Origin of the sequence: Actinoallomurus rhizosphaericola (assembly GCF_024055675.1) — a bacterium.
Taxonomy (GTDB): Bacteria; Actinomycetota; Actinomycetes; order Streptosporangiales; family Streptosporangiaceae; genus Actinoallomurus; species Actinoallomurus soli.
This window is the reverse complement of record NZ_JAMXMW010000010.1, coordinates 229,369-325,108: the sequence shown is the minus strand read 5'-3', so window position 1 is coordinate 325,108 and position 95,740 is coordinate 229,369. Positions and strand designations below refer to the sequence as shown.

Sequence of the window (95,740 nt, the reverse complement as noted above, 5' to 3'; positions counted from 1 at the left end):
CTCGATCCGCTCCCACAGGCTGTCCCGCACGATCCACGGAGGCTGCTCGCCCTTCTTCACGGAAGATGATCAAAGCTGCCCGGCAGCCACCGTGGGACCAAAGTGATCATTTTGTTAGGACCTCTAAGCCGGCGGCGGCGCGGATGGCGCGGGAGTTCGCGCGCGAATGCCTCACGGCCTGCGGCCGTACGGACCTCATCGAAGACGCCGAAGAGGTGATCTCCGAACTGGCCACCAACGCGATGCGGCACGGCACCCCGGAGGGAGGCTACTTCGCGGTGCGTTTCGAGCGTCACCGGCAGGGATGCGTCTTCGACGTGATCGACAGATGCCCCACGGTGATGCCCACGCTCCGCGACGCCGACGACCTGGACGAGGGCGGCCGGGGCCTCCTCCTGGTCGAAGCCCTCACCGCCTCATGGGGTTACTTCCGGCGCCCCCTGAAGGAACACCGCGTCTTCGTAAAGGTGGTCAGAGTCGCCTTCCTATAGGGCTGAGGTCCCGGGGCGGTGTACGTCTCCGTCCGACGCTCGGCAGGTGCTCGTACGGCACCGCCGGCCGGGCGGATCGGTTGCGGCGAGAAGATGACGCCGGGGCAGGGGCATCGTTTCCAGCGCTGTCTACTCAGGGGAGAAATTGTCTCCCCTGAGTACACGGCGCTGGAACAGCACAGGCCCCCTGGGTGTGCGATCTGGGATGGTTGTCCGGTCTATTCCTTGGGGTGTCGCGCGGGTCCGTGCAGGACGTTCGGCGAAGGACACGCCGGAGCGGCCCCCGTAGACTCGCGGGGGTGTTCGACTCGCCTGACTTCGACGTGGCGCCGTACGCCGGTTTCGACATGGCGAAGGTCGTGCGGCGTACCCATTGCAGCTGGGAGGACAGCGGCTGGCGGTCGTTGCTCGTCCAGTGCTTCACCCACGCGCCGGAGGCGGAGCACCTTCCGCTGCCCGGGGTTTCCGACCTGCACCTTGTGCTCTGTACGAGCGGGGACGCGGTGATGCGGACACGCGCCGGCGGGAGGGCGGTCCGGCGACGCTGGGTGCCTGGCCGCCTGGAACTCATGGTCCCCGGCCACTCGACCGAGCGCAGTTATCGCGCGATGTCGGCGATGCGCACCATTCAGGTGCACATCCCGCGGGCGACCGTCGACCGGGTCGCGGCCGAGCTGGGCGGCCCGGAACCGGACTTCGAGGCGCTGGCCGCCGGCCTGGGCGCGGGCGACGCGGTCGTCGAACAGGTCATCCGCGCGCTGCCCGCCGCCGGGGGCGCGAACGACCTGTACGCCGAATCGGCCGCGGCCTTCCTCGCGACCCACCTGCTGACCCAGGGGCGGGGCCATCCCACGCCGGGTCCCGAGCACACGGCCGTCCGGAAGAGCATCGCGATCATGCGAGACCGCCTGGCCGATCCGCTGACGCTCGCCGACATCGCCGCCGAAGTGCACCTGAGCGTGTACCACTTCATGCGCGTGTTCCGCGAGGCCACCGGCGAGACACCGCATCGGTTCCTCACCCGGCTGCGGATCGAGCAGGCGCGGCGGCTGCTCGACGGTACCGACCTCACCATCGGACGGATCGCCGAACGCTGCGGTTTCTCCAGCCCCGGCAGCCTGTCCTCGGCCTTCCTGGCGCACGTCGGTGTCCGGCCGTCGGCGTACCGCAAGATTCCGTCGACGGGTGGGCAATCGCGCGCATGGCCCGAGCCGACCGCGCCGTCCTAGCGTGGCGGAGTGCCGTACAGCTACTCCGTGACCTCCCATTCACCGGCGAACCCCGACATCGTCTTCGCAGCGCTCGTCCGTGCGGCCACCTGGCCGTCGTGGTCGCCGATCGACGCCGCCGAGATCGAGGGCGGCGGCGATCCCGCAGGCCGGCAGCGGGTCGGCGACACGCGGATCTTCCGCACCGGCCGGGCGGTCTCCCGGGAACGCATCGTCGAGCTGGTCGCCGACCGGCGGTTCGGCTATGAGAACGTGAGCGGCCCGTTCCGGTCCTACCGGGGCACCGTCGAACTCGCCGCAGCGCCGCAGGGCGGCACCGACATCACCTGGTCGGCGACCTTCGAGCCGAAGCTGCGTCTGTCGGGGCCGTTCTGGCGGTGGTACCTGACCCGCTTCATGCAGCGGATGGTCGATGGCCTGGCCTCGTACGCCGACGACCAATCCTGACAAAGTCGGTATCAACGGACGCGAAATTGTTGGCCAGTTATCGTCCGGCCAGAGGCATTCTGCCCTATCCGGGAACGGTAAACGGTGCGAACCTTGTCGAAGCAGACTGGATGGTGAAAAGAGGTGGTCTCATGATCCAGAAGGTCCGACAGCTGGTCGCCACGGCCGTCGCCATGGCCATGCTGGTCCTCGGAGCCGTCCTGGTGATCGGGGGTTCCGCGTCCGCGGAGAACCGTGCCGCCGTCTCGGCTTCGGTACGCGTCGACGCCAAACCCAAGCCGTGTACCCGGTGCTGTCTCAAGACAAACCCCAAGACGCACCGGTGCGCTAAATACGGTTACAAGAGGGGCAAGGGTAAGTGCTCCGCCAAGTGCAAGTAAGGGCGCGTCCGGGCACCCGGCGAAACGCTCCCTGAAATGTAACCGAAGGACCCGATCGAGGGCTTTCGGGCGCGGTGGCCGGCTGGCGTGGCGCCGAGGGCGCCCCGTTCAGCCGGTCATGGCGGTGGTGCCGGCAGCCGCCCGGACCTCTAAGCAGGGGCTTAATATAAGCCCCGAAAAAACTCCGCCGCCGAGTATTGACACCGGTCGGAATCCCGATCAGTCTCTCGGGAGAGCGCGCTCCTCAGCTCCCGGTGCACGTCAGAGCCCCCCACCCCGCCGGGAGTCCTTTTCGCCATCAGCTTCACGGCGGGCGGTCTCCTCGCCGCTCCGCCGTGCCCCGAAGAGGAGCTGCCCCCATGAAGCCCCGTGCCCGGGCGGTGGGCCATCGGCCCGCCGCGCCCGCGATCATGATCACCATCCTGACCCTCCTCCTCGCCTGCGCGGGGACCGCCCTGTCCACCTCGGCGAGCGCGGATCCCACACTGCTCTCGCAAGGAAGACCGGCCACCGCGTCGTCGGTCGAGAGCGCCGGTACGCCCGCCTCGGCCGCCGTGGACGGCGACACCGGCACCCGGTGGTCGAGCGCCTTCAGCGACCCGCAGTGGCTGCAGGTCGACCTCGGCGCCGCCGCCACCGTCAGCCAGGTCACCCTCACCTGGGAGACGGCGTACGCGACGGCCTTCCAGATCCAGGTCTCCGACGACGCCGCCACCTGGCGCACCGTCTACAGCACCACCAGCGGCACCGGCGGGAAGCAGACGCTGAACGTCTCCGGCACCGGCCGCTACGTCCGGATGTACGGGACGGCGCGGGCGACGGGCTACGGCTACTCGCTGTGGGAGTTCCAGGTGTACGGCTCGGCCGGGTCGACGACGCCGCCGAGCACCACGCCGATCTCCGCTTATCGGCCGGTCAAGGCGTCCTCGACGGAGGGCGGCAACGCCCCCGCGGCGGCGCTGGACGGCCGTACGGACACCCGCTGGTCCAGCCTGTACACCGACGACGAGTGGCTGGAGGTCGACCTCGGCGGAGCGGCCACGATCACCGGCGCCACGCTCATCTGGGAGAACGCCTACGCCACCGGCTACCGGATCGAGGTGTCGGACAACGAGACGACGTGGACGAGCATCTACAGCACCACGACCGGCAAGGGCGGCACCGAGAACCTCACCATCTCCGGCAAGGGCCGCTACGTCCGCTTCCACGGCACGGCCAGGGCCACGGGGTACGGCTACTCGCTCTGGGAGTTCCAGGTCTTCGGCACGGTCGACGCGTCGAGCGACAACCCGCCGCTGCTGTCCCCGCCGACCAAGGCCCCGGCGACCACCGGCCAGTTCGCGCTGTCGGCGCCGGCCGACCACGCGATGGTCACCGACACGCGCCGCCCGGCCCTGTCCTGGGCCGCGGTCTCCGGCACCGCGCACTACGAGGTGTGGCTCAACGTCAGCCGCACCGACTACGACTTCACCGCCTCCGGCCGCCTGCTCGACCTCTACACGAAGGTCGCCGAGCCCACCGGCGCGAGCTACACGCCGACCTGGGACATCAGCGACCGGTGGACGTACAAGTGGTTCGTCGTCGCGGTGAGCGGATCGGGGGCCAGGACCACGTCGAACATTTGGACGTTCAGCGTCTACCTGCCCACGATCAAGGCGGCGGGCGACGGCGTGAACATCGTGAACGGCGCCCGTGACCTCAACAAGGACGGCACGATCGAGCCGTACGAGGACTGGCGGCAGCCGGTCGAGACGCGAGTGGCCGACCTCCTCGGCCGGATGACGCCCGAGGAGAAGGCGTACCAGATGTTCTACAACGCCCAGACGTATCCGCAGTCGGGGTGGCACTTCGGCCCGGCGCAGCCCGCCGACCTGGACAAGGTGCTCCGCGCCGCCGCCGGTACCCGTCTCGGCATCCCGCCGGTCTCCGCGGGCGACACGATCTCCGGGTACGAGACGACGTACCCGCTGCAGAGCGCGCTCGCCGCGGGCAAGGACTGCCCCCTCGACTACAAGCTCGGCGACATGCAGCGCCGCGAGGAGCTGGAGGTCGGCACGCGCGGCGTGCTCGGGCCGCTCGCCGAGGTCGGCACCAAGGTGCTGTACCCCCGCATCCAGGAGGGCAACGGCGAGAACGCCGACGTCGCGGCCGCCCAGGTGCGCGCCCTCGTGTCCGGTCTGCAGGGCGGGCCGGAGCTGAACCCGAACTCGGTCCTCACGACGGTCAAGCACTGGCCGGGGGAGGGCGCCGGCGGTGAGGCGGGCATCGTCTACGACGCGGTGACGATCAAGTACCACATGATCCCGTGGCGGGCCGCGCTCGACGCGGGAGCGGTCAACATCATGCCCGGCTACGCCGGCAGCTCCTACCTCGACCCGGGCGGGCCGGGCGCGGGCAACAGCAAGCCCATCCTCGACTACCTGCGGAACAACCTCGGCTACACCGGCCTCATCACGACCGACTGGCTGCCCTCCGGCGCGTGGATCAGCGCGGCGAACGCCGGATCCGACGTCATGGGCGGCGCCGACCCGGGCGCGGCCGACTTCTCGATCGCGAGCTTCCTGTCCAGCGTGCCGATCGCCCGGATCAACGACGCGGTGACCCGGGTCCTCCGGCTGAAGTTCGAGCTCGGGATCTTCGATCGGCCGTACGGCGACCCGGTGAACGGCCCGTACCGCTTCCACCAGCCGTCGTACGCCGCGCTCGCCAACCAGGCCGCGCGCGAGTCCATCACGCTGCTGAAGAACGACGGCGTCCTGCCGATCAAGCTGAAGGCGGGCGACAACCTCGTGGTGGCGGGCCCGCGGGCCACCGACGGCGCCGCCTGCTGCGTGTGGACCAGCTACTTCCACCAGAACTACGGGTCGCTGGACATCCTGGACGCGATCAAGGCGCGGGCGGCGAAGGCCGGCGTGAACGTCTACCAGGACACCGGGCCGTCGCCCAAGCTCGCCGTCGTCGCGGTCGGCGAGCCCAGTTACACGCACGCCACGGCCTGGACGAAGGAGCAGCCGTACCTGCCGGCGGACCAGCTCGCCATCATCCAGAACTTCCACGACCAGGGCATCCCGGTCGTCGTGGTCATGGACCTGCCCCGGCCGACCGTGATCTCCGAGTGGAACGGCATCGCCGACGCGATCGTGATGACGTACCGCGGCGGCGAGGAGGTCGGCCCGGCGACGGCGTCCCTGCTCTTCGGCGACTACACGCCGCACGGGTCGCTGCCCTGGCAGCTCCCGCGCAGCGTCGACCAGGTCCTCAAGCCGGGCGGCACGGACACCCCCGCCGACGCCGTCGAGGACTGGAGCCTGCCGTACGACCTGGGCGCGACCGCCGCGGAACGCGCCGACATCCGCGCCAAGATCGATGCCGGTCAGTCGCCGGCCACGACCTACGGCGACCCGCTCTATCCCTACGGCGCCGGCATCCACAGCTGGTAGGAGGGGGGCACGCGGGGCCGCACGCCGCCGGTGTGCGGCCCCGCCGGGCGGGGCAGGGGTGGTACGAGGGCCACGGCGACTCTGCCGAGATCCCGGCGGGGCCGCCGCCCAGTCGGGGGGTACCGAGCGATGGCCAAGCGAACGGTCGCGGAACAGCTCGTCGACCTGCTCGTACGCGCGGGCGTCCGGCGGCTCTACGGCGTGGTCGGGGACGCGCTCAACCCCGTCACCGACGCCGTACGCCGCAACGCCGCGATCGACTGGGTCAAGGTGCGGCACGAGGAGACCGGGGCGTTCGCCGCGGGCGCGGAGGCGCAGCTGTCCGGGCACCTGGCCGCGTGCGCCGGCAGCAGCGGGCCGGGCCACGTCCACCTGATCAACGGGCTGTACGACGCGCATCGCAGCATGGCGCCGGTGGTGGCGGTGGCCGCGCACATCCCCAGCGCCGAGATCGGCACGGCGTACTTCCAGGAGACCCACCCGGACCGGCTGTTCGCCGAGTGCAGCCACTACTCCGAGCTGATCTCGACGCCGGAGCAGACGCCGCGCGTCGTCACCACCGCGATCCAGCACGCCGTCGGGCGTTCCGGCGTCGCCGTCGTGAGCGTCGCGGGCGACGTCGCCGGGCAGGACGCCCCGTCACGGGACGGCGACGTCGCCGTGGTCACCGAACGGCCCGCCGTACGGCCCGGCGACGCGGAGATCGCCGAGCTGGCCCGGCTCGTCGACGAGGCCGAGGCGATCACGCTGTTCTGCGGGCGCGGGACCGCGGGCGCCCACGACGAGGTGATGGAGTTCGCCGAGCGCGTCAAGGCGCCGGTCGGGCACGCGCTGCGCGGCAAGGACTGGATCCAGTACGACAACCCGTTCGACGTCGGCATGTCCGGGCTGCTCGGGTACGGCGCCGCGTACGAGGCGATGCACGAGGCCGACCTGCTGATCCTGCTGGGCACCGACTTCCCGTACACCGCCTTCCTCCCCGACGACGTGCGCACCGCCCAGGTCGACATCCTGGCCGAGCACCTGGGCCGCCGGTCCCGCCTCGACGTGGCGGTCTGGGGAGACGTCCGCGAGACGCTGTGCGCGCTCATCCCGCGGGTACGGGAGAAGACGGACCGCCGCTTCCTGGACCGGATGCTGAAGAAGCACGCCGACGCCCTCGAAGGGGTGGTCACCGCCTACACCCGTGACGTCGAGCACCACCGGCCGATCCACCCCGAGTACGTCGCCGCGATCCTGGACGAGGAGGCCGCCGACGACGCGGTCTTCACGGTCGACACCGGGATGTGCAACGTCTGGGCGGCCCGCTACCTGTCCCCGAACGGCCGCCGCCGCATGATCGGCAGTTTCACCCATGGCAGCATGGCGAATGCCATGCCCCAGGCCATCGGCGCGCAACTGCTCCACCCGGGCCGGCAGGTGATCAGCATGTCCGGGGACGGCGGCTTCTCGATGCTGATGGGCGACCTCCTCACGCTGGTGGAGTACGACCTGCCGGTGACGGTCGTGCTGTTCGACAACTCCAGCCTCGGCATGGTCGACCTGGAGATGATGGTCGGCGGGTTCCCGCCGTACGCGACGACCTATCCGCACACCGACTACGCCGCGATCGCGCGGGCCGCCGGAGCGCACGCCGTCCGCGTCGAGGACCCGCGCGACGTACGCGACGCGCTCCGCGAGGGGCTCGCGCACTCCGGCCCGTCGCTGGTGGACGTGGTCACCGACCCGAACGCCCTGTCCATCCCGCCGCGCATCACCGGCCGCCAGCTGGCCGGCTTCGCCACGACCACCAGCAAGCTGGTGCTGAGCGGCGGCGTCGGCCGCATGGTCCAGCTCGCCCGCTCCAACCTCCGCAACATCCCCCGCCCGTGACGCATCAGTTTGCGGTGAGGAGCGTACGGCCGAGGGCGTACGCCTCGTGCAGGTCGTCGCCGCGGTAGTCGAGGGCGGCGAGCTCGGCCAGGTGGTGGTCGGCGTTGACCGCGACGGTCCTGGTCAGCCGCCGGAACAGCGGGGCGTCGGACATCGAGTCGCCGTACGCGACGCACCGCGCGTGCGACAGGCCGTACCGCTCGCACAGCTCGTCGACGATCCGGACCTTGTCCTCCGGGGTGAGGACGTTCGCCGGATCGAGCGGTTCGCGGAGCGGCAGGGCCGGGAACCGTGAGGCGATCACCTCGTCGAAGCCCAGGTCGAGGAGGTGGCGGGCGAAGAAGTCGGGCGACATCGTGATCACCACCGACCGCTCGCCGCGCTCCCGGATGTCGGCGCAGACGTCCTCGATGCGGGCCAGCCAGGGGCTCGCGGCGAAGGCGTCCGCGACGACGGCCGGCGTCAGCTCCCGCCAGAGCCCGTGGATGGCGGTGGAGAAACCCCGGGTGTCGAGCTCCCCGGCCGCGAACCGCGCCTCCAGCTCGACCAGCTCCGCCACGGATCCGAGGCGACGGGCGATCTGCAGGCTGGCGGTCGTCCCCCCGAGGAGGGTTCCGTCCATGTCGAACACGTGAAGGAAGGACACGGAACGCGAGTCTGGCCGATGCCGTCTCCCGGCACGAGCGAATAAAACGAGCGGCGGGGGCCCGGTTACCATCGCTGCTCATGACCGTTCCGGATCTGGACGAACTGCGCGAAGGAAGCCGGCGCCGGGCCGCGGCGCGGCCCAAGGGCCCGGAACTGGCCCGGGCCGAGGACGTCCGGCTCCCGGACGGACCGGCGCTGCGGCACTACCGCCCGTCCGAGGAGGAACGGCCGCTCGTCGTCTTCGCCCACGGCGGCGCGTGGGTGATGGGCGACCTGGACACCCACGACCGGACCTGCCGGCGGATCGCGGAGGCCTGCGACGTCGAGGTCCTGGCCGTGGACTACCGGCGGGCTCCCGAGCACGCGTACCCGGCGGCCATCGACGACGTGGTCGACGTCGTACGCCGGACGAAACCGGTGGCGGTCGCGGGCGACAGCGCGGGCGGCCACCTGGTGACCATGGCCTGCCTGCGGCTGCGCGACGAGGGCGGCCCGCTGCCCGCCGTGCAGATCCTCGTCTGCCCCAACACGGACCTGACGCTGTCCCTGCCCAGCATCGAGGAGAAGAGCGCCGACCACGGTCCGGACGCCGACTTCCTCGCCTGGGCGATCGGGCAGTGGGCGCCCGACCCGGCGACGCGCACCGCGGCCAGCCCGCTCTTCGCCCCCGACCTGCGAGGGATGCCGGACACCATCCTCGTGACCGCCGAGCACGACACGCTCCGCGACGAGGGCGACGCCTACGCGGCCCGGCTGGCCGAGGCGGGGGTCCGCACCGTACACCGGCGCGAGCCCGGCCTGGAGCACGGCTTCATCCAGGGCATGGACCTGACCAGCGAGGAGGCGGCGGCCGCCGCGCAGCGGCTGTTCGCCGACATCAGGGCCCTAGTCCACTAGAGGGCCGGTGAGCGAGATCTCCGGTCGGCGGGTGCGGGACCTCGGCGCGCGGTTGCGGGCGGCCCCGGCGCGCGCCGGCCGTACCCGTGTCCTTGCGATCGACGGGCGGTCCGGGGCCGGCAAGTCGACGCTCGCCGCCCTGCTGCACCGGGAGTGGTGCGCGCCGGTGGTGAGCCTGGAGGACCTCTACGGCGGCTGGGACGGCCTCCAGCGCGGGGTCGACCTGCTGGTGTCGGAGGTCCTCGTCCCGCTGGCGGCCGGGCGCACCGCGTACGTCCCGCGCTACGACTGGACGAGCGGGCGCTGGCGGGCCCCTGCCGCGCTTCCGCCGCCCGCACTGCTCATCGTCGAAGGTGTCGGAGCGGGAGCGCGCCGCGCCGCCGGTTACGCGAGCGCGCTGGTCTGGCTGGAGGCGGACGAGCGGACCCGCCGGCGGCGGGCGCTCGACCGCGACGGCGACACCTACGCGCCGTACTGGGACCGCTGGGCGGCGCAGGAGGCCGAACTGCTCGCCCGCGAGAGGACCTGGGACCGCGCCGACGTCGTTTTTTGTGATCATTAACGGCATAACTTGTGAATTCGTGGAATATCGGAATTCCGGCGTCGCTGTCGGTGCCCTGACCAGGGAGATATTCGAGGTCGACCGTCTTTTCCCGCGGATCCGCGGGAAAGCGATGCGCGCCCGGGACGTCGCGGGTAAGGATGGGGTCATGTCCTTTCCTTTAATGCCGGGATACGACTACATCAACGTGGTCGCCGACCTCGAGCCGGTCGCCGCGATGCGGGACCGGGACCTCGGAGATCGCATCCGGACGTTCACCAAGCTCCTCCCGGCGGGAGCGCCCGACTTCGGGTACGCCGTGCAGAAGGGCACCGAGTGGCGCATCGGCTGTCTCGGCGCGTCCGACCCGGAGACCGCCCGCTACTCCCTGGCCGCGAGTCTGCGCAGGGGAGCGCGGGACGAGGAGGACGCGGAGACGGCACGCGCGATGCGCGCGGCGGCCGACCGGCTCGACCCGGAGGACGGCCGGCAGCTCCCCAAGGACGAGTGGGAGATCGGTGACCGCCGCTACCGGGTGATCAGGGTCGAGAAGTTCACGCTGATCGGACAGCGGCTGATGGAGCCGCCGCGCCCCACCGACACCGATCCTCCGGACGACGTCCGGCTGCTGGAGGACCACCTTATCGAGCCGCGGACGCCGGTGGGGCAGTGGGAGGCACAGCTGCGGTTGAACCTCGTCGGCCACCTGCCCATCCCCGGGACCGTTCCCGAGACGGTGGAGCTCGAGGCCCGGCACGCGATCCGCACCCATCCGGGCGTGGTCCTGCTCCCGCCGACCTTCACCGTGGTGGAGATCAAGGGAGACTCCTGGGACCCCCTCACCGGCGCGGACGGCCCCGACCGGGCCCGTACTCACCTGGCGAAGTACTTCAGCGAGCTGCTGCCGCGGCTGCTGGAGTTCCAGGGCGAGCCCGCCGAGCCGGAGGAGATCGCCGAGTGGAACGCGGCGGCAGAGCAGATCGAGGCGATGAGAGGGCCGGAGTTCGTGGTGCTGGGGCGTAAGTTCCGCATCGTGCGGGTCTCGCGGATGATCCGCGTCGGCCGGGACGGTCCCGAGGGGCCTCGCCCGTCGGACCAGGAGCGGTACGGCATGCAGGGCACGGAGTCGCGGTCCTGACCGCGCGGCCCCCGACCGGTCGGCCTCACGCCCGGATCGCGCCGATTTAGCGCGCCGTTTGGTGATCATTAGGATCCTCGGGTGATCATCAGACGACGGTCCGCGGCCGGCCTGCTGTGCATGCTGGCCGCTCTGGCGATGTTCGGCGCGCCCCCGGCCCGCGCCGCCAAGGCCAAAGCCACGGAGCCGCCCAAGGTCGAGCTCGTCCTGGACGTCAGCGGCTCGATGCGAGCCCGGGACATCGACGGGCGAAGCCGCATATCCGTGGCCCAGCAGTCCTTCGACGAAGTGGTCGACGCCCTGCCGGGCGAGACCCAGCTCGGCATCCGGGTCCTCGGGTCGCGCTACCGCTTCCCCGGCAGCCCCAAGACCGTCGGCTGCCGTGACACCCAGCAGATCAGCCCGGTCGCCCAGGTGAACAAGGTCGAGGCGAAGGCCGCCATCGCCACCCTGCGCCCCACCGGCTGGACCCCGATCGGCCTGGCCCTGCGCGCCGCGGCCAAGGACCTGGGCACCGGCGAGACGACCCGACGGATCGTCCTCATCACCGACGGCGAGGACACCTGCGCGCCGCCCGACCCGTGCGACGTCGCCCGCGAGCTCGCCGCGCAGGGCACCCACCTCGTCATCGACACCCTGGGCCTCACCCTGGACGACAAGGTGCGGCGGCAGCTCACCTGCATCGCCGACGCCACCGGCGGAACGTACACCGCCGTCCAGCACCAGCAGCAGCTCACCAGCCGGCTCAACCAGCTCGTGCACCGGGCCGGCAGCACGTACCAGCGGACCCCGCAGCAGGTCGCGGGCGGCGCGCAGTGCACCAACGCCCCGGTGCTGTCGCCGGGGGTGTACACCGACCGCGAGCGGTTCGGCGAGCACCGCTACTACCGCGTTCCCGTCACCTCGGGGCAGGAGCTGCGCGCCTCCGTGAGCGTCGCGCTCGACCGTACGCTGAACCCCGACTACGGGGTGCTGCTGCGGGCGACGTCCCAGGACGGCCAGGAACTCGTCCGGGGCACGGACGCGGGCAGCGGGCGCACCGACGTCCTGTCCACCGGGCTGCGCTGGTCCGCCCAGGGCCCGGACGGCTCGCCGGAGCCGAGCGCGTCCGCGTCGGCGGGCACGACCGGGTCCGCCTCGGGCACCGTCTGCCTGATCGTGAGCAACTCCTTCGCCGCGCCGCCCGGCGTACGGACCACCCCCGGCATGCCGCTGGAGCTGACCGTCGACGTCGTGCCCTCCTCACCGGCGCCGAGCGGTCCGGACCTCGGCCGCGGCTGGCTGCTGCTCGTCGTGCTCACCGTCGCCGGCCTGGTCGCCGGTCTCATCGTCGGCTGGCTCGCCCGCTGGCGGATCGCCATCTGGAAGGAGAACTGACCGTGCGCGTCACCAGGCTCCTGCCCCTCCCGATCGCGATCGCCGCCCTCGCGCTGACCACCGCCGGACCGGCCTTCGCCGTTGCGAAGTCCTCGCCCAAGCCCCGGACGACGATCGGCACCGCCGGGACGTCGTTCCTCACCGCCACGACCGTGAAGCCCGGCCAGTCCGTACGGCTGTCCGCGTCGACCGGCGACTACCTGTACTGGTCGTTCGCCGCGGCGGCGGGGCAGACCGACCGGATCGCGGTGACGGTCGCGCTGCCCACCGACTCGGCCCGACTCGGCACCGCGACCTGGAACGTCGACGTCTTCGACGGGCTGCGCCGCCGGCAGGCGTGCACAGCCGGTCCGCAGACCGTGACCGCGCAGTCCGGCGCGGCCAAGGTCGCGCTGCAGTGCACGCTGCGGCAGATCCGCTCCTGGGCCGAACCCTGGTCCAGCGATCCGCTGCCGGGCACCTACTACGTACGGCTGTCGGCGACCGACCTGCCGGAGCAGGGTCTCGGCCTGCCGATCGACGTACGGCTGCGGATCAGCGCGAAGCACGGGAACGCCGAGCCGCAGGGCGCCCACCTGAAGGCGCCGCTGTCTCCCGCGGTCAACCCGGGCGCCACGCTGGCCCCGGACGCCGCGCCCTCGGTGGAGCCCTCGGCGGTCAGCTCCGCGCCGAAGCCGCTGCAGCGCGCCAGGAGCTGGTTCTCCTGGCCGTCGACGCGCTGGTGGTGGACGATCGGCGGCGGCGTGCTGGCCGCCGTCGCGGGCGTCGCCGGCTACAGCCTGACCCGGCATCCCCACCGCTGGTTCTCCTGATCCCGGTCCCGGCGCGGTCGCAGGCCGCGCCGGGACCGCGTAACAAGATTGTCGAAATCCGCGATTCGGGCCGCGCCGAAACGATCTTGAAGCTACTTTCGTGATCATGTTGAAATCTCGGATGTGGGGGCGGAGCGTCGTGTGCCTCGCCGCCGCCGGCGCGCTGCTCGGGGCGACCTTCGCGCCGGCCCAGGCGGCGGTCAGGCACAAGGACGACTCCGTAAGCGAGATCGCGAACAAGCTTCAGCAGACGATGGACGGCCTGCGGCTCCAGGACGTCCTCGACACCGACCCGGTCACCACCGCGGCCGCGGCCCGCGCGCTGCGGGCGAACTCCGTCGACAAGGACGCGCAGACATCGCAGCAGCAGGCGCGGCTGCTCGCCGCCGCCACGGACGCGCAGCCGATCTCCCAGCAGCCGCAGTTCGACGCGACCGTCATCGAGCTGGACCGGCACAACCGGCCGGTGTCGTCGGGCACGGTGCTGATGAGCCCGCAGTACCCGCACGGCAAGGTCATCCCGGTCGACAAGAACTTCCACACCAGCGACGTGCGCTGGCGGCAGTGGGACGACTCGGGCTGGTACACCAACCACGGTCAGGGCACGATCGACGTGGTCCCGGGCCGGGAGAACGCCTCGACCGACTTCATGCTGCCCTACCCGGCGTCGGTCCTGAAGCTGATGATCAACTTCGGCGTGCTGCGGCTCGTCGACAAGGGCGTCGTCAACCTGGACGACACCTACAACTACAACCCGACCAGCATCAGCTCGCTGTGCGGCGGGGCGAGCAGCGACACGATCCGCAACTACATCGACGCGTCGATCACCTGGTCGTCGAACGCGGCCTCGTGCGCGCTGATGAAGATGCTGTGGGACCACGACGCGGTCAACGACCTGAACCAGACGTTCCAGGACCTGGGCCTGGAGACGCTCCAGGTCAAGGAGACCAACCCGGCCAACGGCGGGCACTGGAGCAACCCGGTCACGATGAGCTCCCTGGACACCGCCAAGCTGCTCGCGCTCATCAACGGCGCGCCCGGCACGGTGTGGACCGCGCCCAACGGCAAGGCCGTCACCCGGGACGTGCTGAGCAGGTCCTCGCGGGAGCTCTTCAAGAAGGAGCTCTCCGAGCAGGGCATGAACGACGTCCTGTCGACGGTGAACTGGTGCGGCGCGGACTACCCGGCGCCCGGCATCCCGCAGCTCGTCCCGTCCCGGTGGATCGCCGCGGACGGCACCGTCACGGTCGACGGCGACGCCTACCAGCACGACGTACGGCCGTGCAACGCCAAGGCCGAGGTGACGTTCGCCCACAAGACCGGCCTGGTCTCCAACTCGGGCAGCGACGCCGGCATCGTACGGTCGCTGCCGGGTAAGCGGGGTCGTAACTACATCATCGTGGTGTTCTCGAACCTGGGGAACCAGTACATCGACCCGAACCGCCCGCCGACCGCTCCGGGCGCCCACCCGGTCGCCTACAGCGAGAAGTACGCGCAGCTCGGGCTGGCCATCGACAAGTACGAGGCCGCCAAGCACGGATAGGCGGCACCACCGCCATCTCCGCCGAGGGTCTTCGTCACCGGCGCCACGGAGACCCTCGGCGGTTCCGCGAAGACTGGACCGCCCGGCGACCGGGTCTCATGACATCCGATCGCCGGGCGGAGTCGTGTCGTCAGCGGCGCTTGCGCCCCCGGCGCCACAGCCACACGCCGGCCGCCACGCACACCGCGGCCGCGGCGTAGAGGGCCTCGGGCCGCTCACCCGCGGCCCGCGTCGCCTGCCGTCCGGTGCGCGCCACCGTTCGCCGTGCGGGCTCGGGCACGGCCTGACCCACCTTGGCCACCGGTCCCGCCACCTGCTCCCGCACCTGCGGGGCCTTCTCGCGCACGGTCTGCGTGAGCGTCCCGATGGTCCCGGTCGCCTGTTCGCGCAGGTGTGGGGCCTTCTCGCGTACGGTCTGCGTCAGCGTCCCGATCGTGCCGGTCGCCTGGTCGCGCAGCTGCGGAGCCTTCTCGCGCACCGTCTGCGTCAGGGTTCCGAACGTGTCGGTGGCCTGCTCGCGCAGCTGGGTCGCCTTGCCCCGGACCCGCGCGGGCACGTTGGCCTTCTCCGCCAGCGCCTCGACCGTCTCGCCCAGCTCCTCCCGGGTCCGCTCGATGTCGGCCCTCAGCTCCTCCTGGTCACCGGCCTGTGCCTTTTTCTTCGCGTTCTCTTCGGCGCCGCCCGCCGTCGGGGAGTCACTCATCACGCGTGCCTTTCCTTGAGGTGGTCCTTGATCTCGTGCACATCGGTCTTCACGGATTCGGCGGCCTGCTCGGGTACGGGTGGCGTCGCCCGGCGCATCCGTGACCGCCCCGCGGCGGCCAGGAGCCCGGCGATCGCCAGCAGCACCGCGCCGACGATCAGGGCGGCCGCCCAGACCGGCAGCGCGACCGCGAGGGCCGCGACCGCCGCGCCGACGAGCGTGGCGCCGCCGTAGAAGGCCACGGTGCCGGCGCCGCCGAACAGCCCGGCGCCGCGTCCCGCCTCCTTGCCCTTCTCGGTCAGCTCGGCCTTCGCCAGCGCCAGCTCCTGGTGGACCAGCTCGCTGAGCTGCCGTGTCGCCTTGCCGACGAGCTCGCCGGTCGACTCGTCGTGCTCCGTAGACCTATCAGACGGGCTCTTCGTGGGAGGACGGACGCCGCTCGCCATGCCTGCACCCTTTCTTCCGCGTTGAACCGTTCTTCGTCGGGGTTGGTGCGCAGGGGTACCCGGAGAGCAGCGGACCTAACACGAAGCGGAGGTGTAATGACCGGAATCAGCGTTTGAGGTAGACCCCGAAGAGCTGGCTCAGCAGCTTTCCGACGGAGGAGTCCCCGAGCCGCTTGGTGTGCAGCTTGAACGTCCACCCTTTCTCGGGGTCGCGTTCGAGGCGGACGTCGGTCCGGAACGCCAGCAGCACGAGCGCCCCGACGCCGAGCGTGGCGGGGTCGAACCGCTCCCGCGACCCGGCCTGCACGGCGATCGCCCGCTCGACGAGCTCCCGCGTCGCCTCGTCCCCGCCGGCGAGATGCGCCAGCGCCGTACGGGCGAGCGCCCCCGGCGTGGCGTCCGGATCCGGCTCGGCCAGCCCCTCGGCGCCCGTCACGGCCTCGGCGAGGTGCTGCTCCGTCCGCCGCAGCGACGCGGAGTCCACCGGCACCCCCTGCCGCTCCAGCACCAGCCGCAACACCGTCACGGCCTCACCGTCCGCCAGCGCGGCGATCCGATCGTCGATCATGCATCCTCCGGTTCGTCGGCGTTCACATGGTGCAGCACCGTGGCGACCACGGCACGGTCGACCGGATCCGCGAGCGACGCCGCCAGCGCGGAACCACGGGCCCCGGAGAGTATCCGCTGGAGCACCTCCGCCACGGCGGCCCAACCGGGCTCCTGCGCGAGCAGGGCGAGACGGTGCCGGGTCTCCTCGGCCATCTCCCGCTGGCCCCGGCAGGCGGCGACGAGACCGCCGAGCAGACCGCCCCACCACATCACCCGCCACAGCTCGCGCGGTATCTCGACCTCGCCGTTCAGCGCGCCGATCGCGCGCCGGACGACGGCGGTCTCGACGGGGTCGAGGCCGTCCATCACCTCGGGACCACGGGCACCGGCCCGGACCCGCCACACCCGCTGGGCCAGCGGGTGCCAGTCCTCGGACCGCTCGGCCTCGGCCAGGGTGTCCCGCAGGAGCGCGTCCGCCACCGGGTCGTCATCGCGGACCGCGGCGACCAGTCCGGCGATCACCGGATCCCACGCCGCGAACGTAACGGGGAGGCACAGCGCCCAGGCTTCGGCGACCGTTCGCGCGTACAGGTCCTGGGCCGCGGCTCGGTCGGGGACCAGCTGCGTGATCAGTTCTTCGAGGTCGATACCGGGAGTCTCCGCGACGCGCTCACAGAGCTCCGCGAGGTCGGCCGGGACGGGGGCCGTCAGAACCGCAGCCGCAGCACGGAGGTACCTCCGTCTGTCGCCGCCGGTGATCGTCTGAATGAGCGCGGCGGCCAGGAGATGCGCCTGCGCGTGGTCCTGGTCTCCGTTCGACCGGAGGTACTCGCCGAGTTCGAGGTGCCGCTGCCCCGTATACCAGAGGTCCCTGCCGAGGTAGGTGTAGCGAACGGCGTCGCGTCCCAGGTGGAGGGCCACCGTCGTGCGGCCGCGGTTGTACTCGACGAAGGCGAGCATGGAAAGGACCTGGGCGAGCCCGGACAGGTCCTGAGCGTGCTCGAAGGCGAGCCGGCATTTCTGGAGGAGACGCAGAACCTCATCGACGCGGCCGAGCGGGAGCAGATAGGAACAACGATCGAGCTGTACGTCCGCGATCACGTGGTCCGGAGCGCCTCTCTGCCGCATCGACGCGATGATCTCGGCATTGAGCTCCATCCCCCGTTCCCGGTCTCCCAGCTCCTTGGCCAACCCCTCTCGGAGTCTCAGCAGCTCTTCCCGGCACACCCACACGACGACCCCCTCCGACTCGTCCCCCGTCTCCGGCAGGGTGAGCGTCGATTCCCAGAGCCTCTCGGTCTCGTCCATCACCTCCTCCGCCGTCCCGATCGCCCACTGCAACCGCAGCCGGTCGACCTGATTGGACACCTGCGTCCAGGGACCGAGACCGGCGAGCCGCCCATGCTCGACGACCTCCTCGGCATACGCCAGCGCCTCGCTCAGCCGACCGGCCCGCTGGGCGTACCGGGACAGATCCGAGATCACCGCTGCGGCCAGCCGATGCCTTCCCGCCGCGAGGGCGTCCTCACGGACTCTGAGGAGCTGCCGTTCCGCCGCCTGTGGGTCGATGTCCTCCAGCGTCGCGGCGTGCAGACGGGCGATCGCCGGCTCGTCCTCGGTGCCCTTGGTGGCGGCGAAGATCTCGCGGACGAGCGGAAGCATCGCCACCAGCGTCGTGCGTGCTCGATCCCGCATCAGGGTCTGCTCGAGTTGCCACCCGGCCACTTTCCATTCGCCGAGGCGCATGAGATACGGAACGGAGGCGATTCCGGCTCGTGCGATCGCGCCGCCGCCCGTCGCCGCGTACTCGTGTTCCTCCGCCTTGGAGGTGAAGCGGAACCACCACTCGGCCATCAGCCCGTCGACGGTTCGCCGGAACGCCTCACCCGCCGCCGGGCGTCCTGCCGCGACGATGCCCGGATGGACGGCATAGGACGGGGACGCCGAGTCGCCGGCGCGGTGCCGGGAGACCATGCCCAGCCTCACCGGCCGGGACAGCGCCTCATCGAGCGGGGGCGGCTCATCCGGACGGTTCAGGCGCGCCCACAGAGGTTTCCAGACCTCCTCGAGCACCAGGCCGATCCAATCGCTCTCCTCCACGCAGCACAGGAACAGGAAGGCGTCGCGTTCGGCCGGCGCTAACCCGCCGAGCAGGGTGCGCGTCCACGCGCCGAGGGCGTGCAGGTAGTCGTCGCCGGTGGCGTCGGCCACGCCGGTGCGAAAGAAGCTCTCAGGCGAGACGGAGGTTCGCTGCCAGGTGTCCCGTGCGATCGCCACCAGGGTGCGGAGCCGGTCCGGGTCGGACGCCTGGCCGTCGGCCAGCTCCAGGAGCTTCGGATGGCCCTGGGCGGACTCCAGCACCCGTACGGCCAGCCGCTGCGCGGCGTCGGCGTCGATCCCCTCGGCCGTCCCCTCGATCAGTCGGTTCAGCGCGGGCAGCTCCCGCGCCAGCAGCAGCGCCTCGTCCAGCGGGAGGGCGTCGATCGGCTCGACGCGGATCCGGCGGTCCAGGTCCTCGGGAAGCCTCCGGCTGGTCAGCACGAGCCGGCTCAGGCCGGAGTGGGCCGTCAGCGCCGCGACGACGGCGCGCCAGCGCGGGTCGCGCCAGCCTCCGGACTCGGTGAGCAGGGACTCGATGTTGTCGGCCACGATGAGCAGCCGCCGTCGTTCGGCGAGTTCGGTGAGCCGGGGCAGGAACGGCTTCAGCCGTTCGGCGTCGTCCACCAGATGCGCGAACGTCAGTCCCGGCAGCGCCGACTCCAGCGCGATGGCGAACCGGGTCAGCGCGTCGGTGATGTCGCGTCCCTCGTCGGGCGTCTTGAACCAGATGAGGCGCTCGAACGCGTCCTCGTGGGTGTAGGCGAGTTCGAGTGCGCACGCGGTCTTGCCCGCACCGGGCATGCCGTGCAGGAGCACGCCGGACGCACCGCTGCGCGGGGCGAGCGCGCCGCTCGATCGAGCCATGACACCGACGCGCCCGACGAAACGGTCCGGCTGATCGGGAAGACCGGCCAGTTTGAGCCCCCACGGGTCGTAGGACTCCGGTTCGGTACGAGGCGGAGCGACCAGCCGCAGATCTACGGCGTGCGCGCCGAACAGCGCCGGGGTCGCCACCGACAGCGGGGGACAGGCGGGCGTCGGGGGATCCGCGACCACCTCGCGGAGGGCCGTGCCGAGCGCGCGCGGCAGCGGCTGTCCCTTCCCGGCGAGCAGCCCGTACAGCTTCTCCGCCAGGTCGATGGCGAAGTCGTCGATGATCGGAAAGCGCATCGCGAGTACGGCGCAGCCGAGCCGGTCCACCAGTTCGGTCGCCAGCGCGGCCGCCGGGCGCTCCGGGGCCGGCGCGGCGGTGGAGCGTTCGTCGGTGAGCGCGGGAGGTGGGGTCAGCTTCAGCAGACGCAGCTGTTCGGCGGCGGTGAGCGCGCCCGACCAGCAGGAGGACAGGCTGACCAGCGACAGCCGTTCCCGCGCCAGATCCAGCAGGTCGGTCAGGTCGGCGGCGTCGATCGGGTCGGCGGATCCGTCGGCGTGCTCCAGCAGCAGCTCGCCGGGCTCACCGTGGCCGGAGATGTGGACGACGTCCCAGCCCTCGTCCTCCTCCAGGACCTCGCGCAGCCGCTCGCGCGTCGCGCCGTACTGCAGGACGCGGACGTCGACGGCCCGGCCGTGCACGGCGGCGAGCTCCTGGAACAGCCGGGACAGCGCCTGACGCTCACGGCGCAGGTTCAGCGGCCGGTGCCCGGTCGGCAGGCTGAACAGCCCCAGCACGCGCAGCCGCTCCCGTACGCCCTTCTCAGAATCCCTCGGCCCGGCGCCGACCTGCGTGACGAGCGTGACGTTCCGCAGCGCGAGCGGGCGGCGGTCGACGTGGGCGAGTTCGAACGGCCGGAACGCCAGCGTCCGGGCCTCGGCGGGCACGACGATCCGTACCGTCGCGGGCCGCTCGCGGACCATCGCCGCGCCGAGCGGGCCGAACACCTGCTCGCCCAGCCACGCCCCGACCTCGGCGACGATCCGCGTCTCCTGCTCCATCCGCCGGTCCGGCGCCGTGTGCCACAGCAGATAGGACCGCAGGTCGGTGAACGCCTCGTACCGCCAGTCCGTCTCGTCGAGCCGTACGTCGTGGTCACCGAGGAACCGGCCGCCCGGGCCGGTGAGCACCCACCGCCACCGGGCCGGACCGTCGAAGTCCGTGACCTCGCACCGGAGCTCTCCCACGACCACCTCCGCCGATCACTCGATCCGAGCGTACGTGCGGGGATGGCGGGATCACCGCTGATTTCCGGCGGTTAGGACGCGATCTGCACCGGGGTGCCGAGCGGCAGCATCTTCGCCATCTTGGTGATGACGTCGTTGCCGACCCGTACGCAGCCGTGGCTGACGGAGGTGCCGAGCGACTTGGGCTCGTTCGTGCCGTGGATGCCGATGATGGGGTCCTGGCCGTTGAACTGGGTGAGCGTCGTGGAGTAACCGTTCAGGCCGTAGGCGTACGGGCCGTACGCGCCCTTGGGGTTCGGCGCCTGGAGCAGTTCGGTGAGGTAGTAGCGGCCGCCGGGGGTCGGGGTGTCGGCCTTGCCGATCGCGGCCGGGGTGTCGATCAGCACCTTCTTGCCCTGGTACACCTTCACGCGGTGCTTGGACTGCAGCACCTGGACCCAGTAGCTGGTCTTGGCCGTGGTGACGTCCTTCGCGGCGATCCAGCCCTGGCTGCCGTTCGGCGGCGCCGGCAGCAGGACGTGCAGCCAGCCGGGCTGGGTGCCGATGACAAGGAAGACCCGTGTGACGCCGTCCGGGTTGGGGTTCTTCAACCGCATGCTCGGCTCGGCGTCCCCGGGGTTCTGGTAGATCTGCACCGTCTTCGTACGCGCGGTGGCGATCGTGCTCGGGCCGTCGCCGAAGTTCGCCGCATTCGAGGCGGCCGCCGTCGAGTTCGTTCCCGCCGCCGGCGTCTTCTTGTTCGGGTGGGCGGAGCCGCCGCCGCAGCCGGTCAGCGTGACAACGAGGGCGACGCCGATCGTCGCGGCCGCCCAGCGGGGCCGGGACACGGCCGTGCTGATGGACATCGGTCTCGCTCCTTAGCGAATCACGGGTTGGAGGACACGCGGACGGCCCGGGAACGCGCCTTCCCGGGCCGCCTGTGAGCGTTCGTTCGCCGGCCGGTCCTGGGACATGCCTTCCCGGACCGTCTGCGAGCGTCCGTCGTCCTCGGGATCGCGCCCTCCCGTGGCCGACGGTTCAGCGTTCGTACGTCAGCCGGTGAACTTCGGCTGCGCCTTGACCGGCGTCGCCGGGCGGGCCTCGCCGGTGGGCGCGGCCGGGGCCGGCGTCGCCTTCTGCGGCTTGGCGCTGGTCTTGGTCGGCTTCGGGCTGGGCTTGGGGGCGCCCGGCTTCGACGGCTTGTGGGGCTTCTTCGGCGGGGTCGGGGCCGCGGCGCAGTGCTTCACCCCGAACGCGCCGTGCCGCTGCCAGACTGCCCTGGTCTCGGGGTTATAGGCCACCACGATCACCACTGAGGGGTGACCCTTCAGCGTGACGTCGCTGCGGCCGGGTGCGAAGATCCTGGGGCTCATGGGCTCGCGCTTGCCCTCGCTCCAGGTGAACGGCACGAAGAAGGGGTTCGGGTTGCTGACCGTCCAGGTCGGCTGGCCGTTCGCGCTGCACTTGACCGAGAGCTTCAGCCCGGGATCACGGTCGTTGCAGGCCCACGCGGGGGACGCGGCCATGGTGGTGACGGCGAGAGCGGCCGTCGCGCCGGCGAAAGTGAGAGTCGCCCTTTTCAGGCGCATGCAGTACCTCCAGCGAAGGGAAGTAGGTCTGAGAGCGCCGCGAGACTGGTCATCAGCGGCGCATGCGGCACACTATCGGGCAGATAACGCTCATGTCTCACTGTTCGCCCACTTCTTTGCCGTTCGTCACATTACACGCCGCAATCGTCGCCTGTCAGTATGTGATGGATATGCCGTGCGCACGTCGTTGACCAGCTCAAATGTAGGTGGAAACGGCCATCAGATCCCTGACTACGGATTTTCTCCTGTCCGTACGCTCAGTTCTGGAAAGGCTGACCGGCTCAGGGAATGGGAGCGGGTGGGGTCGCCGTCCGAGGCGCTAGGCGATCTGGTGGCCGTCGGAAAAGTCGGTCGAGCGGGAGAGCTCCTCCCACGTGTCCAGATCCTTGTCCAGATCCGCTCGTGCGGCGCGTACGAGGCGCAACGCGTCGGAACCGAGCACCAGGTGGGCGGGCGGGTCGGGCTCGTCGAGGATGCGCAGGACGGCCGCCGCCGCCTTGTCGGGGTCGCCGAGCTGGCTGCCGCTGGCCGCCTGCCGGGCCGCGCGGATCGGCTCGAAGATCTCGTCGTAGTCGGGAACGCTGCGCGGCACGCGGACCATCGAGCGTCCGGCCCAGTCGGTGCGGAAGGACCCGGGCTCGATGGCGGTGACACGGATGCCGAACCCGCCGACCTCCTTCCGGACCGCGTCGAGGATGCCTTCGAGCGCGTACTTGCTGCCGCAGTACGCCGAGACGCCGGGGAAACCGGCCAGGCCGCCCATCGAGGTCACCGCGAGGATGTGCCCGCGTCGGCGCTCGCGCATGTACGGCAGGACGGCCCGTACGGTCGCGGCGGCGCCGAACACGTTGACGTCGAACTGGGCGCGGAGCTCGCTCAGCGGCGTCTCCTCGAAGGTCCCCTCCACGCCGTAGCCGGCGTTGGCGATCAGTACGTCGATGGCGCCGACGGAGGCCTCCACCTCCTCCACGACGGAGTGGACCGCGGCCTCGTCGGTGACGTCGAGGAGGCGTGCGTGCGCGCGTTCGGGGCTCAGGGCCGCGAACTCCTCCGCGTCGGCCTGCTTGCGCACCGTCCCGACGACGGTGTGACCGGCACGGAGGGCCCCGGAGGCGATGGCCCGGCCCAGACCGCTGCTGACCCCGGTGATCAGAAATGTCCTGTCCATGACCCCGACTCTACACGGTGCAGATTTTTATCTGCACTGCGTAGAATACGGTAGTCTCGTCGAGGGGCAGGGAGGGGACGATGGGCAGGCGAACTGGCGCTCCGAGCAAGGGGGACCGGCGGGAGCAGGCGCTCCTCGACGCGGCCGAGGTTCTCCTCGAACAGACCGGCCTGGAGCGGATGACGGTCGATGCGATCGCCCGCGGGGCCGGCATCTCCCGCGGATCGATGTACTTCTACTTCGGTTCCAAGCACGAGGTGCTCGCGGCGCTGGTCCGCCGCACGATGGCCGAGATCCGCCAAGAGGCGTCGATCACCGCCGAGGATCTGGCGTCATCACCGATCGACGCCATGGAGCGGGCGGTCGAGAGCGTCGAGAAGATGTGGCGCGACCACGGCACGGTGATGCGCGCCGCCGTCGAGTACGGCACCGCGCACGCTGACATCGGCGCCGCGTGGGACGAGACCGTGGAGTCGTTCGCCGCGACGATGCGCGGCGTGCTCGCACGTGCGGGCGTGCCCGACGGGGACGGGCCGCAGGACGCCACGGCCCTGGCCCGCGCCCTGTGCTGGATGACCGAGCGGACCTTCTACCAGGCCTCCCGAGCCCCCGACGACCAGTTGGCGCGGGCCGCCGAGACGACCATCGAGGTCTGGCGCCGCGTCATGACGACGCCCGCACCTCCAGAGGGCTGAACCGAAGGCCGTCGGCACCTGCGAAAGCACGGGGCGCTGGCAGCCCGGCGGATCGGCTACCCGACCCCCGGGAACGACTGCTCGAAGAGGTCACCGGGGGACAACGTCAGGCCCGGCATCAGCGGATGTCGCAGGCGCTGCTCTCCCCTGGTGACCTGGAGAGAGAAGGTTTCCGGCGTCGGCTCGCCCGCCCCGTCATAGGCGTCCAGGATCCTTTCGATTCGTTCCCACAGCTTGACCCGGCCGACCTCGCGCACCTGCCAGTCATCCCCGGCCGGAGTGAGGGTGGCGGCCGAACCGCTGACGACGTCGACGAGGTGCAGGACGTCTCCCACGACGGTCAGCTGGGCGTACGGCACGGCGGACTGCGCGAGAAAGCGGAGGTGGAACGCCTGCTCGGTAGGGCTGGTGATCCGGTCAGGGTGGTGCCGGGCGACTCGGGGGCGCTCAGGCAGGTCGGCGACCCAGTGGGCGGGGTTCCCGAACGCGGGAGCGGCGTGTGTGCGCGCCGCCATGAACGAGATGGTCCCGGGCAGTAGGGATCCCCGCGCGGTGTGCCGGTCGATGACGGTGAGCAGGACACGGGCGTACCCGTACAGCCAGCCGCTGAGGGTGATGAGGATCTTCCCGCCCGGCCGGGTCTGAGCTATCAGGGCGGGCGGGACGGTACGGAACGAGCAGGCCGCAACGATCCGGTCGACAGGTGCTTCAGGCCAGTACCCGTACAGCCCGTCGGCGACGGCGAGGGGCGGGTTGTAACCGCAGCCGTACAGGGCGGCGGCGGCCTGATCGAGGCGCCGGCCGTCGACGTCGATGGAGGTGACGGCCTCCGAGCCGAGCCGTTCGCAGGCGAGCGCCGTCGAGTAGCCGGTGCCGGTGCCGATCTCCAGGATCCTGTGCCCATCCCGCAGATCCGCATCGGCCCACATCCGCATGACCAGAGACGGAAGCGTGGAGGAGGAGGTCGGGCTACCGCCGTAGCGGGAGGCGGGCTCCTTCCAGTCGGCTTCGTCTCCGTCGAACTGCGTGACCAGGGTGGTGTCGGAGTAGGCGGCGTGCAGCCAGCGGTCCCGGTCGAGCTCGGCGGTGACCGGCTCCCACACCGTCAGGCCGTCGGCGTCCCGCTGCTCGGCGGGCAGGTAGAAGCCGGGCACGAACGTGTGCCGAGGAACCTTCTCCACCGCGGCTCGCCACCCCGGATCGGGGAGCACGCCTTCGCGGGCGAGTGATTCGGCAAGGGCCGCACGCAGGCGACCCGCCTCAGCCTCGTCGATCGGCATCGCCATGGAACACCGCCTCCTTCCCGCTCAGGATGAGCGCGAACGCCTCAGCGATCGATCTCCGTCCACATCGTCCCCGGTCCGTTGCGCCCGTCCGGCACTGCTGGCGCGTTCGCCATCGCTACCCTGCCGGACAGAAGTGAGTTGGGGTACATGGACACGGTGATCCGCGGACTTACCATCGACGATGTCGAGGACATTCAGGCTCTGTCCGACGCATACGAGGCGATACGGTCGAGAGCCCTGCCCGTCGACGCGTCGAGGGACTTCATCCGCAGGGTGTTGGAGGAGCGATGGTCGTGAACAGCGGCACCTGGCGCAAGAGCAGCCGCAGCGGTGGCAACGGCGGTAACTGCGTCGAGCTGGCCGTCATCGAGAAGGAAGCCGCGCAGAAGTAGCCCGGCCTCGATCGGCCGTCCCGCGGCGGTCAACCGGTGAAGACCCCCGCGACCGTCAGGGCCAGCGGGATGACCGCCGCGGTCAGCATGACCTCGGCGATGCCGACCGTTCGGGACAGCGGGAACGGTCCCGGTGGCAGGCCGACGGGCACCGGGCGCCGGCCGCGTTCGGCGCGTCGGCGGTCGCGCGACCACAGGCAGGCGGGAAGGATCGCCGCCGCGCCGGCGACGAGGACGGCGACGGAGAGGATGGCGGGCAGACTCCCATGACCATCGGAGAAGCCGACGCCGAGCCAGATCAAGCCGGACGTTCCGGCGAGGGCGAACGCGAGGCGCTGAACGTCATCGTGGGCGGAGCGCACCCGCGCGAGGGCCGTCGCCGCGACGACCGCACACGTCACCCTCGCGGGCCAGCGGGCCGTGAACGACATGACGCCGTCGCCGGCGAAGACGGCGGCGGTCACCGCGACGGCCGCTCCGGTGAGCAGTTCCTCCGTGAGCCGCTCGACGCGCGCACGGGCCGGCTCCCCCGGTGTGTCCTCCAAGCCGGCCGGGACCTGGGGCATGGGCGTGTGGATTCGCCGGATCACGGCCTGGAACAGCCGGTGGCCGGGCAGCACGACGGCGAGAGTGAGCGCCGCGACCTCCGCGGCGGAGAATCGGGGAACGGCGAGGGCGAGACCGGCCGCCGCCGCGCCCACGACCGCGGTTCCCACGACGGCGGCGAACACCGTGATGAGGCGAGCGGTCACCGCCGCGGCGAGCACCGCGATCAGGCCGGTCGCGGACAGGCCGAGCAACAGCTGCTCAGGGCCCGCCCGGACGATCGACGGAGTGTCGAGGGTGGCCAGGAAGCCGGCGAGGAACGCGGGGGGGACGGCGCCCAGCCCGCACACCGCTCCGACGCCGGCCGTCCTCTCGAAGCGGCATGCGACGGCGGCCACGGAGATCAGCACGAGAGAGAGCACGGCCGCCACGACCGCCGGCGCGCCCCACGGCGGGCCACCGAGGAGCAGCAGGATGACCGCGGCGGAGGGCACCGACGCGGCGACGGTCAGGATGTAGCCGTACGACCAGTCCGGCGAAGGCCCCTCGACGTCCTCCCCCCGCCGGCCGGTCTCATCGACGGACAGCTCGGGGAACTGCCGCATCGCCGGCCGCAGGAACAGCACCTCACCGTGAGTGAGCCCGATCTGGGCGGGTGTCATCGCCTCCTGGATCGGCGCCTCGTCCAGGCGCTGCAGCACCCAGCCGTCGTGTTCGAGGCCCGCCTCGGCGAGGTCCCGGCCCGAATAGTCGAGGATCAGGGGAAGCAGATCGGCGAACGGCACATCGACGGGAAGAGCGAGGTCCAGCCGGCGTTGCGGGCCATCGATCGTCACCCGGCAGAGGTCTTCACCCTCTGTCATGCTGGTCGGTCCTCACCACGTCGTTCCGATGGGCCCGGAAATGACGACCATGGAAGCCGGTGCGTCGCGGGTCGTCCTTTTCTAGAATGGCAGAATCCGTAGCCGTTCGTCAGTGGTTCGCGCCTATGCTCGAGCGCGTCCGGGAGTGATCGCGTGACGAGCACCATCCTCGTACGCCGCAAGGCGCGACGGCCTCGACCTGAGTGGCCGAGCGGCGAATTGTTCCTTGAAGTCCCGCCGGAGCTGCCGAAACGCAGCGGAGCCACATTCCAGAACGCACTGGTCTACGTGGCGCTGGCGGGAGGGTGCACCACCGTGACCCTGCTGCTCATCGACGCCGGCGCCGACCTGCTCCTGAGAATCGCCAACGTCAGCCTCGCCCTGGCCGTGGTGAGCATGGTGGCCTATCAGATCGGTCGCGGCGGTACCGGTGGGACCACGGCGCAGGTGCGGCCGCGGGTCGCCCGCCGCGACTACCTGCGGTATCTCCGAGCGCACCACGAACAGCTCAGCCGGGCGGCGCGCCTGCAGCGAGCGGCGGCGACGTGGCAGAGCCCCGATCCCGCCCGTCTGTGGTCGGTCGTGGCCGGCTCACGGCTGTGGGAGAGACGGCACGGCGACGCCGACTTCGGCGTGGTACGCGTGGGAACCGGACGACAGCCGCTCGCCGTGCGGCTCGTGCCGCCGGAGGTCGCCCCGCTCCAGGCACTGGACCCGGTCAGCGAGGACGCGTTGCGGCGTTTCCTCGATACCCATTCCCACCTGCCGGACCTGCCGATGAACATCTCGACGTCGATGTTCGCCCGGGTGGTCCTCACCGGCGAGCGGGACGCGATATGCGGCATGGTCCGTGCGCTGGTGATGCAGCTCGCGGCGTTCCATCCGCCGACCGATCTGCGGATCTCGGTGTGCGCGTCGAAGGACCGCGTGCCGTACTGGGAGTGGATGAAATGGCTGCCGCACGTCCTCCATCCGACCCTGCGTGACGCGATCGGACCCACGCGGCTCTTCGCGGACGGCCTGACGACGCTGGAACGCCTCCTCGGCGCCGAGCTCACGCAGCGCCCGCCGTTCTCCACGCGTCAGGACCCCACCGGGATACCCCAGCACGTCGTCATTCTGGACGGCGGCGGTGTCGAGCCGGCGGCGATCCTCGCCGCCGAAGGCGTCGCCGGGGTCTGCGTCGTCGACCTCAGCGGCGCGACGAACTGGCCGGACGACGAAACGACGCTTCGGGTGGAGGCCACGTACGAGCGGGCGCGGATCCTGGACCTGCACGGACCCGACGACGTCCAGTGGAAGCCGGATCACGTGGGATTTCCGCAGGCGGAGGCGCTCGCCCGGCAACTCGCCCCGCTTCGGCCGAGTACGACGGGCGTCCTCGGCGAGGGTCCGCTGTCGGCTGGGGGAACGACGCTGCCGGCCCTCCTCGGCATCGGCGGCGCGGAGGCCATCGACCCGGCCGTGCTCTGGCGGCCGCGATCACCCCGGCAGCGACTGCGCGTCCCGATCGGTGTGGGTGAGGACGGCAGGCCGGTCGAGCTGGACCTCAAGGATCCCGCACAGGGCGGTTTCGGCCCGCACGGCCTGTGCATCGGCACGACCGGTTCCGGAAAGTCGGAGTTGCTGCGCACGCTCGTCGTGAGCCTGGCGATGACGCACGCGCCCGAGGCGCTCAACTTCCTGCTCGTCGATTTCCGGGGTGGTGCGACGTTCCGCGGCGTGGAGGGTCTGCCGCACGTCTCGGCCGTCATCACCGGCCTCAATGACGATCTCCCGCTGGTGGACCGCACGTACGAAGCGCTGCAGGGCGAGATGGTGCGGCGCCAGGAGTCGCTGCGGGCCGCCGGGAACTACGCCTCACTGCGCGACTACGAGAACGCGCGCGAGCAGGGCGCGCTGCTCGAACCGATGCCGACCCTGGTGATCGTCTTCGATGAGTTCTCAGAGCTGCTGACCGCCAAGCCGGACTTCATCGAGCTGTTCGTGATGATCGGCCGGCTCGGCCGGTCGCTGGGGGTGCACCTGCTGCTGGCTTCCCAGCGCCTGGAGGAGGGCAAGCTGCGCGGTCTGGACACCCACCTGTCCTACCGCATCGGCCTGCGCACGTTCTCGGCGATGGAGTCGCGGGTCGTGCTCGGCGTTCCCGATGCGTACGAGCTGCCACAGGCGCCCGGTAACGGATACCTGAAGGTCGGCACCGAGGAGATGATCCGGTTCAGGGCGGCGTACGTCTCCGGGGCCTACACACGGGCCGGTGCAGGCGGCCGCGCGCCGGCCGGGCCGCGCGCGGTCGAGCAGATCATGCCGTTCGTCGCGGAAGAGGTCCGCCCGCGGGTCGTCGCGGATCCTCCGCAGGCGGAGCCGGGGGATGGCGAGGACAGCGCGGAGACCTTCCTCGACGTCGCGGTCCGCCGTCTGGCGGGCCAGGGCTCCCCGGCGCGCGCGATCTGGCTGCCCCCGCTGGTCGAATCCGTCACGCTGGACGAGCTGCTGCCCGACCTGCGGGCCACTCCCGAACACGGCTTCACCACGGTGGGATGGGAGCGTCGCGGGCGGCTGCACGCGGCGGTCGGCATCGTCGACCGCCCGTTCGAGCAGCGCCGGGACCCGTTGGTGCTGGACCTGTCCGGGGCGGAAGGCAATGTTGCCGTGGTCGGCGCGCCGCGCAGCGGCTGGGCGACCATGCTGCGCACCCTCATCGCCTCGCTCGCGCTGGAGCATACGCCGCAGGAGGTGCAGTTCTACTGCCTCGCGTTCGGCGGCGGGACACTCCGCTCGCTCGAACGCCTCCCGCACGTCGGCGGTGTCGCGGGGCGCCTCGAGCGGGAGCGCGTACACCGGACGGTGGCCGACGTCGCCAGGCTGCTGGAAGACCGCGAGCGGTACTTCGGCGAACACGGCATCGATGGGATCGCGACCTATCGGAGGATGCGTGCCTCGGGCCAGATCCCCGGTGACGGGTTCGGCGACGTGTTCCTCGTCGTCGAAGACTGGTCCACCGTCCGCAATGAGTTCGAGAACATCGAATCGGCCATCACCGGCCTGGCCGCCCGCGGGCTGGGCTACGGCATCCACGTCATCGCGGCGGCGAACAGGTGGTTGGAGTTCCGGATGAGCATCCGTGACCTGTTCGGGTCACGGCTGGAGTTCCGGCTCGGCGATCCGTACGAGTCGGAGGTCGACCGGAAACTGGCCGCGAACGTCCCCGAGGGACGGCCGGGGCGTGGCCTGACGCGCGAGGGGCTGCACTTCCTCGCCGCGCTGCCGCGCGTCGACGGCCGGTCCAGCGTCGAGGACCTGCCCGACGGGGTGCGGCATCTGGTCGAGACGGTGGCGGGAGCATGGCAGGGCCCGACCGCTCCGGAGGTCCGGATGCTGCCCGCATCGCTGCGGCCGGCGTCCCTGCCGCAGGTGTGGGAGACCGGCCACCGCGTGCCGATCGGGATCGACGAGGACGCCTTGGCGCCCGTCCTGCTCGACTTCGCGGCGGACCCGCATTTCGTGATCTTCGGGGATGCCGAGTGCGGCAAGTCGAACCTGCTGCGGCTCATCGCCGACTCGATCGTCCAGCGCTACACGCCCGAGGAGGCGCGGTTCGTCTTCATCGACTACCGCCGGTCCCTGCTGATGGACGCGGCGGACACCGAGCACCGCATCGGCTATGCGCTGTCGTCGGCGGCCACGGCACAGTTGATCGAAGATGTCCGGGCCGCGCTGACGGAGCGGCTGCCGCCGGCGGGCCTGACCCCGCAACAGCTGCGGGACCGGTCATGGTGGAACGGGCCGGACCTGTTCGTGGTCGTCGACGACTACGAGTTCGTCGCGACACTGTCCGGCAACCCGCTGCTGCCGCTCGCCGAGCTCATCCGGCAGGCCGGTGACATCGGGCTGCATCTCATCATCGCCCGGTCGATCAACGGTGCGTCTCGTGCGCTGTACGACCCCATCATCCAGGCGCTACGCGAGGTGGCCACCCCCGCACTGATCATGTCCGGCCCCCGGGACGAGGGCATGCTGTTCGGCGACGTGCGCCCGCGGGCGCTGCCGCCGGGTCGCGGCACGCTGGTCGATCGCAGGACCGGTGATCGCCTGGTCCAGACGGCCCTCGCCCCCGGAACCGATGCCGACGAGCCCGCGGTCGAGCGAACGCGGCCGTCGAACACCTGACCCACCCCCAGGAGAAAACGCGACGATGCCCCCCAAGGAAAACGGCAACCTGTGGACCGGGCTGCCGAAGGTGGCCTGGCTCGCGACGTTCTTGGTACCGCCGACGGCGGTGGCGGGGATCTGGCGGGACTTCGTCCGGCGGCACTGGGCCACCGCCGCACTCCTGCTCGTCGCCTATTGGCTCGTGCTGACCGTCGGCCGGTTCGTCGCCGGGTTCGTCCGCGATCTGGTCCAGCGCAGGCGGGCATCCTGGCTCGACGGTGCGGACCGCGCCCTGGGCATTCGATTCACCCGGTTCAAGCGCCGCTACCTCGAGCATCTGGCCGGCAGCCTCCGGAAGATCGACCAGAAGGGCCTGACGCGGGCCGGCTTCTACACGCCGGAACTCGATGAGGTCTTCGTCGACGTGAGCCTCGCGCTCCGCGCCCCGAACCGGATTCCCGAAGACCTGCTCGCGGACCCCGTTCCGGAGTCGGCGAAGCGGCGGTCCATCTCCGAGTTCATCGACGCGCCCGACCCCGTGGTCGTCGCGATCGTCGGCGCCCCCGGAAGCGGGAAGACCACCCTCCTGCGCTACACGGCGCGGCGGATCTGCCGCGAGCAGAAGGGCCGGCGCCGTACGGTGCCGATCCTGCTCTTCCTCCGTGACCACGCCGCCTCGCTCGCCGGCGAGGCACGGATCGGGCTGCCCGAGGTGCTGTCCACCACGCTCGGGCGGCTCGCCGACAGCGAGCCGCCCGGCTGGTTCGATCGGCAGCTGCGGGACGGCAACTGCGTCGTTCTCCTGGACGGGCTCGACGAGATCGCCTCTCCGGAGGGCCGGCGCGCCGTGGCCGACTGGATCGAGCGGCAGACGCGCGAGTACCCGAACAACGACTACGTCATCACGTCACGCCCGCGCGGCTATCAGGCCACGCCCGTCGACGGGGCCACGGTTCTGCAGACCCGGAGGTTCACGGACGACCAGATCTCCCGGTTCGTTCATGGCTGGTACATCGCGATCGAACGACATGCTTCCGCCGGAGGGGCCGACGATTTCGTCGCCCGTTCCCGAGAGGGCGCGGAGACGCTCCTCACCCGGCTGCGCGAGTCGCCCAGCATCTATGAGCTGACCGCCAATCCGCTGCTGCTGACGATGGTCGCCAACGTGCACCGGTTCCACGGATTGCTGCCGGGCAGCCGTTCCGACCTGTACGGAGAGATCTGCCAGGTGATGCTCTGGCGGCGGCAGGAGGCGAAGAAACTGCTGGTCGAGCCGCGTGGCCGGCAGAAGGAGATGCTGCTGCGGCTGCTGGCGTACACGATGATGCGCCGCAGGGTGCGCGACCTGACCCGGGACGACTGCCTGGTCATCCTCAGGAGCGCCGTCCGCCGGGTGTCGCGTGAACTGTCCGCGGAGTCGTTCCTGGACGACGTCAGTACGAACGGTCTGCTGATCGAGCGGGAGAACGGCGTCTTCGCGTTCACCCACTTCACGTTCCAGGAGTACCTCGCCGCGGCGCACATCGCGGAGAAGGGAATGATCTCGGTTCTCGTCGAGGCGGTGGACGACGAATGGTGGCAGGAGTGCACTCTGCTCTACGCCGCTCGGGCGGATGTCAGCCCCATCGTGCGGGCGTGCCTGCGGTCGGGCACCACCACCGCGCTGGCTCTGGCGTTCGAATGCGCCGACGAGGGGAACGAGCTGGTCCCCGAGCTGCGTGACGAGCTCAACGCCGTCCTGGACGACACGGGCAGCACTGATCCTCAGCGACGCCGGCTGATCGCGGGGGTCGCGGTGGCGCGGCACCTGCGGCGCATCGTCGTCACCTCTGGCGGTCGCCGCGTTTGCGCGCTGCCCGTCAGCAAGCACATCTACGGGCTCTTCATGCTCGACACCGAGGAGAACCGCGCCCCGGACGGCGATGGATCCGGTGACGTGGTGACCGGTGTCCGCGCGAGCGACACGGCGGCGTTCCTCAACTGGGTTAATCGTCTGTCGGGCAACGAGTCCTTCTACCGGCTGCCGACTCCGGACGAACTGGCCGACAACAAGGTTCAGCGGATCGTCCGCTCGCCGGACGACGCCCGCTGCTACTGGACGCGAACAGGAGAGGGGACGCTCGAACTCTGGGTGCCCGACGGATCGGCGCACCCGGGAACCGTGGACGGTGCGGTGCTGCACGACGACGTGACCGCTGACATATCCGGCAACATCTCCGTCCTGGTCGCGTTGGCCCTCGTACGGGCGAAGTCCACCGCCACCGCGATCCTGCTGCTCTTGGACGCCGCCGCGGACCTCGGTCTCGACAAGGCGCTCGCACGGGCGGTCGACCTCGCGGCGGCGCTGGGCGGCGCGCTGGAGACGGGGCTGATCGGCGCACTCGACATCGGCCTGAACCTTGAGGTCGGGCTGCGCCTGGAGACGCCACGGATCAAGGAGACCGTCGCACACCTGACCGCCGAACTGCCCCCGACGGAACTGCGGGACTTCACCCGCGAACTGGCCCGTGACCTCGTGACGGGCCTGTCGGCCGTCCTCGAACGTGCCGGCAAGGACATGGCGCAGCATCAGGAGGACCTCGCCCGAATCGACAGTGCCCTTCGCGCCGTCGCGTACGACCTGGGCAGGGACGGCCGCCGCTCCGCACCGGGACGGCAGCGCGGCACGCGCCGGCACGCCGGTCACGGCCCCGTCCACGAGCTGTCGGTCGGCCACGCGCTGTCCCGGAGCATCGCGGGGGTGATCGCGTCCCCGTCCGAGGACATCGCCGCCGGCTTCGCGGCCCTGTTCACGGACGTGACCGACGTGGCGGCCGCCGACCACATCGTGTCCCCGGACGAGATGCGGCCGCTCCTCACCCAGAGCGTCGCGGACGTGAAACGGCTGCTGCTGGAGCCGGTGAACCTGCTGCCGTCCACCATGTGGGCCGCCGAGACGGCGGACGCCCTGGAGACGGCAGCGGACCCCGTCTTCGCGCGCGAGCATGAGCTCACCCCGCCGACGGCCACCCGGCTGCGTCTCAGCGCGCTGTGCCTCGCCGTCGAAGCCGACATCAGGGGACAACGTGAGCTGGGCGACCGGTTCAGGTCTCTCGCGGCCGGCGTGACCTGGCTGGAGCGCCGCCGTGACGGTCGTCTGCGGGCGACCGAGGCCATGATCATGGCGAGCGACTGACCGCCTGTCCGCCTGACCGGTCAGGGACTCGTCTCGTCCGGCGGGGCGGCCAGCGGCCTGAGGGCCCGCAGCAGGGCCGCCGGGTCGGGCACCTGGCCGAAGAACTCCGCGTCGGCGGCCTCCACCGCCTCGATCGCCGCCCGCGCCATCTCCGCGCCCCGTTCGGTCACCCGCAGCCGCCGGGCGCGGGTGTCGGCGGGGTCGACCCGGCGTTCGACGAGGCCCTTCTCCTCGAGCCTGCGCACCACCTGCGAGGTCATCTTGATGTCCGTGGCGGCGCGCCGGGCCACGGTGAGCTGGTTCGGCTCCTCGCCCTGGGAGTTGAGCCACCAGGTGGTGGCGAGCAGGACGAACTGCACGTGGGTCAGGTCGAGCGGGGCGAGAGTGGCGGCCATCTCCCGCTGCCAGCGCAGCGTGACCTGCCAGAGCAGGAAGCCCGGGCTCTCGTCGGGACGCAGGCTCATCGGCCCTCGGCCAGCCGGACGAGCGCCGCGACGGTGTCGGGGAAGTCCCCGGTGATCGCCGGGCCGAGCTCCGGACCGACCTGGTCGGCGGCGGGCCCGTCGATCTCCGTGCGGTAGACGATGCGGGTCCGCCCGTTCCCGAGCGGCTCGACGCGGTGCACCGTGGTGACGGTGAAGTCGCCGGCGTCCATCTGGTCCACGAACAGCGCGTTCTCCTCCACCTCGACGATCTCCAGCACGACCGGCTCGTCGCCGGGCGGCGTCATGGTGATCCGCGACCCGACCGCGAACGGCCCGTCGATCTCGACCTTCTCGATCTCGGCGTTCCACGCGCCCCAGCCGGGCACGTCGGCCCACAGCCGCCACACCGCCTCGGGGGAGGCGACCGTCTCGGCGGTGTGCTCGTACTCCCACATGACCGTGCTCCGTTCGTCAGGGTGATGATCGGAGCTTAGTCTGCGCAGAGATGATCTGTCCACCCATCAAGTCCGCATCCAGTGGCCGTTCGCGCTCCAGCCCGTGAGGCGGCGGGCGTTCGGGGCGCTGTCGTCGTCCAGGCGGCCGCCGACCAGCACGTGCCGCAGCCCGGCGAGCACCGGCGCGAGCCGGCGTACGACGTGCTCCGGGTGGCGCCGGGCCTCCTCCTGGATTCCGGCGATGACGGTGATCTGGTCCGCCAGACCGCACAGCGACAGGAAGAAGACCACCTGCCGCCACGCGTACGCGGCGTCCTTGATCATGCCGAGCGGGCGCCGGTTCCCCTCCACCTGGGCGACGCGGCGGCACACGGTCGTGAACGCGCGGCGCGCGAGGTCCGCCCAGCCCCCGGCCGGGTCGACGCCGACCGGGTGGACGAGCGCGGCGAGGTTGTGCGTCGTCAGGATCTGCGCCTGCTCGATGACCATGCCGTTGGCCGCGACCCACGAGCCCTCCGCCGGGCTCCCGGCCCGCCCCCGGCACACCGCCGCGAACCGGTCCGGCTCGGTGAGGCCGCGGACCGCCGCGTAGTCGATCCCGTAGTACCGCTCGTACAGCGTGCCCTCCAGCACGTCCGCGGCCAGCCGGGCGGCCCGCCCGAACTTCGGGGAGAACGTCCCCATGAAGATGTCGGCGGCCAGCTCTTCGGTGAACGGCACGTCGAGACCCGCGTCCCGGGCCAGTGCGGACAGCTCCTGGATCAGGGGGTTCGGCAGGATCGTCCCCGGGAAGCCCTGCAGCGCGAGCTCCCCGAGCCGTACGAGGGCGGTCCGCGCGGGCCCGCCGCCCGTGGCCGTCGAGCGGTACCGCGCCACCGCGCGGACCCAGGGCAGCTCCTCCAGCCGTACCTGGCTCCGCAGGTTCAGCAGGAGCAGGGACCGCCGGTTGCGGAAGGCGCGGTAGACGGCCGTCATCAGCGTGCGCAGCGCGGTGTCCTCGTACGCCTCGGCGGTCGTCACCGCGACCAGCTGGGGGACGAGCTCGGCCAGTACTTCGGCGGACGGGACGAGGCCGCGCTCGACCAGGGTGGCGATCGGGGCGCTGAGCGCCCGCTCGACGATCCGCCGCAGCGCGCCCGGAACCTCGGCGCCCGCAGGCGCGCCCGTACGGGACTCCTTCTCGGTCACCGGCCGGAGCACCTCGTCGACCGAGGGCAGGCCGGTGTCCGGCGGCAGGTCCGCCAGGCGCGCGACGAGTACCTGGGCCAGGGCGTGCAGGGCGGGACGGGAGGCGTTGACGGCCTGGGCCGTACGGAGCGCGACGTGCTCCGCCGATCCGGGGACGCCGCGACGGCGGACCATCGAGTCGACCGCGTGCTGCAGCAGCCCGCGCCGCCGCGGGTCGAGGCCGCGCCCGGCGACCCTCTCCTCCAGCGCGGCGCGCAGGATCGCGAGGTTCTCCTTGGGGCGGCGGTGCTTCGTACACAGGGTGTGGACGGCCGCGAGGTCCCGGTACCGCGCGAGCAGAGCCGCCCCGCGCTCCCGCCAGCCGTCGGGCTCGGTGCTCCCGACCCGGCCGGCCTCGACCGTCTCCAGCCAGTGCGTCAAGAGCTCGTCGGCGAAGGGGTTCCAGACGGTGAGCGCCTCGTTCATCGTCGCGACGGCGTGGTTCGGGCGGCGGCCGTCGAGGGTGTCGCGGACCTCGCCGACCGTCTCGCGGTGCACGACCGCACCGCCCGGCGGCCGCGCGGCGGCCGGGCGCGGGGCGAACCGCAGCCGGTCGGCGAACGGGTGGATCGTCTCCAGCAGCGTGAGCGCGGCGAGCCGGTCGCCCGCCCGCAGCAGCCATGCCACCGTGAGCAGCGCCGCCTCCTCCGGCAGGGTGACGTCGTACGCGCCGCCGTCCAGCAGCGCGTACAGCTCGGTCAGGCCCGCGTCGGTGAGGTGGTGGCGGAACAGCGCGTACCGGTCGGCGGGCACGCCGGCCCGGCGCGCGGTCTCGACCTCGTGCGGCAGCAGCGGCCCGCCGGCGGCGGCCGCACCGGTGGCGAAGCCGCCGCGGACGACCTCTGGCGTGACCCAGGCCGGGAACCCGGCGACGGGCGTGCGCGAACCGACCGTCACGGTGCCGTCCGCCATGCCGGTCAGCACCCGCTCCCAGCGGCGCACGCGCTCCTCCGCGCGCCGCCGGGTCTCAGGGTCCTCGTGACCCGACGCGGTCGTGAACGCCTTGGCCAGCTGCCGGGAGGGATACCCGGCGCCGACGCGAACCTCGGGAGGAACCATGCCGGCGTGGCGGGTACCGCCCCCGCGCCCTCCGGGTCCCAAGCCCGGTGCTCTGCCTGACTGAGCTACACGCCGATCGCCGCCTCAGCGTAGGAGCCGCACGCGACAACGGAACACCGCCGGCGTGGCGGGTGCCGCCCCCGCGCCCTCCGGGATGAGAGCCCGGTGCTCTGGCTGCTGAGCTACACGCCGATTTCCCGGAGGGTACGGGCGGGGGATCACGTCGGCAACGGAATATCAGCGCACGGTCGGCGGGAGCAGCTCGTCCGGCAGGCCCTGGAAGCAGACCGGGACCTGGAAGCGGCGGATCGCGGCCGTGCCGACCGAGGTGTGCAGCGGCGACGTCGTCGCGGGCCAGGGGCCGCCGTGGTGCATCGCGTGGTTGACCGCGACGCCGGTGGGCCAGCCGTTGTAGACGATCCGGCCGACGTGCCGGGCCAGTTCGGCGACGAGGCCGCGCGCCAGGTCGGCGTCGGACGGCTCGGCGTGCAGGCTCGCGGTGAGCGAGCCCGGCACGGCGGCCGCGGCCGCGCGCAGCTCCTCCTCCGAGGAGTACTCGATGATGATCGAGGTCGGGCCGAAGCACTCCTCGGTCAGCTCGGGCCGCGCCGCGAACTCCTCGGCGGTCACCGCGAACAGGCGCGCGCCCGCGCTCTCCGCCACGGTCCGGGTCTCGCCCGCGATGCGCTCGACCCCGGCGCGGAACCCGTCGGTGATCTGCGGCGTCAGCAGGGACGGCGCCGCGACGGCCGCGACCGCCTCGGACAGCACCGGCTCCAGGCCGTGCCCGGCGGGCAGGAACAGCAGGCCCGGCTTCGTGCAGAACTGCCCGGACCCGAGCGTGAACGACCCGACGTAGCCGCGCGCGATCTCCTCGCCGCGGGCGGCGACGGCCGCCTCGGTGACGAAGACCGGGTTGATGCTGCCCAGCTCCCCGTAGAACGGGATCGGGTCCGGGCGGCTCGCGGCGGCGTCGAACAGCGCGCGTCCGCCGCGTACCGATCCGGTGAAGCCGGCGGCCTTGACGTTCGGGTCGTTGATCAGGGCCATGCCCGCCTCGAACCCGTGCACGAGCGCGAACATCCCCTCGGGCGCGCCCGCCTTGGCGAGGGCCTCGGTGATGATCTCGGCGGTACGGGCGGAGGTGCGCGGGTGGCCGGGGTGGGCCTTGACGATGACCGGGCAGCCGGCCGCCCAGGCCGACGCCGTGTCGCCGCCCGCGACCGAGAAGGCGAACGGGAAGTTGCTCGCGGCGTACACCGCGACCGGGCCGATCGGCAGCAGCCCCCGGACGAATCCGGGCTCGGCGGTGTCCCGCTGGAAGCCCTCCCCGCGCGCCTCGCCCGCCAGCAGGCGCAGCTGCCCGGTGGTACGTTCCACCTCGCCGCTCAGGCGGGTGGTGCCGAGCGCGGTCTCGGCGTCGGCGAGCGGCACGAGCTCGCCGGCGGCGGCCTCCAGGGCGTCGGCGACGGCCTCCAGCAGCGCGGCCCGGTCGGCCAGCGGCAGCTCCGCGAGGGGGCGCGCGGCCTTCGCGGCGGCGGCGCCCAGCTCGGCGACCGTCTCGGGGGAGGTCTCCGGCACGCCCGGCTCCAGGCGTTCTCCGGTCCGGGGATCGACTCCGTACAGCAGCGTCATCGCAGGTCTCCGTCGGTGGGGAAGCGGTTCAGGGTGCCGGGCAGGCGGGAGCCGAGCGGGGACATGCCGCCGTCGGCGCCGAGACGCTCCAGGATGTCCAGCGTCAGGCGGCCCCGGTGGACGCGCTCCCGCATGGCGTTGACGGCCAGGTCGCGCAGGTGGCGGCCGACCGGGTAGATGCCGGGCATGTTGCGCAGCCCGAACTTCAGGTAGATCGGCGCGCCGCAGCGGATCAGCTCGGCCGCGTCGTACAGCCGGACGAACCCGCCGAGGTCGTCGGGCGCCTCGACGTAGAAGTCCATCGGCGCGGCGCTCTGCGCGCGCAGCTCGGCGATCTGCCCGATGGTCAGGTCGCTGGGCACGTTGATGGAGTCGCCGCCGAGCTTCTCCCAGATCGCGTACGCGGCCGGGTTGACCGGGCCGACCAGCGCCGACACCTTGAAGGTGACGTCGGCGGGGAGCACGCCGGCCGCGCGCAGCCGGTGCAGCGTCCACAGCACGCCCTCGTCGGCGACGAGCAGGCAGCGGACGCCGAGGGCGACGGCGCGCTCGGCCTCCTCGACGCACTGGGCGAGCTGGTCGCGGCCGCGGGCGCGCGGCCCGGAGCCGCCGGAGGACGCCTTCACGCCGCCGCCGACGTCCCAGGTGCCGCGCGGGCCGACGAACAGGCACAGCTCGATGTGGCGCTCCTCGCACGCCTTGACCATCTCGGTGATCTCGGCGTCGGTGAGCATCCAGATGCCGCTGCCCTGGCTGATGCGGTGGACCGGCACCTCCAGACGTTCGCTCTCCTCCAGCGCGGCGGCCAGCACCTCCGGCCCCTCGCAGGAGGGCAGTTCGGTGCGCCAGCTCCCGCCGTCGGGGAACCGGGCCTCCGAGGCGGCGGGGGCGCCGCTGCGGGCGGGCATGCCGAGCCGGTCGAGCAGGTGCTCACCGGGATACCGGGAAACGCTCATTCTGGGGTACTCCTAGGGCTTCAGGATGATCTTGCCGACGTCGTCGCCGCCCCGGCCGAGCAGCGCCACCGCTTCGGGGTAATCCTCCAGCGGCAACTCGTGTGTGACCAGGGGGCCGAGGTCGAGCAATCCGGCGGTGAACGCCCGTACGGCGTGCGCCCAGGCCGCCGACGAGGCGCCGAACACGCTGGTGATGGTCAGCTGACGGCCGACGATCATGGATGGGGACAGCATCTCCGGTTTCACGCCGGGGATCCCGGTCAGCACCAGCCGGCCGCCCTTGCGCACCTGCCGGGCGGCGGCCGCCGCCGAGTCGCGGGCGCCCGCGGTCTCCACGACGACGTCGAGGTCGAGCTCGCCGAGCTCGTCCGGGTGGAAGTAGGCCGTCGCGCCGCCCGCCCGCGCGACCGGCTCGCGGCCGGCGCGCGGGTCGCTGACGACGAGCTCGGCGGGGGACGAGGCGGCCAGCAGCTGGATCGTGAGCAGCCCGAGGGTGCCCGCGCCGACCACGCCGACCCGCTCGCCGGGCAGCGGCGCGGCGCGGAGCACGGCGGCGGCCGCGACCGCCGCCGGTTCGAGCAGCACGGCGGCCCGCAGGTCGGTGCCCGGCGGCAGCGGGTGCAGCAGCCGCGCGGGCACGATCAGGTGGTCGGCGAACGCGCCGGGCCGGGTGAACCCGATCTCGTCGTAGCCGGCGTGGCACAGGTTCGTGTCGCCCTCGCGGCAGCGGACGCAGGTCTGGCAGCTGACGAAGCCCTCACCGACCGTCGGCAGGCCGATGAGCGCCGGGTCGACGCCGGGGCCGACGTCCGCGACCGTCCCCGACCACTCGTGGCCGGGGACGATGGGGAACGTGCGGTACGCCTCGGGACGGCCGCCCTCGTACAGCTCGCGGTCGCTGCCACAGATGCCGGCGGCGGCGACGCGGACGAGGACCTCGCCCGCGCCGGGCGTGGGCACTTCTCCCTTGACCAGCCGGTGCCGGCCCGGCTGCTCCAGGAGAACGGACCTGCTCACTTGGTCCGAGCCGGGTCGCGGAAGTGCCAGTCCTCTTTGAACAGGTTGAAGTTGGCCTGCTGGCGGGGGAACTCGGCCAGCGCGTCCAGGTCGAGCTCGACGCCGAGGCCGGGGGCCTCGGGCAGCGAGAAGTACCCGTCGACGACCTCGGGCAGGCCGGGGGCCACGCCCTTGATCGCCGAGTCGGCGAAGTCGTTGAAGTGCTCCTGGATCTTGAAGTTCGGCGTGCAGGCCGCCAGGTGCAGGTTCGCCGCGGTGAGCACCGGGCCGCCGACGTTGTGCGGGGCGATGAGGGTGTAGTGCGTCTCGGCGGTGGCCGCGAGCTTGCGGGTCTCCAGGATGCCGCCGATGTGGCCGACGTCGGGCTGGATGATGTCCACGGCCTGCGACTCGAACAGCTCGCGGAACTCGATCCGGTCGTGGATCCGCTCGCCGGTGGCGATCGGCAGGTCGGTGTGCGCGGAGACCTTGGCGAGGGCCTTGAGGTTCTCCGGCGGGCAGGGCTCCTCGAGCCAGCTCGGGTTGAACGGCGCGAGCAGGCCGGCCAGCCGGATCGCGGTCGCCGGGGAGAACCGGCCGTGCATCTCGACGAGCAGCTCGGCCTCGGGGCCGATGGCGTCGCGGACGGCCTCGACGAGGCTCACCGCGCGCATCGTGTCGGCGTAGTCGAGCTCCATCGTGCCGGTGCCGAACGGGTCGAACTTCAGCGCCTTGTAACCGCGCTCGATGACCTTCTTGGCCGCGTCGTGGAAGGCCTCGGGCGTGAGGTCGACGGTGTACCAGCCGTTGGCGTACGCCTTGATCTTGTCGCGGACCTTGCCGCCCAGCAGGCGCCAGACCGGCTGGCCGAGGGCCTTGCCGACGATGTCCCAGCAGGCCATCTCGACGCAGGCGATGCCCGACATCACGATCTCGCCGGCCCGGCCGTAGTCGCCGTACTTCATCCGGTGGACGAGGTCCTCGATGTCGAACGGGTCGGAGCCCTTGATGTGGTTGATCTCCGCCTCGGCGAGGTAGCCGATGAGCGCGTCGGTGTGGCTCAGCATCCGTGCCTCACCGACACCGGTGAGCCCCTCATCGGTATGGACCTGAACGAACGTCAGGTTGCGCCAGGGCGTGCCGGCGACGTGTGTCGAGATTCCGGTGATGCGCATGTGAAGCAACGCTCCTCGTGGTACGGGCCGGAGGCAGGGCCGCGATGACCTCCCGGGAGCCGGATGTTACCGGTCACATGGACAAAGTCAATGGGTGAGCTGCGGTCTGGGCGTTGCCGAATCGTGTCTTGACAGGGGATTTGTGACCGGTAACACTCCCGTCACAGCAGTGGGAAACCAGGCCGTAATACCGGCGTAACCGCCCAGCCCCCACCCAAGGTGAGACATGAAGATCACAAGAATGGCCACGATGGCCACGGGCCTGTTCATGGCCCTCAGCGTGACCGCGGCGTGCGGTTCCAGCACCAAGACCGTCGACAAGAAGGGCACCGACGCCGGCTCGGTCAAGGGCGCGCTGATCGGCGTGACCATGCCGACCAAGTCCTCCGAGCGGTGGATCCACGACGGGGACAACCTCAAGTCCTCGCTGGAGAAGCTGGGCTACAAGGTCGACCTGCAGTACGCCGAGAACGACATCCCCACCCAGGTCAACCAGGTCGAGAACCAGATCACCCGGGGCGCCAAGCTCCTGATCATCGCCTCGATCGACAACAAGTCCCTCAGCACGCAGCTGCAGGAGGCGGCCGACAAGCACATCCCGGTCATCGCCTACGACCGGCTGCTCCTCAAGTCGCCGAACGTCGACTACTACGCGACCTTCGACAACTACAAGGTCGGCGTCCTGCAGGCGACGGCCCTCCTCACCGGCCTCGGCCTGAAGAAGGAGGACGGCTCCGACGGCACCGCCAAGGGCCCGTTCAACATCGAGCTCTTCGCCGGCTCCCCCGACGACAACAACTCGTCGTACTTCTGGAACGGCGCGATGGACACCCTGAAGCCCTACATCCAGAAGGGCACGCTGGTCGTCAAGAGCAAGGAGACGGACTTCAAGACCGCCGCGATCCTGCGCTGGGACCCCGCCACCGCGCAGAAGCGCATGGAGGACCTGATCACCAAGGCCTACACCGGTGGCACGAAGGTCAACGGCGTGCTCTCCCCGTACGACGGCCTGTCGATCGGCATCCTGTCCGCCCTCAAGAGCGCCGGCTACGGCACCTCCGGCCAGCCGTACCCGGTCGTGACCGGCCAGGACGCCGAGCTCGCCTCGGTCAAGTCGATCCTCAAGGGTGAGCAGTACTCCACCGTCTACAAGGACACCCGCCAGCTCGCCGCGGTGACCGTCAAGATGGCCGACACCGTCCTCAAGGGCGGCAAGCCCGAGGTGAACAACACCAAGGACTACAACAACGGCGTCAAGGTCGTCCCGTCGATGCTGCTCCAGCCGGTTCTGATCTTCAAGGACAACGTCCAGAAGAACCTCGTCGACACCGGCTACTACACCCAGCAGCAGCTGCAGTAGCGGATCGAGGGCGGGCGGCACCGCGGTGCCGCCCGCCTGGCGTCACATGAAGGGCCATGCCATGACCGAGCGGAGCGAGGGAATCATCAGAAGCAGCACCTTGGTCATGGGGCCGACGAAGGAGGTTCCATGACCGACGACGCGATTCTGCGGATGAGCGGCATCACCAAGACGTTCCCCGGCGTCAAGGCGCTGCAGGACGTGAACCTGGTGGTGCGACGCGGCGAGATCCACGCGATCTGCGGTGAGAACGGCGCGGGCAAGTCCACCTTGATGAAGGTGCTGTCCGGCGTCTACCCGCACGGCTCGTACGAGGGCGAGATCCACTTCGACGGCGAGCTCTGCCGCTTCTCCGGCATCCGCGACAGCGAGAAGCACGGCATCGTCATCATCCACCAGGAGCTCGCGCTCAGCCCGTACCTGTCGATCGCCGAGAACATCTTCCTCGGCAACGAGCGGGTCCACCGGGGCCTCATCGACTGGAACAAGACGAACGCCGACGCCGCCGAGCTGCTCGCCCGCGTCGGCCTGGACGAGAACCCCGTCACGCCCTCGATGGACCTCGGCGTCGGCAAGCAGCAGCTCGTGGAGATCGCCAAGGCGCTGTCCAAGGACGTGAAGCTGCTGATCCTCGACGAGCCGACGGCCGCCCTGAACGACTCCGACTCCGAGCACCTGCTCGACCTGCTGCGCGGCCTGCGCGACCAGGGCATCACCTGCGTGATCATCAGTCACAAGCTCAACGAGATCAAGGCGATCGCGGACTCGACGACCATCCTGCGCGACGGCCGCACGATCGAGACCCTCGACATGGAGAAGGACCTCGTCACCGAGGACCGCATCATCTCCGGCATGGTGGGCCGCGACCTCGAGCACCGCTACCCCGAGCACGAGCCGAACATCGGCGAGGAGTTGCTGCGGATCGAGGACTGGACCGTGCGCAGCCCGACCCAGCACGAGCGTCTCGTCGTGTCCGGCGCGAACCTCATGGTGCGGCGCGGTGAGATCGTCGGCCTGGCCGGCCTGATGGGCGCCGGCCGTACGGAGCTGGCGATGAGCGTGTTCGGCCGCAGCTACGGCGTCGGCATCACCGGCCGCATCTACAAGGACGGCAAGGAGATCCGCGTCAAGTCGGTCCGTGACGCCATCCGGCACGGCATCGCGTACGCCACCGAGGATCGCAAGCGGTACGGCCTCAACCTCATCGAGGACATCAAGCGGAACATCTCGACGGCGGGGCTGCGCAAGCTCGCCAAGCGCGGCTGGGTCAACGAGAACGAGGAGGCCCACGTCGCCGAGCGCTACCGCAAGAACATGAACATCAAGGCGCCGACCGTCGCGGCGGTCACCGGCAAGCTGTCCGGTGGCAACCAGCAGAAGGTCGTGCTGTCCAAGTGGATGTTCACCGACCCGGACGTGCTGATCCTCGACGAGCCGACCCGCGGCATCGACGTCGGCGCGAAGTACGAGATCTACTCGATCATCAACGAGATGGCCGACCAGGGCAAGGCCGTGCTGGTCATCTCCTCGGAGCTGCCCGAGCTGCTCGGCATCTGCGACCGCATCTACGCGATGTCGGCCGGACGCATCACCGGTGAGGTCTCCCGCGCGGAGGCCACCCCCGAGCGGCTGATGCAGTACATGACCCGTTACGACGAGGAGCAGGTAGTTTCATGAGCAGCGTGGCACCGGCCCGCTCGGACAAGAGCGAGGCGTCGCCCCCGTCGCGGGGCGTCGCCGACCGGATCTTCTCCGTCAACCTGCGGCAGAACGGCATCTATGTCGCGTTCGCGCTGATCGTTGCGCTGTTCGCGATCCTCACGCACGGGGACCTGCTCTCGCCGGAGAACATGTCCAACGTCCTCGTGCAGAACTCCTACATCCTGATCCTCGCGATCGGGATGATCCTCATCATCATCGCCGGGCACATCGACCTGTCCGTCGGCTCGGTCGTCGCGGTCACCGGTGCGATCTCCGCGGTGCTGATGGTGAACCACCACATGGCCTGGCCGCTCGCCGTCGTGCTCACCCTCATCGCGGGCGCGATCATCGGCGCGTGGCAGGGCTACTGGATCGCCTACTTCGAGATCCCCGCGTTCATCGTGACGCTGGCCGGCATGCTCGTCTTCCGCGCCCTCACCCTCACCGTCCTGGGCAACCAGGGCATCGGGCCGTTCCCCGACCAGGTGCGGACGCTCGCCAACGGCTTCCTGCCCGGCTACTTCGGCAACGTCGGCCTGGGCGCGCTCGGCGGCGCCGACCTGTTCACGCTGATCCTCGGCGTGATCGCCGTGGTCGGCATCGTGGGCACCCAGTGGCGGGCCCGGCAGGGACGCGCCGGCTACGGCCAGAAGGTCGAGGCGCTGCCGCTGTTCGTCGTGAAGATGGCGCTCGCGGCGCTGGTCGTGATGTTCATCGTCGTGCAGCTCGCGCGGTTCAAGAACCTGCCGGTCGTGCTGATCATCCTGACGGTCCTCGTCCTCGGGTACACCCTCGTCACCACCCGCGCGGTGTTCGGCCGGCACGTGTACGCCATCGGCGGCAACCTCCAGGCCGCCCGGCTGTCCGGCATCAAGACCAAGTCCGTGGTGTTCTGGCTGTTCGTCAACATGGGCGTGCTGGCCGCGCTGGCCGGCGTCATCTTCGCCGGTCGCCTCAACCAGGCCGGCCCGACCGCCGGCACCAACTTCGAGCTGGACTCGATCGCGGCGGCGTTCATCGGCGGCGCGGCGGTGCAGGGCGGCGTCGGCAAGGTGGTCGGCGCGATCACCGGTGGTCTCATCATGGCCGTGATCAACAACGGCATGTCGCTGCTCGGCGCGCCGAGCGAGCGGGTCATGCTGATCAAGGGCCTGGTGCTGCTGGCCGCCGTCGCGTTCGACATCTGGACCAAGCGCCGCGCCGGCGCCTCCCGGTAAGAGCCGGGACGCCACCGAAAAATAGGATCGGTTCCATGACCGCAGACCCCGAGGAGCGGGGCGACGCGCGGGTCACCACCCGCCCCGGCCTCCGGGATGTGGCCAGGCTCGCCGGGGTGTCGCACCAGACCGTGTCCCGGGTCTTCCAAGGTCACCCACGGGTGACCGCGGAGACCCGGGCCAAGGTCCTGGCCGCCGCCGCCCAGCTGGACTTCCGGCCCAACGCCTTCGCTCGCGCGCTGGCCACCGGCCGGTCGCGCACGCTCGGCGTGGTCAGCTTCGACGCGACCCTGTTCGGGCCGGCGTCGATGATCAGCGAGATCGAGCGCTGCGCACGGGAGGCCGACTACTTCACCAGTGTCATCGCGCTGCAGTCGGCCAGCCAGCGGTCCATCTCCGCGGCGGCCGAGCGGCTGCGCGGGCAGGGTGTGGACGGGCTCATCGTGATCCCCGGGCACGTCCCGCTGACGCAGACGACGCAGCACCTGCCGGCCGACCTCCCCGTCGTCGTGATGGAGAGTGAGACGGTCGTCCCGTCGGTCGGGGTCGACCAGTACACCGGGCCGAAGGCGGCGACGCGCTACCTCCTCGACCTCGGCCACCGCACCGTGCACCACCTGCCCGGCCCGATGTCGTGGCTGGAGGCGCGCGAGCGCGCCCGTGGCTGGCGCGACGCGCTCACCGAGGCCGGCGCGCCGGTGCCGCCGACCATCCCGGGCGACTGGAGCGCCGGATCCGGGTACGACCGGGGCCTGGTGCTCGCCGCCGACCCGGACATCACGGCGATATTCGCCGCCAACGACCAGAACGCCCTCGGCGTGCTGCGCGCCCTGCACGAGGCGGGCCGCCGGGTGCCGGACGACGTCAGCGTCATCGGCTTCGACAACATCCCCGAGGCCGCGTACTTCATCCCGCCGCTCACCACGATCCGGCAGGACTTCGCCGCCGTGGGCCGGTCCAGCGTGAGCCTGCTGCTGGAGCAGATCGAGAGCGGCCGCCGCAGCGACAAGAAGATAATCATCTCGACCGAACTGGTCAGCCGCAGCAGTGCCGGGCGGCCTCCCGCCCGGTGAACCCCGTGCCCGGTATCCCTGAGAGGAAGACGATGTCCGCCCATGCCGTCACCGCGTCCGCCGCTCGCACGTCCGTGCGGCTCGCGGACGGACGAGAGATCATCTACTTCGACGACGTGCCCGGGTTGGACCGTTCCGCGCCCGATCGGCGGGACCTGCCGCCGTACGAGCCCGCCGCCGAACTCCGCTACGACGTGCTGCAGGGCGAGGAGGTCCTCGTCGCCGCGCACCGGCAGAACCGCACGTATCAGCCCGCGCCCGGCGAGTGCCCGCTCTGCCCCTCCCACGGCGACCGCCTCAGCGAGATCCCGGCCGACGACTACCACGTCGTGTCGTTCGAGAACCGCTTCCCCTCGCTCGGCGGACCGGCCGGCGGCCGCTGCGAGGTGCTCTGCTTCACCAGCGACCACGACGGGTCCTTCGCCACGCTCCCGCCCGAACGCCTCGCCACCGTCGGCCGCGCCTGGGCCGACCGCACGGCGGACCTCGGCGCCCGTGCGGACGTGGAGTACGTCTTCGTCTTCGAGAACCGCGGCGCGGCGATCGGCGCGACCCTGCCGCACCCGCACGGCCAGATCTACGCCTTCCCGTACGTCCCGCCGGTCCCGCGCCGCATGCTGGCCGCCGCCGAGCGGTTCCGCGCGGAGCAGGGCCGGTGCCTGATGTGCGACGTCGTCGCCCGCGAGGCCGCCGGGCCGCGCGTCGTCGCCGAGACCGACGGCTTCCTCGCGTACGTCCCGGAGGCCGCCCGCTGGCCGTACGAGGTGTACGTCGCCCCGCGCGCCTGCGTGCCCGACCTGCCCGCCCTGGAGGCGGCCCGGCGCGACGAGCTGATGGGGCTGTACGCCGACGTGCTGCGCCGCTTCGACGCCCTGTACGAGCACACGACGCCGTACATGGCCTGCTGGTACCAGGCGCCCGCGAGGGCCTCGCGCGACGCGGCCCACCTGTGCGCCCGGATCTACACGCCGCAGCGCACCGCCGACAAGCTCAAGTTCCTGGCGACGAGCGAGACCGGCGGCGGCGCGTACATCAACGACGTCCTCCCGGAGACCGCCGCCGCCCGCCTCCGCGAACTGTGAGCCTGCGAAGGCGATTCGTCTAGGCTGTGCCGACATGTACGGACGGGTCGCCTTACTGCCGGTCACGACGCTGCGGCTCGCCGGCCGGCACCTGGTGCCGCTGACGCTGTGGTTCAGCGTCGGCTACCTCGCGCGGTACGTCCTCACCTGGACCGGAGTGACGGTCGGCCACGGTGACCACGAGGGGCTCCGCCGCGTCGCGGCGACCCTCGTGTTCACCGCGCTGGTCACCGTCACGCTCGCCACCGTCATCGGGATGCTGAGCGTGCTCCGCCGCCCGGAGGACGAGTCCCTCATCGGCGCGATCTGCCGGGCGCTGTTCCCCTTCGTCGTCATCTACCTGGCCTGGGGGATGTACAAGGACGACGTCCGCGCGTTCCTGCGCGCCGACGTCGAGCGGAACCTCTACAGCGCCGCCCACGGCTCGGTGGCCGGCCGCGCGCTTTTCAACAACCTGTGGATGGCGCTGATCGCGGTGGCGGTCGCCTGGGTGCTCAAGCTCCTGCTCGAACCCCGCCGGGAACGCCGTCTCGTCGGCCCGGTGCTGGCCTACTGCGAGACGGCGTTCACCCTGTTCGCGGTGACCTCGGTGTTCGTGCTCGCGGGGAAGGCGACCGACTGGGTGACGACCCGGCGGATCTGGCCGGCGTCGATCGACCTGAGCGGCCCGACGCCCGACTACGGGCTCGGCGCGGTCACGCTCCCGCTCGTGTGGCTGGCGATGGCGGCGGTGGCCTGCGGCGTCGGGTTCGAGGTCGACGACCACAAGGCGGCGCTCGAAGGCACCCGTCTGCAGCGGTTCGCCGAGAAGGGGGACCGCAGCAAGGTCCTCGTCGCGGTGACGGCCGACTCGCGGGAACGCTGGGTGCCGCTCATCCAGGCGATCCGCCTCATCCTCCGGGCGGGGGCGCCCGCCCTCGGCCTGTTCTGCCTCTGCTACGTCGCTGTCGACGCCGCGGCCGCGTACGGCTTCCGCGGCGCGCTGCACCTCATCGGCCCGGACCACGACCCGGCGGCGTGGAAGCCGATCCTCGTGCCGCTGGAGTTCGCCCGCGAACTGCTGCGGACCGTGCTGCACGTCGCGTTGCTCGCGGCGGCCGTCGGGCTCGCGTCCGAGGTCAGCGACGGAACCGCAGCACCGGAACCGGACCCGGTTCCTGCTTGAGCGGGGCGTAGCGCACGACGGGGAAGACCCGGTCCGCGACGTCCGCCGGCACCGGGCCGCTCGCGGAGATCGTCACAGGATGACCGACCTGCCCGAGGTCGTTCAGCGGGTCGCTCCGAAGCTGCCAGCGCCGCCCGCGCTCGTCGCGCACCTCGAACAGGTCCTCGAGGGTGGACGTGCCGTCCTTGTCGAGCGCGGTCATCCGCAGCCGTACGCGTACGCCGGTGCCGGTACGCCGCAGGTCCAGCAGCCGCCAGGAGGCGTGGTTCAGCACCGCGCCGCCGCCGACCGGCACCGTCGTCACCGCCTCGTGGTAGCGGTGCCGATCGTAGTAGCGGAGCTGTTGCCACAGCGGCAGGCCCACCGCCACCGGCAGGACGACCGAGAGCGCGGCGGCGGCCCAGGCGTTCCGCCGCCCGCCGCCCGGCCGTCCGGCCTCGGGTTCCTCGGCGCTCGGCCGTCCGGCCCCGGGCTCCTCGGGTGCCCCGCTGCCCGGCCGTCCGGTCTCCGGGGCCTCGGATGGCTCGGTGCTCATGTGCTCGCCCCCGGGATCGTCGCGCGTTCCGACGCGTTCGCGACCAGCCGCCGCGCCCCGGCCTCCGTGAGGCCCAGCGGGACGTCGGCCTCCGCGGTCAGCTCGAACCCGAACGCGGGGAAGTCCTTCGGCGGGTCCTTCTCGTTGGCCGCGCGGTCGGAGACGACGAGCGTGGCACCGGCAAGCTTCGACGGCGGCACCTCGAAGACGAACGAGCCGTGCGTCCACACGCCCGGAACCAGGGTCGCCATCTCGACCGGGTCGCCGTCGTTCGCGATGACGTTCTTGACGGTGTCCCGGTAGACGTAGCCGTCGCGGGTGCGCAGCAGCGCGGTGGTGAGGAGCAGCGGCGCGCGCCGGCTCTGCGCGGAGACGGCGACGATGACGAAGACCCCGTCGGGCCGGACGACCTGGTCGCCGTCGGGCGTCGCGGACCGGGCCGCCGTGACCCGGTCCACGCGCACGACGAACCCGCCCGCGCGGACCGGCGCGCCGACGCGCCCCTCGGTGGCCAGCGGAGCGTACCGGTGGTCGTAGTCGTCGGGCGTCCTGCCCTTCACCCACCACGCGGCGACCAACAGCGCGAGCCCGGTCAGCGCGGCGACGACCCGTCTCACTCGTCCTCCCGGCGCAGCGTCAGCGGAACGGCGAACTCGCCCGGCTCCTTCGCGTTCGAGCCGACGGGCTTGCGCGACACCCAGACCACGTGACCGTAGAAGAAGTCCTCCCGGTGGTCGTAGCGCCACATCTCGAGGCGTGCGTGGAAACCCGGCGGTACGACGCTGCCGCGCGGCATGACGTACGTCAGCTCGACCGTGACCGGCACGTGCGGCGGGAGCATGTTCGTGTCCGCGCCCTGGCTCGACCCCTGGGCCATGGCCGCCCTGGGGGAAGGACCGCCGGCGGTCGCCAGGGAGATCGCGTTGACCGTGAAGTCGCTCAGGAGGACGGACCTGCGATCCTCGCTGGTCACCTGCAGCGTCACGGTGAGCAGGAGCACGCCGTCGCGCCGCCGGTGGATCAGCGCCGCGTCGGTCACGCGGACGGTGTACCGGCCGAGGTCGACGAGCGCGCCCGGCGGTCGCGTACGCGGCCTGGTCGCGGCCCGCAGGCCGCCGGTCACCCAGACGGCGGCGAGGAGGGCGAGGACCACCGCCACGGAGACGCCCAGCAGCAGTCGGCGCGCCATGCCCTCTCCCGGATCGATGGACCCCGGCAGGTTAGCGCACGGCGCGTCCGGACAGCAGCGCCACGGCGCGGTCGAACGCGGAGTCGCACCCCTCGGCCAGTTCCTCGTCGGTGAGGACCGGGGTGCGGATGTCCGGCGGGATCCCGGGGCCGTCGAAGGTCCGGCCGGTCCGGGTCAGGAACTCCTCGTCGGGCAGTCCGAAGGCCCAGCCGTTGGGCAGTTTCCGGTCGAGGATGTCGGAGAAGACGCCCTGGGTGTTCGCGCCGATCCGGACGGGCCGGGGCGAGCGGTCCATGAGCGCCTGGGTGAACGTCTCCCCGGCGCTGACGGTCGAGCCGCCGGTGAGCAGTGCCACGGGGCCCCGGTAGACGGGCGCGCCGGCGGGGCGCACGCGGATCGGCTGCGGGCGGGTGAACCCCGCCGGGTTCTGCGGGTCGTTGCGGACCCGCTTGGCGTACGCCGTGTAGGGGCGCCCGGTGAGGCGGGACGCGATCCGCAGGCCGAGCTCGTCGGAGCCGCCGCCGTTGACGCGCAGGTCGATGATGAGCCCGCGCAGGGCGGTGGGCCCGCTCGTCCGGGCGGGGGTGAGCACGGCGTCGAGCGTGCGGTCCAGCTCGGCCGCGTTCGCCGCGTACGTGTCCTCGTCGGTGTAGCCGCCGAAGCCGGAGATCCGCAGGTAGCCGAGGCCGCCGGGCAGGTCGGCGTAGGAGATCCGGCCCTGTGCGAAGTCCCGCAGCGGCGTGTCCCGCTGCGCGATGAACGCCTTGATGCGCGCGTCGTAGTCCGGCGTGGGCAGGGTCGTGCCGGGCCGGACGTGGAAGTAACGCCTGCCGTCGGCGATCAGCATGGTGTGCGCGTCGTGCAGCGGCGCGATCATCTCGTCCAGGATGGCGGCCAAGCGGTCGTCGGTGGTGCCCGCGGTCACCTGCGGGCGGTAGCGCCGCCGTACGGCGTCCCAGTCGACACCCTTGGCGGCGAAGAACGGGTAGTTCTCGGCGAAGGTCCGCCAGAAGACGTCGAACGTCGCCCGTGGATCCTTCGGCGTGGGCCGGGTGCAGCGGGCCGGCAGGGCGGCGGTCCGGCGCAGTCCTCGTACGCCGACCGACCCGTCGATGGTGAGATGGCCGCGTGGACCGTCGCGCCACACCCGGATCACGTCCCCGTCGTCATCGGTGAACGCGACCCTGCCCTCGGGACCCGCGGGGCCGGTCGCGCCGGCGGTGAAGAGGGGAAGGCAGCTCACCGCGGTCGTCTCGTATCCGGTCATCCGGCCGTGATCGATGGACAGCACGGTGGCGTACCCGTCGGTCGTCCACACGCCGTCGACCGGCGTCGCCGTGTCCGCGGCCCGGGCCGGTGGTCCGGCCACCGCCGCCGCGAGTGCCGCGGCGGCGGCCGTGGCCGTGGCCCGGAGGACGATTCGCTCGCGCACGATGGCGCTCCTTCGCGTCGGCGATGAGGACGCGGTCAGGCTATTGAGGCGCCTCCCGCCGCCGCGTCACCCTGCGGAACCGGTTCGGACGTCACCCTCCGGTACGACGGGGTCCGCTCAGCCGGGGATCGCGCCGCACGTGATGTTGATCGCCGAGCCCGTGATCGTACGGGCCAGGTCGGAGGCCGCGAAGGCGGCGGCGTTCCCGACGTCCTCCAGGGTGGCCGCGCGGCCGAGCACCGTGCGGCCCTCGATGGCGCCGGTGATCGCCTCGCGGCCCTCGAAACCCTCCGGCAGCGTCTCGGGGATCCCGCCGGTCTGCAGGGTGACGACGCGCACGCCGTACGGGCCGAGCTCGCAGGCCAGCGCGCCCCGCAGCGACTCCAGCGCGCCGAACGCGACCTGCAGCCCGCCGAGGCGCGGCGCCGGCGGGCCGTACCCGCCGAACAGCAGGATCACCCCCGAGCGTTGCCGCGTCATGTGCCGCGCCGCCGCCCGCGCGGTCAGGAACGTCGTGCGAACCGCGGTCACGACGGGCCGTTCGAAGTCCTCCAGGGACATCTCGGCGAGCGGAGTGCCCTGGACGTCGCCGTGCGCGATGACGTTGAACGATACGTCCAGGCTTCCGAAGGACGCGGCGACCGCGTCGGCGTGCTCGTCGACGGCCCGCGCGTCGAGCGCGTCGAACACCGCGGTCTCGGCCGCGCCGCCCGCCGCGCGGATCCGCGCGGCCGCCGCCTCCAGCGTCGCGGCGGTCCGCCCGACGAGGTGGACGCGCGCCCCTTCGCGGGCGAAGGCCCGGGCGACCGCGCCGCCGATCATCCCGCCGCCCCCGTAGACGACGGCGTTCCTCCCCGTCAACATCCCGCCGCCCGTGTGGATGACGGTGTTCGTCTCCGCCGGCATTCCGCCCCTCCTGTTCAGCGGCTCTGGAGCTCGGCGAGGAGCGCCGTGAGGCGCTCGTCGGACTCGCGGACGCCGTACTCCGCGCCGGACGCGACCATCCCGTCGCGATCCTCGACCGACTGGAAGCCGGACACCGACCGCACCAGGGTCCGGCCGCCGGTCTCCTCGAACGTCACCGTCTCCAGTGCGACGTGACCGGGCACGCCCTCGTACTCGAAGGTCTGCACGATGCCGCCGTCGACCGACGGCGTGCCGTGGAAGACGCCGCGGAAGCCATGCTCGTTCCCGGCGGGGTCGGTGCTGACGTACCGCCAGCGGCCGCCGTCGCGCGGCTCGTGGTACTCGAATCGCGTGGTCAGGTCGCGCGGGCCCAGCCAGCGCACGATCAGCTCCGGGTCGGTGTACGCGCGGAACACCAGGTCGCGGGGTGCCTCGAACTCGCGGGTGATGATGATCTGCGGGATGCCGGGCTCAGCGGTGATCTCGGTCTTGGCCATCGTCGGCTCCGTTCGTCGGGGCCGCGTCGGCGCGGCCCTCCGGGTCTCGTCCCTGCAGCGCCGCGAGCAGCTCGTCCAGCCGTTCGTGGCTCTCGTCCCAGAACCGCTGGTAGCGGGCCAGCCAGGTGGTCACCTCGCGGAGGGGCTCGGCCTCCAGGTGGCTGAGCCGGGCCGTCGCGCGGCGGGTACGGGAGATCAGTCCGGCGTTCTCCAGCACCTTCAGGTGCCGGGAGATCGCCGGCTGGGACACGTCGAACGGCGCGGCCAGCTCGGCCACGGTCGCGTCGCCCTGGGTCAGCCGCGTCAGGATCGCGCGCCGTGTCGGGTCCGCGAGCGCCGCGAAGACGAGGCTGATCCGATCGTCGGACACTTCATAACCACCTTGTTCTAAAACGAGTAGGTTAATAATGGGCGCGCAGGGAGGCCCCGTCAAGGACCTTCCGAAGGGTTCAGCGCCGGGTCAGCACGCCCGACGCCGTGACCTTGCCGTTCTTGTCGATGTAGGAGAGGTCGAGCCTGCCGTTCCTGCGCACGGCGAGGTGCATGTCGCCGACGTCGCATCCGGTCTGCGACGACCCGAACACGGTGTTCACCGTCAGCCGGTCATGGCCGAAGGCGAGCGGCACCGCGGTTCCCGAGCACTTGCCGTCGAGATAGCGGACCTTGCCGTTGTGCCGGCCGCTCTTCAGCGTGACCTCGGCTTTCCAGCGGACTGACTCGCCGTCGTCATGCCGCTTCGCCGTGTCCTGCACCGTCCCCGCCCACGTGCCCGCGAACCGGGCCGGGACGGCCACCGACGGCTGCGGGCCGTGATCGGGGAGGACGGCCGCGAGCAGGACGATCAGGATCGCGCCGAGCCACACGAGCCCCCACGTCACCGAACACCCGATCCCGATCCTCGCCGGCAGCGAGCGTCGCGTCCGTACGGGCCGGATGAACAGCGGGGGAGAAGGAGGCGGCGGGGGCGGGAAGAACGGCGGGGGAGGAGGGCGGCCGGGCTCGGTGGTCTCCCAGGGATCCGGGGGAGCCACCGGGCCGACGCCGGCGTTCGCCCAGGGGTCCGCGGGGGGCGGGGCGCCCGGCGTCGCGTCGGCCCAGGGATCCTCGACGATCTCGGTGTCCTCGAACTCGTCGTCGAGGTCGTACGGCGCGGAGCGGAAGGCGTCGTAGTCGGCCCGGCGGTGCTGCAGGACGTCGCGGGCGGCGTTCAGCAGCCGAATCCTGACCTCCGCCGCGGCCTTGGCCCGCGGCTCGGGGAACAGGTCCGGGTGGTTCTCCTTGGCCAGCGCGCGGAACGCCTGGCGGATCTCCGCCGGAGTGGCGTCCGCGTCCACACCGAGCAGGTCGTACGCGTCGTGCCCCGCGAGTTCGGCGAAGTCCGCCGACATCACTTGCCGATCCGGCGTGCCACCGAGGCCCGGTAGCACGTCAGCGACCAGTGCGCGGTCGCGTCGGAGTGTCCCGCCGGGATCACCTTGGTGCCGGACGCCACGGTGACGTCGCGCGCCCCGGCCAGGCAGACCATGAACATGTTCAGGTGGTGCTCGAACCCCTCGTACGCCCAGTGACAGCGCAGCACGCGCTGCCCGGACGTGAACGGCGTCTGCAGCAGCTCCTGGGCGCGGGGCGGAAGGTTGCCGAGCAGGCCGCGGTCGGCCGAGTCGAGGCCGGCGACGGGCGCGGTCGGCGGGCGCGGCCCGGACGCGAGAGCGGGACCGGCCATGGGCGTGTGCGGCGGCGGCCGGTGGTCCACGGGCACGTGCCGGAGCGAGCCGGGCTCGAACAGGAACGCCGAGATGGCGTAGACCGGGCGGTGCTCGGTGTTGATCCGCGGTTCGGCGATCGTCAGCCCCCGGTCGCCGAACACCACGGCGTACGGCCGCCCGTCCAGGCTGGAACGGTCACGCCGGGCGAACCAGTCGATGACGCCGCCGGCCAGTTCCATCAGCCGTTCCCGGGTGCGCCCGCCGATCATCTCCCAGCACTCCTGGCGGAGCTTCTCGCCGGAGTCCAGGCCCATGTCCGCGGCCTGGTGCAGCGGTGCGGCGCCGCCGGGCGAGGAGGGCTCCAGCCCGCCACCGCGCCGCGGTGCCGGACGTCCGGGATCAGCGGGGACGGGAAACGACGAGTTCACGCGCCGAGCCTCCTGACCACTTCCTGCCGACGGTTGACTCCATTATGTCGAGCGCCCGCCGCGCGGGGCAGCCGCTCGACCTCGGCCTCAGTGCTCGATCCTGATCGGGAAGCGGTGCTCGGCGGCGACCCAGTTCCCGGCGTTGGTCCGCAGGCCCGGCAGCCAGGTCCCCGGGGTGTCGCGGGCGGCGGTGAGCTGGTCCATCGCCTTGCCGCAGGCCGACTTGAGGACGTGGTCTACCGGGATGCCGCACACGCCGAATCCGGGCACGCCCACGTGGAGATCGGACGCCTCCTTGCAGGCCGCGTCGAGTTCGACGTCCGCGGTCGCGTCCAGCCGCTTGGCGAGCGCCACGATCGACTCGGGGCGGATCTGCTTCAGCGCGCTGCGCTGGTCGGCGGTGGGGGCCTCGTACCCCGAGGGGACGGCGGCGCCGGCCGGGAGCTCCTTCGGCCACTGCACGTCGTCGACGACGCGGTTCATCGCCCAGGGCGAGCCGGCGAAGTCGACGCCCGCCGAGCCCGCCGCGCCGAGCGCGAGGATGCCCCGCGTGCTGAGCTCCTGTCGTTGCAGGACCGTCACGATCGCCTTCGTCGCCTTGCCGTTGTACCGGGCGATCGTGCGCAGCGCGTTCAGGACGACCTTCATGATCTGCGCGATTCTGGCGTTGGTGATCAGAGCGGTGCCCGGCGCCGCCACGCCGGCGAGCGCGCCGGCGGTGACGGTGGTGAGGAGCGCCGATCCGACCGTCGCGGAGAGCAGGCCGAGACCGGTGTACCCGGCCGCGGTCACCGCGAGCGTCACACCGAGGGCGTCGAAATTGCCAGCGGCGTCATGGAGCGCCGACTGGTAGGGCGTCACGCGGGTCGCCATGAAGGCGTCCTTGCCCTTCTCGTTCCAGTGGAACTCATTTGCGCAGCTCTTCACGGCCGAGGTCATCTCCTCGGATGCCGTGCGGATGTGGCCGGCGATGTTCCAGCACCGCTCAGCGAGGTGCCAGATCTGAGCCGGATCGGAGACGGCCGCGCCGAAGACGGGGATGAGCAGGGCCGCCGGCCACCACAGGCTCGCGGCGTTCACCGCGCACAACGCGCCGTACGAACTCGGTGCCGACGTGATGACGTCCTCGGCTGTGACACCCATGCTGATCCCCCGGACGAGCGGCCGGCCACGTAACGATCATCGGCAGGCTACGCACCCCGGAGCGGCCGTGTCCACGGGAACGTGCGTACGCGCGGTCAGCGCTCAGGGCACCGACCGCCCGGCCGCGGTTCTCAGCGCTTGCGGGCGGCGGCTCCCAGCATCCAGACCGAGTCGCCGCCGCGGGCGGCCTCCGGGTCGTCGGGCCGCCACTTCGGCACGTTGACGAGACCGGGCTCGACCAGGTCGTAGCCGTCGAACAGGGCCTCGATCTCCTTGGGGGAGCGGAGGATCGCCGGCGAGGTGGCGCGTTTCTTGTACACGTCGGCGGCCGACTCCGCGCCGTCGGCGTTGCCCTCCGGCGTCGTGATGTGGGACAGCGCCAGGTAGCTGCCCGGCACGGACACGTCACGGAACGCCGCGACCAGGCCGTACGGGTCCTCCTCGTCGGTGATGAAGTGCAGCACCGACATGAACAGCACCGCCACCGGCTCGTCGAACCGGATCAGGCGTCGCGTGTGGGGATGGTCGAGGATCGGGCCCGGGTCGCGCATGTCCGCCTCGACGATGGCCGTGGTGCCGTCGGCGGGCAGCAGCGCCTTGGCGTGCGCGCGGACGATCGGGTCGTTGTCGACGTAGACGACGCGGGCGCCGGGCGCGACGGCCTGCGCGACCTCGTGGACGTTGCCCTGCGTGGGCAGGCCGGTCCCGACGTCGATGAACTGGCGGATGCCGGCCTCGGCCGCGAGGTAGCGCACGACCCGGCCGAGGAACGCGCGGTTCTCCCGGGCCAGCACGCGCACCTCCGGGGCCGCCGACAGGACCTGCTCGGCCGCGTCCCGGTCGACGGCGAAGTTGTCCTTGCCGCCGAGGTAGTAGTCGTACATCCGGGCCGGTGTGGGCCGGTCCGTACGAAGGTCGTGAACCGGGACCTCCTCGTCGGCCATTACGGTTCCCCCTCTTTCCGTACACGCGTGTGTTCCGGATTAGTTTGTCGCCTGGGGCAACGAATGTGAAGATCATTCTGTTCCCGGTTCCGCGCTGTTACACATTGATTCGCCCGGAACGCGAAAGGTGCGGCGTCTCACCGCGCGGCCTGGGAACGCCGACGGGCGCGGCGCCTCGTGGCACCGCGCCCGCAGGAGGACGTAGGAGTCCGGATCAGCCGGCCGAGCCGTTCCAGCCGGTCGTCAGCTGCACCCGCGCGGCGTACCCGGAGGTCCGGCCCGCGTAGACGTACATGGTCCCGGTGCTCGCCTCGACGCCGACGAGGTCCGAGGCACCGTCTCCGGTGATGTCACCGGTGAGCGTCAGCGAGCGGATGCCGCCCCAGCCCGAGCCGAGCTGCTTGGACTTGCCGAGGGCCTTGTTGCCGCCCGGGTAGACCCAGAGGGTGCCGTCCGACTTGCGCACCGCGATGAGGTCCGGCTTGCCGTCCCCGGTGATGTCGGTGACGCCGGCCAGCTTCTCCATGCCGTTCCAGCCGCCGGTGCCGATCTTGATCCGGCTGCCCAGCTTCTTGACGCCGCCGGGGTAGAGCCACAGGGTGCCGTCGCTCTTCTGGATCGCGATCAGGTCGGCGCGGCCGTCGCCGGTCAGGTCGCCGACGGCGGTCAGCTCGGCCATGCCGTTCCAGCCGCTGTTGCCGATCTTGATGCGGGTGCCGAGGGCGTTGGTCGCGCCGGGGTACAGCCACAGGGTGGCGTCGCTCTTCTGGACGGCGATCAGGTCGGCCTTCTTGTCGCCGGTCAGGTCGCCAATGCCGGTCAGCTCGCTCATGCCGTTCCAGCCGCCGCTGCCGAGGAGCTTCCGGCTCGTCGCGGCGAACTTCGGCCCGGGGTACAGCCACAGCTTGCCGGTGGCCCGGTCGGTCGCCACGACGTCGGCCGTGCCGTCCCCGGTCTGGTCACCGAGCGTGGTCAGCCCCACGTCGGTACGGCCGGTGACCAGGAACATCCCGGTCGGCTGCATGTCTGCGGCGAGCTTGGAGGCCGCGATGGTGTGCGTGCCGCCGGTGGCCTTCCACGGGTCGAAGACGGTGATCGTGCCCTTGCCGCGGTCGTAGCCGTACGCCACGATCGCGTGCCCGACCTTGCTGCCGGTCATCTTGGAGTTCCACGGCAGCTTCTCCATCCACACGCCGAGCACCGGCGCGCGCTTGAGCACGCCGACGTCGTAGGACACCTTCGCCATCAGGCTCGAGGAGGTCGAGGCGTCCGCGAAGCCGTACGAGTAGCCGAGCGGGTCGACGTAGGAGTTGAGCACGGGACGCGCCTGGGCGCCGGTCGTGCCCTTGGTGGCGCTGGTGCCCATCTTCTTGGCCAGCGTGTCCTGGCTCACCGAGACGCCGAACGTCGACAGGCTCATCGACGACGACGTCGGGACGCAGTTCATGTTCGTGTCCTGGTACTGCCCCTTCAGGGACAGCTTCGCCGACGACGGGGCCGCGGAGGCCGCCGCCGTGGTCACCTTCGGCGCCATGGCCGCCGCGCTGGGCCGGGCGACGAGGTTCGCGCCCGGCTTCGGTGGCGTCGGCGCGGCGTTCGCCGTGCCCGTCAGGCCTCCGCCGGCCAGCATCAGCGCCGCCGCGGAGCCCACCGGCAGCACCCGCCTGCCGAACGACCTCATCCGATCTCCTCACGTTCACGAGCCGGACCACCGTGCCGAGCGCCGGCCTCGGAGGGCGGCGGCACCGGTCGGCGGTCGGCCGGTCGGATACCGGCCAGGATCTTCGACGGCGCCAGATCGCTAACGGATCCGGAGAAAAGGGGAAAAGTGTCACGTCGAGGACAGGCCGGACGTCGATGTGCCGGTCCATGAAAGGGGGGAACTCGGATTGTTCGCCCCAAGGCCGACATCGGGATCGTAGCGGAAGATGATCTTTTATGGGGGCGGCCGCCGAAGTGTGAGGAAGATCGCCGGGGCCCTGATTGTTCATCCGTGCGACCGCGGCACGTCAAGATCGGTCATAGTGATCACCGCCACGGGGCGCTAGCCTCCTGCGGCACCCCCACGGAGGCCCCTCATGCGCGTACGATCCCTGCTGACCGCGGGCGCCCTTGCCCTCGGCGTTCTCGGCGCACCTGCCTGGAACGTTCCGGCCTGGGCGGAGCGGCCGCCGCGCGTGCAGGCCCCCGCGTACCAGACCGCCGTGCCCGGCGAGTCGGTCGAGGCCGACCGGGTCGACCAACCGGTGGCCCCGGGCATCGTCCGCACCACCTTCGACACGTTCGGCCGCACCGGCTGGACGCGCGTCCACGTCCTCAGCGCCGACCTGAGCGACCACTCCGTGAGCGTGGACCTGGTCGGCCGCAAGGTCAGCGAGGCCAGGCCCCTCGCCCAGGCCGCCGACGAGCAGCGCGCGGTCGCCGCCGTGAACGGCGACTACTTCGACATCACCGAGACCAACGCCGCCATCGGCCCCGAGATCCAGAACGGCACCCTCCGCAAGGGCACCGCCCAGCCGTCGACCGTCGCGGCCATCGGCACGGACGGGCTCGCCCGGCTCGCCGACCTCGCGATCCAGGGCACGGTCACCGTCGCCGGCGCCGGGCACCCCCTCGCCGCGCTCAACTCGGCCGGCGTGCCCGCCGACGGCATCGACGCCTTCACCCCGCAGTGGGGGCCGGGACTGCGCACCCTCATCCGCGACGCCGGCCCGTACACCGAGGTCGTCGTCGCGGGCGGCAAGGTCACCGCGGTGAACGACCACCTCACCACCACACCCGTCCCGGACGACGGCCTCATCCTCGTCGGCCGCGGCGCCGCCGCGCAGCAGCTCGCCACCGCCCGGCCCGGCGACGCCGCCGCGATCTCCTTCGCGCCGAAGACCGACGCGAAACTGACGATGGCGCTCGGCAGCGGCGCGGTGCTCGTCCACGGCGGCCAGGCGGTCGACTTCCCGCCGAGCACCGGCAACGACGCGCTCAAGCCCCGTACCGCCATCGGCTGGAGCGACGGCGGCCGCCGCCTGCTCCTCGTCGCCGTCGACGGGTCGTCGAGCTTCTCGGCGGGGCTGTCCTTCGACGACACGGCCCGGCTGATGGCCCGCCTCGGCGCCGGCGACGCGTACATGCTCGACGGCGGCGGGTCCACCGAGGCCGTCGCGCGCCGCCCCGGCGACTCCGGCGTCAGCGTCGTCAACACCCCCTCCGACGGCAACGAGCGGCCCGTGCCGAACGGCGTCGGCCTGTTCAGCCGCAAGGGCTCGGGCACGCTGCAGGGCCTGGACGTACAGCCGCGCGCCGACCGCGTCTTCCCCGGCCTCACCCGCGACGTCACGGCCGCCGGCTACGACGAGACGTACGCGGCCGTGTCCGTGAGCGGGCGGCAGGTGTCCTGGAACGCCGTCCCCGGCCGGCTCGGTCACGTCAGCGGCGGCGTCTTCCACGCCTCATCGCCGGGCACGGGCCGGCTGCGCGCCCGCGCCGGATCCGCGACCGGTGAGCACGACCTGCGCGTCCTCGGCCCGCTGCACCGGCTGGCCTTCACGAACCGCGCCGTCACCCTGCAGCCCGGCACCGCGACGAGCATCGGCCTGACGGGGTACGACGCCGACGGCTTCAGCGCGCCCGTCGCCCCGCGCGACGTCACCCTCTCCTACGACCACGCCGCCATCGACGTCGCCGCCGAACCCGACGGCGACCTGAAGGTCACCGGGAAGCCGGACGCGACCGGCACCGGCACCATCATCACCGCCACCGTGCACGGCGTGACGGCGAAACTCCCCGTGTCGGTCGGCCTCATCGACAAGTCCCTCGCCGAGTTCGAACCGGACGAGAAGTGGACCGCCTCGGCCGCGCGCGGCACCGCCACGGTCGACACGGTGGAGGCCCCGGACCGTCCCGGCGCGCCCGCCGGCAACCACGCGCTCCGCCTGAAGTACGACTTCACCGGCCAGCCCAGCACCTCCGCCGGCTACGCCGTCGTCCAGCCCAGCCCGATCACCCTGCCCGGCGGCGCGAGCGGCCTCGCCCTGTGGGTCAAGGGCGACGGCAGGGAGCACTGGCTGCGCGCGACCCTCCGCTCGCAGGGCACGACGAACGTGCCGTTCACGTTCGCGCTCAGCGTCGACTGGACCGGCTGGCGCCGCGTCACCGGCGCCCTGCCCGCCGGCTTCGCCGCCCCGATCACGCTGCTGAACGTCTACGTCGTCGAGACCGCCCAGGACAAGAAGGACGCCGGGGAGCTGGAGTTCGACGCGCTCGCCGCCCAGGTCGGCCAGCAGCCCGACACGCAGGAGGCGCCCGCCCCCGACCCGTACGTCCTGGAACAGCGCGGCGTCGGCGCCGGCCGCTGGACGTACGCCCTCATGTCGGACCTGCACGTCAGCGCCGCCGCGGGCGCCGACTCGTTCGCCGCGAAGCAGGCGGCCGCCGCCCTCGACCAGGCCGTCGCCGCCAAGCCCGACTTCATCCTCGTCAACGGGGACTTCGTCGACAGCGACAGCCCCGCCGACTTCGCGTTCGCCCAGCAGCTGCTGAAGGACCACGTCCCGGCGAGCCTGCCCGTCTACTGGGTGCCCGGCAACCACGAGGCGGGCCTGGGATCGAGCGGCGGACTCGACGACTTCGTCAGCGCCACCGGACGTAAGACCCGGCAGGTGTTCGACCACAAGGGCACGCGGTTCATCCTGCTCGACTCCCACAGCGGCAGCCTGCGCACCTCAGACTGGGACCAGATCCCCGCGCTGCAGGACGAGCTGAACAAGGCCGCCACCGACCGCTCGGTCACGGGCGTCGCCGTGGTGTTCCACCACCCGCCGCACGACCCGTCCGGCGCCGGCGACTCCCAGCTCACCGACCAACTGGAGGCGGGGCTCGTCGAGCGGTGGCTGGCGACGTTCAGGGAGGAGTCCGGCAAGCCGGTCGCACTGTTCAGCGGCCACGCCCACACCGCCGCCGTCACGCGTTCCGACGGTGTCCTGGAGGTCAACACCCCGGCGGTCGGCAAGACCCCGTACAGCTCGCCGGACCAGGGCGGCTTCTTCGGCTGGATGCGCGTCGGCGTCGACCCGCACCCCGGCAAGGTGCCCGCCGGGCGGCCCGACCCGGGAACGCGCGACTGGATGGAGGCGGAGAGCCGGCCGCTGATCGACGGCATCGACCTTCCCGCGCCCGCGCCGCTGGCCGTGGGCGGATCCGAGCAGGTCACCGCGACCGGGCTGACCAGCGGATTCGGCCTGAAGTTCCCGCTCCGCTACCCGGCCAGCGTGACGTGGAGCGGCGGCCCGGGCCTGCTGGTGACCGCCTCACCGGAGGAGGCCAAGGCCGCCCGCCACCGCCACGACGTCCTCGCCGTCCTGAACCCGGCCACCGGCACCCTCACCGCCCTCCGCCCGGGAACCGTCACGGTGACGGTCACCTCCGGCCCCCAGACCAAGTCCGTGCCCGTCACCCTCACCCCGGCCACCTGACCGGACCGAGGAGCGTCCGCGACGCGAGCGGCGGCGTCACCGCGACGTGGGGCGGAATCCGTGAGGGTTATCGGGATTCTGGACGGCCGCCCGGAAACCGGGAGCGTCGTTCGGAGAGGGGATCTCCATGCGCTCCCCGACGCTGGAGACATTGTCCGCCAGCGTGTTCGTCAGCGAGGCCAGAGCGCGTTCCTGATCGGCTATCGCCTGTTTGACCTTGCCGATCGCGGTCCGCATGTTGGCGAGAATCGCCAACGGGGTCGCGCCCGAAACCTTCGCCTTCTCCTCGCGCGACGCCGCCACCGAGAGATTGGTCACCGCATTGGCGAACGAGAAGGCGGCCATCACCGCCGCCAGCGCACCGCCGGCGGTCAGCACCGAGGCGGCGGCCGTGCCGACGGTGATGGTCGCCGTGACGGCGGACGGGGAGCAGTTGCACATCGCCAGTTCCGCGTGGAGCGCCTTGATGGTCTTCTGTCCGATCTCCCAGACGTCGGCGTTCGCGCGGGCCCGGACCTCCTGATGCGCCTGCAGGATGAGCGCGAGCGACCTGGCCAGTGCGGCCTGCAGCGGGACCGCCGTGTCGATGTGGTTCACGAAGAACGTGTCGAACTGGGTCCGCGCGTCACCGTGCCATTCCTGGAGATGGCTACCGATGTCCTTCGCGCGCACAGCGATCGGCAGCGCGTCGGTCCATCCTCCGGTGTGCTTGGGCAGCGGGCTTAGGAGCTGCTTGCCGGAGTCCCCGCCCTGCGGGTCCACTTTCACGGCGTTCGTGGGGTCGAGGTTGTCGGCGACGCTGAACAGGTCATCGACCGCCGACTGGCAGTTGGCCGGGTCGGTCATGCCGTACGAGGCGAACAGCTGAGGGACGTCCGCGTACTCGGTGTTGACCTGGTTCATCTCGGCCTGCCCCCTGTACGAGTCGAGGGTGGCGCTGTAGTTATGGTGGATCGCCTTGAGCGCGGCCGCCAGCACCTGCCGACCGCACGCACTCATCTCGTCAGCATGGTGATATGACACGCCTTACCCTTCCGTCATTTCTGGGTCATGATCACGCGGGGCGGCGGCGGGGGCAGCACCTTGTCGCCGAACCTGCTGATGACGCTCTCAGGCGCTCCACCCCGCCACGCCTCCCGGATCTGCGCCGCGGCGTCGGCTTCCGCGGCCTCGTAATGGGCGGCGACGTGGACGATGGCGGTGCCCGCCTCCTCGAAACTTTTGGCCGACCGACCGAGGACATCCTGGAGTCGGTTGCGCAGCGCAGTCCACGGCGCGCGAAGCTCGTCCTGCCCTCCTCCGGTTGTGGGGCAGGGAGTGAACGCCGTGTTGTCGAAGCCGGCGGTGTCGGCCACGCGATTGTTCAACGTGGCATACGTCCAGGCCAGGTGGGGCAGGGTGACCCTGCCCGCCGCCAGCAACTGGTTCAGCTCTACTACGAAGAAGGGATCTGTCATTGCGCCCTCGGTTCCTGTCGGTGCGCCTGGTCGGGTGATGGGATCGCCGGATGCCGCCCGTCACGAACTCGGCAGGCATGACGACGACGGGCTGTAAACCGGTAGGCCGGGCGTCACCGGTTCCGGATCCAGGAGGACTTCGGTCCGCGACGGGTCGGCGTTCTCCGGGACCCATGCCTCGAAGCGCACCCGCTGACCGGGCTTCAGGCCGGCGCCGATGCTCTGACCACCTGCGTCGAGCAGCCGCCCGGACGAGTCCCGGAAGATCACGGAGGCGCCGCGTCTCCCAGGCGAAGACCCGGCGGGACTCCACGTCACCTCGAAGGACACATCGGCCAGGCCGTTCGCCGACGTTCGGCTGGTATCGCGCTTCCCGACCGTGACGCCGGTGGCACGGGCGGCCGTCTGGTAGCCAGAGGTGGAGGGGTCGATCCAGCAGACGTCGCCCCCGAACGGCCCGGGATCCGGCTGAACCCTCAGGCTCGCGACCCCGTCGGGTGCCTCCTTGCGGTTGAAGTAGGTCCAACTGGCGGCCCGCTGACCCGGCATGATCAGCGGAACGGTGAAGTATTCCTGGACCGGTCGGCCCGCGGACATCAGCTCGTGTCCCTGGCCGTCCAACGGCGACACGACGAACCTGACATTGGTCGCGGTTCGTCGGCACGGATTCTCGAGGATCGCGCTGGCGAGGAACTGGTCGTTCAGCTGGTCCCGCTCGCCGGCCGAGTAGTGGTCCTTGCGCGTGACCGCGGATTCGGCGACCCGCACCTCGCACGATGATTTGTGCGTCGACGGCTGCGCGCGCGGCGTGCGGTGATCACCGGAATGGTGCGAGGACGTGCAGGCGGTCGCCATCGTTATCAGCGCGCCGACCGCGACGATGCGACGTGCCGACCGAGCGCTTCGGCCGCCCACCGTACGGTCGGGCACAGCGGTGCGAACCAGATCCCTGTGGTCGGCCACGATCGCCGCCTTCCCATCGTGTCTACCGTGGTGTGCGCCGTTCCGGAGAGGCGGTCCGGCGGCGTGCGGTGTCGTCGATGCCTTAGCCGTAGTGCTCGTCCTTGAGCTTCCGGACCTCGGCTTGATGACGGGTCAGAACCTCACGGAACGCGGTGAGCAGGCCGGCCGTGAATGCCTCCTCGGGCACTCCCTGAATCGTGCCGTCCGCGATGCGTACGCGCCAGCGCGCGAGCGCTTGACTGGCCACCGCGATCCGCCCGTCCGGCGATCTGGCGGCCGTCTTGATCCCGGCGAGACTCCGGCGGAACTCCCGGTCCTCGAGTCCGTATTCGATGGCGTCGTCGTGCAGGACATCCGGGATCGCCGCGTCGATGAGCCTCGTCTGCGCGCGCACATATCCGGCCGTGACGCGCATCGCCAGCCGGGAGAGCTCCTGCGCCAACGCGGTCTCGGAGTAGTGCCGGTACTCACCCGGACGGAATGCGATTTCCATTTTCTCGCCTTGATCGCCGAAAGTGGCGCTTATCCGTCCGTCGGGCGACGTGGCGGTGACGGTCAGGGAGAGGAGTCCGCTCGCAAGGTCATCATTCATTATGCGTAGCCTCCTCGGATCTGACCGCATGCCCGGACCTCGGCTCGCGCTCCCCGTCGCCGACCCAGGTAACCCCGTAGTTGACCGGCGGTAAGCCTAGGCCACCGGCAAGATGCAGATCAAGTTTTCGGGTGGGGACCGGCTGATCGCGGAGTCCGATGATTCGGACCTGCAAAAGTCAATCGAATTCCGCTCGGGGACTACCCCTCGGTGTCGGCGGCCGGGGCTCGGCCGGCCGTGTTGGCGCGGTCGATCTCCGCCATGTGCTCCTCGGCCCAGTTCCTGACCGCGGCCAGCACGGCCTCCAGTGACAGGCCCAGGTCCGTGAGCCGGTAGTGGACGCGCGGCGGCACGGTCGGCTCCACCCGGCGGACGACCAGGCCGTCGCGGGCCAGGCTCTGCAGCGTCGTGGACAGCATCTTCTGGGAGACGCCGGGCATCCGCCGCTGGAGTTCGGCGAAGCGCACCTCCTGCGGGGACGCTTCCGCCAGGACCTTGACCGCCATGGACGTCCACTTGGTGCCGATGCGGTCCAGCAGCCGACGGGTCGGACACCCGGGGTCGAAGAGGTCGCCGCGCGCTCCCTTCGGCGTACGGCCCGGAGAGTTCGGCGTACGGGCCGGGGAGGAGGTCACCCGGAGTTCACCACCTGTCGAGGAAGTGCCGTCTTGGAGGGAGATCCCAGGTTACCTAACCTCCCCTTGTAACCATTGGTGACCACATGGAGAAGAGGCCATGCCCGGCACAGCCCCCTCGCACCACTCCGCACCCGACCTCGTCCTGCGCCGGGTGCCGGTCAACGGCATCGAGGTGAACGTGGCGATCGCCGGGGATGGGCCCGCCGTCCTGCTGCTGCACGGCTTCCCGCACACCTGGCGACTGTGGACCGACGTCATCGCCGGCCTCTCCGGGCGGTACCGCGTCATCGCGCCGGACCTGCGGGGATTCGGCGCCAGCACGAGGGCGCCGGACGGCTACGACGCGGGCACCCTCGCCACCGACGCCGAACACCTCCTCGACGCCCTGGGCGAACCCACGGCGGCGGTCGTCGGCATCGACGCGGGCACCCCGCCGGCGTTCCTGCTCGGGATGCGGCGGCCCGACCTCGTACGGCGGCTCGTCCTCATGGAGTCACTGCTGGGCCGGTTGCCCGGTGCCGAGGCCTTCCTCGCCGGTGGGGCGCCGTGGTGGTTCGGCTTCCACTCGGTTCCGGGCCTCGCGGAGACGGTCCTGGCCGGGCACGAAGCCGAGTACATCGACTGGTTCCTCGGCTCCGGCACCCGCGGGCGCGGCGTGCCCAGCGCGATCCGGGACGCGTTCGTCAACGCGTACACCGGAAGCGACGCCCTGCGCTGCGCCTTCTCCTACTACCGGGCCCTGCCCACCAGCGCGCGGCAGATCCAGGACGCCGTCGACTCTCACCGGCTCACCGTGCCCACCATGGCCATCGGCGCCCATCCCGTCGGGAACGCCCTCGAACGCCAGCTGCGACCGGTCAGCGACGACCTCGTCGGCCACCTCATCGACGACTGCGGCCACATCATCCCGTTGGACCGCCCCGACGCCCTGCTCCCGCTGCTGACGTCGTTCCTCGCCGCCGACCGGCACGCGTGACGTCGTTCGCGCACGTCGGTGGCGATCCGGCCGAGGCCGTGCCGGTGGGCTCCGTCAGCGGTCGGGGATGACGCGCGGGAAGCGGGTCACCCAGCGGCGTTGCCAGGGGGTCTCCACGGCTTTGGGGTGGTGGTGTTCGCGGGTCCAGGTGACCGCGTCGGCGGGGTCCACTCCGGACAGGATGGCCAGACAGGCGATGACCGTGCCGGTACGGCCGACGCCGCCGCCGCACGCGACCTCGGCCAGCGCGCCGGCCCTCGCCTGTCCGTGCAGGTGGTGAATCCGCCGGACGGCCTCGTCAGGGTCGCGGGGCAGCAGGAAGTCGGGCCAGTCGATCCAGGTGTGGGACCAGGGCAACGCGGCCTCGTGGCGGCGGCGAAGCCGGCCGGACCCGAGGTAAAGGCCGACGTCGGGCGTAGGCCCTTCGGGTCGTGGGCGGCGCAGGCCACGGCCGCGGACGTGGACGCCGTCGGGCAGGCGGACGCTGCCGGGCAGCGGTGAGATGCTCATCGGAGCAGGGTCCCTTCGCGTTGGCGCGCGCGGTGGTTGGCGACGTTGACGCGGTTACCGCACAGGTCGGGCATGCAGTAGCGGCGGCGTCCGGCCCGGCTGACGTCGGCGAACACCCCTCGACAGCCGGGGGCCGCGCAGGGACGGAAGCGCTCGTGCCCCAGCGTTCGTACGACCCCCAGGATGCCGATGGCGACGAGCGCGGCCAGTTCGTCCGCGAGGGAGGCCTCCGGCGTGGTGGGCACCCGCCATTCCCACCGTCCCTCGTCATCCCGTTCCAGGATCGGAGGCAGCCCGGCACGCCGGATCAGCACGGTCGCCCCGGCGACGGCCTGGTCGGCGGTCTCGGTCTCGATGATCCCCCGCACCTCGCGGCGGAGGAAGTGCACCTGCCGGACGTCCTCATCGGTGGGCGGATCATCGCGTCGCAGCCGGTGCGCGGCGAGGAAATCCGCCAGCGCGCTCAGGCCGGGCAGCCCGTCTCCGTCGGCCCGCACGGTGGGCGAGGTGGCGACCAGTTCGTTCGCGACCGCCACGCCCCACGCGTAGTCGTCTAGGGGGATCTTCACGCCACCTCCTGAGTAATAGGTATAGCAGCTTTATAAGCCTTACATCTCCGTTGATGGCGCGAACGCCGCGCCCTGATCGTCGGGGCGGTCGTCGCCGTGCTGGTCGGCCGAGGTGATGACAGGAGGCATCCGGTCGCGGACCCGACCACGCCGTACGCGGGTTCCCTTCCCGCCGTCGCCTTCATACCGACACCGACACCGAGTGGTCCCTTCAAGCCCACGGTGTCGGGTTGGCAGGTGATCTCAGCCTCCGCGAAGAACGGCCTGTCCTACGACGTTCCGGCGGACTGGAAGGGCAATGGCGGGGATACCGCGATCGGCCTCGCCAGGTGAGCCCGCAGGTCTAGGAGGGCATCGCCTTGGCGTGCTCGGAGATGTCCTCGACGAACTCGCGCTCCTCGTCGTTGGAGGGCGTCACCGGCCTCCCCGCGCGCGCCAGCAGGACGAGGGACGTGAGCAGCCAGCCGTGAAGCTGGCTGCGGTACACCCGGTTCGTGGAGTTGAAGTACTCCTTGTAGGCCACCTCGACCAAGGCGCCGAACGGCTCGGGGGCGATCTCGAAGACGTCCTCGGCGATCGTCCTGACACCGGTCGCCCGGCCTCCGCCCGCCGCGAGGCACTTCGTCATCCCGACGTACAACCGGCCGGCCTCCGCGGACGGGGTCCAGACGCTCTCTTCCCCGATCCTGAACAGGCAGCTCACCGTGACCCCTCCGGAGACAGCGCGATCGAACTCTGATCGTTGACGGCCCCGTTGATGCCCGATCGAGCGCCGGACATGCGTGACGTTCAGGAGGAGTCCGCGCAGTGCCTGGAGGTGGGCTTCGAACACCAGAAGATCTCACCAGGCCCCCACATACAGGCTTTCATAGAGCAATGGCGGATGACGACGCTCGACCGCAGACCTCGACTCAGCCGGGTGAGGGAACAGAGGGCGCGGATACCGCGGTACGCCGGGCGCGGTCGAGAACGGGCATCGCCCTCACGCTGATGGCGGTCGTGCTCGTGTCGGCGGTCGCAGCCTCGATCTGGTGCTTCGGAGCAGGCGGCACGGGATCGAAACCCAGGCCGTCACCGCACGCGGTTGCGAGGGGCAGGCTGCCTCCGGACGAGGCGGTGGTCGATCGCGACGGCGTGATCCGAGAATTGCCGTATGTGTGCGGTGCTTTCCGCGCAGGTCTTCCGTCTCTGGCGCGCTCGATGAAGTTGCTCTACTCGTACGGCGAGTACAGTGCGGCTGAACTCCCCGGAACACGGGGTGGCATTTATCAGACCTGCGGGGGCGATCCTCCGCTCGACCAGGCGTACGACCGCCATCTTGACGCCAACGCCACCCGGTTCGCGACAGTCGCAGAGGCCAAGGAGATATTCGAACGCCGTCTCACCTCTGATGTCCACGGCGGTAAGGCCATCGTGAATCCCGGGGTGGCGGGAGCTCCCGAGAAGGTGTCCGACCTCGGCGACCAGGCCTATGCGATGCGCTTGAGGTCGGATGGCGTTCAAATGGACCTGCGGATAGGCAACGTCGTCATCTGGTTGGACTGGGCGGGCTCCGACGGCCCGGCTGCGGTGAGTCCGCCGCCCGCTCAAAAGGGTCTCTCGTACGGGCAGGCGCGACAGGAGGCGCTCCATCTCGCCCGAGCTCTCCTCGAACGCTTCCCCCGTCGATAAGGCGCGCCTGGTGCGCTGATGCGGCCGGGGGCAGTGGATCAACGCAGGCCTCGCGTGCTGAGAATCCTTCGCCGCACACCCTCGCCACCATGGGCGGCAGCGCTCTGGGCTCAACCGGGTCTTGATGCAACCGATCGGTTGCGACTAGTGTGGCAACCGATCGGTTGCAACTCGTCTGAGGAGGCTGTCGTGGGTTTTCCTGACCGCATCGAACGGACCGTCGAGGTCACCGCACCGCCGAGCAAGGTGTGGGCGGCGCTCACCACCGCCGAGGGGCTGGCCTCCTGGTTCGGCGACGGGGCGACCATCGACCTGCGCCCGGGCGGCGCGGCCCGGATGACGTGGACCGGCGGTCAATCCGTCGACATGCGGGTCGAACGGGTCGAGGAGCCGACGGTGTTCGGGTTCACCTGGCAGATCCAGGAACTGCCGAAGGACGATTCACGCCGCACGTACGTCGAGTTCACCCTCGAACCGCTCGGCGCGGGCACCCGGCTCACCGTGGTCGAGACCGGCTTCGCCCAGCTCCCCGAGGACGTCCACCGCAAGGAGTACGACGCCCACACCCAGGGCTGGGCGAGCGAACTGGGCGAGCTGGTCGCCCACCTCGATGCCGCCTGACATCGAAGCGGTGGCCGAGCAGGTCTTCGTCGCCCTGGCCGACCCGACCCGGCGCGCCGTCCTGGCCGAACTGGCCTCGACGGGCCCGGCCACGGCCACCGACCTGGCCGCCCGGCTGCCCATCACGCGGCAGGCGGTCGCCAAGCACCTGGCCCTGCTCACCGACGCCGGCCTGGTCACGGCCGAGCCGGGGGAGCGGCGCCGGGTGCGGTACCGGCTCCGCTCCGAGCCGATGCGGGTGGCGCAGCAGTTCCTGGCGGCCCTCGCCCGCGACTGGGACGGCCGCCTCGACGCGCTGAAGAACCACCTCGACCAGTGACCCTCGCCCGGCGACGGCGACCGGAGCGGGAGACGAACGAACGAATCGACGGAGACGCCGCCGCCCACCGCGGCGGCGTTCGGAGGCGCTCAATGAACGACGACTCGACGAACACGGGCCTGCCGGCGGTGGTCGACCGGGCCACCTGGCAGGCCGAACTGGACGCGCTGCGGGTACGGGAGAAGGCCCACACCCGTGCGGGCGACGCGATCGCGGCGGCCCGCCGCCGGCTGCCGATGGTGGAGGTGGACTCCACCATCCCGCTCATCGGCCCGCACGGACCGGTTACGCTGCTGGACGCCTTCGAGGGACGCCGGCAGCTGATCGCCTACTTCCACATGTGGCACACCGGCCACCCCGCCGCCGAGCAGTGTGAGGGCTGCACGTTCTACAACGGGCAGGTCCGCGAGCTGTCCTACCTGCACTCCCGCGACGTCACGTACGCCACGTTCTGCCAGGGCCCGTACGAGGAGAGCGTCCGCTACCGCGACTTCATGGGCTGGGACGTGCCCTGGTACTCCGTGCGGGACTCCGCCGACCGTCTGCTCCCCGGACGCCAGGTCGGCATGTTCCACCTGGTCTGCTACCTGCGGGACGGCGACCGGGTCTTCGAGACCTACTGGACCAACGGTCGCGGCGTCGAGGCGATGGACTACAGCTACGCGCTCATGGACCTGACCGCGTACGGACGGCAGGAGACCTGGGAGGACTCGCCCGCCGGCCGGCCGCAGAAGTGGGACGCCGCCACCGGTGACACGATCCGCACCGACGGACGCCCCACCGCCCAGTGGTCCCGCCTGCGGTCCGGCAGCTCCGACGACCTGAGCACCTCCGGAGACCGAGCGCACGACCGGACGGAGAGCTAGCCGAATCGAATCGAGCCGGCGATCGCGTCGGCCGTTGACCGGTACTGCTCCGGCAGAGCGACGACCGTCATCCGCTTTGACCATTGACGTGACCGTCTGTCCGGATCAATAGTCGGTCATGTCGTCCTCCCGCCCCGCTCCAGGCCGACGGAGCCCCGCCCGCCCATCGATTCGCCGGTTCATCCGCCTGCTGACGACCGCCTCCCTCCTCGCCGCCGCCGCGATCCCCGCATTCGCCGGTACGAGCGCGGCCGCCGCGTCCATCTGCGACAAGTACTGCGACGGCCGCGACCCGGCCCTGACCGCCGGCGACCGTACGCCCGTCCAGGCCACCATCTACTCGCGGCAGATCACGCTTCACTTCGACGACGCCGACGACATGGCCTGGGCGAGCACCGACAACGGCAATCCGGCCGACGAGGTGTGGCTGGACCGCTCGTTCGACGGCGGACAGAGCTGGAGCCAGGGCAGCAAGCTCGGCGACACCACCGTCCCGAGCGGCAACCGAGGCTGGCGCACCCTCATGTACAACGTCGACGACTGGAACAACCGCGGCGTCGGCGCGGTACGCGCCTGCGGCAAGGCCGGCGACCGCGCCGAGATCGCCTGCACCCCCTGGGCCCGTACGACCTGGAACGCCGGCAGCCGCTCCACCGCCGCGGCGACCGCGCTGATGATGTACTACAACAACGGCACCGGCCTGTGGAACACCACCAACTGGTGGAACTCCGCCAACGCGCTGACCGCCATCATCGACAACGTCCGGGTCAGCGGAATGGGCAGCTACAAGTACGCGGTCGCCACCACGTACGACGACAACCTCTCCGCGCAGGGCGGCCAGTTCCGCAACGACTACATGGACGACACCGGCTGGTGGGGGCTCACCTGGGTCGACGCGTACGACCTGACCGGCGACGGCCGCTACCTGAACACCGCCAAGACCGACGCCGACTGGATGACCTCCTACAGCGACGGCACCTGCGGCGGCGGCGTCTGGTGGCGCACCCAGCGCGACTACAAGAACGCCATCACCAACGAGCTGTACCTTCAGCTCACCGCCGCCCTGCACAACCGCATCCCCGGCGACACCAAGTACCTCGACCAGGCGAAGAACGAATGGTCCTGGTTCAAGGCCTCCGGGATGATCAACTCAGCCCACCTGATCAACGACGGCCTGACCACGTCGACGTGCAAGAACAACGGCCAGCCGGTCTACACCTACAACCAGGGCGTCATCCTGAACGGCCTGACCGAGCTGTACCGCGCCACCGGCGACGCCGGCGTGCTCACCGACGCCCGGACCCTCGCGGGCGCCTCCACGACCGACCCGACCCTCAACCCGAACGGCATCCTCGCCGACCCGGGCGAACCCCAGTCCAACGGCGGCGCGGACGGCCCGTCGTTCAAGGGCGTGTACGCCCGCGGCCTGGCCGCCCTGAACAAGACGCTGAGCGACCACCCCTACACCGCCTACCTGACCCGCCAGGCGAACTCGGCCTACACCCACGACCGCAACCCTCTGGACCAGTACGGCTACCACTGGGCCGGCCCGCTGGACTCCACCGACGCCGCCCGCCAGCAGAGCGCCGTCGACCTGATGAACGCCGCCGGCTGATCTCCCGCACCGGCCGAGCCGGATCCCTCGCGCCCACGGCGGAGATGACAGTGCGCCGGCCGGGCCGGCGCACCTCGTCATTCCGCGGCGGGCGTGAGGGAGGCCAGTGCGGCGGGGCGTACCGCGTCGGCGCCGACCGAGCCGAGCAGCAGTTCGGCCAGGTCGTGGGGGCGTGCCCGGTCACCGGTCGGAACGGCCGCCGTGATCCGGTCGAGTCGGAAGCCGCGGCCGGCCCGGCGGGTGCGGCACCAGGCGATGAGGTACCAGCGGCCGCCGGCGGTGAGCAGCCCGGCCGGTTCGACGACGCGGGTGCTCTCGCGGCCTGCCGCGTCGGTGTAGGACAGGCGCAGCGCTGTTTCGTCGGCGAGGGCCTGCTCCACCGCCGTACGGATCGCGGAGTCGCCGCGCGGGGGCAGGGCGACGATCCGGGCGGCGAGTCTCCGGGCGGCCACCGAGGCGGGACCCGCCATCGACGACGCGATCTTCTGAGCCGCCGTGCGGACCGCGCCGGCGTAGGGAGTGCAGGCGTCGGCGACGGCGAGCACGGCGGTCAGCGCCGAGGCCTCATCGGCGGTGAGATGGATCGGAGGCAGGGTCATCTCCGGGTCGATCGACCAGCCTCCGCCTCGTCCGGGTACGGAACGCACCGGGACACCGGCCTCCATCAGCGCCTGCAGGTCCCGCTGGACCGTGCGCGTGCTGACCTCGAACCGCGCGGCGAGCGCCGCGACCGTCAGCGGCCGCCGCCTCGCCGCGCGCAACTCCTCCACCAGCGCGTACAGCCGGGCGGTTCGGTTCATGCGCCGACGTTACCGTCACGCGGAGGCCAGGAAGTCCCGCTGTCGTCGCAGCTCGCGTTCGGTGACGGTCAGGGGGAACAGGGTGAAGCCGTGCATCGCCCCGGCGACGACCCCGAGCCGCGCGGACGCACCCGCCGCCTCCCACCGCGCGGCCAGGAACAACGAGTCGTCCAGCAGCGGATCCTCGGCGCCGACGACGATCCGGGCCGGCGGCATCCCCACCAGATCCGCGAACAGTGGCGAGACCTCGGGGTCACGGCGCTGCTCTTCCCCCATCCCCGGCGTGAACAGTTCATAGCTGCCCCGAAGGGAGTCGGTGTTGCTCAGCAACCGCCGGGCGCCGAACCTCCGCTGGCTCGGTGTCATCGACAGGTCGTACGGGCCGAACAGCAGGTGGGCCGCCCGGAACGCGCCGGTGACGCCGTACCGGTCGCGAAGGCGCAGCAGGGTCAGCACGCTGAGGTGGGCACCGGCCGATTCACCGCCGATCATCAGCCGTTCGGTACCGAACTCGCCGGCGGCGTTCTCGACCAGCCACCGGGCGGCTGCCTCGCAGTCGTCGGGCCCGGCGGGGTACGGGTGCTCCGGCGCGAGGCGGTAGTCGACGCTCACCACCGCCAGCCGTGCCTGCTCGGCGAGCCGCCAGAGCCGTTCGTCCTGCCCGTCCGCGGAACCGAACGCCCAGCCGCCTCCGTGAATGTGGAGGTACACGCCGTCGACGCGGTCCGGTGCGAAGATTCGTACCTTCACTCCGCCCTCGACGACGCGGTCCCGGCCCTGCGGCAGTCGCACCGGTGGGGTGTCGCCGCCGAGCCGGTTGCGCCGCAGGTATGCCAGCGTGGCCGCGTCCGGTGCGCGCCCGCGAGCGGGACGGCTCGCGGCGGCGGCCTCGAACTGCTCGTTGAACGCCAGGGTCTCGGGCAGGCAGTCCTCATCTGTGATCGTCATGCCGTCGAGAGTCGCAGGCGTCCGCGACAACACCCTGTCACCCTTTCTTCGTGAGCCGCGTCACGATCGGCCGGCACCGCACGCAGCCCGTGGGCCACCCGCCAGGCGCGAAGACCACTGCTCCGGTGCCACCGTTGGCAAGGCTCTCGCGGACGAGATGGGAGCCGCCGGATGGTGGAACCTTCACCACCTCGGATCTGGCGAAGGCCGCGTCCAATGGAGGAGCTTGGTTTGGGACGCAGGGCGGAGCTTGATATGACGTTCGGGGCGCCGGTCGGTGTCGATCGCACCCTGAAAGAGCTTGGCAAGGGCGGCTGGAGCGCCGTGAAAGACGACGAGTCTTCTCCATGTCACTGTTGGTCAGCGCTAGCGGCACGAGAAGAGACAAGCGATGCTCGAAGTTGTCAGGATCCATGGGCGCTCCGTCGCGGCGTCCATCCTTTTAGGCGTGACCGCGGCCCTACTCACGGCGTGCGCGCATGCGAAGGAGATCTACGCCACCACCTGCTCATCGCCGAAGGTGACCTTCGTCATCGGAATCAAGCAGATCCTGGCCGGCTCCTGCAGCGATGAGTACGTCGCTCAGCCGACGGAGACGATCCACGTCGGCCAGCGCATCCAGGTCACCGCCCGCGCCGGCGAGGCGATGCCCTTCAGCGACGACCAACGAGTACTCCGCGAGATCTCCCGCACCCGTGACCGCAGGACCGCTGAGTATCAGGCGGTTCGGCCTGGAACTGCCGGACTCGACATTCACTACGGTCCGCCATGCCCCGACGCCGAAGCAACAGGTGAGTCCACCTCACCTCGCTTCTCCGGCACGGACGTCTGTGCCCTGCTGGCGCTCCGGGTCCTCCCAGCGAAATGAAAGCGACTCAGCGCGGTCATCTCGGTCAAGCTGCGAGCGATGCTCCGGCCCGGAGCCGTCGGCGCTCCGTCATGGCGCTCCTTGCCCTCGGAATGACCGCGGCGCCGCTGGTGTCGTGCGCGCACGCCAAGAGGCCGTACGTCACGACCTGTCCGCCGCCGAGGGCGGTCTTCGTCATCGGCGACAAGCGGATCGCGGCCAGCCACTGCAGTGACGAGTACATCGCTCAGCCGACGGAGACCGTCCACGTCGGCCAGCGCATCGAGGTCGTCACCCGCGCCGGCGAGGCGATGCCCTTCAGCGATGACCAGCGAGTACTCCGCGAGGTCTCCCGCACCCGTGACCGCCGGACCGCTGCATTCCAGGCGCTCCGGCCCGGCCATGCCGGCCTCGACCTCCACTACGGTCCCCCGTGTCCCGACTCCGAAGGAACGGGCGAATCAACCGCGCCGCGCCACCCCGGCACGAACCTCTGCGTCCTGCTGCCGATCCGGGTCATCGGGTGAATCATGGACGACGCGTACGTCCGTGGCCTGGCCGCTCTGAAGAAGGCGCTGAGCAGCCACCCCCGGTACCGCCAGGCGGACTCGGCCCCGGGGACCGTCAGCTGCAGTCGAAGTCCTCATGTGGACTGGTCACGTAGTTCGACGTCGACCCGCCCCAATGGGTGACGATGGTCAGCCAGCTGTCGGTGACGAACTCATGCTTCGCCGAGTGCCAAGGGCATTTGTAGGACAACGGGTGTGCAGCGGGCGAGGCGTGTGGGCGCTGAACCAGCACCCTTCCACCGCTCGCTCGGCGGTCGCCCGCGGGCCGGCGAACGCCTGCTCGGAGTCGGGCCGCGGGGGTGGCGCGCTCGGGTCGGGGACCGGTGTGGCAGAAGCGTAGGCCGCCCCCACGAGACTGCAGGCGAAGACCATCGCGACCGGCCCCATCAACGTCCTGGCGAGCACCATTCTTCCCCTCTCGTAGGCTGTAAGGAGACTCCGCGTGGCCGAAATAAAGTTCGGACGCATTGCCGGGGGAGCCGCATCGCCGGAACAGAAGGGATTCAATCCGTGTGGCGCGACGAATGTCGCGGAAAATGAGAACGATGGCGATTCACCGAGGTAGAGCAGTGTGCGGCGAATCGGCGTCGGGTCATGGTGGTCGACCTGAAACAGTGGGTTCGCGCCGGTCTGTCGCCTAGCGAGCCTTCAGCCGGACGAATGGAATCAGGCGCTGCTTCCTGATCTCGTACCGCTCGTTGAGCGCGGCGCCCTTGAGCAGGCGGGCTACCACCTCGGTCTGGTCCGCCTCCCTGATCGGGCCGACGTGCGCGTTCAACTCTCGTGTCGTCGCACTGTCGCGGACCTGCTCGCGGAGCCGCTGGGCCTCCTCGGCGTCCGCCTCTCCTTCGCCGGCGATCGCGATGGCCGAACGCGAGGTGCCCTCCTGGATCTCCAGCGTGACGTTCGTGGCGTTGCGCATGTCGCCCAGCCATCGCGGTTCGGGTGCGCGCTCCGGTACGAGCAGGATCAAGTCGTCGCCGTCCCGCAGGTAACCGACCAATGGGGAATCGAGCTCGGGGACTTGGCCGATCTCGGTGAGCCGCGCATGGGGTATCCCCCTGAAACTGTAGGGCACCACGCGTCTCCGGGAGATCCGGAAAACGACCACATTCACGGCGCCGATGATGTGGATCAAGGCGGCATCCAAGGCGGCGTACGGCATGAGCGCTCTCCCCGTCGAAGGCTCCACGTTCCACTGAGCACCATAATCCGGCAGGCCTCCGGATGGGGGGCGCGGCATGGCGAAATCCCGGAACAGTGGCGAAGGCGTGCCCGAAGGGAGAATTCGGTACATCGATCGGCGGCTTCGCCCTGCCGGTAGCGGGTGACCCGCCCGTACGACCAATGCGGTTCATGCGCCGGGACACACCGCGGCGCGTCGGGGAGGTCAGCGCTCCGGGAGCGGCCCGATCAGCTCGATGCCGTACTCGGCCCCCAGCGCCCGGATCCGCTCCGGCGTCCCCGCGTCCGTCTCGATCGCGCGATGCATGTCGCGGAAGAAGCCCTCCGGCCCGCCGGGGATGATCGCCGTCAGCTTGCGCCCGCCCGCCGGCCCCGCACGCAGCCCGTGGACCAGCCCGCCGGGTACGAAGACCACCGCCCCGGTGCCGGCCGGCAACCACTCGCCGGCGACGTAGAAGTCGTAGTGCCCGTCGAGGATGTACCAGAGCTCGGCGACGTCGTGCCGGTGCAGGGGTGTGGCGAACCCGGGCGCGTCGACGCCCTCCAGCAGCCCGAGTCCGCCACCGGTCGACTCCGCGGACGCCTTGATCCTCATCGTCGAGCCCTCGGACGCCGCCGGCTCTCCCTCACCCGCGGCCAGAACGTACGGGCGCAGCGGCCGTCCCGACGTGTCGTTCTCAACGGCCATCGTCAGGCGCCCGGGAGTTCGACCGCGGTCATGAGCGCACGGCGCAGGGACGGAGAAGTCGGATCAGGGCATGTACGCCGATGTGTCCACACAAGACGATCTTGACACGCCCTGGTCGCTATTTGATCTTGGAAGCGAGATTCGAAATGACGGACCAGACCCAGCCGGTGCCGGGCATCGTCTCGTCTCAGACGGCGTACGCCAGCGCGTACAGCCGGGGACGCCGCGCGTACGGCACGTCCAGCTCCACTCTGGCGCAGATGCTGAGCCTCCCGGCGGCCCGGCCGCCGCGCGGCATGGTCACCACCGGGTGGATCCTCACGCTGCTCGGCGTGCCACTGGCGGCGCTGTTCGTGCTGGTCTCCCTGGAAGCCCACCACAGCTCGTCGCATCCCGCGCCGATGTGGGCGTCCATCATGGCGCCCCTGATCATGACGCTCCCGCTCTGGCTGTCGGGGCTCGTCTGCCTCGTCATCGGCTACGTGCGCATGAGCGGCTTCCGGCGCGGAGCACCGCTTCGTGAGACGGCCTGGCAGGTGTGGTCGACGGCCCGCTACTGCTTCCGCGACCACGTCGTCTTCCTGCCGCACGGCGCCCACGCCCCGGCGGAACTCGCCCGGTCCCTCATCCTCGACACCGCCCAGCGCACGCTCACCGAGCCGTACGCGCCGCCTCCGCTCAGGGCGTGATGACCGCTCCGGTGATCGGCGGGGGAGCCGGGCCGGAACGCACCGGACGCCCCGCGTGTCACCGGTCGAAGCGGACGAGGTGGTAACCGCTCGGGTCGCTGAGCGGCACCAGAACGGCACCGTCCGGCGCGACGGCCGCCAGGCCGGTGTCGATGCGGCTCCCTCGCCGCGCGAGCTCGGCGGATACGGTGCCCGCGTCGTCGTAGTGCCGCCGCCCCGTGGATTCGGCGACGACGAGCCGCCCGGTATCCCGCCGCGAGCCGCCGACCTGCAGGACGAGCCGGGGCCCGTCTTCGACGGCGACGAGAGCCACGTCCTCTCCTTCCGCGGCGACCTGGGACAGCGTCCACCTCCGGTCCGGCGTTCAGGACTGATCAGAACCCCGCTCGGCGGCGGCGATCAGGTCGAGCGAGAGCCGCCACAGCCGGGCGGCCTTGGACGGGTCCAGCGCGTGGTCCGCGACGCCGCGGCGTACGCCGGGCCGGTGGGGTTCGGCCTCCTGGCAGTCTTCGAAGTACCTTCCGGTGACGCCCTCGACCAGGGGCGAGGCGGCGAGCAGCACCGAGGTCGCGGCGCCCTGTGCGATGTTCTTCACCGACACGCCGGTGCTCTGCCCGGGTTCGAACGAGGCCGGGGCGTTCGCCGGCTCCCCGATGTGCCGGGCGAGGTTCGTAGCGGCGATACGTCCGGGGTTGAGGGCGTTCACGGCGATGCCGTCGGCGGCCCATCGGCGGGCGGCCTCGACGGCGAACAGGATGTTCGCCGTCTTCGACTGGCTGTAGGCCGCCCAGGGGTCGTACGGGCGGTGCTCGAAGTTGACGTCGTCGAACAGCACCTCGCCGTTGACGTGCCCGACCGAGCTGACGACGACGACCCGGGCGCCGCCCGCCTGCGCGAGCGCGCCGTGCAGGCCGGTGGTGAGCGCGAAGTGACCGAGATGGTTCACGGCGAACTGCAGCTCCCAGCCTTCCGGGGTCCGCGTCTCCGGCGCGGCCATGACCCCGGCGTTGTTCACGAGGATGTGCAGCGGCCCGTCCCACGCGGCCGTGAACGCCGCGATCGACGCCCGGTCGGCCAGGTCGAGCGGCGCCGCCCGTACGTCGCCGGTCGCGTCCGTGATGCCGGCGGCGACGTTCTCGCCCGCCGCGACGTCGCGTACGGCGAGGGTGACCTCGGCTCCGGCGGCGGCGAGCGCCCGCGCGGTCTCCGCGCCGATGCCCGACGAGGCCCCGGTGACGATCGCCCGCCGGCCGGTGAGGTCGACGCCCGCGACGACCTCGGCCGCGGTGGTCCGCGCGCCGAACGGAGTGGTGACACGTGCCGCCATGAGAATGCCCTCCTGCTGCCGCCGCCCGGCGACGATCGCGCGCCGGGCGGTGAATGCCGTCCTCTCCAGCGAAGCAGCCCGATCGAGGCCGCCGGGCGCTACGACGGGCCTCGCTCGACCGGAGGTCCGGCAGTACCCCTCTGGCGCCGGATCCACCGCCGCCGCGCACGTACGGTGGACGGCATGGACGTGCACCCTTCCGCGCGGCGCGACCGCTCCGAGCTGGGAGAGTTCCTGCGTACGCGCCGCGGGCGGGTCACGCCGGAGGACGCCGGCCTGACCCCCGTACCCACGGTCCGCCGCGTGCCCGGGCTGCGCCGCGAGGAGGTCGCGCAGCTCGCCGGCGTGAGCGTCGACTACTACATCCGCCTCGAACGCGGCCGCGACGTCAACGTCTCCGAGGCCGTCCTGGACGCCATCGCCCGCGCCCTGCGCCTCACCGACGACGAGCGCTCCCACCTGCACGCGCTCGCCCGGCCCGTACGGGGCCGGCACCGGCCGCAGCCGCCGCAGCGCGTACGGCCCAGCATCCACCGGATCCTGGAGACGATGGGCGACACCCCGGCACTCGTGGTCGGCCACCGCACCGACGTCCTGGCCGCCAACCGCATGGCCCGGGCGCTCCTGACCGACTTCGACGCCCTGCCGTACCGCGACCGCAACATGGCCCGCTTCATCTTCCTCGACGAGGCCGCCCGCAGCCTGTACGCCGGCTGGGAGACCGTCGCCCGCAGCAGTGTGGCGGCCCTGCACCTGTACGCCGGACGGCACCCGCACGACCCCCGGCTCGCCGAGCTCGTCGGCGAGCTGTCCGTACGCGACCAGGACTTCCGCCGCTGGTGGACCGGCCATGACGTGGCACGACGCACGCACGGGACCAAGCGCTTCCACCATCCCGTGGTGGGCGACCTGACGCTGAACTACGACGTCCTCGCGGCGACCGACGACCCCGACCAGCTCCTGGGCGTCTACACCGCCGAGCCGGGCACCCCCTCGGAGGAGTCCCTACGCCTCCTGTCCGCCTGGACCGCCGACGCCGATCCGTCCACTCCGTACGTCCGATGAACCCCGGACCGCCGGGGCGACGGACGGCATCCCGGCCCTGATCTGCTTTTCAGCTGCCTGGCTCAGGAGGCGAGGTTGGCTGCGCAGTCTTTGCAGCGGACCTTGGCGGCGCGGGAGGTGTCGCCTTCAGTGGCCTGTGCGGGATGGCTTGCGCTGATGCGGTTCCAAAGTCCAGGATCGGGATTCGGGATCCAACCCCAGCCGTTCTCGGGGTTGAGGACCTGTTCCTCGGTCATGTGCTCACAGGCACCGGGGATGTGAGCCATATTTCGGCTCGAGATCAGCAGGGTCCCAGGGCCGAACCGGGCCGAGCGGTAGGTGCTCTCGTACGGGCGGCGCGACACGGCAGGGGCGAGATTGCACGCACAGCCGAGGCCGACGATAAGCCCACATTTCTCACATTCCGTCACGCTTTCCAAGGTATCTAACCTTCCTTAATCATCGGCCGGAACGTTACGCAAGAGCCGCCTATGTCGGATCGGCCCACTGCCCCAGGGATCAATTGCCGCGATGGTGAGCGCCCGAATCAGGCGTCCTCGAACACCTCTCTTGGACTCATCCATCGTTACGTGCGTCGCGGAACAGGGCCGCCACCCGCGGCTTCATCGCGTATTGGGTAGGCTGACCATTCCGACCTGCCCACCAGGAAAAAGGCAATATGCGGTCGTGCTGCTTACACCACGCTGAATAGCCTTGCAGGGTCCCCGCGACGGCTTGTGCGTTTTTGAACCGCTTCCCCGTGAGCTCTATCAGCTCGGGCACCGACAGCATCTGCCCTGGATGGTCGACCAGCACCTTGTGAATCAAGTAAGTGCCCATCGGCAGTTGGTCTTGGGTAGCTGCCAGCTCTCGGTCATCCGGGCCCCAGTCTGGACCTTCGTGACCTCCACTCTCCCGCGACCACATCGGGTCGTCGTCTGTGAGGATCAACGCGACATCCTCTCCTCTGCGCGATCTCGGTTGGGTGAGAGTCATCGCCTTGGGCGATCAGGTCAGCTGCTTGAGGAGGCCGACGAACCGGTGCAGGCTGGTCAGCTTCTGGTCCGTCAGTGGACCCGGGTCGAAGTGCGCGATCTCGTTGCGGATCATGCGCACGCGATCGAGATCGTGCAGGAACGCCGGGCGGTCGATGCCCGTCCAGCCAAGAGCGTTCCAGTTCTCGTCCTTCTTCAGTAGTCGCTGATATCCGCTGAACATCAGGTCCGCGATGTTGCCCGTCTTCTTGTTGCTGGGCTGAACATCGCAGATGGCATCCGCCGAGAGCGCCTCCCCAAGGCACTTGCGCAGCCGCTGCTCGATCTCGCCGACGATGAAGAACGGCTTCGCCGTCACCTCGAAGCGCGCGGTGATGTCCGAGGCGGTCACGATGCCGGTGAACTTGCCGTTGTTGCCGCGGACCAGGAGATATCCGTACTCGCTGACGGCGGGAAGGTGGGCGAAGAGCTCCTGGTGGACCTCGGCGATGGGCAGCGAATCGGTGATCATCGCTTCGGTCAGGGTCGGCTGCTTCCCGGTCGCGTACCGCGTGGCGATCGAGCTCCAGGTGATGACACCGTGGAGATGGGAAAGCCCGTCGATGACGGGCAGCTGTGAGAAGTTACGGGTCAACATCATGTGGATGGCCTGTGCCAACGTGGTGTTCGGAGAGACCGAGGTCAGGCCGGCCTGAGCCGACGGCAGGTCACCGATCTTGAAGGACTGCTGAGGAACAGCGCTGGACGGTTCGTCCTGTTCCCCGTCGCCGTCCTCGACGGATGGCATGGCCTCTGCGGCGACGATGTGCACCTCGGTCGTGGCCGGGCATGTCGCGAAGGAGGGAACGGTGGACAGGCCCGCCTCGGCGAGCGCCTGCTGGATCCGGGGCACGGTGTCGAAGTTGCGGACCCGGACCCCGAACAGGTCGAGCAGGTCCCGGAGCAGAACCGTCCTGTCCTTGAGCGCGAGAAGATCCTCGGGAGCGGGATCGCGGAACACGGCCGGCCTCACCAAGCCCCGCCGCGCCGTACGACGCGCTTGCCCATGGCCTCTTCCACCAGTGCCAGTAGGCGCTCCGACCGGTCCTCGTAGAAACGGTCGAACCTCTCCTTGTGCAGAGTCACCGGGTCGATGAGGTGCGTGGCCACCACATCGTCGAACCATTCCGCGCGCATCCCGGACGATCGGGCGAGCGTCTTGAGGTAGGACGACGGGGACCCCGTCATGCTCTTGTTCGCCTGGGAGGACAAGACGGTCTTGTTCACGATCGAGTACAGACGCCCATCGTCGGGATTGTGACGGGCGAACCAGCTCTTGGGGAAGATGTACCGGACGTCGATGTTCTGCTCGGCGATCTGGGCCGCCGTCAACGGCTCCTCGGTATGGGCCCAGTCGACCGCGCCCTGCTTGATGATGAGGGCGTAGATTCCCTTGTACGCCGCGCTGGATCGTGAGGTCAGGCTGTTGAGCCGGTCGGCGATGAATGCTGCCTCAGCGATCGTGTCCGGGATCTCGTCCTCGGTCCCGTGCCAGGCGACGAGCTGTTCGACATCGCGGGGGAAACGGCTCTCCGTCGCGCTGCCGTACATCTCGCCCAGCATGCCGCACCAGTACCACTGAGTGATCCTCGCGAGCACCTCGGGCTCGTCGGTCCTTTCCCCGAGGATCGCACGGACGGCGGCCAGCGGAATCAACTGCGTACGGTAGGGCAGGTCGATGCTCCGCACGATGCACTGGCGGGTGAGGAAATCGCCCACCCAGGCGAACGCGTCCGCGACCCGTGGCTCGAGTCGGCGGAAGTCGGCCAGCGGCAGTCTCAGCAGGTCACGCCGCTTGCAGGCGACCGTCGCGGCCTGGCCGCGCTGCTTGAGCTCCCAGGAGTGCACGAGGCTGACCGCCTGGAGGAAGTCGCTGTTGCTCAGGCCGTCCTCGACACCGTTCTCGAACCGGCCGAACACCGGATACTCCGTGCACAGGCGCTTCTTGGTGTCTTCCCAGACCTTGGGGAGGCTGTAGTCGTCCCCGAACTCCTGGGCGTAGGTTCGGTCGCCCGCGTACGTCGCGGTCAGCAGCTCGAAGACGTTGAGCGGCACGCCGCCGGTGTTGACGCGCTCGAACACCGAGCACACCGCGTCCTTGGTCGTGTTGTGCGCCAGCCGGATCATCGGGATCTGGAAGGACAGGATGTTGTGGAGCACGCGGTCTCCGAACTCTGACCAGACGTCCCAGTTCCGGTCGTCGGCCTTGACGAAGCCCTTCTGCCAGTCGTTGACGCGGGTGTTGTCGAACACCAGGTGCAGCGGGAAGTAGCCTTCCGCGCACTCCAGCTCCTTGGTACTGAGGTCGAGCTTCACCTTGCGCGCGAAGTCCTCGCGTAGCACGCGGTCCTCGGGAACCGAGATGATTGCGTCGTCCCGGTCGGCGTTCGGGTCGACGGCCTTGTCGATGTCGATGTAGTACCAGCGGCGCAGCTTCTTGCCGCGGGCGTCCTCGGTCTCCACCGGCCGGCCGGATCGCAGCGCCTGGAACAGAGACGTGAGCCGCTGCTGCCCGTCCAGCAGCAGGAGGTCGGGCACCTGGTCGGCGGCGCTTTCGGCCCCGGTGAGCGTACGAGCCTTGAACTGCGGCTCGCCGCCGGTTTCGAGCGTCATCACGACCCCGAGCGGATAATCGAGGGTCACCGTGGCGATGAGCGCCTTGATCCTCTCGTCGTCCCACTTCCACTCCCGCTGGAAGTCGGGAAGCTGGATCTTCCCGGTCGCGACCTGATCGAGCACGAAGCTCAGCCTCGGACTGTCGAGCGCCACGGTGACGTCGTCCCCCTTCGGACTGAAACTGGATAACGGGCCATCACATCTCGACCGTCACCGAAGTGTCAAGAGATCTAACGTAAACGACATAACTGCCACGCCTTATCCCGAGTTTCGGCCATCACATAACTATTGAGATTCCTCCTTCCATCGGAGGCTCCACGCCTGCTTTCGGCCCCGGTGATCCGCCCGTGTGTTCATCCAGTTGATGCCCTCTGTGTCCGTGAATGCATCAATGTCCGAATTGATGTCACTGAGATCGCGTCACTATGACGGCGTTTTGCGCTACGGTCACATAGCGGGGCGAACCGTCATGTTCGGAGGGTGTGTGTGGCAATGATTAGGACACTCGTGTGTCTGGCGAATTCCCGTAAGCTGTCAGGGCGCTGTGTGGCAGGCATCGTTTACGATGGCCAGAAAAAATGGATACGCCCTGTCGGTTCTGGCCAGCACGGCGAGGTCTCCCAGGACGAACGGCAGTATGAAGACGGTTCAGAGCCGCGTGTCCTCGATGTCGTCTCCGTGCCACTTCTCCGGCCGCAGCCGCACAGCTTCCAGAGAGAAAACTGGCTCCTGGATCCTGATTCTCGTTGGGAGAAGGTCGGTCGGGTTGGATGGGGCGAGCTGCTCGAACTAGAGCAGTTCCCCCGGACGCTGTGGACCAACGGTTACGATACTTACCATGGCAGCAACGACCGCGTGCCAGTCGAGCAAGCGGACACTGCGGCGGACTCGCTCAACCTCATCCGGGTCGATCGCGTGACGCTGCTTGTCGCTGATGAAGGATATGAATATCCGAAGCGGGTTGTGCGGGCGCAGTTCAGATATGAGGGACATGATTATGCTTTGCGAGTGACTGACCCACAATACGAACAAGTATACCTGACGAGACCATTTGGCGTCTATGGATTAGGTGAATCTTTCATGACGGTGAGTCTCGGTGAAACGTATTATGATTTCGCCTATAAATTGGTGGCGGCCATCATTGAGCGAGCGAAGGTCGAAGCAGGCGACACGTCATGACATCCAGCACCATATTTACGATCGGCCACTCTACGCACAGCTTCTCGAGCTTCTTGAGCCTGCTTCGGAAGCATGAGATAACGGCCGTTGCGGATGTGCGCTCGATGCCTGCCAGCCGGTTTGCGTCCCAGTTCAACCGAGACTCGGCGAAGCGCAATTTGGGTGAATCTGGCATAGAGTACGTGTTTCTGGGGGAAGAACTCGGAGCACGCTCGAACGATGCCACTTGCTACGTTGATGGGCGTGTGGCGTACAGCCGCCTCGCCCAGACCCCCGAGTTCGCCAAAGGCATTGAACGTCTACTAAAGGGGATGCAGACCGAGCGGATCGCTATCATGTGCACCGAGCAAGAGCCGCTGGATTGTCATCGCGCGATCCTCGTCGCGCGAGTGCTCTCGATGCACGGGGTCGCTATCGATCACATCCACGGCGACGGGCATCTCGAGGGCCATGCCTCGGCGATGGAACGCCTCATGGCCAGATACGGTCTAGCCGAGGACGACCTGTTCAACACGCCAGCCGAACGTCTAGAAATGGCTCTCCGTCGGCAGGAAAAGCGCATCGCGTATTTCAACGAGGAGTTTCGCGTCGATGGAATGGCGAGAAAATGAAGATTTATACCATTGGTTTCACGAAGAAGACTGCCGAGCGGTTCTTTGGGTTGTTGCGCAAAGCGGAAGTGTCAACGCTAGTCGATGTTCGATTGAACAATGTCTCGCAATTGTCGGGCTTCGCCAAACGTGACGATCTAAGGTACTTCCTCAGCGAGATTTGCGGCATAAAATATACCCACCGGGTCGATCTGGCGCCGTTGCAAGATATGCTGGACGACTACAAGAAGCATGGCGCAAGCTGGACGGCTTACGAAGATAATTTCCTGCAACTGATGGAACAGCGTCGTATCGAGGACACCGTTCCACAGGAACTGCTTGACAACGCAGTGTTGCTCTGCAGCGAAGACGAGGCGCAGGAGTGTCACCGTCGGCTAGTCGCGGAGTACCTTGCACAGCGCTGGGATGATGTCACGATTGAGCATCTGAGCTAATCCATTCCTACCTCTGCCCCCCGTAGTAACTCTGGAGTTGATCACGGGTTCTGACGTCCTCCGAACAGCAGGACGGCGCTGGCCGGGGGCGTACAGAGCGGCGGCCGGTCCAGGACACCGATCGCCTGGCACTTCGTGTCCAGAGTGTGACGAGACCGTTGCCGGGCAAGGTCGTGGCCGTCCCACACCTCGCCGCTGCGCGAGCGGTGCGTTTCAGCTGCCGGTTGGGGCGCGTTCGGCGAGGCGACGGCGTTCGGCGGCGATGACCTGGCGGACCAGGTCGGCCTCGGACAGGTCGACGGCCTCGGGGGTGGAGTCGGCCATGGCGCTGACCCGGGCGAAGTCGTCGAACAGCCGCTGCTTCCCGGCGAGCAGCTCGACGATCCGCTGGTCGACGCTGTCCTCGGACAGCAGCCGGTGGACCTGCACGGAGTGCACCTGTCCCATGCGGTGGGCGCGGGCGATGGCCTGGGCCTCGGTGGTGGGCTTGAGCTGCGGCTCACAGATGACGACGACGGAGGCGGACTGGATGTTGAGCCCGACGCCGCCGGCCACGATCTGGGCGACCAGCACGGCTCCGCCCCCGGCCGACGCGAAGTCGTCCACCATCCGCTGCCTTCGGTGCGCCGCCACCGATCCCGTCAGGGGCCCGAACACCGGCCCTCGCAGCGACCGGGCGACCAGGTCCAGGACCTCCCGGAAGTAGGAGAACACGATGACCCGCCGGCCGTTCGCCTCCGCCTCACGCACGATCTCGGTGAGCCGCTGCACCTTCGCGGACCGGGAACCCTGGAGCATGGCCGCCTGGCGCATCTGCATGAAGTTGAACTCCTCGACGGCGGCGCGGTAGGCGACGGCGTCGGGCGTGGTCATGGGCAGCCATTCGGCGACCTCGATGAGCTCCGGGAGCTCGGTCAGCACGTCCTCCTGGTTGCGGCGCAGGTACGCGGGTGCGATCTGCCGCCGGAACCTGATCGGCGACAGGTCCGTGGCGTCGACGACGAGGTCGGGACGGATGTACGACGCCAGGTTGCGGAACTCGTCGACCCTGTTCTCCATCGGCGTGCCGGTGAGGAGGAGCACGCGGTCGCAGCGCGCGATGAACCGGTTGGTGCGGATCGTCCGCTGCGCCTCCGGGTTCTTGATGTAGTGCGCCTCGTCGACCACGACGCAGGCCAGGTCGCCGGCGTTCGGCGTGGCCGACTCCCACCATGCCAGGGTCTCGTACGTCGTGACGGCGACCCCGCCGTCGCGTACCCAGGCCCGGGCCGCGTGCTCGCGCTCCGGCCCGTGTACCCGGTGCGGCCGGAGCTTGGACTTCTCGCCGACCTCGCGGATCCAGTTGGTCACCACCGCGGCCGGACAGATGACGAGGAAGTGCGTCTCACCCCGGCTGCGCAGGTGGGCGAGGACGGCGAGGGCCTCCACGGACTTACCGAGGCCCATCTCGTCCCCGATGATCACCTTGTGCTGCACGAGGGCGAACCGGGCCGCGAAGCTCTGGTACCCGCGCAGGGACGCGGTCAGGTACTCGCCGCTGAGCGCCTGGTCGCGTACGGCCTTGACGATCTCCTCGGGGAGGTCGCCGTGCGCGGCGTCCTCATTCTCGGTGAGGAAGCCGAGCTCGGAGAGCATGGCGAAGTAGTCGGCGGGCCGGGCGAGGAAGTCCTCCCACGGGTCCGCGCCGGCGCTTCCCCGGCGGCGGGAATCGGGGGAGGCGCCGAGCAGGGCGGCGCGCCGCTTGACGATGTCGATGCTCTCGCGCAGGCCCGCGACCGGGAGCGTCCTCGTCGGGATCACCAGGAGATAGCTCGTGCCGCGGCCGATCGCCGCCCGCAACGGCGCGAGTTCGGCCGCGCGCTCGAGCTCGGCCGCCGCGCCACGGGTCTGCCGGCACGCGTCCCACTCGGCGAGGCGGCGCAGCAACTCGGTGGTCTCCGGACGGCGGTTCCCGACGTCGATCCGCACGGGCATCTCGTCGTACGCCGTCTGCCGCAGCGTCCGCGCGGCTCCAAGCATGTGCCGCGCCGAGGCCTCTCCGATGCCCGGGAGGGCGTGGAGGGGCCCGCGCCGGTCCAGCACCTCCTGCACCGTACGGATGCCCGCCTGGGTGAGGGGGCCCAGCCGGAGGCGTTCGCCGGTGGCCTCCTTCAACGCCTCGACCGGCATCTCCTGCAGGACCCGCCGTACGTCGGCGTCTCGGACCTGCTGCCCTGCGTGGTGCGCGGCCTTGCGGTACGAGGCCTCGCCCGCGACGGCGCGGTCGATGACGTCGAGGGCCTCGGCCAGGCCGTCGACGGCGGACCGGTCGAGGATCTCGGGCTCCGCGGCGTCCCGCCCCGGCAGGAGGTCGAAGGCGAGGGCCGGATCGAGCAGCGCCGCGAACCCGGCTTCCCCCCGGTCGACGGGAGCAGTGAAGGAACTCATCCGTTCCAGACGCTGCGGCCCGTCCTTCGCGGCGACCATCGCATGCCGGCTGCGCAGGTACTCGGCCGCCTCGTCGGCCTTCTGCCTCTTCGCCACACCGGTGAACAGGCGCCGTACGCCGAGCACGGGGGTCACGTCGGCGAGGGCGCGGGGAACGGAGTCGGTGAGCAGCCGCAGCAGGTCCTGGTCGGACGTCGTCGTCACCGGCAGGTACGCGCGCTCCCGGAGGCGCCGGACGACCCCGGCGTCGTCCCTGCCGAGGGGGACCACTCGCCAGGCGGACTCGCCCGCACGGCCGATGACGACGCTGCGCGCGTGGAGGACCTGTTCGACGTTGCGGGCAGCGTCGGAGACGGCCTGGCGCCAGGCCTGTACGCCCGCGGCTCGCTCACTCCATCGCCGGAAGTCCGCTACGAGGTGCCGGAGCTGTTCGCGCTCTGTTCTGTTCATGCCTCGCCACGGAGAGAGTCGACGGGTCAGCGTGAGTGATGGTAAAGGAGAAACCAGCGACGGGGAATGCGACCTTCAAGGCCACGGCCAGTGCGGACGTCGTGCTCAGCAGCGAAGTCACGTCCGCCGGTGGGGTCCTGCGGGCGGCCTGTGGATCGGGAGGTGGCGGGTGAGGCTCGAAGAGCTCACGTCCGGTGTCCGGGTGACGGGGGTCGTGCCCGGCGAGACGGTCTCGGTGATCGCGGCGCAGTGGCACGGCTCGGACGACGTGGAGCTGACCTACCAGACCCTGGGCGGGGGACTGAGCCAGCGGATGCTCTCCCGCGCCGACGAGGCTGGGCTGAGCCGCTCCGACGCGGGCAGCCGGCCGTACGACGCGGACGCAGAGGAGTTCCGGCTGGTCGCCGAGGCGCAGCGGATCTCACTGGCCGGGCTGTTCGACCCGATGCTCGCGGTGGCCACCAGCGACGTGCAGCCGCTGCCGCACCAGATCCGGGCGGTGTACGGCGAGATGCTCGACCGTACGCCGCTGCGGTTCCTGCTGGCCGACGATCCGGGAGCCGGCAAGACCATCATGGCCGGGCTGTACATCAAGGAGCTTCTGCTCCGCGACGACGTGAAGCGCTGCCTGATCGTGGCGCCCGGCGGGCTGGTCGACCAGTGGCAGGACGAGCTGTTCCTCAAGTTCGGCCTGCGCTTCGACATCCTGAACACCGCGATGGTCGACGCTGCGTTCGGCTCGACCGTGTTCGAGCAATACCCGCTGCTCATCGCCCGGATGGACCAGCTCGCCCGCAACGAGACCCTGACCGCCCAGCTCGACGACGCCGAGTTCGACCTGGTCGTCGTGGACGAGGCCCACCGGATGGGCGCCCACTGGTTCGGCGGGAGGCTGACCAAGACCCGGCGGTTCCAGCTCGGCGAGACGCTGCGCGACCGCACCCGCCACCTGCTGCTGATGACGGCCACCCCGCACGCGGGCAAAGAGGAGGACTTCCAGCTCTTCCTCACCCTGCTCGAACGCGACGGCTTCGAGGGCAGGTTCAAGGCCGGCGTCCACCGGGCGGACACGAGCGGGCTGATGCGCCGCATGATCAAGGAGGACCTGCTGACCTTCGACGGCCGGCCGCTGTTCCCCGAGCGCATCGCCCAGACCGTCCCGTACCAGCTCACCGAGGACGAGCAGGACCTGTACGAGCGCGTCACCGAGTACGTCCGCGAGGGCATGAACCGCGCCGCGCGCCTGGACGACAAGCGCCGCAACACGGTCGGCTTCGCGCTCACGGTGCTCCAGCGCCGCCTGGCCTCCAGCCCCGAGGCGATCCACCAGTCCCTCGTACGCCGCGCCGAACGCCTCACCCGCCACCGCGACGACCTCCTCCACGGCCGCCGGATCGCCGACGAACCCGCCCCCATCGACCCGGCCGACTGGGACGACGACGAGCACAGCGCCGACGAGGTCGAACGCGTCGAGGAGGAGCTGCTGGACGCGGCCACCACCGCCCGTACGATCGAGGAGCTCAACGCCGAGCTGGCCGACCTCGACCGGCTCATCCACGTCGCCCGCCGCGTCCGCGACCTCGACACCGACCGCAAGTGGGTCGAGCTGCGCCGGATCCTGCAGGACGACCTCATCAACCCGGGCGCCGACAAGCCGCGCAAGCTCATCATCTTCACCGAGCACCGCGACACCCTCGCGTATCTCGCCCGCAAGATCCGCGCGCTGTTCGGCAGGCCGGACACGGTCCAGGCCATCCACGGCGGCGTACGGCGTTCCGACCGGCGCGCCATCACCGAGGAGTTCACCAAGAACCCCGCCTGCCAGGTGCTCCTCGCCACCGACGCGGCCGGCGAGGGCCTCAACCTCCAGGCCGCCCACCTGATGGTCAACTACGACCTCCCGTGGAACCCGAACCGCATCGAGCAGCGCTTCGGCCGCATCCACCGCATCGGCCAGACCGACGTCTGCCGCCTGTGGAACCTCGTCGCGACCAACACCCGCGAAGGCGAGGTCTTCACCCGGCTGCTGCAGAAGATCGAGGAACAGCGCAAGGCGTACGGCGGCAAGGTCTTCGACGTCCTGGGATCGGCGTTCGACGAGACGCCGCTGCGCGAGCTGCTGATCGAGGCCATCCGGTACGGCGACCTGCCCGAGACCCGCGCCAAGATGCAGCAGGTCATCGACGACTCGGTTGCCCACGGCCTGCAGGAGCTGCTCGAGGACCGCGCTCTCACCCACGACGCCATCACCGGCGCCGACCTCGTACGGATGCAGCGGCGCATGGAGGAGGCCCAGGCCCGCCGGCTGCAGCCGCACTACATCGAGTGGGCGTTCCGTGCCGCGTTCCAGCGCCTCGGCGGCAAGCTCACCCGGCGAGAACGCGGCCGGTACGAGATCACCCACGTCCCCGCGGCCGTCCGCGCCGTCACCGGGCACGGCCCCGTCGCCAGCCGGTACGAGCGCGTCACGTTCGAACTGGACCGCGTCGACGCCGACGGCAGGCCCCGCGCCGACCTCCTCGCCCCCGGCCATCCGCTCCACGACGCCGTCGCCGACCTCATCATCGCCCGGCTCCGCCCCGCCCTCGAACGCGGCACCGTCCTGGTCTCACCGCAGGTCGAGGAGCCGAGCCTGCTGGTCGGCGTCGTGGAGGAGGTCGTCGACGGCACGGGGGAGTCGATCGCCCGGCGGTTCGGATACGCGTACGCCGACGCCTCCGGCCAGGTCACCCCGGCCGGCCCCGCGCCCTACCTCGACTGCGTCGCCGCCCCGCGTACGCCGGCCGTCGCTGCGGCCACGAGAGCGGCCTGGCTCGCCGAGGCGGAGTCCCGGGCCCGCACCTGGATCATCGGCCACCGGCTCAAGGACTACCTCGCCGAGGTCGCACCCCGCCGGCTCGCGGAGGTACAACGTACGCGGGAGCGGGTCGACGAGCGCCTGACCCACGAGGCGAACCGGCTCATCAGCGAGGCGATCGCAGCACAGGAGAAGGAGCAGACTGGGCACAAGCCGCAGGAGAGCTCCGACAGCCTCATGCGCAAGGCCCAGGACCTCCAGGCCCGCAGGGAGACCCGCCTGGCGCTACTGGACCAGCAGGCCCAGCCGGCCACCAAACCGCCCCGCATCATGACCGCCGCGCTCGTGCTGCCGCTGGCCGTGGTCGAGACCGAGATCGCCGCGGACGCCCCCATCCGGGCCAGGGAGACGAAGGCCGTCGAGCGGCGCGGCATCGAGCTGGTGCTCGCGGCCGAGCGTGCGCTGGGGCGGGAGCCGCAGGAGCAGGCGTTCGACAACCCCGGCTACGACATCCTGTCGGTGCCCCGCGACGGCGGCCACTCGATCTGCATCGAGGTCAAGGCGCGCATCGAGTGCGCCGAGGACTTCTACGTCACCCACAACGAGATCCTCACCGGCAAGAACGCGGCTCCGCATTACCGGCTCGCCCTGGTAACCGTCAGCCCCGCCGGCCCCGAACACGACCAGGTACGGTACGTCGCCGCCCCCTTCACCGGCGTCGACTTCGGCGACCTCGCCGCCACCGGCATCCGCGCCAACTGGCCAAAGACCTGGTCCGCCGGCACCGCCCCCTTCTGATTCACACAGCGAGCCGCACATCGTCTGGTGAACATCCCAAGCGGGTCGTGTGATGGCGGAGTGGGGAGCGAGGCCATGTAAGTCGCTCAGAGGATCACTTCAGAGGACCCTGGCGAAATCGGAGGTCAACGCAGTTCACTCATCTAAGTG

The 95,740-nt window shown here is 70.6% G+C and carries 85 protein-coding genes and 2 tRNA genes; 37 read left to right on the top strand and 50 right to left on the bottom strand.

Going from position 1 to position 95,740, the window contains the following annotated elements:
• The first annotated feature begins 65 nt into the window (after positions 1–65).
• The 5 genes from NE234_RS23615 to NE234_RS23595 all read left to right on the top strand — a co-directional run bounded on the left by NE234_RS23615 (position 66) and on the right by NE234_RS23595 (position 7,859).
• Complete coding sequence (locus tag NE234_RS23615; RefSeq protein WP_256529255.1) at positions 66–491, top strand: ATP-binding protein; 426 nt, start codon at positions 66–68, stop codon at positions 489–491.
• A 299-nt stretch (positions 492–790) separates the two neighbouring features.
• Positions 791–1,720, top strand: a complete 930-nt coding sequence (locus NE234_RS23610; RefSeq protein ID WP_252782676.1) for an AraC family transcriptional regulator — start codon at positions 791–793, stop codon at positions 1,718–1,720.
• Positions 1,721–1,729: 9 nt separating this feature from the next.
• Positions 1,730–2,167: an SRPBCC family protein gene (locus NE234_RS23605; RefSeq protein ID WP_252782675.1), complete on the top strand. Its 438-nt coding sequence runs from the start codon at positions 1,730–1,732 to the stop codon at positions 2,165–2,167.
• A gap of 739 nt (positions 2,168–2,906) precedes the next feature.
• Positions 2,907–5,987 carry a discoidin domain-containing protein gene (locus tag NE234_RS23600; protein ID WP_252782674.1) on the top strand — a complete coding sequence of 1,027 codons (3,081 nt, stop codon included), beginning with the start codon at positions 2,907–2,909 and terminating at the stop codon, positions 5,985–5,987.
• A gap of 129 nt (positions 5,988–6,116) precedes the next feature.
• The gene (locus tag NE234_RS23595; RefSeq protein WP_252782673.1) at positions 6,117–7,859 is read left to right on the top strand and encodes a pyruvate dehydrogenase; all 1,743 of its coding nucleotides are present in this window, start codon (positions 6,117–6,119) and stop codon (positions 7,857–7,859) included.
• A 4-nt stretch (positions 7,860–7,863) separates the two neighbouring features.
• On the opposite strand, the gene NE234_RS23590 is transcribed toward NE234_RS23595, so the two are convergent.
• A complete protein-coding gene (locus NE234_RS23590) occupies positions 7,864–8,505 on the bottom strand; it encodes an HAD family hydrolase (protein WP_252782672.1) in 642 nt (213 codons plus the stop codon).
• Between the two features lie 80 nt (positions 8,506–8,585).
• On the opposite strand from NE234_RS23590, the gene NE234_RS23585 reads away from it, so the two are divergent.
• The 6 genes from NE234_RS23585 to NE234_RS23560 all read left to right on the top strand — a co-directional run bounded on the left by NE234_RS23585 (position 8,586) and on the right by NE234_RS23560 (position 14,815).
• Positions 8,586–9,404: an alpha/beta hydrolase gene (locus NE234_RS23585; RefSeq protein WP_252782671.1), complete on the top strand. Its 819-nt coding sequence runs from the start codon at positions 8,586–8,588 to the stop codon at positions 9,402–9,404.
• 7 nt (positions 9,405–9,411) lie between these two features.
• Complete coding sequence (locus tag NE234_RS23580; RefSeq protein WP_252782670.1) at positions 9,412–9,966, top strand: nucleoside/nucleotide kinase family protein; 555 nt, start codon at positions 9,412–9,414, stop codon at positions 9,964–9,966.
• A 148-nt stretch (positions 9,967–10,114) separates the two neighbouring features.
• Positions 10,115–11,083, top strand: a complete 969-nt coding sequence (locus NE234_RS23575; RefSeq protein WP_252782669.1) for a DUF5954 family protein — start codon at positions 10,115–10,117, stop codon at positions 11,081–11,083.
• An 81-nt stretch (positions 11,084–11,164) separates the two neighbouring features.
• Positions 11,165–12,460: a VWA domain-containing protein gene (locus NE234_RS23570; RefSeq protein WP_252782668.1), complete on the top strand. Its 1,296-nt coding sequence runs from the start codon at positions 11,165–11,167 to the stop codon at positions 12,458–12,460.
• Positions 12,461–12,462: 2 nt separating this feature from the next.
• Positions 12,463–13,272: a hypothetical protein gene (locus NE234_RS23565; RefSeq protein ID WP_252782667.1), complete on the top strand. Its 810-nt coding sequence runs from the start codon at positions 12,463–12,465 to the stop codon at positions 13,270–13,272.
• A gap of 106 nt (positions 13,273–13,378) precedes the next feature.
• Entirely contained in the window at positions 13,379–14,815 is a 1,437-nt protein-coding gene (locus NE234_RS23560) for a serine hydrolase (RefSeq protein ID WP_252782666.1), read from the top strand.
• Between the two features lie 130 nt (positions 14,816–14,945).
• On the opposite strand, the gene NE234_RS23555 is transcribed toward NE234_RS23560, so the two are convergent.
• From NE234_RS23555 to NE234_RS23525, 7 genes are all read right to left on the bottom strand, one after another.
• Positions 14,946–15,518, bottom strand: coding sequence for a DUF3618 domain-containing protein (locus NE234_RS23555; protein ID WP_252782665.1), 573 nt, complete (start codon positions 15,516–15,518; stop codon positions 14,946–14,948).
• Positions 15,518–15,964 (bottom strand): phage holin family protein, encoded by a 447-nt coding sequence (locus NE234_RS23550; RefSeq protein WP_252782664.1) that lies wholly within the window; start codon positions 15,962–15,964, stop codon positions 15,518–15,520. The genes NE234_RS23555 and NE234_RS23550 overlap by 1 nt, the downstream gene beginning before the upstream one ends.
• A gap of 106 nt (positions 15,965–16,070) precedes the next feature.
• Entirely contained in the window at positions 16,071–16,532 is a 462-nt protein-coding gene (locus tag NE234_RS23545) for a hypothetical protein (protein WP_252782663.1), read from the bottom strand.
• Complete coding sequence (locus tag NE234_RS23540; protein WP_252782662.1) at positions 16,529–20,731, bottom strand: CHAT domain-containing protein; 4,203 nt, start codon at positions 20,729–20,731, stop codon at positions 16,529–16,531. Before NE234_RS23540 ends, NE234_RS23545 begins: the two co-directional genes overlap by 4 nt.
• 71 nt (positions 20,732–20,802) lie before the next feature.
• The gene (locus NE234_RS23535) at positions 20,803–21,576 is read right to left on the bottom strand and encodes a L,D-transpeptidase (RefSeq protein WP_252782661.1); all 774 of its coding nucleotides are present in this window, start codon (positions 21,574–21,576) and stop codon (positions 20,803–20,805) included.
• A 186-nt stretch (positions 21,577–21,762) separates the two neighbouring features.
• Entirely contained in the window at positions 21,763–22,299 is a 537-nt protein-coding gene (locus NE234_RS23530) for a hypothetical protein (protein ID WP_252782660.1), read from the bottom strand.
• Between the two features lie 319 nt (positions 22,300–22,618).
• Positions 22,619–23,467, bottom strand: a complete 849-nt coding sequence (locus tag NE234_RS23525; RefSeq protein WP_252782659.1) for an oxidoreductase — start codon at positions 23,465–23,467, stop codon at positions 22,619–22,621.
• An 80-nt stretch (positions 23,468–23,547) separates the two neighbouring features.
• Between NE234_RS23525 and NE234_RS23520 the strand changes: the two genes are divergently transcribed.
• Entirely contained in the window at positions 23,548–24,162 is a 615-nt protein-coding gene (locus NE234_RS23520) for a TetR/AcrR family transcriptional regulator (protein ID WP_252782658.1), read from the top strand.
• Positions 24,163–24,218: 56 nt separating this feature from the next.
• Here NE234_RS23520 and tgmC read toward each other — a convergent pair whose 3' ends face one another.
• Positions 24,219–25,448: an ATP-grasp peptide maturase system methyltransferase gene (tgmC, locus tag NE234_RS23515; protein ID WP_252782657.1), complete on the bottom strand. Its 1,230-nt coding sequence runs from the start codon at positions 25,446–25,448 to the stop codon at positions 24,219–24,221.
• Between the two features lie 51 nt (positions 25,449–25,499).
• Between tgmC and NE234_RS46045 the strand changes: the two genes are divergently transcribed.
• A complete protein-coding gene (locus tag NE234_RS46045) occupies positions 25,500–25,745 on the top strand; it encodes a Scr1 family TA system antitoxin-like transcriptional regulator (RefSeq protein ID WP_406567057.1) in 246 nt (81 codons plus the stop codon).
• Entirely contained in the window at positions 25,742–25,840 is a 99-nt protein-coding gene (locus NE234_RS23510; RefSeq protein WP_252782656.1) for a DUF397 domain-containing protein, read from the top strand. Before NE234_RS46045 ends, NE234_RS23510 begins: the two co-directional genes overlap by 4 nt.
• Positions 25,841–25,869: 29 nt before the next feature.
• Here NE234_RS23510 and NE234_RS23505 read toward each other — a convergent pair whose 3' ends face one another.
• On the bottom strand, positions 25,870–27,249 hold the full coding sequence (locus NE234_RS23505) for an EsaB/YukD family protein (protein ID WP_252782655.1): 1,380 nt from the start codon (positions 27,247–27,249) through the stop codon (positions 25,870–25,872).
• 153 nt (positions 27,250–27,402) lie between these two features.
• On the opposite strand from NE234_RS23505, the gene eccCa reads away from it, so the two are divergent.
• Positions 27,403–31,419 carry a type VII secretion protein EccCa gene (eccCa, locus tag NE234_RS23500; protein WP_252782654.1) on the top strand — a complete coding sequence of 1,339 codons (4,017 nt, stop codon included), beginning with the start codon at positions 27,403–27,405 and terminating at the stop codon, positions 31,417–31,419.
• A 25-nt stretch (positions 31,420–31,444) separates the two neighbouring features.
• A complete protein-coding gene (locus NE234_RS23495; protein WP_252782653.1) occupies positions 31,445–34,576 on the top strand; it encodes an NACHT domain-containing protein in 3,132 nt (1,043 codons plus the stop codon).
• A 20-nt stretch (positions 34,577–34,596) separates the two neighbouring features.
• On the opposite strand, the gene NE234_RS23490 is transcribed toward NE234_RS23495, so the two are convergent.
• From NE234_RS23490 to NE234_RS23450, 9 genes are all read right to left on the bottom strand, one after another.
• A complete protein-coding gene (locus NE234_RS23490; protein WP_252782652.1) occupies positions 34,597–35,040 on the bottom strand; it encodes a MarR family winged helix-turn-helix transcriptional regulator in 444 nt (147 codons plus the stop codon).
• Positions 35,037–35,456, bottom strand: a complete 420-nt coding sequence (locus NE234_RS23485) for an SRPBCC family protein (protein WP_252782651.1) — start codon at positions 35,454–35,456, stop codon at positions 35,037–35,039. Before NE234_RS23485 ends, NE234_RS23490 begins: the two co-directional genes overlap by 4 nt.
• A gap of 66 nt (positions 35,457–35,522) precedes the next feature.
• Complete coding sequence (locus NE234_RS23480) at positions 35,523–37,742, bottom strand: transcriptional regulator (protein WP_252782650.1); 2,220 nt, start codon at positions 37,740–37,742, stop codon at positions 35,523–35,525.
• A 1-nt stretch (position 37,743) separates the two neighbouring features.
• Positions 37,744–37,817: transfer RNA gene (locus NE234_RS23475), tRNA-Pro, on the bottom strand.
• 44 nt (positions 37,818–37,861) lie between these two features.
• Positions 37,862–37,934 (bottom strand) — tRNA-Glu (locus NE234_RS23470).
• Between the two features lie 45 nt (positions 37,935–37,979).
• Positions 37,980–39,377, bottom strand: a complete 1,398-nt coding sequence (locus tag NE234_RS23465; protein WP_252782649.1) for an aldehyde dehydrogenase (NADP(+)) — start codon at positions 39,375–39,377, stop codon at positions 37,980–37,982.
• The gene (locus NE234_RS23460) at positions 39,374–40,333 is read right to left on the bottom strand and encodes a PH domain-containing protein (protein WP_252782648.1); all 960 of its coding nucleotides are present in this window, start codon (positions 40,331–40,333) and stop codon (positions 39,374–39,376) included. The genes NE234_RS23465 and NE234_RS23460 overlap by 4 nt, the downstream gene beginning before the upstream one ends.
• Positions 40,334–40,345: 12 nt before the next feature.
• Positions 40,346–41,350 carry a zinc-dependent alcohol dehydrogenase gene (locus tag NE234_RS23455; RefSeq protein WP_252782647.1) on the bottom strand — a complete coding sequence of 335 codons (1,005 nt, stop codon included), beginning with the start codon at positions 41,348–41,350 and terminating at the stop codon, positions 40,346–40,348.
• Positions 41,347–42,504, bottom strand: coding sequence for a mandelate racemase/muconate lactonizing enzyme family protein (locus tag NE234_RS23450; protein ID WP_252782646.1), 1,158 nt, complete (start codon positions 42,502–42,504; stop codon positions 41,347–41,349). Before NE234_RS23450 ends, NE234_RS23455 begins: the two co-directional genes overlap by 4 nt.
• Positions 42,505–42,730: 226 nt before the next feature.
• On the opposite strand from NE234_RS23450, the gene chvE reads away from it, so the two are divergent.
• The 6 genes from chvE to NE234_RS23420 all read left to right on the top strand — a co-directional run bounded on the left by chvE (position 42,731) and on the right by NE234_RS23420 (position 50,102).
• On the top strand, positions 42,731–43,864 hold the full coding sequence (chvE, locus tag NE234_RS23445) for a multiple monosaccharide ABC transporter substrate-binding protein (RefSeq protein ID WP_305886716.1): 1,134 nt from the start codon (positions 42,731–42,733) through the stop codon (positions 43,862–43,864).
• Positions 43,865–43,993: 129 nt separating this feature from the next.
• On the top strand, positions 43,994–45,541 hold the full coding sequence (gene mmsA, locus NE234_RS23440) for a multiple monosaccharide ABC transporter ATP-binding protein (protein ID WP_252782645.1): 1,548 nt from the start codon (positions 43,994–43,996) through the stop codon (positions 45,539–45,541).
• Positions 45,538–46,782 (top strand): multiple monosaccharide ABC transporter permease, encoded by a 1,245-nt coding sequence (gene mmsB / locus NE234_RS23435; RefSeq protein WP_252782644.1) that lies wholly within the window; start codon positions 45,538–45,540, stop codon positions 46,780–46,782. Before mmsA ends, mmsB begins: the two co-directional genes overlap by 4 nt.
• 35 nt (positions 46,783–46,817) lie before the next feature.
• A complete protein-coding gene (locus tag NE234_RS23430) occupies positions 46,818–47,855 on the top strand; it encodes a LacI family DNA-binding transcriptional regulator (RefSeq protein ID WP_252782643.1) in 1,038 nt (345 codons plus the stop codon).
• A 32-nt stretch (positions 47,856–47,887) separates the two neighbouring features.
• Positions 47,888–48,937, top strand: a complete 1,050-nt coding sequence (gene galT / locus NE234_RS23425) for a galactose-1-phosphate uridylyltransferase (RefSeq protein ID WP_252782642.1) — start codon at positions 47,888–47,890, stop codon at positions 48,935–48,937.
• A gap of 34 nt (positions 48,938–48,971) precedes the next feature.
• Positions 48,972–50,102, top strand: coding sequence for a hypothetical protein (locus NE234_RS23420; RefSeq protein WP_252782641.1), 1,131 nt, complete (start codon positions 48,972–48,974; stop codon positions 50,100–50,102).
• On the opposite strand, the gene NE234_RS23415 is transcribed toward NE234_RS23420, so the two are convergent.
• From NE234_RS23415 to NE234_RS23360, 12 genes are all read right to left on the bottom strand, one after another.
• Positions 50,056–50,637, bottom strand: coding sequence for a hypothetical protein (locus tag NE234_RS23415; protein ID WP_252782640.1), 582 nt, complete (start codon positions 50,635–50,637; stop codon positions 50,056–50,058). The two genes, NE234_RS23420 and NE234_RS23415, sit on opposite strands and share 47 nt — an antisense overlap.
• Positions 50,634–51,254, bottom strand: coding sequence for a DUF4352 domain-containing protein (locus tag NE234_RS23410; protein ID WP_252782639.1), 621 nt, complete (start codon positions 51,252–51,254; stop codon positions 50,634–50,636). Before NE234_RS23410 ends, NE234_RS23415 begins: the two co-directional genes overlap by 4 nt.
• Positions 51,251–51,826, bottom strand: a complete 576-nt coding sequence (locus NE234_RS23405) for a hypothetical protein (RefSeq protein WP_252782638.1) — start codon at positions 51,824–51,826, stop codon at positions 51,251–51,253. Before NE234_RS23405 ends, NE234_RS23410 begins: the two co-directional genes overlap by 4 nt.
• A gap of 31 nt (positions 51,827–51,857) precedes the next feature.
• Positions 51,858–53,258 carry a S41 family peptidase gene (locus tag NE234_RS23400; protein WP_252782637.1) on the bottom strand — a complete coding sequence of 467 codons (1,401 nt, stop codon included), beginning with the start codon at positions 53,256–53,258 and terminating at the stop codon, positions 51,858–51,860.
• A 117-nt stretch (positions 53,259–53,375) separates the two neighbouring features.
• Entirely contained in the window at positions 53,376–54,164 is a 789-nt protein-coding gene (locus tag NE234_RS23395) for an SDR family NAD(P)-dependent oxidoreductase (protein ID WP_252782636.1), read from the bottom strand.
• Between the two features lie 14 nt (positions 54,165–54,178).
• Positions 54,179–54,661, bottom strand: a complete 483-nt coding sequence (locus NE234_RS23390; RefSeq protein WP_252782635.1) for an SRPBCC family protein — start codon at positions 54,659–54,661, stop codon at positions 54,179–54,181.
• On the bottom strand, positions 54,636–55,031 hold the full coding sequence (locus NE234_RS23385; protein ID WP_252782634.1) for an ArsR/SmtB family transcription factor: 396 nt from the start codon (positions 55,029–55,031) through the stop codon (positions 54,636–54,638). Before NE234_RS23385 ends, NE234_RS23390 begins: the two co-directional genes overlap by 26 nt.
• Before the next feature lie 79 nt (positions 55,032–55,110).
• The gene (locus NE234_RS23380; protein ID WP_252782688.1) at positions 55,111–56,049 is read right to left on the bottom strand and encodes a J domain-containing protein; all 939 of its coding nucleotides are present in this window, start codon (positions 56,047–56,049) and stop codon (positions 55,111–55,113) included.
• Complete coding sequence (locus NE234_RS23375; protein ID WP_252782633.1) at positions 56,049–56,795, bottom strand: hypothetical protein; 747 nt, start codon at positions 56,793–56,795, stop codon at positions 56,049–56,051. The genes NE234_RS23380 and NE234_RS23375 overlap by 1 nt, the downstream gene beginning before the upstream one ends.
• Positions 56,796–56,882: 87 nt before the next feature.
• Positions 56,883–57,938: a hypothetical protein gene (locus NE234_RS23370; RefSeq protein WP_252782632.1), complete on the bottom strand. Its 1,056-nt coding sequence runs from the start codon at positions 57,936–57,938 to the stop codon at positions 56,883–56,885.
• A 131-nt stretch (positions 57,939–58,069) separates the two neighbouring features.
• Positions 58,070–58,882 (bottom strand): SAM-dependent methyltransferase, encoded by an 813-nt coding sequence (locus NE234_RS23365; protein ID WP_252782631.1) that lies wholly within the window; start codon positions 58,880–58,882, stop codon positions 58,070–58,072.
• 214 nt (positions 58,883–59,096) lie between these two features.
• On the bottom strand, positions 59,097–60,563 hold the full coding sequence (locus NE234_RS23360) for an FG-GAP-like repeat-containing protein (RefSeq protein ID WP_252782630.1): 1,467 nt from the start codon (positions 60,561–60,563) through the stop codon (positions 59,097–59,099).
• Between the two features lie 397 nt (positions 60,564–60,960).
• Between NE234_RS23360 and NE234_RS23355 the strand changes: the two genes are divergently transcribed.
• Entirely contained in the window at positions 60,961–64,350 is a 3,390-nt protein-coding gene (locus NE234_RS23355; protein WP_252782629.1) for a phosphodiester glycosidase family protein, read from the top strand.
• Positions 64,351–64,386: 36 nt separating this feature from the next.
• On the opposite strand, the gene NE234_RS23350 is transcribed toward NE234_RS23355, so the two are convergent.
• The 5 genes from NE234_RS23350 to NE234_RS23330 all read right to left on the bottom strand — a co-directional run bounded on the left by NE234_RS23350 (position 64,387) and on the right by NE234_RS23330 (position 67,997).
• Positions 64,387–65,349: a hypothetical protein gene (locus NE234_RS23350; protein WP_252782628.1), complete on the bottom strand. Its 963-nt coding sequence runs from the start codon at positions 65,347–65,349 to the stop codon at positions 64,387–64,389.
• Positions 65,350–65,387: 38 nt separating this feature from the next.
• A complete protein-coding gene (locus NE234_RS23345) occupies positions 65,388–65,807 on the bottom strand; it encodes a hypothetical protein (protein WP_252782627.1) in 420 nt (139 codons plus the stop codon).
• A gap of 60 nt (positions 65,808–65,867) precedes the next feature.
• A complete protein-coding gene (locus NE234_RS23340; RefSeq protein ID WP_252782626.1) occupies positions 65,868–66,575 on the bottom strand; it encodes a hypothetical protein in 708 nt (235 codons plus the stop codon).
• A 277-nt stretch (positions 66,576–66,852) separates the two neighbouring features.
• On the bottom strand, positions 66,853–67,263 hold the full coding sequence (locus NE234_RS23335) for a hypothetical protein (protein WP_252782625.1): 411 nt from the start codon (positions 67,261–67,263) through the stop codon (positions 66,853–66,855).
• Between the two features lie 299 nt (positions 67,264–67,562).
• Positions 67,563–67,997 (bottom strand): winged helix-turn-helix transcriptional regulator, encoded by a 435-nt coding sequence (locus NE234_RS23330; RefSeq protein WP_252782624.1) that lies wholly within the window; start codon positions 67,995–67,997, stop codon positions 67,563–67,565.
• Positions 67,998–68,097: 100 nt separating this feature from the next.
• Here NE234_RS23330 and NE234_RS23325 point away from each other — a divergent pair, with 100 nt between their 5' ends.
• Positions 68,098–68,976, top strand: coding sequence for an alpha/beta fold hydrolase (locus NE234_RS23325; protein ID WP_252782623.1), 879 nt, complete (start codon positions 68,098–68,100; stop codon positions 68,974–68,976).
• Positions 68,977–69,030: 54 nt separating this feature from the next.
• On the opposite strand, the gene NE234_RS23320 is transcribed toward NE234_RS23325, so the two are convergent.
• From NE234_RS23320 to NE234_RS23310, 3 genes are all read right to left on the bottom strand, one after another.
• On the bottom strand, positions 69,031–69,486 hold the full coding sequence (locus NE234_RS23320; RefSeq protein ID WP_252782622.1) for a phosphatase domain-containing protein: 456 nt from the start codon (positions 69,484–69,486) through the stop codon (positions 69,031–69,033).
• Complete coding sequence (locus tag NE234_RS23315) at positions 69,483–70,055, bottom strand: CGNR zinc finger domain-containing protein (protein WP_252782621.1); 573 nt, start codon at positions 70,053–70,055, stop codon at positions 69,483–69,485. Before NE234_RS23315 ends, NE234_RS23320 begins: the two co-directional genes overlap by 4 nt.
• Positions 70,056–70,398: 343 nt before the next feature.
• On the bottom strand, positions 70,399–70,758 hold the full coding sequence (locus NE234_RS23310) for a DUF6086 family protein (RefSeq protein ID WP_252782620.1): 360 nt from the start codon (positions 70,756–70,758) through the stop codon (positions 70,399–70,401).
• 173 nt (positions 70,759–70,931) lie between these two features.
• On the opposite strand from NE234_RS23310, the gene NE234_RS23305 reads away from it, so the two are divergent.
• From NE234_RS23305 to NE234_RS23285, 5 genes are all read left to right on the top strand, one after another.
• On the top strand, positions 70,932–71,726 hold the full coding sequence (locus NE234_RS23305) for a hypothetical protein (protein ID WP_252782619.1): 795 nt from the start codon (positions 70,932–70,934) through the stop codon (positions 71,724–71,726).
• Positions 71,727–71,915: 189 nt separating this feature from the next.
• Complete coding sequence (locus NE234_RS23300) at positions 71,916–72,347, top strand: SRPBCC domain-containing protein (protein WP_252782618.1); 432 nt, start codon at positions 71,916–71,918, stop codon at positions 72,345–72,347.
• A complete protein-coding gene (locus NE234_RS23295; RefSeq protein ID WP_252782617.1) occupies positions 72,337–72,666 on the top strand; it encodes an ArsR/SmtB family transcription factor in 330 nt (109 codons plus the stop codon). The genes NE234_RS23300 and NE234_RS23295 overlap by 11 nt, the downstream gene beginning before the upstream one ends.
• A gap of 92 nt (positions 72,667–72,758) precedes the next feature.
• Complete coding sequence (locus NE234_RS23290) at positions 72,759–73,532, top strand: DUF899 family protein (RefSeq protein ID WP_252782616.1); 774 nt, start codon at positions 72,759–72,761, stop codon at positions 73,530–73,532.
• 118 nt (positions 73,533–73,650) lie between these two features.
• The gene (locus NE234_RS23285) at positions 73,651–75,147 is read left to right on the top strand and encodes a glycoside hydrolase family 76 protein (RefSeq protein ID WP_252782615.1); all 1,497 of its coding nucleotides are present in this window, start codon (positions 73,651–73,653) and stop codon (positions 75,145–75,147) included.
• A gap of 77 nt (positions 75,148–75,224) precedes the next feature.
• On the opposite strand, the gene NE234_RS23280 is transcribed toward NE234_RS23285, so the two are convergent.
• On the bottom strand, positions 75,225–75,947 hold the full coding sequence (locus NE234_RS23280) for a helix-turn-helix transcriptional regulator (RefSeq protein WP_252782614.1): 723 nt from the start codon (positions 75,945–75,947) through the stop codon (positions 75,225–75,227).
• Between the two features lie 15 nt (positions 75,948–75,962).
• Positions 75,963–76,895 (bottom strand): alpha/beta hydrolase, encoded by a 933-nt coding sequence (locus NE234_RS23275; protein WP_252782613.1) that lies wholly within the window; start codon positions 76,893–76,895, stop codon positions 75,963–75,965.
• Positions 76,896–77,286: 391 nt separating this feature from the next.
• On the opposite strand from NE234_RS23275, the gene NE234_RS23270 reads away from it, so the two are divergent.
• Positions 77,287–77,763 (top strand): hypothetical protein, encoded by a 477-nt coding sequence (locus NE234_RS23270; RefSeq protein ID WP_252782612.1) that lies wholly within the window; start codon positions 77,287–77,289, stop codon positions 77,761–77,763.
• Positions 77,764–77,834: 71 nt separating this feature from the next.
• Complete coding sequence (locus NE234_RS23265) at positions 77,835–78,269, top strand: hypothetical protein (protein WP_252782611.1); 435 nt, start codon at positions 77,835–77,837, stop codon at positions 78,267–78,269.
• Between the two features lie 679 nt (positions 78,270–78,948).
• On the opposite strand, the gene NE234_RS23260 is transcribed toward NE234_RS23265, so the two are convergent.
• Together NE234_RS23260 and NE234_RS23255 are read right to left on the bottom strand one after the other, a co-directional pair.
• On the bottom strand, positions 78,949–79,476 hold the full coding sequence (locus NE234_RS23260) for a hypothetical protein (RefSeq protein ID WP_252782610.1): 528 nt from the start codon (positions 79,474–79,476) through the stop codon (positions 78,949–78,951).
• 225 nt (positions 79,477–79,701) lie between these two features.
• The gene (locus tag NE234_RS23255; protein ID WP_252782609.1) at positions 79,702–80,184 is read right to left on the bottom strand and encodes a cupin domain-containing protein; all 483 of its coding nucleotides are present in this window, start codon (positions 80,182–80,184) and stop codon (positions 79,702–79,704) included.
• A 146-nt stretch (positions 80,185–80,330) separates the two neighbouring features.
• Between NE234_RS23255 and NE234_RS23250 the strand changes: the two genes are divergently transcribed.
• Positions 80,331–80,873 carry a hypothetical protein gene (locus NE234_RS23250; protein WP_252782608.1) on the top strand — a complete coding sequence of 181 codons (543 nt, stop codon included), beginning with the start codon at positions 80,331–80,333 and terminating at the stop codon, positions 80,871–80,873.
• Positions 80,874–80,931: 58 nt separating this feature from the next.
• On the opposite strand, the gene NE234_RS23245 is transcribed toward NE234_RS23250, so the two are convergent.
• Positions 80,932–81,186 (bottom strand): hypothetical protein, encoded by a 255-nt coding sequence (locus tag NE234_RS23245; RefSeq protein ID WP_252782607.1) that lies wholly within the window; start codon positions 81,184–81,186, stop codon positions 80,932–80,934.
• A gap of 51 nt (positions 81,187–81,237) precedes the next feature.
• Positions 81,238–82,200, bottom strand: coding sequence for an SDR family NAD(P)-dependent oxidoreductase (locus NE234_RS23240; RefSeq protein WP_252782606.1), 963 nt, complete (start codon positions 82,198–82,200; stop codon positions 81,238–81,240).
• A 183-nt stretch (positions 82,201–82,383) separates the two neighbouring features.
• Between NE234_RS23240 and NE234_RS23235 the strand changes: the two genes are divergently transcribed.
• Entirely contained in the window at positions 82,384–83,265 is an 882-nt protein-coding gene (locus NE234_RS23235) for a helix-turn-helix transcriptional regulator (protein WP_252782605.1), read from the top strand.
• 62 nt (positions 83,266–83,327) lie between these two features.
• On the opposite strand, the gene NE234_RS23230 is transcribed toward NE234_RS23235, so the two are convergent.
• From NE234_RS23230 to NE234_RS23215, 4 genes are all read right to left on the bottom strand, one after another.
• A complete protein-coding gene (locus NE234_RS23230) occupies positions 83,328–83,675 on the bottom strand; it encodes a hypothetical protein (RefSeq protein WP_252782604.1) in 348 nt (115 codons plus the stop codon).
• Between the two features lie 145 nt (positions 83,676–83,820).
• Positions 83,821–84,195 (bottom strand): DUF6416 domain-containing protein, encoded by a 375-nt coding sequence (locus tag NE234_RS23225; RefSeq protein WP_252782603.1) that lies wholly within the window; start codon positions 84,193–84,195, stop codon positions 83,821–83,823.
• A 57-nt stretch (positions 84,196–84,252) separates the two neighbouring features.
• Entirely contained in the window at positions 84,253–85,239 is a 987-nt protein-coding gene (locus NE234_RS23220; protein WP_252782602.1) for a CBS domain-containing protein, read from the bottom strand.
• Positions 85,240–85,247: 8 nt separating this feature from the next.
• Complete coding sequence (locus NE234_RS23215) at positions 85,248–87,047, bottom strand: GmrSD restriction endonuclease domain-containing protein (protein WP_252782601.1); 1,800 nt, start codon at positions 87,045–87,047, stop codon at positions 85,248–85,250.
• Positions 87,048–87,386: 339 nt separating this feature from the next.
• On the opposite strand from NE234_RS23215, the gene NE234_RS23210 reads away from it, so the two are divergent.
• The 3 genes from NE234_RS23210 to NE234_RS23200 are packed head-to-tail and all read left to right on the top strand — an operon-like array spanning position 87,387 to position 89,118.
• Positions 87,387–88,073, top strand: a complete 687-nt coding sequence (locus NE234_RS23210) for a dual OB domain-containing protein (protein WP_406567055.1) — start codon at positions 87,387–87,389, stop codon at positions 88,071–88,073.
• Positions 88,070–88,684, top strand: coding sequence for a DUF488 domain-containing protein (locus NE234_RS23205; protein WP_252782599.1), 615 nt, complete (start codon positions 88,070–88,072; stop codon positions 88,682–88,684). Before NE234_RS23210 ends, NE234_RS23205 begins: the two co-directional genes overlap by 4 nt.
• Positions 88,681–89,118 (top strand): DUF488 domain-containing protein, encoded by a 438-nt coding sequence (locus NE234_RS23200; RefSeq protein WP_252782598.1) that lies wholly within the window; start codon positions 88,681–88,683, stop codon positions 89,116–89,118. Before NE234_RS23205 ends, NE234_RS23200 begins: the two co-directional genes overlap by 4 nt.
• 213 nt (positions 89,119–89,331) lie before the next feature.
• Here NE234_RS23200 and NE234_RS23195 read toward each other — a convergent pair whose 3' ends face one another.
• On the bottom strand, positions 89,332–91,995 hold the full coding sequence (locus NE234_RS23195; RefSeq protein WP_252782597.1) for a DEAD/DEAH box helicase: 2,664 nt from the start codon (positions 91,993–91,995) through the stop codon (positions 89,332–89,334).
• Positions 91,996–92,164: 169 nt separating this feature from the next.
• Between NE234_RS23195 and NE234_RS23190 the strand changes: the two genes are divergently transcribed.
• Positions 92,165–95,590, top strand: a complete 3,426-nt coding sequence (locus tag NE234_RS23190) for a helicase-related protein (protein ID WP_252782596.1) — start codon at positions 92,165–92,167, stop codon at positions 95,588–95,590.
• Positions 95,591–95,740: the final 150 nt, after the last annotated feature.

What these genes read in the sequence shown, in the direction of transcription:
- NE234_RS23615 (WP_256529255.1), top strand. Translation starts at nt 66, where the DNA reads ATGATCAAAGCTGCCCGGCAGCCACCGTGGGACCAAAGTGATCATTTT.
- NE234_RS23600 (WP_252782674.1), top strand. Translation starts at nt 2,907, where the DNA reads ATGAAGCCCCGTGCCCGGGCGGTGGGCCATCGGCCCGCCGCGCCCGCG.
- NE234_RS23595 (WP_252782673.1), top strand. Translation starts at nt 6,117, where the DNA reads ATGGCCAAGCGAACGGTCGCGGAACAGCTCGTCGACCTGCTCGTACGC.
- NE234_RS23585 (WP_252782671.1), top strand. Translation starts at nt 8,586, where the DNA reads ATGACCGTTCCGGATCTGGACGAACTGCGCGAAGGAAGCCGGCGCCGG.
- NE234_RS23575 (WP_252782669.1), top strand. Translation starts at nt 10,115, where the DNA reads ATGTCCTTTCCTTTAATGCCGGGATACGACTACATCAACGTGGTCGCC.
- NE234_RS23560 (WP_252782666.1), top strand. Translation starts at nt 13,379, where the DNA reads ATGTTGAAATCTCGGATGTGGGGGCGGAGCGTCGTGTGCCTCGCCGCC.
- NE234_RS23555 (WP_252782665.1), bottom strand. Translation starts at nt 15,518, where the DNA reads ATGAGTGACTCCCCGACGGCGGGCGGCGCCGAAGAGAACGCGAAGAAA.
- NE234_RS23550 (WP_252782664.1), bottom strand. Translation starts at nt 15,964, where the DNA reads ATGGCGAGCGGCGTCCGTCCTCCCACGAAGAGCCCGTCTGATAGGTCT.
- NE234_RS23545 (WP_252782663.1), bottom strand. Translation starts at nt 16,532, where the DNA reads ATGATCGACGATCGGATCGCCGCGCTGGCGGACGGTGAGGCCGTGACG.
- NE234_RS23535 (WP_252782661.1), bottom strand. Translation starts at nt 21,576, where the DNA reads ATGTCCATCAGCACGGCCGTGTCCCGGCCCCGCTGGGCGGCCGCGACG.
- NE234_RS23530 (WP_252782660.1), bottom strand. Translation starts at nt 22,299, where the DNA reads ATGCGCCTGAAAAGGGCGACTCTCACTTTCGCCGGCGCGACGGCCGCT.
- NE234_RS23525 (WP_252782659.1), bottom strand. Translation starts at nt 23,467, where the DNA reads ATGGACAGGACATTTCTGATCACCGGGGTCAGCAGCGGTCTGGGCCGG.
- NE234_RS23520 (WP_252782658.1), top strand. Translation starts at nt 23,548, where the DNA reads ATGGGCAGGCGAACTGGCGCTCCGAGCAAGGGGGACCGGCGGGAGCAG.
- tgmC (WP_252782657.1), bottom strand. Translation starts at nt 25,448, where the DNA reads ATGGCGATGCCGATCGACGAGGCTGAGGCGGGTCGCCTGCGTGCGGCC.
- NE234_RS23505 (WP_252782655.1), bottom strand. Translation starts at nt 27,249, where the DNA reads ATGACAGAGGGTGAAGACCTCTGCCGGGTGACGATCGATGGCCCGCAA.
- NE234_RS23495 (WP_252782653.1), top strand. Translation starts at nt 31,445, where the DNA reads ATGCCCCCCAAGGAAAACGGCAACCTGTGGACCGGGCTGCCGAAGGTG.
- NE234_RS23490 (WP_252782652.1), bottom strand. Translation starts at nt 35,040, where the DNA reads ATGAGCCTGCGTCCCGACGAGAGCCCGGGCTTCCTGCTCTGGCAGGTC.
- NE234_RS23485 (WP_252782651.1), bottom strand. Translation starts at nt 35,456, where the DNA reads ATGTGGGAGTACGAGCACACCGCCGAGACGGTCGCCTCCCCCGAGGCG.
- NE234_RS23480 (WP_252782650.1), bottom strand. Translation starts at nt 37,742, where the DNA reads ATGGTTCCTCCCGAGGTTCGCGTCGGCGCCGGGTATCCCTCCCGGCAG.
- NE234_RS23465 (WP_252782649.1), bottom strand. Translation starts at nt 39,377, where the DNA reads ATGACGCTGCTGTACGGAGTCGATCCCCGGACCGGAGAACGCCTGGAG.
- NE234_RS23460 (WP_252782648.1), bottom strand. Translation starts at nt 40,333, where the DNA reads ATGAGCGTTTCCCGGTATCCCGGTGAGCACCTGCTCGACCGGCTCGGC.
- NE234_RS23450 (WP_252782646.1), bottom strand. Translation starts at nt 42,504, where the DNA reads ATGCGCATCACCGGAATCTCGACACACGTCGCCGGCACGCCCTGGCGC.
- chvE (WP_305886716.1), top strand. Translation starts at nt 42,731, where the DNA reads ATGAAGATCACAAGAATGGCCACGATGGCCACGGGCCTGTTCATGGCC.
- mmsA (WP_252782645.1), top strand. Translation starts at nt 43,994, where the DNA reads ATGACCGACGACGCGATTCTGCGGATGAGCGGCATCACCAAGACGTTC.
- mmsB (WP_252782644.1), top strand. Translation starts at nt 45,538, where the DNA reads ATGAGCAGCGTGGCACCGGCCCGCTCGGACAAGAGCGAGGCGTCGCCC.
- NE234_RS23430 (WP_252782643.1), top strand. Translation starts at nt 46,818, where the DNA reads ATGACCGCAGACCCCGAGGAGCGGGGCGACGCGCGGGTCACCACCCGC.
- galT (WP_252782642.1), top strand. Translation starts at nt 47,888, where the DNA reads ATGTCCGCCCATGCCGTCACCGCGTCCGCCGCTCGCACGTCCGTGCGG.
- NE234_RS23420 (WP_252782641.1), top strand. Translation starts at nt 48,972, where the DNA reads ATGTACGGACGGGTCGCCTTACTGCCGGTCACGACGCTGCGGCTCGCC.
- NE234_RS23415 (WP_252782640.1), bottom strand. Translation starts at nt 50,637, where the DNA reads ATGAGCACCGAGCCATCCGAGGCCCCGGAGACCGGACGGCCGGGCAGC.
- NE234_RS23405 (WP_252782638.1), bottom strand. Translation starts at nt 51,826, where the DNA reads ATGGCGCGCCGACTGCTGCTGGGCGTCTCCGTGGCGGTGGTCCTCGCC.
- NE234_RS23395 (WP_252782636.1), bottom strand. Translation starts at nt 54,164, where the DNA reads ATGCCGGCGGAGACGAACACCGTCATCCACACGGGCGGCGGGATGTTG.
- NE234_RS23390 (WP_252782635.1), bottom strand. Translation starts at nt 54,661, where the DNA reads ATGGCCAAGACCGAGATCACCGCTGAGCCCGGCATCCCGCAGATCATC.
- NE234_RS23380 (WP_252782688.1), bottom strand. Translation starts at nt 56,049, where the DNA reads ATGTCGGCGGACTTCGCCGAACTCGCGGGGCACGACGCGTACGACCTG.
- NE234_RS23370 (WP_252782632.1), bottom strand. Translation starts at nt 57,938, where the DNA reads ATGGGTGTCACAGCCGAGGACGTCATCACGTCGGCACCGAGTTCGTAC.
- NE234_RS23365 (WP_252782631.1), bottom strand. Translation starts at nt 58,882, where the DNA reads ATGGCCGACGAGGAGGTCCCGGTTCACGACCTTCGTACGGACCGGCCC.
- NE234_RS23360 (WP_252782630.1), bottom strand. Translation starts at nt 60,563, where the DNA reads ATGAGGTCGTTCGGCAGGCGGGTGCTGCCGGTGGGCTCCGCGGCGGCG.
- NE234_RS23355 (WP_252782629.1), top strand. Translation starts at nt 60,961, where the DNA reads ATGCGCGTACGATCCCTGCTGACCGCGGGCGCCCTTGCCCTCGGCGTT.
- NE234_RS23350 (WP_252782628.1), bottom strand. Translation starts at nt 65,349, where the DNA reads ATGAGTGCGTGCGGTCGGCAGGTGCTGGCGGCCGCGCTCAAGGCGATC.
- NE234_RS23345 (WP_252782627.1), bottom strand. Translation starts at nt 65,807, where the DNA reads ATGACAGATCCCTTCTTCGTAGTAGAGCTGAACCAGTTGCTGGCGGCG.
- NE234_RS23335 (WP_252782625.1), bottom strand. Translation starts at nt 67,263, where the DNA reads ATGGAAATCGCATTCCGTCCGGGTGAGTACCGGCACTACTCCGAGACC.
- NE234_RS23325 (WP_252782623.1), top strand. Translation starts at nt 68,098, where the DNA reads ATGCCCGGCACAGCCCCCTCGCACCACTCCGCACCCGACCTCGTCCTG.
- NE234_RS23320 (WP_252782622.1), bottom strand. Translation starts at nt 69,486, where the DNA reads ATGAGCATCTCACCGCTGCCCGGCAGCGTCCGCCTGCCCGACGGCGTC.
- NE234_RS23305 (WP_252782619.1), top strand. Translation starts at nt 70,932, where the DNA reads ATGGCGGATGACGACGCTCGACCGCAGACCTCGACTCAGCCGGGTGAG.
- NE234_RS23295 (WP_252782617.1), top strand. Translation starts at nt 72,337, where the DNA reads ATGCCGCCTGACATCGAAGCGGTGGCCGAGCAGGTCTTCGTCGCCCTG.
- NE234_RS23290 (WP_252782616.1), top strand. Translation starts at nt 72,759, where the DNA reads ATGAACGACGACTCGACGAACACGGGCCTGCCGGCGGTGGTCGACCGG.
- NE234_RS23285 (WP_252782615.1), top strand. Translation starts at nt 73,651, where the DNA reads ATGTCGTCCTCCCGCCCCGCTCCAGGCCGACGGAGCCCCGCCCGCCCA.
- NE234_RS23280 (WP_252782614.1), bottom strand. Translation starts at nt 75,947, where the DNA reads ATGAACCGAACCGCCCGGCTGTACGCGCTGGTGGAGGAGTTGCGCGCG.
- NE234_RS23275 (WP_252782613.1), bottom strand. Translation starts at nt 76,895, where the DNA reads ATGACGATCACAGATGAGGACTGCCTGCCCGAGACCCTGGCGTTCAAC.
- NE234_RS23270 (WP_252782612.1), top strand. Translation starts at nt 77,287, where the DNA reads ATGCTCGAAGTTGTCAGGATCCATGGGCGCTCCGTCGCGGCGTCCATC.
- NE234_RS23265 (WP_252782611.1), top strand. Translation starts at nt 77,835, where the DNA reads ATGGCGCTCCTTGCCCTCGGAATGACCGCGGCGCCGCTGGTGTCGTGC.
- NE234_RS23260 (WP_252782610.1), bottom strand. Translation starts at nt 79,476, where the DNA reads ATGCCGTACGCCGCCTTGGATGCCGCCTTGATCCACATCATCGGCGCC.
- NE234_RS23255 (WP_252782609.1), bottom strand. Translation starts at nt 80,184, where the DNA reads ATGGCCGTTGAGAACGACACGTCGGGACGGCCGCTGCGCCCGTACGTT.
- NE234_RS23250 (WP_252782608.1), top strand. Translation starts at nt 80,331, where the DNA reads ATGACGGACCAGACCCAGCCGGTGCCGGGCATCGTCTCGTCTCAGACG.
- NE234_RS23240 (WP_252782606.1), bottom strand. Translation starts at nt 82,200, where the DNA reads ATGGCGGCACGTGTCACCACTCCGTTCGGCGCGCGGACCACCGCGGCC.
- NE234_RS23235 (WP_252782605.1), top strand. Translation starts at nt 82,384, where the DNA reads ATGGACGTGCACCCTTCCGCGCGGCGCGACCGCTCCGAGCTGGGAGAG.
- NE234_RS23210 (WP_406567055.1), top strand. Translation starts at nt 87,387, where the DNA reads ATGATTAGGACACTCGTGTGTCTGGCGAATTCCCGTAAGCTGTCAGGG.
- NE234_RS23205 (WP_252782599.1), top strand. Translation starts at nt 88,070, where the DNA reads ATGACATCCAGCACCATATTTACGATCGGCCACTCTACGCACAGCTTC.
- NE234_RS23200 (WP_252782598.1), top strand. Translation starts at nt 88,681, where the DNA reads ATGAAGATTTATACCATTGGTTTCACGAAGAAGACTGCCGAGCGGTTC.
- NE234_RS23195 (WP_252782597.1), bottom strand. Translation starts at nt 91,995, where the DNA reads ATGAACAGAACAGAGCGCGAACAGCTCCGGCACCTCGTAGCGGACTTC.